Annotated in this window: 97 protein-coding genes and 4 tRNA genes (2 of these 101 running past the window's edge); 56 read left to right on the forward strand and 45 right to left on the reverse strand. The window is 67.8% G+C overall.

Annotation, left to right across the window (positions count from 1 at the left end):
• Window positions 1-548 carry the 5' portion of a ParB/RepB/Spo0J family partition protein gene (locus AC3ERS_RS00995; RefSeq protein WP_431962462.1) on the reverse strand. 463 nt of this gene lie to the left of the window's left edge, so 548 of the gene's 1,011 nt are visible here — the first part of the coding sequence; the start codon lies at window positions 546-548; its stop codon lies beyond the left edge, outside the window.
• Between the two features lie 850 nt (window positions 549-1,398).
• Here AC3ERS_RS00995 and fni point away from each other — a divergent pair.
• The 3 genes from fni to AC3ERS_RS01010 all read left to right on the forward strand — a co-directional run bounded on the left by fni (window position 1,399) and on the right by AC3ERS_RS01010 (window position 6,420).
• Window positions 1,399-2,514: a type 2 isopentenyl-diphosphate Delta-isomerase gene (gene fni, locus AC3ERS_RS01000; RefSeq protein WP_431962464.1), complete on the forward strand. Its 1,116-nt coding sequence runs from the start codon at window positions 1,399-1,401 to the stop codon at window positions 2,512-2,514.
• Window positions 2,515-2,622: 108 nt separating this feature from the next.
• Window positions 2,623-5,886 carry a (Fe-S)-binding protein gene (locus tag AC3ERS_RS01005; protein WP_431962466.1) on the forward strand — a complete coding sequence of 1,088 codons (3,264 nt, stop codon included), beginning with the start codon at window positions 2,623-2,625 and terminating at the stop codon, window positions 5,884-5,886.
• Between the two features lie 384 nt (window positions 5,887-6,270).
• Entirely contained in the window at window positions 6,271-6,420 is a 150-nt protein-coding gene (locus tag AC3ERS_RS01010) for a hypothetical protein (RefSeq protein WP_431962468.1), read from the forward strand.
• A 427-nt stretch (window positions 6,421-6,847) separates the two neighbouring features.
• On the opposite strand, the gene AC3ERS_RS01015 is transcribed toward AC3ERS_RS01010, so the two are convergent.
• Window positions 6,848-7,708 carry a haloalkane dehalogenase gene (locus AC3ERS_RS01015; RefSeq protein WP_431962470.1) on the reverse strand — a complete coding sequence of 287 codons (861 nt, stop codon included), beginning with the start codon at window positions 7,706-7,708 and terminating at the stop codon, window positions 6,848-6,850.
• Between the two features lie 690 nt (window positions 7,709-8,398).
• Between AC3ERS_RS01015 and AC3ERS_RS01020 the strand changes: the two genes are divergently transcribed.
• The 10 genes from AC3ERS_RS01020 to AC3ERS_RS01065 all read left to right on the forward strand — a co-directional run bounded on the left by AC3ERS_RS01020 (window position 8,399) and on the right by AC3ERS_RS01065 (window position 21,031).
• The gene (locus tag AC3ERS_RS01020; protein ID WP_431962472.1) at window positions 8,399-9,466 is read left to right on the forward strand and encodes a UbiA family prenyltransferase; all 1,068 of its coding nucleotides are present in this window, start codon (window positions 8,399-8,401) and stop codon (window positions 9,464-9,466) included.
• Window positions 9,466-10,560: an aminotransferase class I/II-fold pyridoxal phosphate-dependent enzyme gene (locus tag AC3ERS_RS01025; protein ID WP_431962474.1), complete on the forward strand. Its 1,095-nt coding sequence runs from the start codon at window positions 9,466-9,468 to the stop codon at window positions 10,558-10,560. The genes AC3ERS_RS01020 and AC3ERS_RS01025 overlap by 1 nt, the downstream gene beginning before the upstream one ends.
• Window positions 10,551-13,799, forward strand: a complete 3,249-nt coding sequence (locus AC3ERS_RS01030; RefSeq protein ID WP_431962476.1) for a thiamine pyrophosphate-binding protein — start codon at window positions 10,551-10,553, stop codon at window positions 13,797-13,799. Before AC3ERS_RS01025 ends, AC3ERS_RS01030 begins: the two co-directional genes overlap by 10 nt.
• Before the next feature lie 65 nt (window positions 13,800-13,864).
• On the forward strand, window positions 13,865-14,554 hold the full coding sequence (locus AC3ERS_RS01035) for a class I SAM-dependent methyltransferase (protein ID WP_431962478.1): 690 nt from the start codon (window positions 13,865-13,867) through the stop codon (window positions 14,552-14,554).
• A 71-nt stretch (window positions 14,555-14,625) separates the two neighbouring features.
• Complete coding sequence (locus tag AC3ERS_RS01040; protein WP_431962480.1) at window positions 14,626-16,053, forward strand: cytochrome P450; 1,428 nt, start codon at window positions 14,626-14,628, stop codon at window positions 16,051-16,053.
• A gap of 35 nt (window positions 16,054-16,088) precedes the next feature.
• Entirely contained in the window at window positions 16,089-16,721 is a 633-nt protein-coding gene (locus AC3ERS_RS01045; RefSeq protein ID WP_431962482.1) for a methyltransferase domain-containing protein, read from the forward strand.
• A 59-nt stretch (window positions 16,722-16,780) separates the two neighbouring features.
• Window positions 16,781-17,503 (forward strand): ABC transporter ATP-binding protein, encoded by a 723-nt coding sequence (locus AC3ERS_RS01050; protein ID WP_431962484.1) that lies wholly within the window; start codon window positions 16,781-16,783, stop codon window positions 17,501-17,503.
• On the forward strand, window positions 17,500-18,666 hold the full coding sequence (locus tag AC3ERS_RS01055) for an ABC transporter substrate-binding protein (RefSeq protein ID WP_431962486.1): 1,167 nt from the start codon (window positions 17,500-17,502) through the stop codon (window positions 18,664-18,666). The genes AC3ERS_RS01050 and AC3ERS_RS01055 overlap by 4 nt, the downstream gene beginning before the upstream one ends.
• Before the next feature lie 83 nt (window positions 18,667-18,749).
• Window positions 18,750-19,472 carry an ABC transporter permease gene (locus AC3ERS_RS01060; RefSeq protein WP_431963550.1) on the forward strand — a complete coding sequence of 241 codons (723 nt, stop codon included), beginning with the start codon at window positions 18,750-18,752 and terminating at the stop codon, window positions 19,470-19,472.
• 95 nt (window positions 19,473-19,567) lie between these two features.
• Window positions 19,568-21,031, forward strand: a complete 1,464-nt coding sequence (locus AC3ERS_RS01065; RefSeq protein WP_488186833.1) for an MFS transporter — start codon at window positions 19,568-19,570, stop codon at window positions 21,029-21,031.
• Between the two features lie 102 nt (window positions 21,032-21,133).
• Here AC3ERS_RS01065 and AC3ERS_RS01070 read toward each other — a convergent pair whose 3' ends face one another.
• Both AC3ERS_RS01070 and AC3ERS_RS01075 read right to left on the reverse strand, forming a co-directional pair.
• Window positions 21,134-22,387 carry an FAD-dependent monooxygenase gene (locus AC3ERS_RS01070; RefSeq protein WP_431962490.1) on the reverse strand — a complete coding sequence of 418 codons (1,254 nt, stop codon included), beginning with the start codon at window positions 22,385-22,387 and terminating at the stop codon, window positions 21,134-21,136.
• A 105-nt stretch (window positions 22,388-22,492) separates the two neighbouring features.
• The gene (locus AC3ERS_RS01075) at window positions 22,493-22,807 is read right to left on the reverse strand and encodes a hypothetical protein (protein ID WP_431962492.1); all 315 of its coding nucleotides are present in this window, start codon (window positions 22,805-22,807) and stop codon (window positions 22,493-22,495) included.
• A 304-nt stretch (window positions 22,808-23,111) separates the two neighbouring features.
• On the opposite strand from AC3ERS_RS01075, the gene AC3ERS_RS01080 reads away from it, so the two are divergent.
• A complete protein-coding gene (locus AC3ERS_RS01080; protein ID WP_431962494.1) occupies window positions 23,112-23,516 on the forward strand; it encodes a hypothetical protein in 405 nt (134 codons plus the stop codon).
• 44 nt (window positions 23,517-23,560) lie between these two features.
• Window positions 23,561-24,136, forward strand: a complete 576-nt coding sequence (locus AC3ERS_RS01085) for a dihydrofolate reductase family protein (RefSeq protein ID WP_431962496.1) — start codon at window positions 23,561-23,563, stop codon at window positions 24,134-24,136.
• A gap of 501 nt (window positions 24,137-24,637) precedes the next feature.
• Here the strand turns inward: AC3ERS_RS01085 and AC3ERS_RS01090 are convergent.
• Window positions 24,638-24,719, reverse strand: a tRNA-Leu gene (locus AC3ERS_RS01090).
• A 388-nt stretch (window positions 24,720-25,107) separates the two neighbouring features.
• Here AC3ERS_RS01090 and AC3ERS_RS01095 point away from each other — a divergent pair.
• Both AC3ERS_RS01095 and acpS read left to right on the forward strand, forming a co-directional pair.
• Complete coding sequence (locus AC3ERS_RS01095) at window positions 25,108-34,464, forward strand: fatty acid synthase subunit beta domain-containing protein (RefSeq protein WP_431962498.1); 9,357 nt, start codon at window positions 25,108-25,110, stop codon at window positions 34,462-34,464.
• Between the two features lie 131 nt (window positions 34,465-34,595).
• On the forward strand, window positions 34,596-35,033 hold the full coding sequence (acpS, locus tag AC3ERS_RS01100; RefSeq protein ID WP_431962500.1) for a holo-ACP synthase AcpS: 438 nt from the start codon (window positions 34,596-34,598) through the stop codon (window positions 35,031-35,033).
• Between the two features lie 16 nt (window positions 35,034-35,049).
• On the opposite strand, the gene AC3ERS_RS01105 is transcribed toward acpS, so the two are convergent.
• Window positions 35,050-35,670, reverse strand: coding sequence for a TetR/AcrR family transcriptional regulator (locus AC3ERS_RS01105; RefSeq protein ID WP_357455373.1), 621 nt, complete (start codon window positions 35,668-35,670; stop codon window positions 35,050-35,052).
• 411 nt (window positions 35,671-36,081) lie between these two features.
• Between AC3ERS_RS01105 and AC3ERS_RS01110 the strand changes: the two genes are divergently transcribed.
• Window positions 36,082-37,287, forward strand: coding sequence for a hypothetical protein (locus AC3ERS_RS01110; protein WP_431962502.1), 1,206 nt, complete (start codon window positions 36,082-36,084; stop codon window positions 37,285-37,287).
• Window positions 37,288-37,348: 61 nt separating this feature from the next.
• Here AC3ERS_RS01110 and AC3ERS_RS01115 read toward each other — a convergent pair whose 3' ends face one another.
• Window positions 37,349-38,137 carry an ABC transporter permease gene (locus AC3ERS_RS01115; RefSeq protein ID WP_431963553.1) on the reverse strand — a complete coding sequence of 263 codons (789 nt, stop codon included), beginning with the start codon at window positions 38,135-38,137 and terminating at the stop codon, window positions 37,349-37,351.
• Window positions 38,138-38,154: 17 nt separating this feature from the next.
• On the reverse strand, window positions 38,155-39,126 hold the full coding sequence (locus AC3ERS_RS01120) for an ATP-binding cassette domain-containing protein (RefSeq protein ID WP_431962504.1): 972 nt from the start codon (window positions 39,124-39,126) through the stop codon (window positions 38,155-38,157).
• Window positions 39,127-39,300: 174 nt separating this feature from the next.
• Between AC3ERS_RS01120 and AC3ERS_RS01125 the strand changes: the two genes are divergently transcribed.
• Window positions 39,301-40,032, forward strand: coding sequence for a TetR/AcrR family transcriptional regulator (locus AC3ERS_RS01125; RefSeq protein WP_431962506.1), 732 nt, complete (start codon window positions 39,301-39,303; stop codon window positions 40,030-40,032).
• A 71-nt stretch (window positions 40,033-40,103) separates the two neighbouring features.
• Here the strand turns inward: AC3ERS_RS01125 and bcp are convergent, their stop codons facing one another.
• Window positions 40,104-40,574: a thioredoxin-dependent thiol peroxidase gene (bcp, locus tag AC3ERS_RS01130; RefSeq protein WP_431962508.1), complete on the reverse strand. Its 471-nt coding sequence runs from the start codon at window positions 40,572-40,574 to the stop codon at window positions 40,104-40,106.
• 140 nt (window positions 40,575-40,714) lie between these two features.
• Between bcp and AC3ERS_RS01135 the strand changes: the two genes are divergently transcribed.
• Window positions 40,715-40,936, forward strand: a complete 222-nt coding sequence (locus AC3ERS_RS01135; protein WP_357403066.1) for a DUF3618 domain-containing protein — start codon at window positions 40,715-40,717, stop codon at window positions 40,934-40,936.
• Between the two features lie 67 nt (window positions 40,937-41,003).
• On the opposite strand, the gene AC3ERS_RS01140 is transcribed toward AC3ERS_RS01135, so the two are convergent.
• Window positions 41,004-41,297 carry an excalibur calcium-binding domain-containing protein gene (locus AC3ERS_RS01140; protein ID WP_357403068.1) on the reverse strand — a complete coding sequence of 98 codons (294 nt, stop codon included), beginning with the start codon at window positions 41,295-41,297 and terminating at the stop codon, window positions 41,004-41,006.
• A 133-nt stretch (window positions 41,298-41,430) separates the two neighbouring features.
• On the reverse strand, window positions 41,431-42,408 hold the full coding sequence (locus AC3ERS_RS01145; protein WP_431962511.1) for a pirin family protein: 978 nt from the start codon (window positions 42,406-42,408) through the stop codon (window positions 41,431-41,433).
• Window positions 42,409-42,487: 79 nt separating this feature from the next.
• Here AC3ERS_RS01145 and AC3ERS_RS01150 point away from each other — a divergent pair, with 79 nt between their 5' ends.
• Complete coding sequence (locus AC3ERS_RS01150) at window positions 42,488-42,952, forward strand: MarR family winged helix-turn-helix transcriptional regulator (RefSeq protein WP_431962513.1); 465 nt, start codon at window positions 42,488-42,490, stop codon at window positions 42,950-42,952.
• Between the two features lie 3 nt (window positions 42,953-42,955).
• On the opposite strand, the gene AC3ERS_RS01155 is transcribed toward AC3ERS_RS01150, so the two are convergent.
• From AC3ERS_RS01155 to AC3ERS_RS01165, 3 genes are all read right to left on the reverse strand, one after another.
• Window positions 42,956-43,270 carry a hypothetical protein gene (locus AC3ERS_RS01155; protein ID WP_431962515.1) on the reverse strand — a complete coding sequence of 105 codons (315 nt, stop codon included), beginning with the start codon at window positions 43,268-43,270 and terminating at the stop codon, window positions 42,956-42,958.
• An 80-nt stretch (window positions 43,271-43,350) separates the two neighbouring features.
• Window positions 43,351-44,010, reverse strand: coding sequence for a transglycosylase SLT domain-containing protein (locus tag AC3ERS_RS01160; protein ID WP_431962517.1), 660 nt, complete (start codon window positions 44,008-44,010; stop codon window positions 43,351-43,353).
• 708 nt (window positions 44,011-44,718) lie between these two features.
• A tRNA-Lys gene (locus AC3ERS_RS01165) sits at window positions 44,719-44,791 on the reverse strand.
• Between the two features lie 315 nt (window positions 44,792-45,106).
• On the opposite strand from AC3ERS_RS01165, the gene AC3ERS_RS01170 reads away from it, so the two are divergent.
• Window positions 45,107-46,321 carry a L,D-transpeptidase gene (locus AC3ERS_RS01170; RefSeq protein WP_431962519.1) on the forward strand — a complete coding sequence of 405 codons (1,215 nt, stop codon included), beginning with the start codon at window positions 45,107-45,109 and terminating at the stop codon, window positions 46,319-46,321.
• Window positions 46,322-46,392: 71 nt separating this feature from the next.
• Here AC3ERS_RS01170 and AC3ERS_RS01175 read toward each other — a convergent pair whose 3' ends face one another.
• The 3 genes from AC3ERS_RS01175 to orn form a co-directional block, all read right to left on the reverse strand.
• Window positions 46,393-46,782 (reverse strand): hypothetical protein, encoded by a 390-nt coding sequence (locus tag AC3ERS_RS01175; RefSeq protein WP_431962521.1) that lies wholly within the window; start codon window positions 46,780-46,782, stop codon window positions 46,393-46,395.
• Between the two features lie 129 nt (window positions 46,783-46,911).
• Window positions 46,912-46,984 (reverse strand) — tRNA-His (locus AC3ERS_RS01180).
• Between the two features lie 55 nt (window positions 46,985-47,039).
• Entirely contained in the window at window positions 47,040-47,690 is a 651-nt protein-coding gene (orn, locus tag AC3ERS_RS01185; protein ID WP_431962523.1) for an oligoribonuclease, read from the reverse strand.
• Window positions 47,691-48,184: 494 nt separating this feature from the next.
• Here orn and AC3ERS_RS01190 point away from each other — a divergent pair, with 494 nt between their 5' ends.
• Window positions 48,185-49,903, forward strand: a complete 1,719-nt coding sequence (locus AC3ERS_RS01190; protein ID WP_431962525.1) for a helicase HerA-like domain-containing protein — start codon at window positions 48,185-48,187, stop codon at window positions 49,901-49,903.
• A 99-nt stretch (window positions 49,904-50,002) separates the two neighbouring features.
• Here the strand turns inward: AC3ERS_RS01190 and lysA are convergent, their stop codons facing one another.
• From lysA to AC3ERS_RS01210, 4 genes are all read right to left on the reverse strand, one after another.
• The gene (gene lysA / locus AC3ERS_RS01195) at window positions 50,003-51,346 is read right to left on the reverse strand and encodes a diaminopimelate decarboxylase (RefSeq protein ID WP_431962527.1); all 1,344 of its coding nucleotides are present in this window, start codon (window positions 51,344-51,346) and stop codon (window positions 50,003-50,005) included.
• Window positions 51,347-51,698: 352 nt separating this feature from the next.
• Complete coding sequence (cmrA, locus tag AC3ERS_RS01200) at window positions 51,699-52,502, reverse strand: mycolate reductase (RefSeq protein WP_431962529.1); 804 nt, start codon at window positions 52,500-52,502, stop codon at window positions 51,699-51,701.
• A 22-nt stretch (window positions 52,503-52,524) separates the two neighbouring features.
• Window positions 52,525-54,555: an FAD-dependent oxidoreductase gene (locus tag AC3ERS_RS01205; RefSeq protein ID WP_431962531.1), complete on the reverse strand. Its 2,031-nt coding sequence runs from the start codon at window positions 54,553-54,555 to the stop codon at window positions 52,525-52,527.
• A gap of 22 nt (window positions 54,556-54,577) precedes the next feature.
• Complete coding sequence (locus AC3ERS_RS01210; protein WP_431962533.1) at window positions 54,578-55,135, reverse strand: PadR family transcriptional regulator; 558 nt, start codon at window positions 55,133-55,135, stop codon at window positions 54,578-54,580.
• Window positions 55,136-55,256: 121 nt separating this feature from the next.
• On the opposite strand from AC3ERS_RS01210, the gene AC3ERS_RS01215 reads away from it, so the two are divergent.
• Window positions 55,257-56,579 carry an MFS transporter gene (locus tag AC3ERS_RS01215; RefSeq protein WP_431962535.1) on the forward strand — a complete coding sequence of 441 codons (1,323 nt, stop codon included), beginning with the start codon at window positions 55,257-55,259 and terminating at the stop codon, window positions 56,577-56,579.
• Here AC3ERS_RS01215 and AC3ERS_RS01220 read toward each other — a convergent pair.
• Both AC3ERS_RS01220 and AC3ERS_RS01225 read right to left on the reverse strand, forming a co-directional pair.
• The gene (locus tag AC3ERS_RS01220) at window positions 56,576-57,514 is read right to left on the reverse strand and encodes a hypothetical protein (protein WP_431962537.1); all 939 of its coding nucleotides are present in this window, start codon (window positions 57,512-57,514) and stop codon (window positions 56,576-56,578) included. The genes AC3ERS_RS01215 and AC3ERS_RS01220 overlap by 4 nt on opposite strands.
• 102 nt (window positions 57,515-57,616) lie before the next feature.
• A complete protein-coding gene (locus AC3ERS_RS01225) occupies window positions 57,617-58,237 on the reverse strand; it encodes a TetR family transcriptional regulator (RefSeq protein ID WP_431962539.1) in 621 nt (206 codons plus the stop codon).
• A gap of 195 nt (window positions 58,238-58,432) precedes the next feature.
• On the opposite strand from AC3ERS_RS01225, the gene AC3ERS_RS01230 reads away from it, so the two are divergent.
• Genes AC3ERS_RS01230 through AC3ERS_RS01240 form a run of 3 tightly spaced genes read left to right on the forward strand, consistent with a single transcriptional unit; the run spans window position 58,433 to window position 60,969 of the window.
• Window positions 58,433-59,491 carry a ferredoxin reductase gene (locus AC3ERS_RS01230; protein WP_431962541.1) on the forward strand — a complete coding sequence of 353 codons (1,059 nt, stop codon included), beginning with the start codon at window positions 58,433-58,435 and terminating at the stop codon, window positions 59,489-59,491.
• Between the two features lie 20 nt (window positions 59,492-59,511).
• Window positions 59,512-60,660, forward strand: coding sequence for a fatty acid desaturase family protein (locus AC3ERS_RS01235; protein ID WP_431962543.1), 1,149 nt, complete (start codon window positions 59,512-59,514; stop codon window positions 60,658-60,660).
• The gene (locus AC3ERS_RS01240) at window positions 60,661-60,969 is read left to right on the forward strand and encodes a hypothetical protein (protein ID WP_431962545.1); all 309 of its coding nucleotides are present in this window, start codon (window positions 60,661-60,663) and stop codon (window positions 60,967-60,969) included.
• On the opposite strand, the gene AC3ERS_RS01245 is transcribed toward AC3ERS_RS01240, so the two are convergent.
• Window positions 60,970-61,500: a DUF4254 domain-containing protein gene (locus AC3ERS_RS01245; RefSeq protein ID WP_431962547.1), complete on the reverse strand. Its 531-nt coding sequence runs from the start codon at window positions 61,498-61,500 to the stop codon at window positions 60,970-60,972.
• A gap of 437 nt (window positions 61,501-61,937) precedes the next feature.
• Here AC3ERS_RS01245 and AC3ERS_RS01250 point away from each other — a divergent pair, with 437 nt between their 5' ends.
• The gene (locus tag AC3ERS_RS01250) at window positions 61,938-62,216 is read left to right on the forward strand and encodes a hypothetical protein (protein WP_431962549.1); all 279 of its coding nucleotides are present in this window, start codon (window positions 61,938-61,940) and stop codon (window positions 62,214-62,216) included.
• A gap of 35 nt (window positions 62,217-62,251) precedes the next feature.
• Here the strand turns inward: AC3ERS_RS01250 and AC3ERS_RS01255 are convergent, their stop codons facing one another.
• From AC3ERS_RS01255 to AC3ERS_RS01270, 4 genes are all read right to left on the reverse strand, one after another.
• Window positions 62,252-63,508, reverse strand: coding sequence for an MFS transporter (locus AC3ERS_RS01255; protein WP_431962551.1), 1,257 nt, complete (start codon window positions 63,506-63,508; stop codon window positions 62,252-62,254).
• The gene (locus AC3ERS_RS01260) at window positions 63,505-64,761 is read right to left on the reverse strand and encodes a PLP-dependent cysteine synthase family protein (RefSeq protein ID WP_431962553.1); all 1,257 of its coding nucleotides are present in this window, start codon (window positions 64,759-64,761) and stop codon (window positions 63,505-63,507) included. Before AC3ERS_RS01260 ends, AC3ERS_RS01255 begins: the two co-directional genes overlap by 4 nt.
• Before the next feature lie 104 nt (window positions 64,762-64,865).
• On the reverse strand, window positions 64,866-65,255 hold the full coding sequence (lpqS, locus tag AC3ERS_RS01265; RefSeq protein ID WP_431962555.1) for a putative copper homeostasis (lipo)protein LpqS: 390 nt from the start codon (window positions 65,253-65,255) through the stop codon (window positions 64,866-64,868).
• Window positions 65,256-65,650: 395 nt separating this feature from the next.
• Window positions 65,651-65,947, reverse strand: a complete 297-nt coding sequence (locus AC3ERS_RS01270; protein ID WP_431962557.1) for an excalibur calcium-binding domain-containing protein — start codon at window positions 65,945-65,947, stop codon at window positions 65,651-65,653.
• Between the two features lie 205 nt (window positions 65,948-66,152).
• Here AC3ERS_RS01270 and AC3ERS_RS01275 point away from each other — a divergent pair, with 205 nt between their 5' ends.
• The gene (locus AC3ERS_RS01275; RefSeq protein ID WP_431962559.1) at window positions 66,153-66,842 is read left to right on the forward strand and encodes a DUF4389 domain-containing protein; all 690 of its coding nucleotides are present in this window, start codon (window positions 66,153-66,155) and stop codon (window positions 66,840-66,842) included.
• 42 nt (window positions 66,843-66,884) lie between these two features.
• Here AC3ERS_RS01275 and AC3ERS_RS01280 read toward each other — a convergent pair whose 3' ends face one another.
• From AC3ERS_RS01280 to AC3ERS_RS01290, 3 genes are all read right to left on the reverse strand, one after another.
• Window positions 66,885-67,751 (reverse strand): ABC transporter ATP-binding protein, encoded by an 867-nt coding sequence (locus tag AC3ERS_RS01280; protein WP_431963555.1) that lies wholly within the window; start codon window positions 67,749-67,751, stop codon window positions 66,885-66,887.
• A 128-nt stretch (window positions 67,752-67,879) separates the two neighbouring features.
• Complete coding sequence (locus tag AC3ERS_RS01285) at window positions 67,880-68,713, reverse strand: ABC transporter permease (protein WP_431962561.1); 834 nt, start codon at window positions 68,711-68,713, stop codon at window positions 67,880-67,882.
• Window positions 68,706-69,560, reverse strand: a complete 855-nt coding sequence (locus AC3ERS_RS01290; protein ID WP_431962563.1) for an ABC transporter permease — start codon at window positions 69,558-69,560, stop codon at window positions 68,706-68,708. The genes AC3ERS_RS01285 and AC3ERS_RS01290 overlap by 8 nt, the downstream gene beginning before the upstream one ends.
• A gap of 147 nt (window positions 69,561-69,707) precedes the next feature.
• On the opposite strand from AC3ERS_RS01290, the gene ectB reads away from it, so the two are divergent.
• A complete protein-coding gene (gene ectB / locus AC3ERS_RS01295) occupies window positions 69,708-70,964 on the forward strand; it encodes a diaminobutyrate--2-oxoglutarate transaminase (RefSeq protein WP_431962565.1) in 1,257 nt (418 codons plus the stop codon).
• A gap of 101 nt (window positions 70,965-71,065) precedes the next feature.
• Here the strand turns inward: ectB and hutG are convergent, their stop codons facing one another.
• Window positions 71,066-72,031, reverse strand: a complete 966-nt coding sequence (hutG, locus tag AC3ERS_RS01300; RefSeq protein WP_431962567.1) for a formimidoylglutamase — start codon at window positions 72,029-72,031, stop codon at window positions 71,066-71,068.
• Entirely contained in the window at window positions 72,028-73,227 is a 1,200-nt protein-coding gene (gene hutI / locus AC3ERS_RS01305; RefSeq protein ID WP_431963557.1) for an imidazolonepropionase, read from the reverse strand. The genes hutG and hutI overlap by 4 nt, the downstream gene beginning before the upstream one ends.
• 185 nt (window positions 73,228-73,412) lie before the next feature.
• Between hutI and AC3ERS_RS01310 the strand changes: the two genes are divergently transcribed.
• From AC3ERS_RS01310 to AC3ERS_RS01325, 4 genes are all read left to right on the forward strand, one after another.
• Window positions 73,413-73,811, forward strand: a complete 399-nt coding sequence (locus tag AC3ERS_RS01310; RefSeq protein ID WP_431962569.1) for an NUDIX hydrolase — start codon at window positions 73,413-73,415, stop codon at window positions 73,809-73,811.
• 345 nt (window positions 73,812-74,156) lie between these two features.
• Window positions 74,157-75,554 (forward strand): lytic transglycosylase domain-containing protein, encoded by a 1,398-nt coding sequence (locus AC3ERS_RS01315; RefSeq protein WP_431962571.1) that lies wholly within the window; start codon window positions 74,157-74,159, stop codon window positions 75,552-75,554.
• Window positions 75,555-75,876: 322 nt separating this feature from the next.
• Window positions 75,877-76,755: an ABC transporter ATP-binding protein gene (locus AC3ERS_RS01320; RefSeq protein WP_431962573.1), complete on the forward strand. Its 879-nt coding sequence runs from the start codon at window positions 75,877-75,879 to the stop codon at window positions 76,753-76,755.
• Complete coding sequence (locus AC3ERS_RS01325; protein ID WP_431962575.1) at window positions 76,752-77,939, forward strand: ABC transporter permease; 1,188 nt, start codon at window positions 76,752-76,754, stop codon at window positions 77,937-77,939. Before AC3ERS_RS01320 ends, AC3ERS_RS01325 begins: the two co-directional genes overlap by 4 nt.
• Window positions 77,940-77,948: 9 nt before the next feature.
• Here AC3ERS_RS01325 and AC3ERS_RS01330 read toward each other — a convergent pair whose 3' ends face one another.
• A complete protein-coding gene (locus AC3ERS_RS01330) occupies window positions 77,949-78,404 on the reverse strand; it encodes an aggregation-promoting factor C-terminal-like domain-containing protein (protein ID WP_431962576.1) in 456 nt (151 codons plus the stop codon).
• Window positions 78,405-78,594: 190 nt separating this feature from the next.
• On the opposite strand from AC3ERS_RS01330, the gene AC3ERS_RS01335 reads away from it, so the two are divergent.
• Both AC3ERS_RS01335 and AC3ERS_RS01340 read left to right on the forward strand, forming a co-directional pair.
• Complete coding sequence (locus AC3ERS_RS01335) at window positions 78,595-79,164, forward strand: TetR family transcriptional regulator (RefSeq protein ID WP_431962578.1); 570 nt, start codon at window positions 78,595-78,597, stop codon at window positions 79,162-79,164.
• Window positions 79,161-80,363, forward strand: a complete 1,203-nt coding sequence (locus AC3ERS_RS01340) for an NADH:flavin oxidoreductase (protein WP_431962580.1) — start codon at window positions 79,161-79,163, stop codon at window positions 80,361-80,363. Before AC3ERS_RS01335 ends, AC3ERS_RS01340 begins: the two co-directional genes overlap by 4 nt.
• A gap of 173 nt (window positions 80,364-80,536) precedes the next feature.
• Here AC3ERS_RS01340 and AC3ERS_RS01345 read toward each other — a convergent pair.
• Both AC3ERS_RS01345 and AC3ERS_RS01350 read right to left on the reverse strand, forming a co-directional pair.
• Window positions 80,537-80,610, reverse strand: a tRNA-Arg gene (locus AC3ERS_RS01345).
• 102 nt (window positions 80,611-80,712) lie between these two features.
• A complete protein-coding gene (locus AC3ERS_RS01350; RefSeq protein ID WP_431962582.1) occupies window positions 80,713-81,087 on the reverse strand; it encodes a DUF4345 family protein in 375 nt (124 codons plus the stop codon).
• Window positions 81,088-81,178: 91 nt separating this feature from the next.
• On the opposite strand from AC3ERS_RS01350, the gene AC3ERS_RS01355 reads away from it, so the two are divergent.
• The 8 genes from AC3ERS_RS01355 (at window position 81,179) to AC3ERS_RS01390 (ending at window position 96,349) form a co-directional block, all read left to right on the forward strand.
• On the forward strand, window positions 81,179-83,221 hold the full coding sequence (locus AC3ERS_RS01355) for a bifunctional copper resistance protein CopD/cytochrome c oxidase assembly protein (RefSeq protein ID WP_431962584.1): 2,043 nt from the start codon (window positions 81,179-81,181) through the stop codon (window positions 83,219-83,221).
• A 52-nt stretch (window positions 83,222-83,273) separates the two neighbouring features.
• Window positions 83,274-84,251, forward strand: coding sequence for a serine/threonine dehydratase (locus AC3ERS_RS01360; protein ID WP_431962586.1), 978 nt, complete (start codon window positions 83,274-83,276; stop codon window positions 84,249-84,251).
• A gap of 106 nt (window positions 84,252-84,357) precedes the next feature.
• Window positions 84,358-86,910: a beta-glucosidase family protein gene (locus AC3ERS_RS01365; RefSeq protein ID WP_431962588.1), complete on the forward strand. Its 2,553-nt coding sequence runs from the start codon at window positions 84,358-84,360 to the stop codon at window positions 86,908-86,910.
• Window positions 86,911-87,093: 183 nt separating this feature from the next.
• The gene (locus tag AC3ERS_RS01370; RefSeq protein ID WP_431963559.1) at window positions 87,094-87,609 is read left to right on the forward strand and encodes a single-stranded DNA-binding protein; all 516 of its coding nucleotides are present in this window, start codon (window positions 87,094-87,096) and stop codon (window positions 87,607-87,609) included.
• Window positions 87,610-87,722: 113 nt separating this feature from the next.
• Window positions 87,723-89,399 carry an energy-dependent translational throttle protein EttA gene (gene ettA / locus AC3ERS_RS01375; RefSeq protein ID WP_431962590.1) on the forward strand — a complete coding sequence of 559 codons (1,677 nt, stop codon included), beginning with the start codon at window positions 87,723-87,725 and terminating at the stop codon, window positions 89,397-89,399.
• A 462-nt stretch (window positions 89,400-89,861) separates the two neighbouring features.
• Window positions 89,862-94,811 (forward strand): NAD-glutamate dehydrogenase, encoded by a 4,950-nt coding sequence (locus AC3ERS_RS01380; RefSeq protein ID WP_431962592.1) that lies wholly within the window; start codon window positions 89,862-89,864, stop codon window positions 94,809-94,811.
• A 401-nt stretch (window positions 94,812-95,212) separates the two neighbouring features.
• The gene (locus tag AC3ERS_RS01385; protein WP_431963561.1) at window positions 95,213-95,638 is read left to right on the forward strand and encodes an acyl-CoA thioesterase; all 426 of its coding nucleotides are present in this window, start codon (window positions 95,213-95,215) and stop codon (window positions 95,636-95,638) included.
• Window positions 95,639-95,683: 45 nt separating this feature from the next.
• Window positions 95,684-96,349: a DUF8185 domain-containing protein gene (locus AC3ERS_RS01390; RefSeq protein WP_431962594.1), complete on the forward strand. Its 666-nt coding sequence runs from the start codon at window positions 95,684-95,686 to the stop codon at window positions 96,347-96,349.
• A gap of 224 nt (window positions 96,350-96,573) precedes the next feature.
• Here the strand turns inward: AC3ERS_RS01390 and AC3ERS_RS01395 are convergent, their stop codons facing one another.
• Together AC3ERS_RS01395 and AC3ERS_RS01400 are read right to left on the reverse strand one after the other, a co-directional pair.
• Complete coding sequence (locus tag AC3ERS_RS01395; RefSeq protein WP_431962596.1) at window positions 96,574-96,885, reverse strand: AzlD domain-containing protein; 312 nt, start codon at window positions 96,883-96,885, stop codon at window positions 96,574-96,576.
• Window positions 96,882-97,706 carry an AzlC family ABC transporter permease gene (locus tag AC3ERS_RS01400; RefSeq protein WP_431962598.1) on the reverse strand — a complete coding sequence of 275 codons (825 nt, stop codon included), beginning with the start codon at window positions 97,704-97,706 and terminating at the stop codon, window positions 96,882-96,884. The genes AC3ERS_RS01395 and AC3ERS_RS01400 overlap by 4 nt, the downstream gene beginning before the upstream one ends.
• 80 nt (window positions 97,707-97,786) lie before the next feature.
• Between AC3ERS_RS01400 and AC3ERS_RS01405 the strand changes: the two genes are divergently transcribed.
• Entirely contained in the window at window positions 97,787-98,353 is a 567-nt protein-coding gene (locus AC3ERS_RS01405) for a helix-turn-helix domain-containing protein (RefSeq protein ID WP_431962600.1), read from the forward strand.
• A 3-nt stretch (window positions 98,354-98,356) separates the two neighbouring features.
• Here AC3ERS_RS01405 and AC3ERS_RS01410 read toward each other — a convergent pair whose 3' ends face one another.
• Window positions 98,357-99,073, reverse strand: a complete 717-nt coding sequence (locus AC3ERS_RS01410; RefSeq protein ID WP_431963563.1) for an HNH endonuclease — start codon at window positions 99,071-99,073, stop codon at window positions 98,357-98,359.
• A gap of 238 nt (window positions 99,074-99,311) precedes the next feature.
• On the opposite strand from AC3ERS_RS01410, the gene AC3ERS_RS01415 reads away from it, so the two are divergent.
• The 7 genes from AC3ERS_RS01415 (at window position 99,312) to AC3ERS_RS01445 (ending at window position 104,076) form a co-directional block, all read left to right on the forward strand.
• Window positions 99,312-99,716, forward strand: a complete 405-nt coding sequence (locus tag AC3ERS_RS01415; RefSeq protein WP_431962602.1) for a globin — start codon at window positions 99,312-99,314, stop codon at window positions 99,714-99,716.
• 85 nt (window positions 99,717-99,801) lie between these two features.
• Window positions 99,802-101,433: a glycoside hydrolase family 13 protein gene (locus AC3ERS_RS01420; RefSeq protein WP_431962604.1), complete on the forward strand. Its 1,632-nt coding sequence runs from the start codon at window positions 99,802-99,804 to the stop codon at window positions 101,431-101,433.
• A 103-nt stretch (window positions 101,434-101,536) separates the two neighbouring features.
• Window positions 101,537-101,815 carry an aa3-type cytochrome oxidase subunit CtaJ gene (ctaJ, locus tag AC3ERS_RS01425; RefSeq protein WP_431962606.1) on the forward strand — a complete coding sequence of 93 codons (279 nt, stop codon included), beginning with the start codon at window positions 101,537-101,539 and terminating at the stop codon, window positions 101,813-101,815.
• Window positions 101,802-102,266, forward strand: coding sequence for a DUF5130 domain-containing protein (locus AC3ERS_RS01430; RefSeq protein ID WP_431962608.1), 465 nt, complete (start codon window positions 101,802-101,804; stop codon window positions 102,264-102,266). The genes ctaJ and AC3ERS_RS01430 overlap by 14 nt, the downstream gene beginning before the upstream one ends.
• Before the next feature lie 143 nt (window positions 102,267-102,409).
• Complete coding sequence (locus tag AC3ERS_RS01435) at window positions 102,410-103,213, forward strand: NAD(P)H-binding protein (RefSeq protein ID WP_431962610.1); 804 nt, start codon at window positions 102,410-102,412, stop codon at window positions 103,211-103,213.
• Between the two features lie 249 nt (window positions 103,214-103,462).
• Entirely contained in the window at window positions 103,463-103,879 is a 417-nt protein-coding gene (locus tag AC3ERS_RS01440) for a hypothetical protein (protein WP_431962612.1), read from the forward strand.
• A complete protein-coding gene (locus AC3ERS_RS01445) occupies window positions 103,876-104,076 on the forward strand; it encodes a DUF6186 family protein (protein WP_431962614.1) in 201 nt (66 codons plus the stop codon). Before AC3ERS_RS01440 ends, AC3ERS_RS01445 begins: the two co-directional genes overlap by 4 nt.
• 265 nt (window positions 104,077-104,341) lie before the next feature.
• Here the strand turns inward: AC3ERS_RS01445 and pepN are convergent, their stop codons facing one another.
• Entirely contained in the window at window positions 104,342-106,948 is a 2,607-nt protein-coding gene (gene pepN / locus AC3ERS_RS01450) for an aminopeptidase N (protein WP_431962616.1), read from the reverse strand.
• Window positions 106,949-107,580: 632 nt separating this feature from the next.
• On the opposite strand from pepN, the gene AC3ERS_RS01455 reads away from it, so the two are divergent.
• Complete coding sequence (locus AC3ERS_RS01455) at window positions 107,581-108,411, forward strand: phosphoribosylaminoimidazolesuccinocarboxamide synthase (protein WP_431962618.1); 831 nt, start codon at window positions 107,581-107,583, stop codon at window positions 108,409-108,411.
• 31 nt (window positions 108,412-108,442) lie between these two features.
• Here the strand turns inward: AC3ERS_RS01455 and AC3ERS_RS01460 are convergent, their stop codons facing one another.
• The 4 genes from AC3ERS_RS01460 to AC3ERS_RS01475 all read right to left on the reverse strand — a co-directional run bounded on the left by AC3ERS_RS01460 (window position 108,443) and on the right by AC3ERS_RS01475 (window position 112,142).
• Window positions 108,443-108,982 (reverse strand): NUDIX hydrolase, encoded by a 540-nt coding sequence (locus tag AC3ERS_RS01460; RefSeq protein WP_431963565.1) that lies wholly within the window; start codon window positions 108,980-108,982, stop codon window positions 108,443-108,445.
• Window positions 108,983-109,172: 190 nt separating this feature from the next.
• Window positions 109,173-110,405: an RNA polymerase sigma factor gene (locus tag AC3ERS_RS01465; RefSeq protein ID WP_431962620.1), complete on the reverse strand. Its 1,233-nt coding sequence runs from the start codon at window positions 110,403-110,405 to the stop codon at window positions 109,173-109,175.
• Complete coding sequence (locus AC3ERS_RS01470; protein WP_431962622.1) at window positions 110,402-110,803, reverse strand: YciI family protein; 402 nt, start codon at window positions 110,801-110,803, stop codon at window positions 110,402-110,404. Before AC3ERS_RS01470 ends, AC3ERS_RS01465 begins: the two co-directional genes overlap by 4 nt.
• 106 nt (window positions 110,804-110,909) lie before the next feature.
• Window positions 110,910-112,142: an NAD(P)/FAD-dependent oxidoreductase gene (locus AC3ERS_RS01475; RefSeq protein WP_431962624.1), complete on the reverse strand. Its 1,233-nt coding sequence runs from the start codon at window positions 112,140-112,142 to the stop codon at window positions 110,910-110,912.
• Window positions 112,143-112,322: 180 nt separating this feature from the next.
• On the opposite strand from AC3ERS_RS01475, the gene AC3ERS_RS01480 reads away from it, so the two are divergent.
• Window positions 112,323-112,964, forward strand: a complete 642-nt coding sequence (locus AC3ERS_RS01480; RefSeq protein WP_431962626.1) for a mycothiol-dependent nitroreductase Rv2466c family protein — start codon at window positions 112,323-112,325, stop codon at window positions 112,962-112,964.
• A 44-nt stretch (window positions 112,965-113,008) separates the two neighbouring features.
• Here AC3ERS_RS01480 and AC3ERS_RS01485 read toward each other — a convergent pair whose 3' ends face one another.
• A complete protein-coding gene (locus AC3ERS_RS01485) occupies window positions 113,009-113,947 on the reverse strand; it encodes a M48 family metallopeptidase (RefSeq protein WP_431962628.1) in 939 nt (312 codons plus the stop codon).
• Window positions 113,948-114,480: 533 nt separating this feature from the next.
• On the opposite strand from AC3ERS_RS01485, the gene AC3ERS_RS01490 reads away from it, so the two are divergent.
• Both AC3ERS_RS01490 and AC3ERS_RS01495 read left to right on the forward strand, forming a co-directional pair.
• Window positions 114,481-114,954, forward strand: coding sequence for a ribose-5-phosphate isomerase (locus AC3ERS_RS01490; RefSeq protein WP_431962630.1), 474 nt, complete (start codon window positions 114,481-114,483; stop codon window positions 114,952-114,954).
• A 14-nt stretch (window positions 114,955-114,968) separates the two neighbouring features.
• On the forward strand, window positions 114,969-115,343 hold the 5' portion of the coding sequence (locus tag AC3ERS_RS01495) for an Fpg/Nei family DNA glycosylase (RefSeq protein ID WP_431962632.1). Its footprint extends 426 nt past the window's final position; only the first 375 of its 801 coding nucleotides appear in the window; its start codon is at window positions 114,969-114,971; its stop codon lies off the right edge, out of view.

Here is a 115,343-nt window from a genome sequence, read left to right on the forward strand (position 1 = left end):
GACGCATCGGGGCGGGCGATGATGAGCTCGGCGGCAGCTTGCCGGGCCGAGTTGGTGTCTACGGGTCGTAGTCGGCCATCACTACCCAAGCGATGGCTCGACCGCGAATTGTCGTCGATAGAGCTCCGGATCGATGCCACCGTCTTGGCGGACAAGCCCGCAGTAGTCGCGATCGAACGGTCCGACCAGTGCGGATGCGTTCTGATAATTCGCTCGGCGGCGGTACGCCGATCGGCCAAGGACAACGGCAGGCCGTGGGTTACGTTTTCTTGGACCCCGACGATGAATGCGAGTTCCTCGGAGCCATCCACCAGATAGGCATCAATATGTGTGAATCCCTTCAGTCGCGCGGCGACTGTGCGGTGAAATCCGTCGATCACTCGCATTGTGGGCCGATGGACGAGAATGGGTGGCAAAGGCCATTCGGCCTCGATCAACCGTTCTATGTGCGACTGATCCTCACCCTCGGATCTGGGGGAGCCGATAGTTAAAAGCGATGCGATCTCTAGAGATTGTTTGACGCGATTCAATTTCGAGGAATGATTCAAGTGCTCAGTCCCCCTACCTTTCGAGATCAGATCTGCTTTCGCAAATTACCGCAGGCGCATCCGTCGGGCAAGTGACTGGCATCGTGGTTGGCGTAGCAAAGATTTGTCTATGGTCCGCGGGGTGAGTCTCAGACGCCCGGATGCATTTATTGGGTCCACAACCTGCTCTGTCCGGGCCCGCAGCGCCGACGCGCTCGGTGCGCTGCGAGGCTGTGCCGATCCACCCGTGGGTGACGTCCACCCGGGTGCTGTGCAACTGGGTGGAAGCCGCAGTTGCACAGCATGATTCCGCCCATCGCCGCAGGTCACCTACCTAGCGTGGGTGCACAGACGTACCGGCCTCGCGGCTGGGTAGTCCGGTCGGGCCTTACTGATAGCACCGCTCAGCCGGTAGGGGAACGAATAGTTCGAATTGTTCGAATTGTTCACGGGAGCATCCGGGTGGCAATTGAATTCGTAGAGGGAGTTACGTTTCTGGGACAATCATCGGTCCTGCTCGAATAGGGCCCTCGGTGTACGCTCCATCGGGGCGGTCGGCGGCACGGTATGCGCATCGGCGGAATCACTTGTGGCAGAGCCCGTTCCGGCAGCCTCTCGCGGAGGCAGTTCTCGAATCTCGTCCGATACCGAAGTGTCGGACGCTCGCTGAGTCGCCGAGGTCGACACACAAAAAGTTGGATCCGCAAGCGGAGGCGTTGCTCCGCAAGGCGAGTCGCGCCGAGTACCGCCCGCGGTTGCTCCGTGACCCGGCCGCTGTGCCCGGTATGGCCATCGAGAGCCCTGCGCTTTCGATTGTGCTGTCTCGCTGAGGAACTCGGTGCAGGGTCCATGAAAGGAAAGAGGGCACCAGATGAGCTATGCCAGCCGCAAGGACGATCATGTCCGTCTGGCCGTCGCGCAACAACGCGAGTCGATGACGGGGCGTCGCCCGTGTCCGTTCGACGAAGTGGCGTTCGTCCACCACGCCCTACGGGGCACTGCGGAGCGCGCTGTTTCTCTTGTCACCGAGGTGGGCGGCGCGACCTGGCCCGTGCCGTTGTACATCAACGCGATGACCGGCGGCAGCTCCCGCACCGGCGAGGTGAATCGCGGGCTGGCGATCGCCGCCCGTGAGACCGGCTTGGCCATCGCGTCGGGCTCGATGAGCGCGTACCTGGCAGACAGTTCGGTCGCCGAGACATATCGCATACTGCGCCGCGAGAATCCGGACGGTTACGTCATCGCCAATGTCAACGCCAATGCCACACCGCAGATGGCGGCGCGGGCGGTGGAGCTGTTGCGAGCCGATGCGCTGCAGGTGCACGTCAATGCGATCCAGGAGATCGTGATGCCGGAGGGGGACCGGGACTTCTCGGCCTGGCCGCGCAATATCGCTCGCCTCACGGAGACGCTCGGTATACCGGTGATCGTCAAGGAAGTCGGGTTCGGGATCAGCGCCGACACGGTCCTGCAACTGGCCGACCTCGGCGTGCGGATCGTCGACGTATCCGGCACCGGCGGAACGAATTTCGCGTTGATCGAGAACGCAAGGAGGCAACGAGCCGACTTCGACCTTCTTGCCGACTGGGGCTTGTCCACCCCGGCCTGCCTGGTCGACGCAGCCGAGGTGGCCCTTCGGCGCGGGCTCACACTGCTCGCCTCCGGTGGGGTGCGAACCCCGCTCGATGTCGTTCGCAGCCTCGCGCTCGGCGCCCGGGCGGTGGGGGTATCCGGACATTTCCTGTCGATTCTCGAAGCAGAGGGCATTGATGCGCTGATCGCGGGGATCAACACGTGGATCACTCGGATCCGGCAGCTCATGGTGCTGCTCGGCGCCGAAACCGTTGGCGCCCTTGCGGACACCGACGTGCTGCTGACCGGCCGACTCGCCGAGATCTGCCGACTGCGCGGAATCGACCCGGCCGCCTACGCCCGGCGCTCCCGGAGTTCATTGCGGCCGATCACGACGACGAACCGCGTCCTCTGACCTACTGGCGGGTAATATGGCTTAAGTTACCCGTGAGTAACTTAAGCCATATTATGATGCGGCGAAGACGAGCGACGCAGCGTCGCCTCGGGAGGGAAAGGTCACTGCATGAGCCCCCTGGTAATAGCGTTGGGTGTCATCTCTGTACTGGTCGGCGTCTTCGCGTGGTCTGGGTTCGTGTTGGCGGTGCGCGATATCGTGCGCACCATCCGGCTGGGCCAGCCGGCCCCGGACCGGTTCGGGCCGTTCCTGCCGCGATTCGCCACCATGGTCAAGGAATTCGCCGCGCACACCCGCATGGTGAAGTTCCGGACCGTCGGCTGGGCACACTGGCTGGTGATGGTCGGCTTCATGATCGGCTTCGTCACGGTCTTCCAAGCCCAGGGGCAGATCTTCAGCCCCACCTTCACGTGGCCGTGGGTCGGTAATACCTTCGTTTATCACCTCCTAGACGAGCTGTTGGCCCTGGGCACCATCGTCGGTGCTGTGGCGCTGATCATCATTCGGCAGGCGAACCACCCGCGTCGGCCCGAACGGCTCTCGCGGTTCTCCGGCTCCAACTTCCTGGCGGCCTACTTCGTCGAATCCGTCGTGCTCATCGAGGGCATCAGCATGCTGGGTGCGAAGGCATTGGTGCTGGCCTACACCGGTGAGCACCATGCCAGCAGCGACTTCGTCAGTATGCATATCGCCGAGCTGCTGCCCGCGAGTGCCGCGCTGGTGTCGGTCTTCGCCTTCTGCAAGCTGATGGCGGCGCTGGTGTGGGTGATCGTGGTCAGCCGCAACATCAACTGGGGTGTTGCGTGGCACCGTTTCTCGGCCTTCCCGAACATCTATTTCAAGCGTGAGGACGATGGCGGGGTTGCGCTGGGTGCGGCCAAGCCGATGATGTCGGGTGGTAAGGCGCTGGATATGGAGAACGTCGACCCCGATACCGACACTTTGGGTGCGGGTCGGGTCGAGGATTTCTCGTGGAAGGGCATTCTCGACTTCACCACGTGTACTGAGTGTGGTCGTTGTCAGTCGCAGTGTCCGGCGTGGAATACCGGTAAGCCGCTCTCGCCGAAGTTGTTGATCATGTCGCTGCGTGATCACACCTATGCCAAGGCCCCGTATCTGCTGGCCGGTGGCCGCACGGACATGGGTGGTGAGGAGGTCGGTCTGGTCGACGCCGAGGGCAAGCCGGACGAGGCCGCGCTGGCCAGGATCTCCGAAGCGGCTCGGGCCGAGGCGGCGCGTCCGCTGGTGGGTGGTGAGGACGTCGGCGGCATCATCGACCCGGAGGTGTTGTGGAGCTGCACCACCTGTGGTGCGTGTGTGGAGCAGTGCCCGGTGGATATCGAGCATGTCGATCACATCATCGACATGCGCCGCTACCAGGTGTTGATCGAGTCGGAGTTCCCCTCCGAGCTGGCCGGTCTGTTCAAGAACTTGGAGAACAAGGGCAACCCGTGGGGGCAGAACGCCAAGGACCGTCTGAACTGGATCAACGAGCTCGACTTCCAGATCCCGGTGTTCGGGCGGGACGCGGACAGCTTCGACGGTTATGAGTACCTGTTCTGGGTCGGTTGCGCGGGTGCGTATGAGGATCGTGCGAAGAAGACCACCAAGGCCGTGGCCGAGTTGCTGGCGACCGCGGGGGTGAAGTTCATGGTGTTGGGTCAGGAGGAGACCTGCACCGGTGACTCGGCGCGCCGCGCGGGTAACGAGTTCTTGTTCCAGCAGCTCGCGCAGCAGAACATCGAGTTGTTGAACTCGGTGTTCGCCGGTGTGGAGGATCGCCGCAAGAAGATCGTGGTGACCTGTGCGCATTGCTTCAACGCGCTCAACAACGAGTACCCGCAGGTGGGTGGCAGCTACGAGGTGGTGCACCACACGCAGTTGCTGAATCGTCTGGTGCGGCAGAAGAAGCTGATCCCGGTGGCGTCGGTGACCCAGAACGTCACCTACCACGACCCCTGCTACCTGGGCCGGCACAACAAGGTCTACAACGCGCCGCGTGAGTTGATGGAGGCTTCGGGTTCGACGCTGGTGGAGATGCCGCGTCATGGTGAGCGGTCCATGTGCTGTGGTGCCGGTGGCGCGCGGATGTGGATGGAAGAGCAGCTCGGCAAGCGGATCAACATCGACCGGGTCGATGAGGGTCTGTCGACCCTGGCGGCGTCGAACGGTGGTTCGGGTGCGGGGAAGATCGCGACCGGTTGCCCGTTCTGCCGGGTGATGCTCAACGACGGTGTCACCGCGCGTCAGGAGAAGGGCGAGGGCGAGGGTGTCGAGGTCGTCGACGTCGCACAGCTGATGCTCGATGCCATCACCCGTGTCGAGCCCGCCACGCTGACCCAGAACCTGACCGTCATCCAGGAGCCCAAGACCGAACCCGAACCCGAGGCCGAGCCGGAGCCTGTCGCGGTGGCGACCGAGACCCCGGCACCGGCCAAGGCGGCTCCGGCTGGTGGTGGCCTGGCGATGAAGGGCCCGGCCAAGGCACCCGGTGGCGGTCTGGGCATGAAGGGCGCCGCCAAGGCACCCGGTGGTGGTCTGGGCATGAAGGGTGCCGCGAAGGCGCCCGGTGCCAAGGCCGCGGCCGACGAAGCGCCCGCCGCGGAAGCTTCGGCCGCTTCGGCCGCGCCTGCCAAGGGTCTGGCCATGAAGGGTCCGGCCAAGGCACCCGGCAAGGGACTCGGGATGAAGGGTGCTGCCAAGGCACCCGGTGCGAAGGCGGAAGCGGCTCCGGCCGCCGAAGCTTCGGCCGCGCCTGCCGCGCCCGTCAAGGGTCTGGCCATGAAGGGCCCGGCCAAGGCACCTGGCAAGGGACTCGGGATGAAGGGCGCCGCCAAGGCACCCGGCGCGAAGACGGAAGCAGCTCCGGCCCCCGAAGCGGCTCCCGAATCCGCGCCCGCCGCCGAAGCGCCCGCCGCCCCGCCCGTCAAGGGACTGGGCATGAAGGGTGCGGCCAAGGCACCCGGCACCAAGGCACCCGGCACCAAGGCACCCGAAGCCGCGGCTCCCGCCACGGCAACGGCCGCTCCCGCGACCGAGTCGGCTCCCACCGCCCAAGCGCCTGCCGCCGAGACGGTTTCGGCCCCCGCCGAAGTCAAGCCGACCATCGCCGCCAAGGGCCTGGCCATGAAGTCCGGCTTCAAACGCCCCGGCCCCAAGGCTCCAAGCGCCGGGACGCCGGTCCCGGGCTCGGAACCAGCTGAGCCTGCCGTCGCCGTTCCGGCGGCCGAGACCGACTCGGCTCGGCCGGAATCGGCACCGGCCGAGACCAACGGCAAGAGCGGGAGCAGCGGCACGGTCCAACCGCCGTCTGCGAAACCCGGCGGCATGGGCTTCAAGCCGGGTGCCAAGGCCCCAGGCCGCACAAACTAAGCGGGTCCTGCCAGGAGTCGACGCGTGCCCACTCCGACCGCACCCCGTGTTGGAGTGGGCACCTAGCAGGAACATTGCTGTCGTGTGTCGCGCCAGCCGTTCACCCCGCTGCTGTGCCCACGCCCTGCCGTCCAGTCGTTCTCGATCGTCAGGTCAGCCACAAGCGAAAAGGGCTGACACGCAACAAGGATGGCTAGATCGGCGCGCACAAGCGCACTCACACCGCCGTCGCCGGCGAACTCGGACGCGCAAACTCCCGACCTGAAGCGTCGGAACGACCGGCAAGATCCCCTGTCGCTGCTGAAATAGGTTCGGGCGCAACCAGATCCCGAATGACTGGGGCAGTCGAGGACCGCCGCCGCAACACGATCTGGCGTCTCGAACGTGACCGATCACCGTCAGCGCATCCTTGCCGTGATCCGGGACTGGTTCGTCGAATACGGGTATCCGCAGAACACCAGGCTCGGTGAGCGCGTCGTGTGTTCCGCCGAAGCTGATGGCACACGCGCGGAATTCAGCGCGCGCCTGCGATAGGTCCGACCCCATCGACGCACTCGCCATCGCTCGCGCCGCATTGCGTGCGTCCGATGCGCCAGCGGCGCGGTTCAACGGTGTCGAGCGCGAGATCTGGCTACTGACCGACCACCGCGAAGACCTTGAGAGCGATGCCGCCGCTCTACCGTCGAGATCGGCCAGCTGACCGAAGAGATGGACAGCACCGCTTTCGGCGACAGACCGGCACGACATTGCCTGTCCTGCAACGGAAATCGGCAACGCTGCCCTGCGCGCATCGCTCTCACTCGGGTGCGGTGCTATCCCGAGCCCAAGGCGTTGCTGTCCAGACCCAAGCCCGTCGGCGACGGCGGCAGCAATTTACCGACCCGCTGATTCGAGAGCCTCCTGAGGGCGAAGCGGGTTCAGCAGGGTCAGATTCGAGTCGTGGTGTTGTGGTCCACTGGATTCACGGGAACCGCTTGGCGATCGCCTCCGCGATCGCGTCCGGTGCGTGTTCCTGAATGAACTGACGGGCGCGTGGGAGCTCGACTACTTCGACATCGGTGAAGGTAGTGCGCATGCGCGGGATATGGGCGTTCGGGCGGTACACCATGTCTCGCATTCCCCACACCAACAGGGTCGGCTTGTCGCCGAGTATGGCGGGCACGTCTCGGGAAAGTTGGTCCAGCAGCGGGGTCGCGTCACGAATTTGTCTGGCGATCACGCCGAGTCCCCGCCGGGCTTCCGTGGTGGGCTGCACCATGCGATAGTGATCGACCTCGGCCGCGCTGAGCTTGCGCCCCAGCTCCGAGAGCAGGACGCGCTCGACGAGGAAGTTCTGCTCGAGCACCCGCCGCTGCATCGGACGGGTGCGCATGACCATACTGAAAACCCGATTCGCCCTCGCTTCGAGTGGCCAGAACAAGGTATTGCCCAGCACGATCCCTCGCACCCGGTCTGCGCGCGCGGTGACCGCGCCCAGGCCGATGGGTCCGCCCCAATCATGTCCCATCAGGACGAAGCCGTCGAGCTGCAGATGATCGATCAGCTCGCCGAGGACCGAGGTGTGCTCGGCAACCGTGTAGCCGAAATCCGCAGGTCGTTCGGACAATCCGAAACCCAGATAGTCGACGGCGATACAGCGGTACCGGCCACGCAGTTCCTTCACGATGTGGCGGTAGAGGAAACTCCACGTCGGAACGCCATGGCAGAACAGGATCGTCGGTCCGGACCCCTCGTCGATGTAGTGAACCCGGCCGGCGGACGAGTCGAACCATCGGGACTCGAAGGGGTACAGACTCCTGTCGGGAACGAAGTCGATCAGCATTGGAACCCTCTCTGCGATACAAGACGACGTCTGATATACCCCGCCCACACGGAATCACGTGAATCGCAACAGGTTTGGGGCGGACCGGAGCCTGTGCAACCGATGGAAATTCGCGGTTGGACAGGCTCCTCGATCTTTCCCCACCCGAAGGGCGCTCCTCGATCATCGATACTCGACCATAGATGAGTCGAATTACCGCAGTTCGGAGAGCCTTTCTCTCAATTCTGGACTCGTAGGCATCAATTACCATGACCGGACGAAGCTGTGTGCGCAAGCGGTCTGTCGGCCGCAGTGGACGACACGAACCCTTGCCTGTCCCGAATTTCATTGTATGCTCACTCGGACCAGGACTTCGAAGACACGACGGACTTCCTTCTCGATTCGGAGTCGAATGCGGTCGTTGCGCGTGGGGAGGCGTGACGCCTATTACCGAGCACGAAGGAATCTTGACAATCGCCCGCGGACTGCGGGTCATCGAGTAACGAACCCGAAAAGCACGGCCACAACAGCGTGAATCAGCTAGGCGAGCCGTCGGTTTACATCCTGCTCTTATGAGCAAAACTGTCGATGGGACGAGCGCTGCCTGGTGGGCGCCAACGGAAATGCGAATATTACAAACGGGGATATGGAATTACTGCAGGACTGAGGTCCGGAGCGGGCAACATTGTAACTGCGCATGACGAGTGAGCTGTGATCGTGACTGGAACAATTTCGAAACCGACACTTGACGAGTTTCTGGACAAGTCGGCAGAGGCGAGAATCGACTGGGTGAATTCGTCCGAAGGATGCACGACAAGCATTCTGGGACGACTCGAGCTGTTTCTTTCGTTCGCGCGGCCGCGCACATGCTTACCGGGAATGTTGGCGTTCTATCTGTCCTGCAAGATGCTTGGGTTGCCGATCGACCTGGACGTTTTGATTGGCTTCGCCATCACGTTCCTGTACAGCGCGGTAGCAAACCTGTTCAACGCCTACTCGGACATCGCAGAAGACAACCAGAACATACCGGCACGGTTGTACCTTCTCGGTCTTTACGGTCGGCGGCGGCTGCTGCGGAGTGCCTATGCGGTGTGTGGTGTCATGCTGGCATTGGCGGCTCTCGTGAGCGTCAGTTTTATCGGGATGACAGCGATCTGCATCATCATCGCGCACCAATATTCGTTGCCGCCATTCCGCGTGAAGGCGAGACCGGTGTTGTCGATCGGCCTCTTCGCCTTGGATGTTGCATTTCCATTCCTGATGGCTCCGGCCATAGCGAAGCACGGACCGGCGGTGCTCGGGAATTGGCAATTCATCATCATGGCTGCGTATTTGTTTGTATGGTTCGCGGCCAAAGGGCTGGTGAAGAACCTGCCCGACTACGACGGCGATCGAAATGCCGGTCTGTCGACCTCGGCGACAATCAGCGGAACACGACAGCGAGCAGCGATAGTGGCATCGGTAGCGACGGCAACTGTCTACTTGGGGCCACTGTTCCTGGTGGCGAGTGGTCAGTTCGCGGAGAAGTATCTGATCGCCCTCGCGTGGTTCCCGGTCGTATGCATTCAGTGCGCGCGAATGATCCTTCGTGATGACAGCCGCTCGGCGAACAACATGCTTCGTTTCGACATGGTGGTGTCGACGGGGTACCTGTCGACTTGGATCTTGCTGGTAGATCCGTCCGTTTCATCGATCAGCATCGTGTCGGGGTCACTGATGATCATCTTTCTCATGGATGCGATGAAACTCGACACGCGCAAAAAAGAGGACATTGTGTGATGGAGGCGGTGGAAAGGTTGACGGTGGTGCGTGAAGCAGTCTTGTTGAATGAGTACCGCTCGGGCGAAGACAGCGATTCCTCGGCCGCCGCGATAGATCTTTCGAACAATGCATTGCCTTTTGCTCCATTGCCGAGCGTTCGCAAAGCAATAGAGGCCGAAGTGGAGCGTGCAGCAGACTACCCTTCTGCGTCGTACGGATCGCTGCGGCGGGCTATCGCCGAGTTCGCCGGCTGTGGACCAGATCAAGTCGTCGTCGGACCGGGCAGCGTCGGCGTGCTGGGATACCTTGTGCAACGGGTTGCCGGCGATGGCGGCCGAGTCGTTTTCGCAGTTCCGGCTTTCGACGCGTACGAGAGAGTCGTGGTCGGTGCCGGCGGCACGGCAGTGCCGGTGCCGGGCACGGAGAATCGGTGGCAGCCGCTGGAGTCGATGGTGGCAGCGGCGGGGGAGGACGCGGCCGCGATCCTGATTTGTGCGCCGCACAACCCTACGGGCGAGCATGTCAGTCCTGCCGAGGTCGAGATGGTTCTTTCGGCAGTTCCCCGACACACGGTCGTCGTGGTGGACGAGGCGTATATCGAGTTCGATCGAACCAACGATGCTTCGGCAATTGTGCGCATGACTCGCCGGCATCCCAATCTGGTCGTCATGCGGACCTTCTCGAAGGCCTATGGCCTGGCGGGCCTCCGCGTAGGGTATGCCGTCGGCCATAGCGACCTGATCGGCGCCTGTCGAACTCTTGCGATGCCTTTCGGTGTGAATCGGTTGGCGGTAGCGGCGGCCATTGCGTCGCTCGAGGTGAGCGATGAGCTCGCCGGCCAGGTGGATGCGGTCGTTCGTTGCCGATCGCTGTTCACCGAATCAGTTCGCGCGCGTGGAATTGATGTCCCCGATTCGTACGGCAACTTCATCTGGGTGCCGATGCATCGCCCGACTCCGCTGGCCGAGTATTTCGCCGAGTCGGGGATTGTGGTTCGTGAATATCCGGACATCGGCGTCCGGATCACCGTACCTGCAATGGAATACCTGGCTGATGTCGTCGACATACTTGCAGATGGATACAGACAAGTGGAGGCAAGTTCATGCAGATGAATTCGCACCTTGGGGCCGACTTGTTGGGGCGTCCACGGTTCGCAGATGTCCTTGTGGATCGTTTGATCCGAAACGATGTGCGCTATATCTTCGGGATGCCCGCAGAATCAGTCAATTGCCTTGTCGATGCGATCGGGCGGCGCTCGGAGATCGGACTGATCGCGGTTCGCCATGAAAGTGCGGCGTCCTGGATGGCCGTCGGTTACGCACGGGGGTCGGGCACTGTCGGCGTGTGCTTCGGTACGGCAGGCCCCGGTGCGACTCATTTGTTGCCCGGCGTTTATGACGGGCTGTACGACCGCCTGCCTGTGCTGGCAATATCCGGACAGGTCGCACGGGCAGGTATCGGTACGAAGTCGTTCCAGGAGATCGATTCGGCGCGGCTGTTCAGAGACGGTACATGGCGATCGTCGGACATCATGTCGGCCGACCAGATCAGTGTCTTCGAGCAGATGGTTCTCGCGGTACGACTCGAGCAGACGTCCGCGCATGTTGCCATTCCGTCGGACGTGTTGAACGCGCCGGTCGGTGAGATAGCACAGGTAAGCCCGTATCGGTTGGACCGTCGGACTGCCGCGGAGGCCGACAAGAAGCGCATCGCCGACCTCGCGGACTATCTCTGCGCGAAGCCGACAGCGATCGTGTTGGGCGCGGGCAGCAGGGAAGTCACTGATTGCGCTCGCCTTCTCGCGGACGCGCTGGATGCTCCACTCGAGGCGTTGCCCGAGTCGGGAATCCCGGAGGCACTGGTATCGCCGGTGAAGGACGCCGCCACATCGGCAGCCGAAGACACTGTTCTTCTGATTGGACGTCCAACCGCCGGAGTAGCGCGATACTTCCCATCGGCGAATACCCTGATAGAAATCACCGATGTCGCTACGTCCGGATTCGATGCCGGATGCCAGAGGGTTGGAATTGCCGGCGATATTTCATCGATTCTGCAGTCCCTGACCTCCGCCGTGTGGAGCCGCACCGGCGCACCATCTGAAAAAACATCGGAGCATTCGTCTGGAACGCCGCGAAACCAGGATGCGCCCGGTGGGTGGGCGGTACTCGCGCAACGGCTGGCTGGTGCATCGGTCGCTGTCGACCCCGGATCGATACAGCGACTGTCACGCAGATTCCTGAGCGAACACGCGAATATCCACAGTGCGTGGAATCTGGAGGCTGAAGGTTCGGCTCTCCCGATGTCGATCGGTCTCGCATTGGCGACCAGCGATCGGTGCTACGTGCTGACCGAACTCGAGTCTCTGGACCAATACGTCTCGGAGCTGTCCACCGCCGTACGATACGCGGTGCCGATAACCGTTGTCTGCCGAGCGGAATCTGGTGCAACGGTGCGCGATCTGGCCCGGGCCTTCGGCCTCCCGGCGTTCTGGGCGGGAGACGCAAGTGAACTGAATTCGAGGCTGCATGAGGCTGGTCGGGAGCGTGGGCCGGCTGTGATTCTGACCTCGGCGTTGGACGTGGAATCGGCACCGCTCGACCGAACGCCCCGCGCCGATGTCGTCGACTTCGCGAGTGATCTGCTCGATGCGATAGCGCGCCAGGGGATCGACTCGGGGTACCTATCGAGAAACAGCTGCGAGCGGCTGGGATTGACGAGCGACTGTGCTGACCTCGACTTGCGTGTCGTCGCCGATACCCAGGCGGCTGCCATGCGAGCGACCGCGGCATTCAAGGCTTCGGGGAGTCCAGCCTGTGCTCTGGTGACTTCTCCCGCTGAACTGCTCGCGCAGCTGAATGGGCTGTACGACGCATCGTTCGACAACGCGTCGGTGCTGCTGATCTCCTTCGAACTCGACCGTTGGCTCATGGACCCGGTGGACGTGCTGAGTGAGATCGCGGCGATATCGGTTGTGCTGGACGGCACAGACAAGGATGCGGCGCGCCTTCGAGACGCGTTGGCGACTGTCGCCGGCGGGGGTACGGGGGTGACGCACATTCACGTGTCCAGCTCCGCGATTGCCGCCGGCAATAGTGCAGCGCTGGTGGAAAGCTCGAGCGCGCTCAGTATTCCGACTTCGTTGATCGGACTTCCCGGTAGTGCGATGGCCGCACACGAAGAGATAGTGCGGGCCGCGGAACTTCTCAAAAAAGCGGAGAATGTCTCGATTATCGTCGGCCGTGGTGCATCGGGCGCACGACGTGAACTCATCGAGTTGGCGTCGCGCGCGGGAAGTCCTCTCTACTGCACGATGGGTGCATTGGCCGCGGATGTCGTAGGGGACCACTGCGACGGCCTGGTGGGGACATCTGGCCATGACGAAGCAATGCACAATGTCCGTCAGAGCCAGTTGGTCCTATTGGTCGGTGTGTCATGGCGAGGTTCGGCGTTCGGGATGGTCGGAAACAGTCCAGTGATTTCCATCAACGCCGACCCGCTGACATTCCTTCGGCTCCCGCCGGACTCGATCGGCTTGCTCGGTGACGCGCGGGAGACGCTGGAGGCGCTGGTTGGATGTTTCAATGACGACGTCGCTGTAAGCAGCATTGCCCGTACCGGCACGCCCCGGCGAAAAGGGCCGCGGGAAAGTGCGCGGCAATTGCGGGCGGCGACGGCCGCGCAGATCATCGATCACGAGCTCGCGCGAGCCGGTAGGGCATCTACCTTGAGCGTGGATGTCGGTATCAATACATTGTGGGCGTACCGCTATGTCAGGTCGGCATCCAGATATCTGTGGACCGCATCGTTCGCTACCATGGGATTCGCCGTGCCTGCGGCAGTGGACGCCGCCGTGCGTAATCCGAAGGACATCTCCGTGGCGATCGTGGGAGATGGCGGGATCGGCATTACGTTGGCCGAGCTTCGAAATGCGGCAAAGGTCGAATCGACGACGGTGATAGTGGTATTCAACAACGGTGCGCTCGCCGCCATCAAATTCGAGAGTTGGATAATGGGGTGGCCGGATAGGTCGTCGGAATTCGCGGCGTTCGACTTCGCAAGCTTTGCGCGGCATTGCGGGCTGCCCGCGGTGACGGCGCGGACATCCAAGGAATTCGGGATCGCATTTCGATCTGCGCTTCGCAACGACGGTCCGATGCTCATCGACGCGCGCATCCCTGCGGTGGAGGCTCCCGCCCTGGCGGGGCGCATACATGTTCGTCAGGTAGTGGGACTTCTGTCGGGCTGGCTGCGTGACGGTAAGGCCGCGAGATCCGGTGCCTGGTCGATGGTGAAGGCGGTTGGCGCCGACGCAGCTGGTCGAACTGTTCGCCGTATAGGGCGCCGCGAATGAAGTGTCGAGGCACAGAGAGAGGAGGGATTTGAATGGTCGGGACACGTCCTGCTACGCCTCAGGCAATGTTCACGAAAATAGCTCCCCGCTATGACCTGGTCAATTCGATTCTCACATTGGGTGGCGACAAGAGGCTCCGCCGCAGAGCGGTTCGCATGCTGAGACTCGAACCCGGTGCCAGGGTGCTCGATGTCGCTGCGGGTACGGGCGAGATCGGCTCCGCATTGGCCGCCGTATATCGCATGCCGATCTCCTACTGCGCTGTCGACCTCAATGAACAGATGCTGGAGGTCGCGGAACGCAAGCTCGTGCGCCTTCGGCAAGAGCGGCCGGAGAGTGAATGGGACCTCTTGTGTGGAAGCGCGGAGTCTTTGGCATTCGAGCCGTCGAGTTTCGACGCTGTCGTTATGTGTTTCGCGCTCGATGACATGGACGATCCATCGGCCGCGCTGGCAGAGACGGCACGGGTTCTCCGCAACGGTGGGCATTTCCTGCTGATCGAACTCGCAATGCCGGACGGTGGCCTGTTGCGTCAAGTTCTGAAGTTCCGCCTGTGGATTGTTCGTAATATCGCGGGATTGTTCGGTTTGGATCCCGTCGCTCACATGACCACGGAGGTGGAGATGGACCGCGGCGCGGAACATTCGATAGCGCGCTGCGAAAGCGCTGGCCTGATGTTGGAGGCCCGAGCGCGATACCTCAGTGGAATGGTTCGTGCGTACGTGTTCCGCAAGGCGACGGCGTTCCCGGCATGAGCGAAACCTTCGCGGAAACAGCCTGACATTGATTATTGCCGAGATATCCTGAATTCAGATGGGAAAGACTCTTGACATCCGATAAATGCCCGCACGCGGCGGCGCCGAAGGTTCACTCCGAGACCGGCATAACCAGCCGCCGTTTCTCGAATCGGCACGTGCCCGGACCGCCGGGACATCGTTTCATGGGTTCATACCCTGAGTATTCGAAAGATCGCAACAAGTTCTTGCGCGATGCGGTCCGGCAGTACGGCGATGTCTGCCGAATCAAGCTCCCGCTCCGAGACCTGGTCGTACTGGGTAACCCAGAAGATGCCCACGTGGCAATGGGGGACACCTCTGGCGACTACAGCAAGTTCGGAAACTATCATCCTATGCTGCAGAAGCGGCAGAACGGGCTGTCGTTCATCGAGGGTGAGATCTTCCGGGAAAGACGCCGGATCGTCAGTCCGCTGGTCACGCGAGACGGCCTGAAGAATACGTTCGCTGCCAACGTCGAAGCCTACCTCGACAGCCTCGAGTCGAACATTGCCGCGGCGACCGACTCCGACGGCGTGACCGATATGCAGGAAGCGATCTTTCAGACACTTTTGCGAGGAGTGCTGAAGCAGACGTTCACGGAGCCTTTTACTGCCCAGGAGATCGATGAGTTGCACAATGGTCTCGCGACCTTCACCAAGTTCCTCGGATCGACTCTGAAGATCGCTGATCCGCCTAATCTGGTACGCCCGTGGGGTCCGTACAAAATCCGGCCGTGGGCGGTGTACTCCGCGGCGATGATCGTCAAGAATCGCGTTGTCGAGCGACAGAACTCACCGTCTTTGGGAACCTATGGCGATGTCTTGGACGGCATGGTGCTGGGGTACAAGAAGCTGAAGACCCCCATGACTTTCTGGGACCTTTGTTTCGACGTAGCCACTATGACCAGTGCATCGTACGGCACTACTGCCGGCGCCATCACCCAAACGGTCGTTCGCACCCTCCTCGACAACGAAGCGACGGATCGCGTGGTGGACGAGTGCGGCAGTGTCGATATTTCACAGCCGACCATCGAGTCGGTTCGCAGCCTGCATTGGGTGAAATCCTGCTTCGAAGAATCGATCCGAATGCAAGGGCTTCCGCTCCTTCTCCGATTCACATCCAAAGGAGCGAACTTCCAAGGGTTCGACATTGCACCGAACACTATGCTTGGGATTCCGATCTCGACGATCCACCGTGATCCACGCTGGTGGACCGATCCTGACAAATTCGATCCGAATCGGTTCTACGACAAGAGCAAACGAGTGGATCAGCCTCGACTGTTGCACTATCTCGCGTGGGGTGCAGGTCCGCACCGATGCACCGGCGCTCAACTGGGGTACCTGATTGCGCCGTACCTCGTGGCCTTGATCTTCAGCCGGTACAAGATCGAAGTTCCCGCGAATTGGTCGCTTCGCGAGGATCCCGGCCTGGCGCCGATGATCAAGGGCGGTTTCAAAGTTCGAGTGACTCCACGATAGCTGTTTCGACCGACGACAACCTGAGAGAGTGTTGAATGAAATTCGCAGAGCGGTATGATATTGCGGCGCCCATTTACGACAGAACTGCATGGGTACTGTCGCTTGGCGGAATCGACAAATTGCACCCGGGGCTGGTCGACGGACTGGACTTGTCCGGCAAGACCGTGGCCGATCTCGGATGCGGTACGGGCCTTGCCTTCCCCGCGCTGCTCAACGCAGTCGGCCCCACCGGTCATGTCATTGGCGTGGACAACAATGCGTCCATTCTCGCCAAGGCCGAGCAGCGTGTTTCGGCGAACAAATGGAACAATGTCTCACTCGTGACCGATGACATCGCGACGCTGGCCATGCGCCGAGACGTCGATGTGGTTGTCAGTTGCATTGCGATGAGCTGCGTGCCGAATCCTTCGAAGAAGTTGGAAGAACTGCTCGTGAACCTCGAGCCCGGCACCATGGTGCGCATCATCGATGCGCTGCCGCGGACATCTGGGCGCTGGCGTCAGGCCATCAATTCGTACAACTTTGTGAAGTCGGGCATTGTCGGCTCTCATTTCAGGGAACTTGCACCGTTCGAACAGGTATTTCGCGATCAACTGAGCGGCGTAGTCGTCGACAGCCTGCACGGCGGAATGTATACGCGGCTGACCGGCGTAAAAGGCGCGAAATAGCGGCGGGCCTGTTCACGGTTCGTGCCTGAATTTATTTTGCGTGTTGGGAGGTGGTCGACATGAGTGCGTGTGAACTGGCAGTCGATTGGGGTAGCAAGAAGTTCGGCGACAGTCTCGTGCTGGACAACGTGGACATCTCGATCGATCGCGGTGAGTTTCTTGCTGTGCTCGGCCCGAGCGGCAGCGGCAAGTCGACGCTCCTGCGGGTCTTGGCGGGGTTGGAGCATCTGACTGCCGGAACGATCAGTTGGAGTGCGGATGGTGCCCGCCCGCGCACCGGCGTGGTGTTCCAGCAATCTTTGCTGCTGCCATGGCTCACGGTGATCGAGAACATCTCGCTGGCAAGGCGATTCACCGCGCACCGTCACGAATTCGACCACCAGTACCCCGATACCTTGTTGCGGCGTTTCGGGTTGGATCGCCTTGCCGAGCGATACCCGAGCGAGCTGTCGGGCGGCCAGGCGCAGCGCGTAGCTGTGCTGCGCGCGGCTGCGACACGGCCACGGCTCCTCTTGCTCGACGAGCCGTTCAGTGCTTTGGACCCGGCCACTCGGATCGACTTGCAGCAGTGGCTGGCAGAGCTCGTTGCCGATATCGAGGCAACGGTTGTGCTTGTCACGCATGACGTCGACGAAGCAATCGCGCTGTCGGATCGGATCGTCCTGCTCGACCAGGGAAGGATTCGTCGTGAATGGCGGGACGTACGGAATGGCAGTGATACGTCCTCGCTTCGCGAGGACATTCTCCAGCAGTACCACCCGGACGAGGTCGTAGTTCCGTGACAGCGTTTTCGAGACGACACCTGTTGGCAGGGGCGACGGGACTCACCGTCGCCGCTGGTCTCTTCGGCTCGGCCGACCTCGCCCACAGCGCGGCAACCGCTGGGCAGCGGCGGGAGAGTGCCCTTCGCATCGGCTACCTGCCGATCACCGACGCGGCGCCATTGTTGATCGCGCATTCGGCGGGCCTGTACCCAGCCGGGACGGTCAGTAGCGGCAAGCCTGTGCTGTTCCGAAGCTGGGCCGGGCTGGCGGAGGCGTTCGTATCTCGTCAGATCGACGTCGCGCATTTGTTGATGCCGATGGCCCTGCAACTCCAGCGCGCACTGGGCGCGGGGGTGCGAGTGCTGGGCTGGAATCACACCAACGGTTCGGCACTCACCGTCGCTCCGGACATCGCTGATCTGGAACAGCTGGCCGGGACTCAGGTCGCCATCCCGTTCTGGTGGTCGATTCACAACATCGTCCTCCAGCAGCTCCTGCGAGCGCACGACATCACACCGGTTGTTCGACGTAGTGCGTCGCGGTCCAAACGCACCGTCGAACTGGTTGTCATGAGCCCGTCGGATATGGTTCCCGCCCTGGCGAACCGTTCGATTTCGGGGTACGTAGTGGCGGATCCGTTCAACGCCATCGCGCAGATCAAGAAGATCGGGCGAATCCATGTCTTCTTGGGCGACGTGTGGCGCGAACATGCGTGTTGTGTCCTGGTTACCAGGGACGACGTGATCGCAGAGCGGCCGTCCGCAGTGCAGGAGGTCACCGATGCGGTGGTTTCCGCACAATTGCACATCAATATGGACCGGAATCGAGCTGCGGGTGCCCTGACGTCCGGCAGCTATCTTCCGCAGCCGCTGCCTGCGGTTCGCACTGCGCTCGCTTATCCGGCGCCACCGTATCAGTTGCGACGCCCTGAGTGGGCGCCGCAACTGGTGGGATTCCAGCCATACCCGTATCCCAGCTTCACCCGACGGCTTGTCGAAGCAATGCATGACACGGTGGTGGACGGGGATCGGGGCTTTCTGGACAACATAGATCCGGCCAGTGTGCACAACGAGCTGGTTGACGACACCTTCGTACTGAAGTCGATTGGTGCACACGGTGGCACACAAGCTTTCGGGCTGCCCGCCGACCTCGAGAGAACCGAACAGGTGCAACTGCTGTGACTTCGACTTCCGTTCGATCAAAACCCGCCCCCCACAACGCAACCCGGTCAGCAGCCGCCAAGATCTGGCCCGCCGCGGTGGCGATGGTTCTGACGGTTTGCCTCTGGTGGATGGCGACGACGGTCCTGTCGCCGGAGCACTCGCTCCTGCGTCAGACCGCGCCGCAACATGTGCTCCCCGCAATCGCTGATCTGCATCAGCGTGGGGTGCTGGTATCCGATGCGGCGATAAGCCTGTGGCGGTTGCTCATCGGCCTGGCCATCGCGATGGTGATCGGTGTTCCCATGGGTCTGCTGATCGGTCTGAGCACTCGGATCGAACAGGCGACGACGCCGGTCGTGCAATTCTTGCGAATGATCTCTCCATTGTCATGGACGCCGATTGCGATAGCGCTGTTCGGGATCGGTAATCAGCCGGTCTATTTCCTCATCGCAGCTGCCGCTGTGTGGCCCGTCATGCTCAACACCGTATCCGGGGTTCACGCCATCGACCGCGGATTCCTGGACGTGGCGCGGTCTTTCCACGCGACCCGCGCCGAGCAACTGAGGGTCGTGATAATTCCGGCCGTACGCGATCATATTCGGACCGGCCTGCGACTGGGTCTCGGTACCGCCTGGATTGTTCTGGTTCCCGCGGAGATGCTCGGCGTGAGGTCGGGGCTGGGCTATCAGATCCTCAACGCCCGCGATCAGTTGGCGTACGACCAGGTCGTGGCCATCATCCTTGTCATCGGTGTGCTCGGATCCGCCGTGGATTTCGTGGCGAGCCGCCTTCCGGGGCGAACCCTCAATAACCGCGCGGTGTGATGAAAGCAGATCGGCGGTAGCCAAGAGTTCATTCGATCGCGCGGGTGTCTTCCTGCGCGTTCTGCGACCACTTCCCAAGTCGAAGGGTGAGGTTCATGTCCGAAGTCCGTGTGGCGTCCGATCGTCGCTGGTGGGCGCTGTCGGTACTGTCGATTACACAATTGATCGTCGTCCTGGACGCGACGATCGTGACGATCGCGCTGCCCTATGCGCAGGCCGACCTCGGCATCAGAGATGCCGACAAGCAATGGGTGTTCACGGCCTACACGCTGATGTTCGGTGGCTTGCTGCTACTGGGCGGACGCTTGGCAGACTATGTCGGGCGGCGGCGGATCCTCCTGATCGGTTTGGTCGGATTCGCGGTGGCCTCGCTGGTGGCCGGTGCGGCGGTCAGTGGTGGCATGCTGTTCGCCGGCCGGGCGTTGCAGGGCATGTTCGCGGCGTTGCTGGCGCCATCGGCGCTGTCGCTGGTGTCGGTGACATTCACCCAGGCGCACGAGCGGGCTCGCGCTTTCGCCGTCTTCGGGGGCGTGTCCGGAGCGGGGTTCGCGATCGGGCTCATCGGCGGCGGAGCGTTGACGCAGTTCGTGTCCTGGCGCTGGTGCTTGCTGGTGAACACTCCGATCGTGCTCGCCACCGCGGCGGCGGCCCTTGCGGTCGTGGTCCGGGACGTGCCGGTCCGGCGGGTGGGCGGCTATGACCTGCCCGGTGTGGTCTTCGTGACCGCGGGACTGGCGAGCGTCGTTTATGGGTTCAATCGTGCGGCGCAGGCGGGATGGGGTGCGGCCAGCACGGTCACGCTGCTGGTGACCGGTGTCTGCCTGCTGCTGGCCTTCGTGGCCATCGAGGCGCGGGTCGCCAATCCACTACTGCCCCTGCGGATTCCGGGCGAGATCAATCGGGGTGGCTCGTTCCTGGTCGCTTTGCTGATCCCGATCGCGATGTATGCGGTGTTTCTGTTCCTCAGTTACTACTTCCAGGAGACGCTGGGCTATTCGCCGTTGAAGGCCGGAATCGCCTTCCTGCCCTTTCCAATCGGCATCGTCGTTTCCGCGGGTGTCGCCAGTCGCTTGTTGCCTCAGGTCGGACCGCGGGTGCTGATGCTGGCCGGTGCGCTGCTCGGGGCGGGTGGCTTGATCTATCTGGCGCAGTTGCGGGTCGGTGACACCTACTGGGCTGCTGTCCTGCCGGGCGAGATCGTCATAGCGCTCGGCATGGCGCAAATCTTCGTGGCTATGCAAGCCACCGCGCTGTACGGGATCGACGATCACGACGCCGGTGTGGCCAGTGGTCTGTTGAACGCGGTGCAGCAGATCGGCGCCTCGATCGGAACCGCGCTGCTCACTACGATCGCGGTGCAGGTCTCGGAGCGATACGTGCTCAGCCACCCGCCGTCCCCTGATCTGCCTGCACACGCGGCGATCCACAGTTTCGACATCGGATTCTATTGGGGTGCAGGGTTTTTCGTGATATCTGCGATCGTGGTAGCGGTCACGATTCGGGTCCGGAGGTTGGATTTGGTGACCGAGTCGGATAGGCAGGCGGCGATGCCGGTCTAGGTGCTGGGCGCGCCGGGATAGGGCGAACCGTATTTCGGCGCCGGCTCATCGGGTGGGGGCTGGTGCGGCGGTGGCGAACACGGTGCCCGGCTTGTGCGGGGATCAGGGCGTCGACTGATCGGTCGGGATCGGTTCGGGTGGGCGACGTAGCGAAGGCAGTGCCATCGCGAGTTCCCCCCGTCGGGCCGCCCGCCGCCACCGCTGTCCGGAGTCGATAGCACGCCGGATCTTTCGCACGGTGGGTACCTGTGTGAGCAGGTGTAGCTGATATTGCCACGGCATTTGTAGCCCGTGCCGAGCCGCCATCGCATAGGCGAACTGCACGGCGCTGCGGTCGAGATACCGGTCGGCGTGTTCGAACCAGACCATGCTGGCACGGGCGGCGGCCTGTATCGGGCGCAGTGCAGCGCGCCGCTGCGCATCGTAGTTCTTCAGCGCGTCGGCGAGTTCGGGATGCTCGTACAGGTTCTGTGCGAGCACGACGGCGTCGATGATGGCCAACCGGGTGCCCGAGCCGATGGTGAAGTGCGTGGTGTGCGCTGCATCGCCGAGCAGTACCACCTTGTCGTGATACCAGGTCTTGTTGGTCACCTCGGGAAAGCGGCTCCACCTTGCGAATTCGCCTCGTGTCTTGCTGATCAACGAGTGACCGTCGAGATGGCGCGTGAACATGTTCTCCAGAACACGCACGTTCTCCAGGTTGTCCAGGGAATCGAATCCCAGTCCATGCCAAGTCTGCGGTTGGCACTCGACGATGCAGGTGCTGATCTTTTCGGCAACCGACGGGTAGGCATGGAACCAGATCCAACCGGCCGGGGTGTGTTCGAAGGCGAAGGTGAATCGGCTGAACACCTTGTCCGTACCGAGCCAGATATATCGATTCTCGCCGAGTGTGACGGACGTGCCGAATCGATGATTACCCAGCTGCCGTACCCGGCTGTTCGCGCCGTCGGAGGCGACGATGAGATCGGTGTCGTCGAAGCCGGACAGATCGTGGACCTCTCGCTCGTGCTGGACATTTACGCCCAGGTCGCTCGCCCGTCGGGAAAGTACGTCGAGCAATGCCGCGCGCCCCATGCTGAACCCGTAGCCCCCGAAATGTGCGGTCTGGTCGTCGCGCACATGGATCGCCTGTTCACGCCATAGGACCGACCCGGCACGCACCGCTTGGGCGCTGTCGGGGTCATTCCGATACAGAATGTCGAGCAGGTCGTCCCAGTACACGACGCCCCAGCCATAGGTGGACCCGGGGGGATCGCGGTCGATCACGGTGATGTCATGGGCCGGGTCGCGCCGCTTCATCGAAATAGCGAAGTACAACCCGGCAGGCCCGCCACCGATACACACGATCTTCATCTCGTCACCAGCTCCAGCCCGGTTGGTCGAACCTGGCTTCACACGATCGGTACTCGATGCAGTTGAGCCCGGCACGCTGTGCGTGTCCGGGCTCAGTCACCGGCGCTAGCGGCCCCAGCCCCAGCCGCCCCAGCCACCCCAGCCGCCCCAACCCCAGCCGCCCCAGCCGCCCCAACCCCAACCGCCCCAGCCCCAGCCGCCCCGACCCCAGCCACCCCAGCCCCAGCCCCAACCACCCCAGCCAGGGCCGTGACCCCAACCGGGGCTGTCGACGAGTTGGGTTGCAGACGTGGGCGTCGTTGCGTGCGCGGTAGGCGCTTGCGTCGCGGCTGCGACGACCGGAATCGCGGCAACTGCGGCTATACCGGCGGCCGCCGCCAACCGGGCGAACTTCGTGTGTGAATTCTTTCTGTTGATCATGATAGGACTCCGAAATGCTGTCCCGACCTGCTCGAAGTCTACGCGGTTTCGCCGAACTCTAGAAGTCGCCGCGTCGACCAATCTATAATGCCCGCCACCTTCCCCACTGTTGCTCAATCCGAGGATGCCCCGCGTACTCCGTGGCGGAGGGGGCCGCGCATATCGAGGCGCGGTGTCAGTGGGGGTGTCAGGTCTGTGTCAGGTCGGTGTCAGTCGGCCCGGCGAGGGTGTGTACATCGAACACAACGACCGGCGCCGACACCGTTCCAGTCGGTGCCACAACCGATTTCGAGGAGTACACGACATGTCCATCACCATCACCTTGACCGACCAGGACAAGAGCACACTGCGCACCGCCGCCTACGGCGCCGTGTCGCTGATGGCCGCCTCCGGTGCGCCGCACAAGGGCATCGCGCACGGCTCCATCGCCCTGACCTCGGCGACCGGGCTGGTCGGGCATGTGCTCGCCGCCAAGTCCAAAGACATCCACCTGCACGGCAAGTCCGTCGCCGAACTCGCCGACCAGGTGCTGCCTGCCCTGACCGCAGCGATGAGCCTGCTCGGCAAGCAACATCCGGGCGAGGCCGACAACTTCCGCGGCACCGTCCTGGTCGCCGTCGAAGCCGCCGCCGGGTCCCGCAAGAGCGAGCCCAGCCCCGCCGTTGCTGCGATGGCCCGCAAGATCACCGCGGCCCTCGACGCCGCCTGACGGATGCGGGGCAGCGGCACAGTTTTCAGATCTCAGGAGGAATTTTGACGCGTGAACTGGTCTACACGGGCTTCATGTCACTCGACGGTGTCGTGGACTCGCCGGGAGGTAAGGAGGAGGGGCACCGCAGCGGCGGTTGGGTGATGGACACCGAGTTCGTGCCCGAGGCCTACTCGCTCAAGGGTGAAGAACTCGCCGACACGACGGCACTGATGTTCGGCCGTCGCAGCTACGAGGCGTTCGCCCCGATCTGGCGCGACTCTGCGGATCACGCCGCGTACAAGGAACTTCCCAAGTACGTGGTCTCGACCAGCCTCGAAGACGACGCCGTGATCGAGGGATGGGGTCCGATCACGATCCTGCGGTCGATCGACGATATCGCCGAACTGAAGCGGGGCGATGGCGGCGCCGTCTTCATTCACGGCAGCGCCGAGCTGGCACGGCGTCTGGCGGACGCCGATCTGATCGATCGGTACAACCTGCTCGTCTTCCCGGTGCTGCTGGGGGAGGGCAAGAGTCTGTTCAGCCGGGCGGACCGGGACAAGCGGCAACTGCGCCTGAAGGAGTCCGCGACCTACTCCAATGGAGTGGCCAAGCTCGTCTACGACGTCGTGCGCTGAGCGGGATCGAGCGCGATCACGCCTCCGCGGTCCTCATGCGAGGTGCCGAGGGATGTAGAGCTCGCGTTTCGATAGTCGCGTCGCCGTGGGCGCCGTTTCCTTGGGAAACACTCGTGCGCCCTCGGCGACGCGCTCGACCGCGGCCACGATCGCCGCGGTTGACAACTGTTTCGGCAGCGAGGCCACCGCACCGGATCGGTCCCGCGTCGCCGACGGTGCACGTGCCGTAGACGATGGTGTCGTCGGCGACGCGCATGGTGGGGCCCGTGGGCATGGGACCGTGGCTGAGTTCCTGAAGCGGGGATTGCGGCGGAACGACGGGTGCGATCATCGCCGATCACCCCGGCCGGCAAACTCCGAGTGTGTCATTGATAACGCGGATTTTGGCAGATCTGCCAGATGTTTCCGCAGGTCAGGGCGAGTAATCGCAGGTCGCCTCTGTGTGCGCGAGCGCACTCGAACGCACGGATACCGAAAAGTGACATCAATGACGTGAATTTGTGCGCGAGAGGGGACTTGAACCCCTACGTCCGTGGACACCAGAACCTAAATCTGGCGCGTCTGCCAATTTCGCCACTCGCGCTTGATGGTACGACCGTCCAAACTCTACCGGGCTTGACCGGGATCGCGAAGCTTCTGTGAGGAGTGTCGTACTGGCCGGTAACCCCACCAGGGATTATAACGATTCAATAACGGTCAACATGAGGGGCACTCATGTTTCATACGTGTTGGTAACCCGGTAGACCAGCGCGTTCAAACATGAGGACGAGTCATGTTTTTCGTCATTCTGGTACGGACGTACGGAAATACTCGGGCGTACGGACCCCTCGGCGGACCAAACGTGAGGATTTCCTCATGATTTTGTGCCATCCTCGCCCGTATCAGGCCTAGAGGTCGAAGACGACCCGCGCACCGGAGGAAGCGGCGTGTCGACATCGGGCATGTCGCCAGGAGAAGGAAGTCGAATCGTCTTGACGATCAACGAGAGCACCGAGACCGGGACCGGAGCGAGCGCCAAGGTGGTCAGGACGGCCGGGCAGGCAGCCGGCGTGCGATCGCCCCTGCTCGATCGTTTGCTGAACGGGACGCCGTACGCGCTGGCCTTCGGGGGGCAGGGCGCGCAGTGGCTGGGCGAACTGGAAGAGATCGGGCGCGACAGCGCGCTGGAGCCGGAGCTGACCGCGTTGGTCAACGAGGCGGCCGCGCTGCTGGAGCCCGTTGCGGCACAACTGCTCGTGGTGCGGCCGGTCGGATTCGACCCGGTCGCGTGGATGCTCGAGGACGAGCTGGTCGACACCGATCAAGGCGAGACCTCGGCCGCGCCGTCGGATCAGGTGTTGCGGTCGGCCGCGGTGTCTATGCCTGGCGTGCTGCTGACCCAGCTGGCGGCGCTGCGGGCGCTGCGGTTGCAGGGCCTCGATCCGGCCGAGCACGAGCCGGTCGCCGTGGTCGGGCATTCGCAGGGCCTGCTGGCCGCCGCCGCGGTGCGGTCGGGCGGCACGCAGGACGCCGAGTTGCTGGCGATCGCGCAGCTGGTCGGCGCGGCGGGCAATCTCGTCGCGCGGCGGCGCGGCCTGATGCCGGTGGGCGAGCGCTCGCCGATGGTGGCGGTATCGAATGTCGATCCCGAGCAGTTGCGCGCGGTGGTCGCGGAGGTTGCCGAGGGTGTGAGTCCGGATGCCGCGGCCGTGGTCGCGATCCTCAACGGGCGGCGTAGGGCGGTGCTCTCGGGCATCCCGACGCAGCTGGAGCGGGTGCGGCAGCGCTGCGCGCAGATCTCCGACGAGCAGACCCGCGCGCGCGACGCGAAGGTGCGCGGCGGTGCGGTGTTCGCGCCCGTCTTCGAGGACGTGTCGGTCGACGTCGCGTTCCACCACCCCGCGCTCGCCGACACGGTCGAGATGGTGTCCGGCTGGGCCGCGCAGTGCGGGCTGGACGAGGAGCTGGCCGGTTCGCTCGCGAAGGCCATCCTCGTCGATCCGGTGGACTGGGTGCAGTCGGTGGACGACGTGATCGCCGCGGGCGCGCAGTGGATTCTGGATCTCGGCCCCGGTGATCTGCTCAGCCGGGTCACCGGCGGATCGCTGAAGGGTAGCGGCGTCGGCATCGTCGCCGCCGCGACCCGTCCCGGCCAGCGCAGCCTGCTGACCCCCGGCGCCGCGCCCGAGCGGGCGCGGCCGTGGTCGGACTACGCGCCGCGTCCGGTGCGGCTGCCGAACGGCCGGATCGTGGTGGAGACCTCGTTCACCAAGCTGACCGGTCGCTCGCCGATCCTGCTCGCGGGCATGACGCCGACCACCGTGGACGCCAAGATCGTCGCGGCCGCGGCGAACGCGGGCCACTGGGCCGAGCTCGCGGGCGGCGGCCAGGTGACCGAGCAGATCTTCGCCGACCGGGTCGCCGAGCTGAAGCAGCTGCTGCACCCGGGTCGCGCGGTGCAGTTCAACTCGCTGTTCCTCGATCCGTACCTGTGGAAGCTGCAGCTGGGCGGCAGGCGCCTGGTGCAGCGGGCCCGCAGCGCGGGCGCCCCGTTCGACGGCGTGATCGTCACCGCGGGTATCCCCGAGCTCGACGAGGCCGTCGCGCTCATCCAAGAGCTCACCGAGGTCGGCATCTCGCATGTCGCGTTCAAGCCGGGCACCGTCGCGCAGATCCGCGCGGTGCTGCGGATCGCCGACGAGGTCCCCGACTACCCGGTGATCATGCACATCGAGGGCGGCAAGGCGGGCGGTCACCACTCCTGGGAAGACCTGGACGACCTGCTGCTGGAGACCTACGCCGAACTGCGCAACCGCGCCAACGTGGTGGTCTGCGTCGGCGGCGGCATCGGAACCCCCGAGCGCGCCACCGAATACCTCACCGGCGTGTGGTCGGCCGCGCACGGCTACCCGGTGATGCCGCTGGACGGAGTGCTGGTCGGCACCGCGGCGATGGCGACCCTGGAGGCCACCACCGCGCCCGAGGTGAAGCAGCTGCTCGTCGACACCCCCGGCACCCCCGACTGGGTCGGCGCGGGCACCGCGTCCGGCGGAATGGCGTCGGGCCGTAGCCAATTGGGCGCCGACATCCACGAGATCGACAACGCCGCCTCGCGCACCGGCCGCCTGCTCGACGAGGTCGCGGGCGACGCCGACGCGGTCGCCGCCCGGCGCGACGAGATCATCGCGGCGCTGAACGGCACCGCCAAGCCGTACTTCGGCGATCTCGGCACCATGACCTACCTGGACTGGCTGGAGCGCTACGTCGAGCTGGCCGTCGGCTTGGACCGCCGCAAGGATTTCGACTGCGGCAGCGATCTCGGCGACGCCATCCTCGACGCCACCCGCTCGGTGTGGCTCGACATCACCTGGCGGGACCGCTTCGCGGAGATGGTGCGGCGCACCGAATCCCGGTTGCATCCGGCCGATCGCGGCGAGATCCCGACGCTGTTCGCCGACGACACGGCGTTCGAGCGTCCGGTCGACGCGCTGTGCGCACTGAAGCAGCAGTACCCGGCCGCCGCGCAGACCCTGCTGCACCCGGCCGACGTGCCGTTCTTCGTCGCGCTGTGCAAGATCCCCGGCAAGCCGGTCAACTTCGTGCCGGTCGTCGACGCCGACGTGCGGCGCTGGTGGCGCTCGGATTCCCTGTGGCAGGCGCACGACCCGCGCTACTCGGCCGATCAGGTGTGCATCATCCCCGGCACCGTGGCGGTCGCGGGCATCACCCGGATGGACGAGCCGGTCGGTGAGCTGCTCGACCGCTTCGAACAGGACACCGCCTACTCGCTGGTGCGTGCGGGCGTGGTGCCGACCCCGGTCGACGCGCGCCGCGCCGCGGGCGTGACGAACGGTCCGATCGACGCGGTGCTGGCCGCCCCCGACGTGCAGTGGTCGGGCCGCACCACCGTGAACCCGGTGCACCGGCTCGGCGACGTCGCCGAATGGACCGTGGACGGCAGGGGCGCGGTGCACCCGCGCACCGGAGCCACCCTGGTCGAGACCACCGGTCCCGAGGGCGACGATTCCTACGTCGAGCTGACCGTCCCGCTGCTGCGCAGCGACGCGGTGCGCATCCGGATCACCGTCCCCGTCTCCACCTACAACGGCGGCGCGCCGGTGATCACCGAGGACGACGCCGAGGCCGCCATGGCGGAGCTGCTCGCGGTCGCCGCGGGCCAGTCGCTGCCGGAGGTCAAGGGCGGGGTGGCGCACGTCAACCTGGCCTGGACCCCGGATCTCATCGCCGACCACGCAGGCGTCACCGGCTCCGGTCTGCCCGCTTCGCTGAGCACGCTGGGCCGCACCGTGCCCGACGTGCTGGTCGGCGCCTGCTGGCCCACGGTGTTCGCGGTGCTCGGCGCGACCCGCACCGGCGACGCGCGTTCGGTCATCGAGGGCATGCTCGACCTGGTGCATCTCGACCACCAGATCGAGCTGCTGCGCGAACTGCCTTCCACCACGAGCATTCTCGTGGTCCGCGCGGAGTCGAAGTCGGTGCTCGACACCGACATGGGCCGCGTGGTCGAGGTGGAGGTCACCGTCGGCGAGATGCGGGACAAGGGCCTCGACGTGGTGCCGTTGGCCCGGCTCAGCGAGCGGTTCGCCATCCGCGGCCGCAACGGCGCGGGCGAACTCGCCGATCCCCCGCGGGCCGGAGGCACGGCCGCGCAGGCCGCCGACACGCCGCGCCGCCGTCGCCGTGACGTCACTCTCGTCGCGCCGCGTGCCATGCACGCCTTCGCGACGGTGTCCGGCGACCACAACCCGATCCACACCAGCGACAACGCCGCCAAGCTCGCCGGGCTGGGCAGCCCGATCGTGCACGGCATGTGGCTGTCGGCCGCCGCGCAGCACGCGGTGTCCGCCGTGGATCCCGAAAGCTCGATTCCCGCACGCACGCTCACCGCGTGGACCACCCGCTTCCTCGGCATGGTGCGTCCCGGCGCGGAGATCGATGTGCGAGTCGAGCGGATCGCCGTCGACGCGGGCAGCGAGATCGTCGAGGTCTCCTGCCGCACGGGCGGCGATCTCGTGATGACCGCGACCGGCCGCACGAAGGCGCCGAAGACCGTGTACGCCTTCCCGGGGCAGGGCATCCAGCGCAAGGGGATGGGTCTGGACGCCCGGTCGCGGTCCAAAGCGGCCAAGGAGATCTGGGAGCGCGCCGACAAGCACACCCGCGAGGCGCTCGGCTTCTCCATTCTGGCCGTGGTGCGTGACAACCCGACCTACCTCAAGGCGCGCGGCGTCGAGCACCGGCACCCGGACGGCGTGCTGCACCTGACGCAGTTCACCCAGGTCGCGATGGCGACTCTCGGCGTCGCCCAGGTCGCCGAGCTGCGCGAGGCGGGTGCGTTCGTCGAGGGCGCCATGCTCGCGGGCCACTCGGTCGGCGAGTACAACGCGCTCGCCGCCGTGGCGGGCGTGCTGCCGCTGGAGGCGGTGCTCGAGGTGGTGTTCCAGCGCGGTTCGGCGATGCACGAGCTGGTGCCGCGGGATGCCCAGGGCCGCAGCGACTACCGGATGGCCGCCATCCGGCCCTCGCAGATCGGTCTGGCCGACGAGGACGTGATCGGGTTCGTCGGCGACGTGTCCGAGCAGACCGGCGAATTCCTCGAGGTCGTCAACCTGAACCTGCGCGGCTCGCAGTACGCGATCGCGGGCACGGTCGCGGGCCTGGAGGCGCTGGAGGTCGAGATCGACCGCCGCCGCGCCGAATTCGGCGGCAAGCGGGCCTTCATCCTGGTGCCTGGCATCGACGTGCCCTTCCACTCCACCGTGCTGCGCAAGGGCGTGCCGGAGTTCCGGCAGAAGCTCGCGCAGCTGCTGCCCGAGGACCTGCACCCGGAGGTGCTCCTCGGCCGCTACATCCCGAACCTGGTGCCGAGGCCGTTCACGCTGGAGCGCGCGTTCGTCCAGGAGATCGCGGATCTGGTGCCGTCGGAACCGCTGGTCGCGGTGCTCGCCGACTTCGACAGCTGGGCGGCCCGGCCTGCCGAGCTGTGCCGGGTGGTGCTGATCGAGTTGCTCGCGTGGCAGTTCGCCAGCCCGGTGCGCTGGATCGAGACCCAGGACCTGCTGTTCACCGATGCCGCGCACGGTGGCCTCGGCGTCGAGCGGTTCGTCGAGATCGGTCTCGGCGCGACGCCGACCGTGGCGAACCTGGCCAGTCAGACCCTGAAGCTGCCGAGCTTCGGCACCGCCACCGTCGAGGTGCTCAACATCGAGCGCGAAGCCGGGGTCGTCTACGCGACCGACACCGATCCCGCGCCGGTCGACGAACCCGACGAGACTCCGGCCGAGACCGCGGCTCCGGCCGCCGCCGCGCCCGCCGCGGTGGCCGCCCCCGCCCCGGTCGCGAGCTCCGGCGGACCTCGCCCCGACGACATCGTGTTCACCGCCGCCGACGCCACCCGGGTGCTCATCGCCCTGTGGACCAAGCTGCGGCTGGACCAGATCGGGCCGGTCGACACCATCGAGGGCCTCTGCGACGGCGTCTCCTCGCGGCGCAACCAGCTGCTCGTCGACCTCGGCTCGGAGCTCTCGCTCGGCGCCATCGACGGCGCGGCCGACGCCGACATGGGCGCGCTGTCGGCCACCGTGGAGCGGCTGGCGCGCACCTACAAGCCGTTCGGCTCGGTGCTCTCCGACTCGATCAACGACCACCTGCGCAAGGTGTTCGGCCCGTCCGGCAAGCGACCTGCCGCGATCGCCGAGCGCGTCAAGAAGGTGTGGGAACTCGGTGACGGCTGGGCCAGCCATGTCACCGCCGAGGTCTCGCTCGGCACCCGTGAAGGGGCCAGCGTGCGCGGCGGCGATCTCGGCGGACTGGTCGCCGGCGCGCTGAGCGACGGAGCCTCGGTCGACGCCGCCATCGACGCGGCCGTGCAGGCGGTCGCCGCCCGGCGCGGTGTCGCGGTGTCGCTGCCCGCGGCAGGCGGTGGCGGCGGCGCCACGGTCGACGCGGCGGCGCTCGGCGAGTTCACCGAGCAGATCACCGGCCGCGGCGGCGTGCTCGCCTCGGCGGCCCGGGTGATCCTCGAGCAGCTCGGCCTCGCCGAGCAGGTGTCCGCGCCGGAGGCCACCGAGGACACGCTGGTCGACCTGGTGTCGGCCGAATTGGGTTCGGACTGGCCGCGTTTGGTCGCGCCCGCGTTCGACGGACGCAAAGCGGTGCTGATCGACGACCGCTGGGCGACCGCGCGCGAGGACCTCGCGCGGCTGTGGCTGCTGGACGACATCGCCTCGGCCGACGGACCGGTAGACGGCTTCCTCGGCGCGGGCGAAGCGGTTGCCGCGCAGGCCGAATGGTGGCGCGAGCAGGCCAAGCACGAGGCACGCTCGGTGCTCGCCGGGCTGTACGAGCGCATCGCCGAGGCCGCGCGTGGCGGCGAAGAGCCGGGTCTGTGGTCGGACGACATCGCGGTGATCACCGGCGCGAGCAAGGGTTCCATCGCCGCGGCGGCGACCGGACGCCTGCTCGGCGGCGGCGCGACCGTCATCGTCACGACCTCGAGCCTGAGCGACGAACGGATGGCCTTCTACAAGAAGCTCTACCGCGAGAACGCCAGGCACGGCGCCGCCCTGTGGGTCGTGCCCGCCAACATGGCCTCCTACCAGGACGTCGACGCGCTGATCGACTGGGTCGGCAGCGAGCAGGTCGACACCGTCGGCGGCGCGAAGGTCAAGACCAAGGACGCCATGACTCCGACCCTGCTGCTGCCGTTCGCGGCGCCGCGGGTCGCGGGCGACCTCGCCGACGCGGGCGCGCGCGCCGAAATGGAGATGCGCGTGCTGCTCTGGTCGGTGGAGCGCCTCATCGGCGGGCTGTCCAAGCTCGGCGCCGACCACGACGTGGACGCGAAGCTGCATGTGGTGCTGCCCGGTTCGCCGAACCGCGGCATGTTCGGCGGCGACGGCGCCTACGGCGAGTCGAAGGCCGCGCTCGACGCGGTGGTCGCCAAGTGGCGGGCCGAGAAGTCCTGGTCGACGCGGGTCACCCTGGTGCACGCGCTGATCGGCTGGGTGCGTGGCACCGGTCTGATGGGCCACAACGACCCGATGGTGGAGGCCGTCGAGAAGGCGGGCGTGCAGACCTGGTCCACCACCGAGATGGCCGACGAGCTGCTCAAGTGGTGCACCTCGCGAGCCCGCCAGGTGACCGCCACCGGTCCGCAGCAGATCGATCTGACCGGCGGGTTGGCAAGGGCCAAGCTGGATCTGCCCGCGCTGGCCAAGGAGGCGGCCGAGCGGGAAGCGGACGAGACCGCGGAAACCGCCGCGGCCGCGACCATTCCGGCGCTGCCCGCGCCGCCGGCCATGACTTCGGCGCTGCCGGTGCCGGAATGGGGTGAGGTCACCGCCGATCTCGCCGACATGGTGGTCATCGTCGGCGCGGCCGAGCTCGGCCCGTACGGTTCCTCGCGCACCCGCTTCGAGATGGAGGTCTCCGACGAGCTCTCCGCCGCGGGCGTGCTCGAACTCGCCTGGACCACCGGGCTCGTCACCTGGGAGAACGACCCCAAGCCGGGATGGTACGACGCCGAATCCGGCGACTACGTCCCGGAGTCCGAGCTGGCCGAGCGCTACCACGACACCGTGGTCGCCCGCTGCGGCATCCGCCGCTACGAGGACGACGGCGCCATGCTCGACAACACCGCGCCGCTGATGACCTCGGTCTTCCTCGACCAGGATCTGTCGTTCACGGTCGGCGGCGAGGCCGAGGCCCGCGCCTTCCACACGGCCGACCCGGAGCACACCGTCATCGCGCCGGTGCCGGACTCCGGCGACTGGACGGTGACCCGCAAGGCGGGCACCGAGATTCGGGTGCCGCGCAAGGCCAAGCTGTCGCGCACCGTCGGCGGCCAGATCCCCACCGGCTGGGATCCCACCATCTGGGGCATCTCCGCCGATATGTCCGCCTCGGTGGACCGGGTCGCGCTGTGGAACATCGTCTGCACGGTGGACGCGTTCGTCGGCTCCGGCTTCAGCCCCGCCGAGCTGATGAGCTGGGTGCACCCCTCGCTGGTGGCCAACACCCAGGGCACCGGCATGGGCGGCATGTCGTCGATGCGCTCGCTCTACGTGGACAACCTGCTCGGCGAATCGCGGCCCAACGACATCCTGCAGGAGGCGCTGCCGAACGTGGCCCTCGCGCACGTGGTGCAGTCCTACGTGGGCAGCTACGGCGCGATGGTGCATCCGGTGGCGGCCTGCGCCACGGCGGCGGTGTCCGTCGAGGAGGGCGTCGACAAGATCCGGCTCGGCAAGGCCGAGGTGGTCGTGGCGGGCGGCTTCGACGATCTGGGCATCGAGGGCATCGTCGGCTTCGGTGACATGTCGGCCACCGCGGACTCGGCGGCCATGAGCGCCAAGGGCATCAGCGATCGGTACTTCTCCCGCGCCAACGACCGCCGCCGCGGCGGCTTCGTGGAATCGCAGGGCGGCGGCACCGTGCTGCTGGCCCGCGGTGACGTGGCGCTGGAGATGGGCCTTCCGGTGCTCGGCGTGGTGGCCTACGCGCAGTCCTTCGCCGACGGCGTGCACACCTCGATCCCGGCGCCCGGCCTCGGCGCGCTCGGCGCGGGTCGCGGCGGACGCGAGTCCCGGTTCGCCGCGGAGCTGCGCAAGCTCGGCGTCACGCCGGACGAGATCGCGGTGGTGTCCAAGCACGACACCTCCACCGCGGCCAACGACCCGAACGAGTCCGAGCTGCACGAGCGGCTGGCCACGGCGATCGGTCGTTCGGACGGCGCGCCGCTGTTCGTCGTCTCGCAGAAGAGCCTGACCGGACACGCCAAGGGCGGTGCTGCCGCGTTCCAGCTGATCGGCCTGTGCCAGATGCTGGAAACCGGTGTGGTGCCGCCGAACCGGAGCCTGGACTGCGTCGACGAGAAGATGCAGGCCTACCCGCACCTGGTGTGGCCGCGTGAGGCGCTGCGCTTCGGCGAGCGGTTCCCGCTCAAGGCCGGTCTGGTGACCTCGCTCGGCTTCGGGCACGTCTCCGGTCTGCTCGCGGTGGTGCACCCGCAGGCGTTCCTCCAGGCGATCGAGCCGGTGCGGCGCGACGAGTACCAGCGCCGAGCCGAGCAGCGGCAGCTGGCCGGACGGCAGCGGATGGTCGAGGCCATGTGCGGCGGTGCGCCGCTGTACGAGCGGCCCGCGGACCGACGGCTCGGCGGAGAAGGCACGCCCGCCAAGCGGATTCGTCAGCTGGAGGCGGACATGCTGCTCTCGCCGCAGGCCCGCCTCGGCGCGGACGGCGCCTACCGCGCCGACGGATTCGGTTGCGGCACGGGCGCGGTCATCGTCGGACAACTCGAGGGTGACGGATCTTTGGCTGAGTGACTTCGGCCACTACCCTTCACTCAGGCCGTCCGGTGCGGGCGGCCGGGACCCGGCCGGTTCGCCGGGTCCGGTGAACGGAGTGCGGTCGCGCGAGCGGCCGCACTCCACGAGGGTTGAGGAGCTGCGACGCATTGACCATTCTGGGGATCGGCCTGGACTTGGTGACCATCTCCGAGTTCGCCGAACAGCTCGAAAAATCCGGAACCACCATGCTCAGGGAGAGTTTCACCGCGGGCGAGCGGCGCTACTGCCAGAGCAAGGGCACCGACCCCGCGCGCAGTTTCGCCGCGCGCTGGGCGGCGAAGGAGGCGGTGCTCAAGGCGTGGGCGTCGTCGCGCTTCGCACGACGCCCGCAGATCGGCGACAACCCGTACCCGCTGATCGAGGTGGTCAACGACGCCTGGGGCAGGCCGAGCATCAAATTGCACGGTCTGGCGGCCGAATTCCTGCCGAGGGCAAGGGTGCATCTGTCGTTGACCCATGACGGCGACACGGCGGCGGCGATGGTCGTGCTGGAGGATCCGGGCGAGCTCGCCGATCTGATCGAGGGGCGCGAGACTTCCGGGTGAGCCGGGCCCACCGCGCTCAGCGCTCGCTGGCGGTGCGGGATTCCTTCTCCGCGACAAGCAGATACGCGACCATGAGCCGCTTGAGCTCGGCGACGGCCTCCGCGTGCGACTGCTCGTCCTGCACCGAGAAGTTGAGCATCGAGTACACGACGTGCACCAGGACCTCGGCCATCATGGTGCGCCGCACCCGCGGCGTGCGCGGGGTGAGCGGACGCAGCATCTGCGAGACGACCTCGGCGAACTGCTTCTCGTGGATCGCGCCGGTCGCCCGGGTGGACGGCGTCGACTGCATGGCCAGCCACACCTCGCGCCGGGACGGGTCGGTCATCCACAGGTTGGCCAGGTGGTCGACGAACTGGTTCATGTGCCGCAGCCAGTCCAGCGAGGGCACCTCGCCGTGGAAATCGGCCAGTTCCTGGGAAACGGCAACCAGATCTTGGCGATTCAGCTCGCAGACGATCACATACTTGTTGGCGAAGAACTGGTACAGCGTGCCGATCGGGACCTCGGCCCGCGCCGCGACTTCTTCACAGGTGAACGATTCGAAACCGACCTCGACCAGCAGTTCGCGGGAGGCCTGGAGCAGCGCGTCGAACTTGCGCTTACTGCGTTCCTGAGTCGGCCGCTTGCGCGGCATCAGCTCTTGCGGGTCGTCTTGCAATTCCAACGCGGGGTCCAGGTGTCGCTTCGACGGCTTCGACCTGGCCTCCGTGTTTACTTCCACGTATCCAGGCTAGCGGTACCGACACGCACGCGACACGCGCACTTGGTCTGCGTGTCCAGGTCTGTCACATTTCACCACCCATCCGTAGCGGTTGTGGCAGCGAACACTAACCGAGCGTGCGTGCATCCGCAGGCACGTTTTGCCAAGGGTGTTCGCCCACCTCGGCGCACCTCCGCCTTCGCTACGGCCGTGCGCGGGCTGGGGACGGACTCGGTCCGGACGCGTCCGCCGGTCGGGCGATCCATTCCGGAAAGTCACTGGGAGGGCGTATCTGTGGTAGCTCGATCTGTGGTAACTCTCGGCGTTTCCACCGAACGTGGCGCTGTGCACGCGGTAGCGCTCGCCGACACCGGCGAGAAGTTGCTCGACCGCGTGCTGGTCCACCTGGTGGCGAAGACGTACGGCGACACCAAGGCGCATGTGGCGGCAGCGGTCGAGACCGCGATGGACGAAGTCGCCGCGGAGATCGGACCGGAATGGGAGATCGCGGGCACCGCGGTCGCGTACCGTGACGCCGCCGAGCGCCGGGCCGTCGTGACCCAGCTGGCATCCGGTCCGTGGCGCACGGCGTCGCTGCTCTCGGCGAAATCCGCGCACCTGAGCGCGGCAGGGGCGATGACCTGGCTCGGTGAGTTCGACGATCTGCTGGTCTGCGAGGTGGTCCCGGGTCACCAGGCGTTCACGCTGGTCGATCGCGGTCGCGATCGGGTGCTGGCGGCGATAGCCCAGACCGGCCCCGCGAGCGAGGAGTCGCTCGGCGTCGCGGTGACCGCGGCGTGGGACCAGTTCGAAGCGGCCGCCGTCCGGCCGGACGCGGTGGTGCTGATCGGTTCCGCCGCGCACGCGCCCGCCGTGCGCGCGGCCGCGGACCGATTCGGCGCACCCGTGCTGCCCTGCCGGATCGCCTCGTCTGCCGCGGCCCTCGGCGCCGCGATGTTCGCCATGGACGACGTGCCGGAACTGGTGGACACCGTCGAGGAGCCGCGCGGCCGCCGGAGCACGCCCGCGGTGTTCGTCGCGGCCAGCGTGGTGGCCGCCGGTCTGGTCGCCGGCGGTGTGTACACGCTGAATAACTCCACGCGGTCGGTCGTGGCCGACGCGCGGACCACCGCCGACGCGCACGTGGTCTTCGACACCGGGTCGTCCAGCGGGATGATCATCGGTTCCTCGGTGCAGCCGGGACAGTTCCACCCCGACGGCGCGCGCCAGGATCCCGACCCGGAATCGGCCCCGCAGGCCTTCGACGTGACGGCTGTGTCGCAGCAAGTGACGCAGTACTGGGGCGGTCGCATCGGTCCGCTGACCCTGGAGGAGTACGAAGCAGCGCAGGAGTCCGAGCCCGCGGCCGCTCCGGTCCTTCCCGGCACCGGCATACCGTCCACCACCAGGGTCGGAGCGCCCAACGACGCCATGCTGTTCCCCGGCGAGGCGCCCCCGCCCGCGCCCTTCACCGCGGAGTTCTACCAGTGGTGGGACAACCACATGCGCCTGCTCGCGCAGTGGGCGTCGCAGCAGGTGACGCAGGCCTGACGAAGGACGAGAAGCCCGAAAGGCCCGGCGCCGCAGTGGCGCCGGGCCTTGTCGTTCGTGATCAGCCGCGGGTGCGCCGCCGGAAGAGTGCGCCCGCCGCCAGATAGCCGACCGCGGCGATGCCCGCACACCACAGCACCGCGAGCAGGGCACTGTCGCCGATGGGGGTGCCCATCAACAGGCCGCGCAAGGTCTCGATGACCGGCGTCACCGGCTGGTTCTCGGCGAACAGGTGCAGCCAGCTCGGCATCGAGCCGGTCGGCACGAACGCGCTGCTCACATAGGGCAGGAACATGAAGAAGAAGGTGAAACCGTTGGCCGCCTCGGGGTTTCGCGCGAGCAGGCCGATGGCCGCCGCCAGCCAGGAGAGCGCGAGCACGAACATGGCGATCACTCCGAGCGCGGCGAGCCAGCGCAGCGGGTCGGCGGTGGGGCGGAAACCCAGTGCGACCGCGACCACGATGACCAGACCCGTGGTGATCAGGTTGCGGATCAGGCTCTCTGCCACGTGCCCGGTGAGCACCGCCGACCGCGCGATGGCCATGGTGCGGAACCGGTCGACGATGCCCTCGGCCACGTCGGTGGAGATGCTGACGGCGGTGGTGGCGGCGCCGAAACCCGCGCACAGCAGGATGATTCCGGGCACCACGTAGTCGATGTAGGCGCCGGGTCCGACGTCCATGGCGCCGCCGAAGACGTAGACGAACATCAGCAGGATCATGACCGGCAGCGCGATCGTCATGATCATGGTGTCGGGGCTGCGCAGCGTGTGCCGCAGGTTCCGGTCCAGCATGGTCCCGGAGTCCTGGACGGTGCGCAGCACGCGCAGGGCTGGGGAGGGGGTGATCATGGGCGTGGTCTCGTTTCTCATGCGGCCGATTCGGTGCGGCTCTGGTGGCCGGTCAACGCGAAGAAGACGTCGTCGAGGTCGGGGGTGTGCACGGTCAGTCGCTCGACGGCGATGTCCAAGTCGGCGAAGCGGTCGAGCAGGCGTTTGACCTCGGCTGCGCTGCCGTCGGAAGGAACCTGGAGGGTCAGCTGCTCCGGATCCATCTGGCCGATCGTGGCCGGCGAGTGCTCGTCGACGGCGCGGGCGGCGGACGCCAGCAGGTGCCGGTCGGCGAAGCGGAGCAGGATGTGGCCGCCGGGGGCGAGGCGTTTGAGTTCCTCGGGCGTGCCTTCGGCGACGATGCGTCCATCGTCGAGCACGGCGATGTGGTCCGCGAGCTGGTCGGCCTCCTCGAGGTACTGCGTGGTGAGGAAGATGGTCGCGCCGTCGGCGGCGAGTTCCCTGATAGCGGACCACAAATCGCGGCGGCTGCGCGGGTCGAGGCCGGTGGTCGGTTCGTCGAGGAAGACGATGCGCGGCTCGCCCATCAGGCTCATGGCGAGATCCAGGCGCCTGCGCATGCCGCCGGAGTAGGAGCCGACCGGCCGATCGGCGGCGTCGACCAGGTCGAACCGTTCGAGCAGGGCGGCGGTGCGGTGGCGTGTCTCGGCCGCGCCCAGGTGCAGCAGCTTGCCGGTGAGCCGCAGGTTCTCGGTACCGGTGAGCACGCCGTCGACCGCCGCGTACTGGCCGGTGACGCCGATCAGCCTGCGGATGGCGTCGGGTTCGCCCGCCAGGTCGTGCCCGAAGACGCGGACCTCGCCGCGGTCCGGCTTGCTCAGCGTGGCGAGGATGCGCACCAGGGTGGTCTTGCCAGCCCCGTTCGGCCCGAGCAGCGAGAAGACCGTTCCCGCGGCGACTTTCAGATCGATGTCGGTGAGCACGGTGTGCGCGCCGAAGGACTTGCCGAGCCGGCGCACCGCGAGGGCGGGGAGTGGTTCGGGGGACATGGGATCTCCGATCCGAAAACTGTTTATCGAATAAACGTAGTTTATATAGTAAACAGTTCTTGGGCGCAAGAGGGATGCGGTGCAATGCGGAGTCCGTCGATAGACCCGCGCATGGCCGGAGCGAAGGCGGAGGTACGCCTAGAGTCGAGGCGAGCGAAGGAGGCTGAAGCGCAGATGACGACGTCGGACGACGCGGCGCTACCGAAGTCCGTGGAACTGTTGTGGCGGCTCGATCAGCCGGGTGGGCGCGGTCCGAAGCGTGGGCTGACGCTGGACCAGATCCTGGAGGCCGCGATCGAGGTGGCCGACGCGGAGGGCTACGCGGCGCTGTCGATGAATCGGGTCGCCAAGCAGCTCGGATTCACCGCCATGTCGCTCTACCGGTACGTCGACAGCAAGAACACCCTGGTCGAATTGCTGCTGGATCGAGTGGTGGGCGCCCCGCCGCGCATCCCGCCCGGCACACCGTGGCGGACAGGGCTGGAGTTCTGGGCGCGCAGCGAGTTCGACGTGGTCGGACGGCACCCGTGGTGGCTGGACATCCCGCTCAAGACGCCGCCGATGGGCCCGAACAACATGGCCTGGCTCGAGGCGGGACTCGCCACGCTCGCCGACACCCCGGTGCCCGAGCCCGTGCGGCTGCAATTGGTGATGAACCTGTCGCTCTACGTCATCGGCAGGCGCTGGGCCGCCAGGAACATCGCGGGCGGGACCGACGGTGAGGAGGACTTCACCGCGGCGCTGCACCGAGTGCTCGATCCGCAGCGATTTCCCGCGATAGTGTCCGCCCTCACCCACCGCGCCTTCGAGCAGGACGACATCGACTGGGAGAAAGCCGATTTCGAGTTCGGCCTGGCGCGCATGCTGGACGGCTACGAGACCCTCATCGGCTCCTTCGAGCGATGAGGTCCGCTCATGCCTGCGCCTCGCTGGCGCTCGGCTCCGGCATGCGCGATGCGCGCCGGCACACGATTCGCTCACACCGACAGGTCGCGGCGCAGCTTGGCGACGTGGCCGGTGGCGCGCACGTTGTACTGCGCGACCTCGATCTTGCCCTGCTCGTCCACCAGGAAGGTGGAGCGGATGACACCGGTGACGGTCTTGCCGTACATCGTCTTCTCGCCGAAGGCGCCCCACGCGGTGAGCACCGCGCGTTCCGGATCGGACAGCAGCGGGAAGGTCAGCCCTTCCGCGTCGCGGAACTTGGCCAGCTTGGCGGGCTTGTCCGGAGAGACGCCGAGGACGTCGATGCCCGCGTCGTTCAGTTCGGCGAGGTTGTCGCGGAAATCGCAGGCCTGCTTGGTGCAGCCGGGCGTGCTCGCGGCGGGGTAGAAGTAGACGATCACCTTGCGGCCGCGGTAATCGGCGAGCGAGACCTCCTTGCCGTCGGCGTCGGGCAGCGTGAACGCGGGGGCGGTATCGCCGGGGGAGAGTCGTTGGTTGGTCACGTCCTGCACGGTAACCGAACCGCCGTCGAGCGGGCGGATACACTCGTCCGCGAGCCCTGGTGACTCGCGAACGGCCGGTGGGAACGTCGTCCCCGGCCCGGTTCGCGCCCGGCGGCACGCCCATCGACAGGAGGACATACGTGGCGAAGGACACCGAGCGGATCGAGCGGGAGATCGAGGCGGCCCGCACTCGGCTGGCGAGCACTCTCGACGAGATCGCCGTGCGCGCCGATCCGCAGCGGATCGCGGACGACACCAAGAGCCTGGTCGTCGCCAAGCTGAACGAACCCAAGGTCAAGTACAGCTTGATCGGCGCCGGTGCGGTGATCGTCGGCCTCGTGCTCGTGAAGCTCTTCCGCTGAGTTTGCGGCAAACGAAAACACCCGGTGCGGCACTGCCACACCGGGTGTTTTTCGTCTATCGGCGGTATCAGACCGTCGGGCAGGCGAATCCGTCGCCGTCGGGATCCAGGTGCGGGCCGAAGCCCGGCTCGCCGCGGAAAATCGGTGCGCGACCCGCCGCGCGGGCGTCGTCGCAGTTGGCGAAGGCGCCACCGGCCGAGCCGGTCTGCGACACTCCCGCCGAACCGGTCGCGGCGGAACCGGTATCGATGGCGGAGGAGCCGGTTCCGCTGGAACCGGTCGGGGCGGCCAAGGCGGCGGGCGCCGCGAGGATGGTCAGTCCAGCGACGGCGGCGCTGACGGTAAGCCGGCGAACGTTCATGTATTCCTCTGTGTTCTGCGGTGGATGTGGCGCCTTGACGAGCGACGCCGCACCCACTGTTGCGATGGGCCGCCCAGTTGTCAACCGCGCGACACCCGAATTAGGGCCATTAGGGGCTATAGGGCGGCCTGGCTCAGTGTGTCGGAGGGGTGACCGACAGGTGTTCTGCCGGAATGTTGCCCATCCGTCCGGACTGGAAGTCCTCGATGGCCTGAATGATCTCCGCTCGGCTGTTCATGACGAAGGGGCCGTACTGAACGACGGGTTCGCGGATCGGTTGCCCGCCGAGCAGCAGCACTTCGAGATCGCCGGGGCGCTCGTGCTGCTTCGAATCCGCCTCGACGGAAATCGAATCGCCTGTCCCGAACACCGCGAGTTGGCCCGCCTCGATCGGCCTGCGCTCGGCGCCGACCGTCCCGCTGCCTGCGAGCACGTACGCCATCGCCGAGAAGTGCTGCGGCCAGGGTGTTTCCACACGGCCGCCCGGGCTGATCGACGCGTGCGCGTAGGCGATCGGCGTGTAAGTCGAACCGGGACCGGCGAATCCGCCGACCTCGCCCGCGATCAGCCGCACCAGTGCGCCGCCGTCGTGCGAGCTGACCAGGGTCAGTTCGCTGCCGCGCAGATCCTGATAGCGCGGTGCGGCGAACTTCATGGCGCGCGGCAGGTTCACCCAGAGTTGCACGCCGTGGAACAGCCCGCCGGTGACCACCAGCTCTTCGGGCGGCACCTCGTCGTGCAGAATGCCGGAGCCCGCGGTCATCCACTGGGTGTCGCCCTCGCTGATGACACCGCCGCCGCCGTGGGAGTCGTGGTGGGCCATGGTGCCGTCGAGCATGTAGGTGACGGTCTCGAAGCCGCGGTGCGGATGCCAGGGAGCGCCCTTGGCCTCGTGCGGTTCGTAGGTCACCGGGCCCATCTGATCGAGCAGGATGAAGGGGTCGGCGGTCCGCAGGTCGATGCTCGGGAACGGCCGGGTGACCTCGAATCCCGCGCCTTCGCGCTGCTTGTGCGCGGTGACGATCTGCCGGACCGGTCGTTCGCGCATGGTCTCGTCGGGGCGGGGCAGGCGCAGTAGCACCAGGATGTTGTCGGCGGCGATGGCGGGCATGGGGAGCACCTCCTGTGCGGCTGGCCAGTCTCGGCCTGTTGGTGTCCATGTCAACCAAAGGGGGATTAGGATCATTCCCGTGGTGCGATGGCTGAGCGACGACGAGCAGGAGACCTGGCAGGCCTACATCCGGCTGCGCCAGCGGATGGACGCGGCGATCATGGCCGGGCTGGCCCGCGACGGACTCTCGCTCGCCGACTACGAGCTGCTCGTCCCGCTCTCCGCCGCGCCGGACGGACGCCTGCGCGCCAAGGAGCTCGCGGCGGAGGTGTGCTGGGAGAAGAGCAGGCTGTCCAAGCACCTGGCCAGGATGGCGGCGCGGGGGTTGGTCGAGCGGCGTCCATCGGAGGAGGACGCGCGCGGGATCGTCGTCGAGTTGACGGCGGCGGGTCGCACCGCACTCGAGCACGCCGCGCCCAACCACGTGGATCTGGTCCGTCGTGTCTTCATCGATCCGCTGACCGACGCGGAGGCGGGCGCGCTCCGGTCGCTGTCGGACAAGGTCAGCGCCACCGCGCAGCGCGTCACCGATCTTTCGATCTGATCGCTACGACCACGGCGTGATCGGGGGCTTCACCCACAGCAGCTTCTCGTCCACGTGCGCGCGGTGTGCGGCGGGATGGTTCGGATTGCGAGCGGCCCATGCGTTCTTCTCGTCGAGCAGGCGGGCGACGGCCAGCCAGGTCTCGTCGGTGCTCGGCGGATTCGACTCGGCGGCGCGGGCCAGTTTGCGGCGGGTCGCCGCGGGCATGTCGAGCAGTTCGGACCCGCTGACATCGCGGTCCCATAAATAAACGGCCAAGCGGCGGGCCTTCTCGGCCCTGCGGCTGACCGACGCGTCGGAGTGCGCGTAATCGGCCACGCGGGCATCCTACGACGAACGCCCCGCACCCGGTCGTGGTGACCGGAGGCGGGGCGTTCGTTCGTGGTGCTGGAGCCGGATCAGTACGCGCTGTTCACGTTGTCCATGCTGCCGTAGCGGTGCGCGGCGTAGTTGCAGGCGGCGACGATGTTGGCCACCGGATCCCAGACGTCGAACGGGGTGCCTTCGACGTGGTAGGCCGCGAAGGTCGGGTCGATGACCTGGAGCAGACCCTTGGACGGGATGCCCATGGCGGCGTTGGAGTCCCACAGGTTGATGGCCTGGGGGTTGCCACTGGACTCGCGGATGATGTTGCGGTGGATGCCCTCGTAGCTGCCGGGGATGTTGTTGGCGTGCATGATGTCGAGGGCCTGGCGGATCCAGCCGTCCAGGTTGTTCTCGTACACCGGCGGGGCCGGGGCGGGCATCGGCGCCGGAGCGGGCGCGGGCGCGGGCTCGGGCATCGGCGCCGGAGCGGGCAGCGGCACGACTTCCGGCACGGGAGCCGGGGCCAGGGCCGGAGCCGGGACGGCCTCGGGCATGGGGGCGGGGACCGGGGCGGGAGCGGCGGCGGGCTGCTCCTCGGCGACCATGGCGACGCGGGCCGGAACGCTGTCATCGGCCACCGACACCGCCGACGAAGCGGCGACGGCCACGATGCCGGCCGCTGCCACGGCGAAGGTCAGGCCCTCGCGGAGGGTGGTGCTGCGGCGCAGGGTGGAAAGGCGGCTGTGAGGCATTTCTGAGTTCCTTGTTAGGGGACAGGGGGGTCCGGCCGCACTCAGGCAGCGCGGATCCGGCGGCGGACGCTCATGGTGTTCGCCGAGAAAGTTCGATGTGCTGTTGTGGATTTGGTTGTGGAGGACACTCCGGTCCTCGGAACGCGACGAGCTGTATGCGGGTACCGGACGGATCGGGCCCGGGCCGCGGCGTCGCGCGGAACTCCACAGCGCGTGGAGCGATATGCGGAAGGTTGGCGATCGGGATTTGTTGCGGCTTCGCACCCGGGGGCCGGAGTGAACCTTGATCGGGTCCGTGCGGCCGTTTTCCGAATGCGTGTAAACAACACCTCGGTCTAACCAAACCTCAGGTCTCTTTGCGACCTGATTGCAGAATGGTCACGGAAGGTGAACGGAAGGTGAACGAGAGCTGAATGATAGAAGCTGTCGATCTTGGAACCGACAGGTCGTCGTTACCTAAACGCGATGTATGCAGGGAGTTTGCTCTTAAACGCGTTGTGCCCGAGGTCACAAAATTGATGTAGTGACGTGGGTCTATTTGCCTGTTCCAGGCCCGATTCGGGCCGATTTCGGGTCCGGGTAACTGCCCAGATCACGGCGTCGTTACCTTCGCGGGACCGCTCGCCGAACAACGTTTGGACACTGTTCGGACAAGAAAAGACCGTGCCCTTGCCCAAACGTAGCTGGGACCTGGCACGGTCTGTACTGTGCGCCATCAGGGACTCGAACCCCGAACCCGCTGATTAAGAGTCAGCTGCTCTGCCAATTGAGCTAATGGCGCCTGCCCCGGTGTTCCGGTGCGGGACAAACATTAACAGGCCCGACCCGAAAGAGTGAAATCGCCTGGTGAGGGGCTGTTTCGCGTGGTCGGCGACAGATGTTAACACCGGGCCCTTCAAACCTGATCTATCCGGTGGAACTCGGCCCGGTCGCGATGGTGTTCGCGTTGGATCGGTCTTCGACGGACTGGCAGAATGGCAGGACGTGGTCTCGACCGATCCCGCCGGCGCGGTGGGTTGAGCTTCTGTAGTCGGTTGGATCCGAAGCCATCGGCGCATGTCTGGACCACGCGCCGGGACTTGAAACGGGGTTGATTATGAGCATTTGTCGAGGTCGGCGGCGTTCGATACGAATACTCAGCGCACCTTTGGTAGCGCTCGCCGTGATCGCACTGGGATCGACAGGATGCTCGTCCTCGTCCGGCACCGCGGACGCCGCCGTCGCTATCGACCGTAACCCGATCACCGAATTGATCAAGCCGAAGCTGCTCGCCCCCGTCAAGGACGGTGACAAAGGTGTATCGCCCGGCATGCCGCTGACCTTCAAGGTCGATGACGGCAAGTTCACCACTGTGACGTTGGTCAATCAGCAGGGTTCTCCGGTCGCCGGCAACCTGGCCGCCGACGGCCGGACCTGGGAGACCGCCGAGGTGCTCGGCTACGGCAAGACCTACCGGCTCACCGCCGACGCGATCGGTCTCGGCGGCGCCAACACCACCACGCTGAGCTTCACCACCAGTTCGCCGAACAATCAGACCAAGCCGTACCTGATCCCGGGGGAGGGTGAAGTCGTCGGCATCGGCCAGCCGGTGGCGATCCAGTTCGACGAGAACATTCCGGACCGCAAGGCGGTCCAGGATGCGATCAAGATCACCGCCAACCCGCCGGTGGAAGGCGCGTTCTACTGGGTGAACAACCGCGAAGTCCGTTGGCGGCCAGAGCATTTCTGGGCGCCGGGCACCAAGGTCGACATCCAGGTGAACGTCTACGGCAAGAATCTCGGCAACGGGCTGTACGGCCAGGACAACATCACCTCGCACTTCGTCGTCGGCGATGCTGTGATCTTCACCGCGGACGACAACACGCACCAGGTGGTCGTCGAGCAGAACGGACAAGTGGTCCGCACCATGCCGACCTCGATGGGCAAGGACAGCACGCCCACCGACAACGGCGTCTACATCGTCGCCGACAGGCACGAGAAGATCATCATGGACTCCTCGACCTACGGTGTCGCGGTGAACTCCTCGGACGGCTACCGCACGCCAGTCGACTTCGCGACCCGAATCTCCTACAGCGGCATCTTCTTCCACTCGGCTCCGTGGTCGGTGGGCGCGCAGGGCTACTCGAACACCAGCCACGGCTGCCTGAATCTGAGCCCCGCGAACGCGCAGTGGGTGTTCAACTTCGCCAAGCGCGGTGACATCACGATCGTGAAGAACACCGTGGGCGGCACGCTGTCCGGTACCGACGGCCTCGGCGACTGGAACATCCCGTGGTCGGAGTGGAAGGCGGGCAACGCGGACGTCGGCTAGCGCGTCGGCGAGTCCGCCATGGCAGCGAAAAGGCCCCCGGTTGAGCGCCGGGGGCCTTTTTCGTGCGTGGGCTAGGGGATGTTGGGCCCGGGGGTGCCCGCGCAGGTGAGGTTGGCGTTCATCGCGCTACCGATGGCCGCGCAGAGCAGCGGGCCGCCGAAGATGATCCGCTCCAGCTGGGAGCCCGAGCCGGTGGTGGTCGCGCCGCCCGACGATCCGGTGCTGGACGAGGATCCGCTGGTGATGCCCGCGGAACCGGAGTCGGCGGGCAGGTCGATCGGAGTCGCCTCGCGCGCCGCCGAGGCGGTGCCTCCGGACCCGCCGAGCAAGGTGGCGCCGACGAGGGCTGCGAGAACGGCGGAACGCTTCACGTAGTGCTTTTCTTTCTCCTCGACCGGGTGATGCCACCGCGGCACACCCTGGTGCCGCAGTTTACGACCGCGCGGGGAGATCCGGGACACATTTGGAACCATCTGTGTTTCAGAACGCATTCCAGTGCTGTGCGCTCCGGTGAGTTGCTCAGGGGCGACGTGCGTTCCGCTTGAAAACGCGAAATGCGCGAGCCCTTAGGACTCGCGCATTTCGCTCGGGGTGAGTGACGGGACTCGAACCCGCGACATCCAGGATCACAACCTGGTGCTCTACCAACTGAACTACACTCACCATCGCCGGTGAAATACCGGCGCGCTAGATACTAGCGTGCCGTACCCGCGATTCCCTAATCGGCTTCCAACATGCCGTTTCGCGGCGCCGCGGCCGCGGGCTTGGCCCCGCCGCTGAGCTGGGCGGCCACCGCGGCGATCTCCGTGGTGGACGGGCCGGGCGGCGTAACGAACGCGGTGCGCCGGTAGTACTCGAGTTCGCGGATGGATTCCTTGATATCGGCGAGGGCGCGGTGGGTGAGGCCCTTCTCCGGCTGGCCGAAGTAGATGCGCGGGTACCAGCGGCGGCACAGCTCCTTGATGGAGCTCACATCGATCATCCGGTAGTGCAGGTGGCTGTCCAGCGCGGGCATGTCGCGGGCGATGAAACCGCGGTCGGTGGCGATCGAATTGCCTGCCAGCGGAACGGTTCCCGCGACGGGAGCGTACGCGCGGATGTAGTCGAGCACTTGCTGCTCGGCCTCGGCGAGGGTGACCGTGGAGCGGCGCACCTCTTCGGTCAGCCCGGAGCGCTCGTGCATGTCGGCGACCACCGGGGGCATGGCGGCCAGCGCCTCGTCATCGGCGTGGATGACGATGTCGACGCCGTCACCGAGAATGTTGAGGTCGCTGTCGGTCACGAGAGCGGCCACCTCGATCAGCTTGTCGCTGTCCAGGCGCAGGCCGGTCATCTCGCAATCCATCCACACCACAAGTTTGTCGCTCACTGGACACACCGTAGCCCTATGGTCGTCGTCGATTGGCGCATCGGGTCGCGCTGTATCGCAAGCGCCAAATTTGACACCACAAGTTTGTCGGACACTCCGGCAACCTTACTGCCATCGTCGCGCCCAGCCTCCGCGAACAAGCGCGTTCGCCTTCCGCGCGCCGACACCACCGCGCCACGCACGCCGAAACAACCGTGCCGTGCGTGCCCGGACCGCTGTGCCGTGCGTGCCCAGACCGCCGTGCCGTGCGTGCCCAGACCACAGTGCGGTGCGCCGACACAACCGCGCTGCGCGACGTCGGAACGCCGTCGGCGGGGATACAGTTTCCGCAGAGATCGGTGAGGCGTACCTTCGCCTTCGCTCCGGCCGTGCGCGGGCTCTCGACGGGCGCTGTGCCCGGTGGGCGCACCTCCGCGCTCCGGCCACGCGGGCTTCCGGCGAGCTACGTCCGGCCGGCCCAGTGGCGTTCCGGTGCGACAGATGGAGGACGTGCGATGACCACTCCCCAGGAGAAGGCAGCAGCGGCGCGCAAGGCCGCCGACGAAGCGGCCCGGGTGGCGGCCGAGGCGGCAGCGGCCGCGGAAGCCGCCGAACGTGAGCTGGCCGAGCAGCAAGAGCCGGCCGCGGGGAAGGCGCCGGATGCCGATGCCCCGAAGCCGGTCGGCGAGACCTCCCCGGACGCCACCCAGAACGCGACCGCGCAGGAGATCGCCGCGGGATACGCCGTCGAGGGCGCTGCTTTGGAACTGGGCGCCGTTGTCGTCGACGGAGCCGTGGATTCCGCTGCGCGAGTACGCATTCCGATGCGCATGATGAATCGGCACGGCTTGGTCGCGGGCGCCACCGGCACCGGAAAGACCAAGACATTGCAAGGCATCGCCGAACAGCTCTCGCGCGCGGGCGTTCCGGTGGTGCTCGCCGACATCAAGGGCGACCTGTCCGGTTTGAGCAGGCCGGGGGAGTCCAACGACAAGATCAGCGCGCGGGCGCGGGAAACCGGCGCGCCGGACTGGGCGCCCAGCGGCTTCCCGACCGAATTCGTCTCGCTCGGCACCGGCGGGATCGGGGTGCCGATCCGGGCCACCATCACCTCGTTCGGTCCGGTGCTGCTGAGCAAGGTGCTCGATCTCAACGAGACGCAGGAATCGACCCTCGGCCTGATCTTCCACTGGGCCGACCAGCAGGGGCTCGCGTTGCTCGACCTGAAGGACCTGCGCGCCGTCATCACCCATCTCACCAGCCCCGATGGCAAGGAGGACCTGAAAGGCATCGGGGGTGTGTCGGCGCAGACGGCGGGCGTCATCCTGCGCGCGCTGGTCAACCTCGAGGCCGACGGCGGCGACACCTTCTTCGGCGAACCGGAGCTCGATCCGGCCGACCTGCTCCGGCTCGCGGGCGGGCAGGGCGTGATCACGCTGTTCGAGCTCGGCGCGCAGGCGGCCCGGCCGGTGATGTTCTCCACCTTCCTGATGTGGGTGCTCGCCGATCTGTTCCAGACGCTGCCCGAGGTCGGCGATGTCGACAAGCCCAGGCTGGTGTTCATCTTCGACGAGGCGCACCTGCTGTTCGACAACGCTTCGAAGGCGTTCCTCGACCAGGTCGAGCAGACGGTCAAACTGATCCGTTCCAAGGGCGTCGGGGTGTTCTTCTGCACCCAATTGCCCACCGACATACCGAATCCCGTGCTGTCCCAGCTGGGCGCGCGCATCCAGCACGCGCTGCGCGCCTTCACCCCCGACGACCAGAAAGCGCTGTCCAAGACCGTCCGCACCTATCCGAAGACCTCGGTCTACGACCTGGAGAAGGCGTTGACCTCGCTCGGCACCGGCGAGGCCGTGGTGACGGTGCTCTCCGAGCAGGGCGCGCCGACCCCGGTGGCGTGGACCAGAATTCAGCCCCCGCGTTCGCTGATGGACACCATCGGCGCCGATGCCATCAAGTCCGGGGCCCTGTCCAGCGCGCTCGCCACGAAGTACGGCCGGACCATCGACCGCGAATCGGCCTACGAACTGCTGACCGCCAAGCTGGCCGCGGCCCAACCGGAGCAACCGGAAGCCGCCCCCGCGCCCGGCCGGTCTCCGCGCCAAGACGAGGAGTCGGCCGCGGAACGCATCATGAAAAACCCTGCGGTGAAAAGCTTCCTGCGCTCGGCCGCGACCGCGGCGGGCCGCGAGATCAGCCGCAGCCTCTTCGGCACCCGCCGTCGCCGCTGAGCCCACTCGAACAGCGGCGCGTTTCCAGCTGCCGAGGCCATCGCGCGGTGCCGCGGTCCTCGTGCGGTGTGGGCAGTCGCCGGTCGGTGGGCGTTGCCGTCAGACGCCCACCTCGCGGGCCATGAGATCTTCGACCGTTTCGCGGCGGACGAGGGTCCTGGCGCGGCCGTCGCGGACGGCGACCACGGGTGGACGGCCGATGCTGTTGTAGGTGTTGGCCAGGCTGTGGTGGTAGGCGCCGGTGCACGGGACCGCGAGGATCTCGCCGGGGCGTAGGTCGGCGGGGAGCCGGACGTCCACGGCGAGGACGTCGCCCGCCTCGCAGTGGCGGCCCGCGATGGTCGCGGTCATGTGCGGCCCGCACGGGTGGCGGTTGGCGAGCACCACGTCGTAGCGGGCGCCGTACAGCGCGACCCGCGGGTTGTCGCTCATGCCGCCGTCGACGGTGACGTAGGTGTGCCCGCCCTCGATGTGCTTGACCGAAAGCACCCGGTAGAGCGTCACGCCGGCGCGCGCCACGATCGCGCGACCCGGTTCCAGCGCGAGCCGGGGCCGCGGGAAGTGATGCCGGGCGCAGCCCGCGTCGAGGGCGTCCTCGAGGATCTCGCCCAGTTCGTGCAGGTTCATCTCGGCGTCGCCGCCGCGATAGGCGACGGCATGCCCGCCGCCTAGGTCGAGCTCGGTGAGGATGCGTCCGTGATCGTGGCGCACCCGCGCCATTTCGCCGATCATCCTGCGGATCGCCTCGCCGTAGTGGTCGGGGTTGTAGATCTGCGAGCCGAGGTGGCAGTGGAAGCCGACCAGCTCCAGGTTCGATCTGCGCAGAATGCGCTCGACCGCTTTGTCGGCCAGTTCGCTGCCCAGCGGGAAGCCGAACTTCTGGTCGGTGACGCCGGTCTTCACCGCGGGATGCCCGTGCACATCGATGCCGGGCGACAGGCGCACCAGCACCCGCTGGCGCGTCGTGGCGAGTGCGGAGAGCAGGGTGATCTCGGTGAGCGAGTCGACCACGATCCGGCCGACGCCGCAGCGCACCGCGGTGCGCAGTTCGTCCGAGGATTTACCGTTGCCGTGCAGGATGATTCGCTCCGGATCCACCCCAGCGGACAGCGCGATGGCCAGCTCGCCCGCCGAGCACACGTCCACCGAGAGGCCCTCCTGGGTCACCCACTCGGCGACCGCGCGGATCATCAGCGCCTTGCCCGCGTAGATGATCTCCGCCTCGGGGAACGCCCGCCGGTACGCGCGGCAACGCGACCTGACCTCCTGTTCGTCCAGCACGTACGTGGCCGTCCCGTATTGGTCGGCGATGTCGGCCAGTGCCACACCGCCGACCGTGATCCGGCCCTCGCTGTCGTAGTGCGTGTCCCGTGGCCACACCGCCGAATCGAGCCGCGAAGGCATCCCCGACCGCAGCGACGGGAAGATTTCGAGCAGCGTCACAGTGTTCTCCTGGGGTGCGCCCCCGCTTTCTCCTCACTGCGGGGCCGATGCCAGGACTACCCCTCCCCGCACCCTCCGGACGCGCCCCTTACACCTCCTTGACGCCCACCCCACCGTTCCTGACGGCCCCCTGACACTCGCGTCAACCCAGCTCACACACACTCTTGGTACGCCTCACACAGCCAGCAGTGCTGTGCGGCGTCAGAACACTCTGTGATGTACCGAGGCCGCCAGGCGTTGGTGCTCCCGGGTCGATGACGTGCGGGTCCGGTGATTCATGGCCGCACAGAAGCTTCGTACGCCTCGCACAGGTGGTGCGCTTGTGAGGCGTCGGCACGGTGTGTGGGACGGGTCAGCCGCCGAGTTTCCGGTAGAAGGCGCCTGCGATGGGGGCGGTGAGGGCGCGGGGGCCGTATTGGCCCGCGACGCTCATGCCCTTGGAGATGAGGCCGGGGACGACGCGCATCTTGTTGCGGGCGAGGGCGTCGATGGAGACCTTCGCGGTGTACTCCGAGGAGACCCACATGAAGTCCGGCACCATGCGGTCCACGATCGAGGCCTCGGACGGGTCGGGCAGTTCGGTGCGGACCGGGCCGGGTGCCAGCAGCGTGACGTGTACGCCCGAATCCTTCAGCTCCCCGCGCAGCGATTCGCAGAAAGTGTTGGCGAACGCCTTGCTGGCGGCGTAGGTCGCGTTGTTCGGGATCGGCATGTTACCCGCGGCCGAGCCGCTGATCAGGATGCCGCCCGCGCCGCGCGCGATCATGCCCGGCAGCACCGCCAGGGTGAGATCGTGCACGGCGACGGCGTTGAGCTCCATCTGGGCGCGCTCGTATGCCATGTCCAGTTCCGCGACCGGCCCGAACGTCGCGATTCCCGCGTTGTTGCACAGGATCGAGATGTTGCGCGCCGACAACTCCTCGACCAGCGGGCCTCGCTGCGCGCGGTCGGACAGGTCGACAGCGCGCACCTCGGCGGTGATGCCGTGCGCCAGGGTGAGGCGCTGCGCGAGCTCGTCGAGCAGGTCGCCGCGGCGGGCGACCAGGATCAGCGAATAGCCGCGTCCGGCCAGTTCGGCGGCCAGCGCGGCGCCGATGCCGGAGGAGGCTCCGGTGACGACGGCACGGTTCTCGGAGGTGGGGGAGGGCAGGCTCACCTGAGCGATGCTAGCGAGGGGCTCAGAGGCGGGCGGCCAGCCGGGTGCCCTGATCGATCGCGCGCTTGGCGTCGAGTTCGGCGGCCAGCTCGGCGCCGCCGATCAGGTGCGGGGTGATGCCCGCCGCCCGCAGCGGCTCGGCCAGCTCGCGCACCGACTCCTGACCCGCGCAGACCACCACGTTGTCCACCGGAATCAATTGCGGGCGTTCGCGTTTCTCGCCGAAGCTGATGTGCAGGCCGCTGTCGTCGATGCGCTCGTAGTTGACACCGCCGATCTGCTCGACACCCTTGGCCTTCAGCGCGGCGCGGTGCACCCAGCCGGAGGTCTTGCCGAGGTCCTTGCCGAACGACGACGTCTTGCGTTGCAGCAGAACGACATCGCGGGCCGCGGGGGAGGGCCTGGGGGTGGTGAGCTGGCCCGGCGCCTGCTCGTCGTCGGCGTCGACGCCCCACTCCTCTTTCCACTCGTCCAGTTTGAGCGCGGGATGGCCCTCTACGGTGAGGAACTCGCTCACGTCGTAGCCGATGCCGCCCGCGCCGATCACCGCGACGCGCTTGCCCACCGGCTTCTCCTCGCGCACCAGTTCGGCGTAGGAGAGCACCATCGGGTGGTCGATGCCGGGGATGTTGGGAATGCGCGGCCGCACGCCGGTGGCCAGCACCACCTCGTCGTAGCGGCCCGCGATGAGCTCGTCGGCGGTGACGCGCTTGTTCAGGTGCAGATTCACCCGGCGCAGCTCGATCATCCGGCGGTAGTACCGGATGGATTCGTCGAATTCCTCCTTGCCAGGAATCCGGCGAGCGATGTCGAACTGGCCGCCGATCTTGTCGTCGGACTCGAAAAGGTCTACGCGGTGGCCGCGTTCGGCGAGGCTCACCGCCGCGGAGAGCCCGGCCGGGCCCGCGCCGACGACCGCGATGCGCTTGGCGCGCCGCGTCGGCAGCAGCTTCAGCTCGGTCTCGTGGCCCGCGCGCGGGTTGAGCAGGCAGGACACCGTCTTGTGCTGGAACGCGTGGTCGAGGCAGGCCTGGTTGCAGGCGATGCAGGTGTTGATCTCGTCGACGCGGTTCTGCTCGGCCTTGTTCACCCATTCCGGATCGGTGAGGAACGGGCGCGCCAGCGAAACCAGTTGCGCGTCACCGCGGGTCAGGATCTCCTCGGCGATCTCCGGCATGTTGATGCGGTTGGAGGCGCAGACCGGGATACCGACCTGCTCGGTGATCTTCGCGGTGAACTCGACGAACGCCGCCCTGGGGACCGAGGTGACGATGGTCGGCACCCGCGCCTCGTGCCAGCCGATATCGGTGTTGATGATCGTGGCGCCCGCCTGCTCCAATTCCTTGGCGAGCGCGACGATCTCGTCGAAGGTCTGGCCCTTCTCCACCAGCTCGGCCATGGACAGCCGGAACACGATGATGAAGTTCGGCCCGACCGCGGCGCGGACCCGGCGCACGATCTCGAGCGGCAGCCTGCGCCGGTTCTCGGCCGAGCCACCCCACTTGTCGGTGCGCTTGTTGGTGCGCGGCGCGAGGAACTGGTTGATGAAATAGCCCTCACCGCCCATGATCTCGCAGCCGTCGTACCCGGCGAACTGGGCCAGCTTCGCGCAGCGCGCGTAGTCCGAGATGGTCTGTTCGATGCCGCGGGCGGAGAGGGCACGGGGCCGGAAAGGGTTGATGGGCGCCTTGATCGAGGATGCGGAGACGCTGGCAGGCCAGTAGGAGTACCGGCCCGCGTGCAGGATCTGGATGGCGATCTTGCCGCCCTCGTCGTGCACCGCCTTGGTGATCCTGCGGTGCCGGTAGGCCTCGGTCTTGTTGGTCAGCTTGGCGCCGAAAGGCAGCAGCCAGCCGGTGCGGTTGGGCGCGTAGCCGCCGGTGATGATCAGCCCGACACCGCCGCGGGCGCGCTCGGCGAAGTAGGCGGCCAGCTTGTTGGTGTCCCAGGCGCGGTCTTCCAGGCCGGTGTGCATCGACCCCATGACCACGCGGTTGCGCAGGGTGGTGAAGCCGAGGTCCAGCGGCTCGAAAAGGTGGGGGAAGGAGCTCATTACCGAGTCTCGCCTTTCTCCATCAGGCCGGATGCGGGGCTGACGCATCCGGTCGCAGTGCTTGCAGTACTTCGTCGCACCATTCGACGAACCCGGACTCGACGCGGATGCCGCCGCGCAGGACCAGGTATTGGTGCAGTGCCGTGCCGGAGAGCTGATCCGGCGCGGCGAAGTCCTTCTTCTCGATGAGCCGGTAGACCTCGAGCCGCTGGGCGTGCTGGTCGCGGTGCCGGACGACCTCCGCGCACAGCGCGTCCAGGTCGCCGTAGGCCGCGCCGCGGATCTTGACCCCGAGTTCGCTGCGGGGCAGGTCGGTGTTGGAGGGCTCGGCGATCCAGCGGGCCAGCTCGGCGCGGCCCGCCTCGTTCACCGAGTAGACCTTCTTGTCCGGCTTGCCCTCTTGCGCCACCGATTCGCCGTCCAGCCAACCGGATTCCTCCATGCGCTTGAGCACGCGGTAGATCTGCTGGTGGGTCGCGCTCCAGAAGAAGCCGATGGACTTGTCGAACCGGCGCGCCAGCTCGTAGCCCGAACCGGCCCGCTCGGTCAGCGATACCAGCAACGCGTGCTCGAGAGCCATGCGGTCACGGTACTCGGTACAGCCGGTACTATGCAACTGGGTGCATAGGACGCGTCGCCTTCGATCGGCACGCGTCGGCTTTCGCCGGACTTCGTCCGGCCGGTCGGGTTACGCTGCGCGCATGACCGAGGTGGACGCGCGCGGCACGATCGGGGACGCCGCCGGGCGCGGGCAGATAGCGGCATGGGGGTTGTGGGATTGGGGCTCCTCGGCGTTCCACGCCGTGATCCTCACGTTCGTGTTCTCGGTGTATCTCACCGATACGGTGGGCGACGATCTGCCCGGCGGCATCTCGGCCAGCGCCTGGCTCGGCTGGTCGCTCGGGATCGCCGGACTGGTCGTCGCGCTCACGGCGCCGATCAGCGGGCAGTGGTTCGACGCGGCCGCGAAACGTAAACGCTCCCTTGGCGTGTTGAGCGCACTGACCGTCCTTGCCATGGCCGGGATGTTCTTCGTGCACGACGACTACCACGATCTGTGGCTCGGGCTGACGCTGCTCGCCTTCGGCTCGGCCGCCTTCGAACTGGCCAACGTGCCGTACAACGCGATGCTGCGCCAAGTCTCCACGCCGGAGACGGTCGGCCGGGTCTCCGGATTCGGCTGGGCGATGGGCTATTTCGGCGGCATCTTCCTGCTGCTGATCTGCTACTTCGGCTTCATCTCCGGGAAGGGGGACAACCGGGGACTGTTCGGCATACCGACCGACGACGGGCTCAACATCCGGCTCGTCGCCGTGCTCGCCGCGGTGTGGTTCGCCGGATTCGCGCTGCCGGTGCTGTTCGCGGTGCCGGAACTGCCGCGCACCGCCGCCGATCCCGGCGCGGCGAGCGCGGGGTTCTTCGGTTCCTATCGGGTGCTGTGGCGAGATCTGCGCGAGCTGTGGGAGACGGACCGGCACACCGTCTGGTTCCTGTTGGCCAGCGCGATCTTCCGGGACGGACTGGCAGGTGTGTTCACCTTCGGTGCGGTGCTCGCGGTGCGCGTCTACGGCATCGATGATTCCGATGTGCTGCTGTTCGGCGTCGCCGCGAATGTGGTCGCCGCGCTCGGGGCGATCGTCGCGGGCCGATTCGACGACAGGGTGGGGCCGAAGGCGGTGATCGTGGCGTCGCTGGCCGCCATGCTGGTCTGCGGGCTGGCGCTGCTCGTGGTGTCGGGTCCACTCATGTTCTGGGTGTTCGGACTGCTGCTGACGATTTTCGTCGGGCCCGCCCAGGCCTCGGCCCGGTCGTTCCTCGTCAGGGTGGCCCCGCCGGGGCGGGAAGGACAGCTGTTCGGCCTCTACACCACGACCGGCCGGGCCGTATCCTTCCTCGCCCCCTCGCTTTTCGGCTTGTTCGTCTGGGTGTTCGATGCCGACCGCGCCGGGATGGTCGGACTGGCCGTCGTCCTCGCCGCGGGGTTGGCGGTGCTGCTCCCGGTGCGCGCGCCCGAGGCGCGCTAGTTGATCCGGCCTTCCATGCCGCTGTAGATCTCGGTGGCCTCGGCGAAGCCGCCGCCGATCAGATCCGCCAGCGCCAGCGCCTCGTCGCACTTGCGCAGCGACAGGCGCGTCCGGTCGTCGCCGCCGGACAGCGCCTCGGCGTTGGCGGCGAGCCAGTCGCGTGTCGCGGACGCGTCACCCGGGCCGACGAATCCGCCCACCGAGTAGTTCGCGGTGATGGTGTCCTCGGTGCGCCAGGCGATCTCGGGGAACAGGGTCGGCACGTCGCCGAGCAGCGGACCGTTGCCGCCGAAGCCGGTGGGCCAGCCGATTCCGGCTTCCTCGGCCAGCGCGGTCGGCCAGACGACGCCGCGGTCCATCCAGCCGGGCAGCAGTCGCGCGGTGAATTCGACCAGGCAGAACTGGAGGTTGTTGCGCAAGAGGTCGGCGGCGTCGTGTGTTTCGGCGCTGTGCGGGTCGTCGACCGTCGGCTGTCCGGAGCGCAGCGCGAGGGCGGCCTGGCGCAGCAGGCGAATCTTCCACGCGATGTCGATGGCCAGATCGTCGGCGCCGGGCAGCGTGCCGCTCATGTCGGGTTCGGTGCGGGCGGCCAGCGCGGGATCGAGCAGGCCGAGCTGGGCGCGCGCCAGCTCGTCCACCGTGCCGACGGTGCAATCCCGGTACCGCACAGCGGTTTCCGCGACCTCGGCGGGCGTCTCGGCCGTGATCAGGTACGGCCTGCCCCACACGTAGAGCGAGTCGTCGAACTCGTCGTCGGCGACCTTCAGCGCGCCGAGCGCCCACGCCTTGGCCCGGAAACGCACGCGGGCCTGCTCGACCGCGGTGGCGATCAGGTCGTCCAGATCGCCGTCGCCGCCTAGCCCGGCCAGGTACGGCAGGATCCGCTCCTCGACGAGTCGCATATCCAAGGCGTGAAAGCTGGTGTCGTAACCCATGTTCGGCACCCTACTGGCGCGACCGGGCGAAGTCCCTCGTCGGCTCGCGCACGACCGCGGCGAATGCGGAAGTCCGCCCCGTGGGAATCGGACGGTCGCCGCTCACCGATCCTTGGGCGGCCACCAGTTGTCCATGCCGAGGGCGATCAGGCGGATCTTCTGGACCGTGTGGTCGATGATGGTCCGCTGATCGCGCTCGGGGGCCGCGACGTAGGCGGCGATCCCGTCGGCGACGGTGCCGACCAGCAGGTCGGCGGCGATCTCCAGATCGCGCGGGCTCCAGTCGTCCAGCGCGCGGACCCGGGACAGATCGGCGACCAGCTCGCGCACGATCAGCTGGAGTTCCAGCGCGATGGCCTTGCGCAACGCCGCCGAGCCGCCGTGGCGCTCGCGGGTGAGGAAGCCGAACAGCGCGCGTTTGGCCGCCACCTGATCGAAGACGAACCGCACCGTGTCGGCCACGCTGGCCTCGGGGTTGCGCCTCACCTCGCGCAGCGCCAGCCGCAGCGCGGTCACGCCCTGGTCGACGAGGGTGGCGCCGAGGTCGTCGAGCGAGGCGAAATGGCGGTAGAAGGCGGTCGGCACGATCCCGGCCGAGCGCGCGATCTCACGCAGGCTCAGCGCGGCGAAACCACGGTCGGCGGCGAGTTCGAGGGTGCCGTCGACCAAGGCCTGCCGCGTGCGCTCCTTGCGCTCGATTCGGGTCGCTGCCTGCTCGCTCATCACGGTGAGCATACATCCGTTCACCATTCACTCATCCAGTAGGTGTTGTTCGTGTCACACGAATTGCCGGTTGACACTGGGCCCTGCCTATCCGTCACACTGGATGAGTGTACAGGCGTGCACTGAAATTTGATCGAGTGACAGTCGGCACGCCACAGCCCTGATCGACCGACAAGCAGAGGCACGGAGAACCGAATGGTGGATCTCATCGACCTGGTGCAGACCCTGACCACGCCCCATCCGCTCGACCGGTACCTGGAACTCGTGCGCCCCACGCTGACCGTCCGGCAGATGCGGGCCGAGATCACCCACGTGCGCCGCTCGGTGCCCGGCTCGGTGACGCTCACGCTGCGCCCGACCCGGCATTGGCGCGGCCACGCCGCGGGCCAGTACGTCCAGATCGGCGTGGTGATCGACGGCGTACGGCACACCAGGTGCTATTCGCCGGTGAATCCGGAGCGCAGACGCGACCGGCACATTCAGCTCACCGTCAAGGTGCATCCGGGCGGCCTGGTCTCGCAGTACCTGCACGACAAGGCCGTGCCGGGCATGGTGGTGGACCTGAGTCCCGCGGCCGGTGTCTTCCGGTTGCCCGAGGTCCGTCCCGACCGGGTGCTGCTGATCAGCGGCGGCAGCGGCATCACGCCGGTGCTGTCGATGATGCGAACCCTCGCCGACGAGGGTTATCCCGGCGAGCTGACCTTCCTGCACTACGCCCGTTCACCGGAGGCGGTGCCGCACCGGGCCGAGCTGGAAACCATAGCGGAGCGGAACCCGCATTTCCGCATCGAGATGCGCTATCCGGAACAGGGCGGCGGCCCGTTCGACTACGACGAGCTCGAGCGCGTCGCGCCGTGGTTCGCCGACGCGCAGACCTACGTGTGCGGCCCGCCGCCGCTGATGGATGCGGTGCGCAAGGTATACGAGGCCGAGGAACTGGCCGACCGGCTGCACTCCGAGGAGTTCACGCTCTCGGTCGTCCCCGTCGACGCGGACGAGGCGTACGGCGCGACCACCTTCTCGGCCAGCGGGGTGAGCGCCGAGAACACCGGGGCCAGCCTGCTGGAACAGGCCGAGGCCGCGGGCCTGACCCCGGAGTACGGCTGCCGCATGGGTATCTGCTTCTCCTGCACCGCCGTTCGCCGCTCCGGCTGCACCCGCAACCTGCGCACCGGCGAGACCGGCAGCGATCCCGATCAGCCCATCCAGCTGTGCGTCAGCGCCGCGGTGGGTGACGTCGACATCGAAATCTAGCCAGACGAAGGGGACCGACGATGACCATATTGACCGAAACCGAGAACGGACCGCTGATCCTGACGCCGGATCAGGTCGAGGAACTCGGCAAGGCGCTCGACGAACTGCGCGACCGCGTCGTCGCCGATCTCGGCGACCGCGACCGTGCATACATCTACTCGATCATCAAGGCACAGCGCGGTTTCGAGATCGCCGGCCGCGGACTGATGTACCTGGGCTTCCTGCCACCGGTGTGGCTGGCCGCGGTGGCGGCGCTGAGCGTGTCGAAGATCCTGGACAACATGGAGATCGGCCACAACGTCATGCACGGCCAGTACGACTGGATGCGTGAGCCCGGCCTGAATTCCCGTGAGTTCGAGTGGGATACGGTCTGCCCGGCGGACCAGTGGAAGCACTCGCACAACTACATGCACCACACCTACACCAACATCCACGGCATGGACCGCGACATCGGTTACGGCATCCTGCGCATCGACGAGGGCCAGAAATGGAACCCTTACTACCTGGGCAACCCGCTGTGGGCGTTCCTGCTGATGGTGTTCTTCGAGTGGGGCGTGATGATGCACGACGCCGAGGCCGAGAACATCATTCAGGGCAAGCGCAAGTGGTCCGACCTCAAACCGCTGGTCAAGGGCTGGTGGCGTAAGGCGGGCAAGCAGGCGCTGAAGGACTACGTGGCGTTCCCCGCGCTGACCGGTCCGCTGTTCCTCAGCACGCTGGCCGGGAACGCCGCCGCCAACCTGGTGCGCAACGTCTGGGCCTACTCGATCATCTTCTGCGGCCACTTCCCTTCCGGCGTACAGACGTTCACCGAGGAGGAGACCGCCGAGGAGACCCGCGGCGAGTGGTACGTCCGGCAGATGCTGGGTTCGGCGAACATCTCCGGCGGCAAGCTGTTCCACATCATGAGCGGTAACCTGTCGCATCAGATCGAACACCACCTGTTCCCCGACATCCCCGCCAACCGTTATCCGGAGATCGCGCCGGAAGTGCGGGCGCTGTGCGAGAAGTATGGATTGCCGTACCACACCGGGCGGTTGAGCAAGCAGATCGGCGATGTGTGGCTGAAGATTCTCGAGCTCGCGCTGCCGCCGCGCTTCACGAAGAACCCGTCATCTCCCGGTGTTATCGTGATGCGTCAGCGGAAGGCGACCGAAGTGGGCGTGTGAATGATCGGGAAATTCGAAAGCAACAAGGATTTGATTCAGGAATTGACGGCCTCCGGTGCCAAGCACGTCGGAAATATTGCGACGATCATCACCGGAACCGTCCAGGAGGTCACTCGGGAGATCGGTGAGTGGATCACCGATGCGATCGAGATGAACGAGGCGGCAGCGGCGGCTCGCAAGGATGCCGCCGCCCATCGGGAGACGCTGCCGGACGAGGTCCCCGACGAGCCCGAGCCCGAGCCGCCTGCCGCGGGCTCCGCCTTCGTCGAGGCCGAGGTCGTCGAGACCGACCTCGACGACCGTCGCTGATCACCACACCGGCAGCCTGCGCCGGTGCTCGGTGACATCGGTGATCAGGTCCTGATAGCCATCAGCCAGCTCGGCGAGCCGCGTCCACAGCAGGTGGGCTTCCCCGTCCACCTGCGGTGGCTGCGTCGCCGGGCCGGTCTTGCCCAAAGCTAGTTGCGCCGCAGTCCATTTCGCCGCCATACGGTCGATGACGGCGCCGAGCGTCTCGGTGTGCAGCGAGGCGCCGGAGCGGTGCGCGACGTTGGTCGCCACCCAGTCGTTGATGCGGCCGACCAGCTCGGCGCGGCGCTCGTCGATGTCGTCCACCAGCTGACTGCACGCCGCGACCCTGCCGTTGGTGACGTCCGGTGCGTGCGCCGCGGCGAGCGCCCGATGCCTGCGCTCATGGCATTCGACCAGCTCGCGTGCCGCGGCGAGGACTCGGTGTTTCTTTCGATTCGGGTCGTCGGGTTCGCGAAACGCGCGTAACAGCGCCGATCGCGGTGGCAGCTCGCCGGCTCCGATACGGTTCCCGGCGTATTCGGTAGGCATGATGCACGCCCCTGCTTGTAACGATCCGATCGTGGATACGCCAGGGCCGAGGGGGATTTCGGGGAGGGGCACCCCTCGGCTCCGGCGCAGCCCCGAGCCCGAGACGCCCCCCACACAGTCCACCAGCACGGCAAAGTAACCGGGAAATCCGCGACGATGCGATGAGGAAGACGGCCCGACAAATCGGGACACTTTCAGGAAAGCGCGATAGTCGAATCGGCGCAACAGTATGGTGTAAAAATCCATGCGCCAGTTGGAAATCGTTACCGTCCGTTACGGTGCGGTCACCCGAAATCCACCTTTGCCCAAAGTGAACTGATCCATTGGCGCATCTCCAGTTATCGTTGCGGCGCGGCGGCTGCGCGCCCCGGTGCGATGGACTAGCCTCGATGTTCGTGCCCGCCTATGTGTCATCGCCGGAGCTCACATTCGGCTTCATGTTCGCGCTGGAAGATCCCGAGCGAATTGCTGAAGTCGTGCGCAACCTCATCGTCCGCAAGACGGTCTCGGTGTTCCGGCTCGCACGGCTGTCCGACGACGACGGTCCACCGGAGCGCTACGTGGTGAACTGGGCCGTGATCCCGCAGATCTCCATCACCACCAGCGCGCCCGATCCCGAGGAGCTGCGGATCAACCGGATCATGCTGGTCAACGCGTTCCTCGGCGAGGAAGGCGAGGTCAGCCTGTACTCCGCCCAGGGGGAGGCGCCCAGCTGAGGGCGGACCTCCACTTCCCGGGGGAGCCGAAACCGCTACGTCGTGGCCGCGAGAGTCGCCGGGGTCGGTGCGTTCAGCCGGCCGGAGCGGGCGAGTCCGTACAGTCCCGCGGCGGAGGCCGCGCCGATGGCGATCAGCGCGGCCCAGGCCAGCGAGCTCAGTCCCGCCGAGCGGGCCGCGTCCAGAACCGTGCCGGTGCCCAGATTGCCCAGCAGGATGCCGGTGCCGACGACGGTGTTGTACAGGCCGTAGTGCGTGGCGACCAGGCGGTCGCCGCAGAGCGCGACGACGGTGTCCATCTCGAACGGAAAGACCGCCGCCGCACCGACACCCAGCACCGCGGCCGTGAGCAGCAGCGCGCCCACCGCGGCGGGGACGCCCAGTGCGACGCCGGGGACCAGCAGCAGCGGGACGAACGCCGCCGCCAGGATCGCCATGCCGAACACCAGGCTGCGCGGGCGGCCCCAGCGGGCGGAGAACCAGCGGGTGATGCGCAGTTGCCCCGCGATGGCGATCACGCCCGAGACCACGAACACCGCCGTCATGAGGGCAGTGGCCGACCCGTTGCCGACGATGCGGGCGGCCTGCATGGGCAGCGCGAGGTACACCTGGAACGAGAGCACGTAGCAGCCGATCATCGCCGCGGAGAACAGCAGGAAGGGGCGGTTGGCCAGCACCACTCGCCAATCGTCCAGCACCGAGGCGGTTTTCGGTTCGGCCCGGTGCTGCGGCAGCGCGCGCAGCTGGGCGATGGTGAGCAGGCCGAACACCGCGGCCGCGCCCGCGGCGGTGGCGCGGAAATCGAAGGCCATCAACGCCAGTCCGAGGATCGGGCCGAACAGGATGCCCGCCTGATAGAAGATGTTGAACACCGCGAACGCCTCGACCCGTCGCTCGCCGGAGTCGACGGCGAGGTACGCGCGCACCGCCGGATTGAACAGCGCTCCCGCGAAACCGGTTGCGGCCGAGGCGATCAGTAGCGCGGGCAGCGTGTCGGCGAAGGCGAGCAGCGCGAAACCGCCGGTGCGCAGCAGACATCCGGCCACGATCAGCGGTTTGTACCCCAGCCGGTCGGCCAGGGTGCCGCCGACCAGGAACATGCCCTGCTGGGAGAAGTTCCTGATGCCGAGCACCAGCCCGATCGCCCACGCGGCGAGTCCGAGCGGGCCCGCCATATAACCGGCCAGGTAAGGCATGAGCATGAAGAAACCGGTGTTGATGGCGAATTGGTTGACCATCAGCATCCGGCTCGGCCTGCCGAAACCGCGATAGGTCGCGTAGACATCCCTCATCGCGCGGCCCCCGGCGCGGTGGTGTCGGGCCGACGGGCGGCCACCGGGTTGTCGCTGGGCACGGTGAGCTCCTGGAGGTGTGAATCGGATCGGTGCTGGGTGGGATCAGGTGCGTGCTGCTTCGGATCGAGGACAGTCGTGCACCGGGTCCACGAGTCGACCACCTCGGCGTAGGGGTGTCCGATCGTGGCGGGGTCGGTCGGCGGTTCGATGCCGAGCAGACCGTGCTCCCGGCAATACGCGTCGTTGTAGACGGTGTCGAAGTAGCGCAGCGGTCCATCCGGGAAGACGGCGGCGATGCGCGCGTCCGGCTCGCCGGTGCGGGCCAGCCACCCGGCGACCAGCGCGACGGCGCCGACGCTCCACCCGCCGCTGGCGTGGTGGGTGGCGGCCAGCGCGCGGCAGGCCCACACCGCCTCGGCGGGCGCGATCCAGTGGACCTCGTCGAACGCTGGATAGTCGACGTTGTCGGGGTGGATGCTCGAACCGAGTCCGCGCATCAGCCGCGGTCCGGCGGGCTGGCCGAAGATGGTGGACGCGACGGTGTCCACGCCGACCAGCCGCAGGTGCGGGAAGTAGCGGCGCAGCGCGCGTGCGACGCCCGAGGAGTGGCCGCCGGTGCCGACCGAGCAGACCAGCACGTCGACGCGGCCGAGTTGCGCGACGAGTTCCATGGCCAGCGATTCGTACGCGGCGCGGTTGTCGGGGTTGCGGTACTGGTCGGGGCACCAGGCGCGCGGATCGGCGGCGAGCAGTTCGGCGACGCGATCGCGGCGTGCCTGCTGCCAGCCGCCGACGGGGTGCGGTTCGGTCACCGTCTCCACTCGCGCGCCGTAGGCCGCCAGCATGTGGTGCATGATCGGCTCCAAGCCCGGATCGGTGACCACCGTGACCGGGTGGCGGTGCACCATCCCGGCCAGGGCGAGGCCGAGGCCGAGGGTGCCGCTGGTGGACTCGACGATCGGCGCGCCCGGTGTCAGCTCGCCGCGGGCGGCGGCGCGTTCGACCATGTGCAGCGCGGGCCGGTCCTTCATGCCGCCCGGGTTGGCGCCTTCCAATTTGGCCCAGAATCCGCGACCCGTCGGCGCGAGCGGTTCGGTGATCCAGAGGACGGGGGTGTTGCCGACCATGGTGGCCGGGCGCGGGCAGCGGCCCGCGGTGGTGAGCAGACTCGCAGGGCTGGGCAGTGGTTCCGAATTCGCTTCGAGCAGAGCGGGATTCAACACGGCATCGTTCCGCAGTGCAGCAGTCATGAGGAATCATCGATTCTGTGCGGTCGCTGTGGCAGCGAGGGTGTGGTGCGGGAACGCACGAACACCGGCCGGGCCCCGGCAGGCCACGACCTGACGCTGACCGATCAGTTCCGATCGATGCCGAATCGAGTGAGCAGATCCCGGCCGCGACGGACCGGAAGGGTGGCGACGGGCGGCGCACGCGGACCGACGCCGAGCCCGGCGGTCAAGGGCAGCACGAGCAGCAGCGCGAGGCCGACGAGCAGCAGTTCCTGGAGTGACGGACCGGACCGGGGGAGCGCCGCGATCACCGCGTCGGTGGGCAGGTGCCGGTCCGGTTCGGCGACATGCTGGTGCGGGTCGGCGCCCGCCCACGGCACCACCTGCGACGCGACGCCGGGACCGGAGGATTCGATGTGCGCGTGAATGGTGGCGGCGGGTGTGAACAGGTGACAGTCCGGCAGCGCCATGGCGAGCGCCCACGCGGCGAAGACGCAGGCGATCACTGCCCGCATACCGGGGCCCCGTATCGCACCGAACATCACGTCTGCCGATAGTACAAGCCCCGGACGGTCCGCCGGTCCAGCCGCGGTCGGCGCGGTATTTGCGGCGGGACAGTCGGCGCGCTCAGCCGCCGCCCTGTGGTGGCGATGGGGACCTGCGCAGGTGGATGATCGCTCGTTCAGCTTCTGGCGTACCGCGGATTCCGCGCCGAGGCGTTGTCATCTATCGATCGTCGCGCGGAATCGGAGCCGCTACTCGACCGTCGACGCGGCACCGGCTGATGGCGTCGCATGATGGCCGGGCCCGTCGATTCGGCTCGGGCGTGCGGCGTCGCATCAGCGCTGGCGTGCGGCGTCGCATCAGCGCCGGGGCGCGGCGTCAATCGACTCCGGCGTACGGCGTCGAATCAGCGCTGGGGCGCGGTGGTGGAGCGCACCAGGCAGGCGACGCCGTCCTCCTTGCCGTCCAGGCGATCCAGTTGCGCCGAGTAGCCGGGGTCATGGCGGCGCAGCGGAGCCCTACCCGCCGCCCAGGCGTCCTCGCAGGTGCGGAAGGCATCTGCCGCGGCGGTGGTCGCCGTGGCCACCGGCCCGGAGGACGAGTGGCGCCGTTTCTTGCTCGAGCCGCAGCCGCTCACCGAGATCGCGAGCACCGCGATCAGCAGCAGGCCGGCGACGAACACGAGGCGACGAGAGTTTCGCATGATCGGATTCCCCCCAAACACAACGGTTTTCGATCCAAACGCCAGCAAGTATCGCGGCCGCGCTTGCCTTTCGCAACGTACTCGTCAGGCTGGTCGGTCGTTTTTGTTGGCGTGTCGGTATCGCATCGTGGCCTAACCGCTCAGGGGGTGCTGGACAATTATGAGATACCTCACAGTGGCCCTGTGAAATTAAGGAGCGTCGATCATGGAAATGGAACCCGAGAAGCCGGTGGTCGCAGCGAATCCGATTCGCGTCCGCGGGGATCTCGATCCCGGTCTGTCGCGATGGATGTGGCTGGTGAAGTGGATACTGGCCATCCCGCACTACATCGTGCTGTTCTTCCTGCACATCGCGTACTTCGTGGTTTCGGTGATCGCGTTCTTCGCGATCTTGTTCACCGGAAAGTATCCGCGCGGCCTGTTCGACTTCAATGTCGGTGTGATGCGGTGGAATTGGCGGGTCAGCTTCTACGCGCTGACCGTGCTCGGCACCGACAAGTATCCGCCGTTCCATTTGCGGCAGGACGCGGACTATCCGGCCGATCTCGAGGTCGACTATCCTGAAACCCTGCATCGCGGCCTGGTTTTGATCAAATGGTGGCTGCTCGCCATCCCGCACTATCTGATCATCGGCGCGCTGATGAGCGGTGCGATCGGCAACGCGGTGCAGGACGACGGCTCCCAGGCCTGGGATCTGGTGGTGACCTGGCCGGTGATCTACCTCCTGCTGGCGGTGGCGCTGATCGCGCTGCTGTTCACCGCTCGCTACCCGCAGGGCCTGTACGACTTCGTCGTCGGCATCAACCGGTGGGCGATCCGGTTGCAGGCATACGCCTCGCTGATGCGTGACGAGTACCCGCCGTTCCGGCTCGACCAGGGATCGCGCGAGCCGTAACCCCCGATCGAACCGATCACCGCGAATCCGCCCGCCGACTCGTCAGCGGGCGGATTCGTATATGCGGCGGACCACGTCTTCGATGCCGGGCTCCTCGATCGACAGATCTCGTACCTCGACCCGATCCGACACGGCGGCGAGCAGCTGTGCGGCGGTGATGGATTCGGCGTCGAAGGCCAGGCGCTGGCGCATGCCGTCGGCCTCGCTGGTGAGCAGTTCCGCGCCCGGCGGCAGCTCGCGCAGATCCGCGGCGGGCTCGGTGAGATCCACCACCAGCACGCGGCGCGCGCCCACCGTCGCCCCGAGTCCGGCGAGCGAACCGTCGTAGACCAGCCTGCCGTGGTCGACGACGAGCACGCGGTCGCAGAGCCTTTCGATATCGCCCATATCGTGGGTGGTGAGCAGCAATGTGGTGCCGCGGTCGGCCCGCTCGGCGCGCAGGAACTCCCGCAGCCGTTGTTTGGACAGCACGTCGAGGCCGATCGTCGGTTCGTCCAGGATCACCAGCTCAGGGGAGTGCAGCAGCGCCGCGGCGACCTCGGCGCGCATCCGCTGCCCCAGCGAGAGTTGACGCACCGGCGTGTCCAGCGTCTCGGCCATCTCCAGTTGCTCGACCAGTTCGTAGGTGCGCTTGCGGGTGATGTCGGGTTCCAGCCGGTGGATGGCGGCCAGGATCGTGAACGATTCGCGCAGTGGCAGATCCCACCACAGCTGGGACCGCTGGCCGAACACCACCCCGATGCGGCTCGCCAGCTGGCGCCGCTGCCGGACCGGATCCAGGCCGCAGGTGCGCACCCGCCCGGTGGAGGGGACCAGAATGCCGGTGAGCATTTTGATGGTGGTGGATTTCCCCGCCCCGTTCGCCCCGATGTAACCGACGGCCGCGCCGCGTTCGATTCGGAAGGTCATCCCGTCGACCGCGGTGAGGATGTCGCGCTGCCTGCGCCATCGGCGACCGTGCTTGCGATACAGCGTGAATTGCCTTGTCAGATTCTCGATATCGATGATCGCGTCAGATAAGTCGCTGTCCGCCACGCTTACCCCCCGCCTCCCTGGTAGTGCCTCGTCCCGAGCCGCCACAAACCGAGTGCCAGCAGCCATATCCACAGCGTCGCCAGCGGAGTCAGCCAGGCCAGCCAGGACGGCAGCAGTGGCGGGCCGGGCAACCCGAGCAGGGCGATGGTGGGCAGGTACGCCGTGAACGCGACCGGGACGGCGAATCCGAACAACAGTTTCAGCGGCAGCGGAAATACCGAGGCAGGCTGCATCGCGGCGAACGACCCGCCGTAGGTGAAACTGTTGGTGAGCTCGGAACCGTCGATCAGGAAGAACTGCAACCCGGCCGCGCAGACGAAGATCCCGCCGAACAGCAGAATACCGCAGCAGAGCGTCATCACCACGAGGACGAATGCGGACGCGTCCCAATCGATGTCGTTCTGTAGCAACCCGATGATCAGCACCGCGATGGCGACTGCGGCGCGGGCGAATCGGCGCATCGAGACGTCACCGGTGATCAGTTGCAGCAACAGCGGCTGCGGGCGCAAGTGGTAGGCGTCGAGTGTGCCCATCCTGATCAGCGTCGGCAGGGTGTCCAGATGCCCGACCAGCACCTGGGCCAGCGCGAACGTGGTGTTGCTCAGCCCGAACAGCAGCAGCGCCGCGTGCAGATCGAGCCCGCCGAGCACCCGCACGTTGTGGAAGATGACCCACACCTCGGCGAATTCGACGACACCGATGAGGAAGGCGCTGAACACCTCGCTGGCGAAGGACAGCCGGTAGGCGCGCTGGGATCGGATGCGCGAGTGCAACACCGCGGCATACGGTGTGAACCATCGGCCCGAGGGCACGGCGATCGGCGACGCGTCAGCCACCCTGCACCTCCAGCTTGCGACGGCCCGCGGTCAGCATCAGCCGGCCGACCACGGCGATCGCGAGCACCCAGAAGAGCTGTGCGCCAACCACGGTCACGCTGTCCATGCCGGTGATTCGCCCCGAGAGCACGTCGATCGGGGCTTGCAGGATGGAGGGGAACGGGGTGGCGTTCGCGAGTGTGCGCAGCCAGTCCGGAAACATGTGCACCGGCACGAAGAGGCCGGCGAGGAAGGTGCCGCAGATCTGGTACAGCACCCGGATGCCCCGGGTCTCCACTACCCAGAAGCCGATCAGTCCGATGGCGAACAGCAGCAGGAACGACAGTGCGACGGCCAGTAGCACCGAAATCGTCCCGAGTACATAGGGTCCGGGCGTGGTGGGCATCGCGAGCCCGACGGTCAGGAAACCGAACAGCACGCTCGGCAGGAAGCGCGGCACGATGGTGCACGTCGCGCGCCCGAGATCGGCCGCGAGATAGCCGAATTGAATGTCGACCGGGCGCAGGAAGTCGATCGCGATGTCGCCGTTCTTGACCCGTTCCGCCAACTCCGTTGGCGGACCCATGAATTGCATGGCGCCGAGCAGTCCCTGCGAGAGCCAGACGTAGGCGCCGATGGTGCCTTCGTCGTACCCGCCGAATTCGCCTGCGCCACGCACCGCCGCGAGCATCACCGCGGCGCGCACCAACCCGAACACGCAGTTGGTGAACAGCCCCGCGAACATCGCCAGCTTGTACTGCGACTGCCGCCGGAACCCCGCCACCGCGAGCCGCCAATACAGCGTCGCCTCGCGTCGCGCCTGGGTTGCTGCGGCCAGCCGCTCCTCCCCTCCCGCACTCCAGCGCACAAGAAGTCAACGTTACTGTCCGCTCGTCGACGCGCGGTAGGTTACCGCGCGATTTCGCCGAAAGTGCGACGAACCTGACGCGCCAATGTTAGAAACACAGTCACTTCAGATTTTGTGGAGTGCTCGCGCACGACAGGAAGGATCGTGATGACTGTCGCCGAGTCGACCATTTTCGAGGCCCTCGAATCGAATGTCCGTGGGTACTGCCGATCCTGGCCGACGGTGTTCGACACGGCCAGCGGCGCCTGGCTGCGCGACGAGCAGGGCCGCGACTACCTGGACTTCTTCGCAGGCGCGGGCGCGCTGAACTACGGTCACAACAATCCGGTTCTCAAACGCGCCCTGATCGATTACCTCGTCGGCGACGGCATCACCCACGGACTGGACATGTCGACCGTGGCCAAGCGCAGGCTTCTGGAAACCCTGCGCGACACCGTGCTCGCTCCGCGCGGCCTGGACTACAAGGTGCAGTTCCCTGGCCCGACCGGAGCGAACGCCGTGGAGGCCGCGCTCAAACTGGCTCGCAAGGTCACCGGAAGACAGCCGGTGCTGAACTTCACCAACGCCTTCCACGGCATGTCGCTCGGCGCGCTGTCGGTGACCGGCAACGCCGCCAAGCGGGCGGGCGCGGGAGTGCCGCTGGTGCACGTCACGCCGATGCCCTACGACGGTTACCTCGGCGCGGGCGACGACCTGCACTGGATGCGGCGGGCGCTCGACGATCCCTCCTCGGGAGTGGACAAGCCCGCGGCGGTGATCGTGGAAACCGTGCAGGGCGAGGGCGGGGTGAACGTGGCGCGCGTGCAGTGGCTGCGCGAGCTGGCCGAGCTGTGCCGGGCGCGCGGCATTCTGCTGATCGTCGACGACGTGCAAATGGGCTGCGGCCGGACCGGTCCGTTCTTCTCCTTCGAGGTCGCCGGGATCACCCCCGACATCGTGACGCTGTCCAAGTCGATCGGCGGCTACGGATTGCCCATGGCGCTGGTGCTTTTCAAGTCCGAGCTGGACCAGTGGGCGCCCGGCGAGCACAACGGCACCTTCCGCGGCAACAACCCCGCCTTCGTCACGGCCGAGGTCGCGCTGCGGCACTACTGGTCCGACGACGCGCTCGAGCGGGCCACTCTGGCCAAGGGCGAGCGGATCGAGAAGGCGCTCGCCCGAGTCGCCGCCGCGTATCCCGGCGTCTCGACTCGCGGGCGGGGGCTGGTGCACGGCATCGTCTTCGAGGACCCGTCGCTGGCGGGCAAGGTCTGCCAGGTGGCCTTCGATCGCGGACTGCTGGTGGAGACGTCCGGCTCCGTCGACGAGGTGGTGAAGTTGTTGCCGCCGTTGACGATCGGTGAGGACGAGCTCGACCGCGGCCTGGATCTGCTCATCGCCGCCGTGGCGGCCGTCTGCGGCTGACGGACCGAGGCGACTCGACCGGTCCCGGGCGCGTACCCGGCTTCACCTCCCGCCGTCGGTGCGGCGTCGGGTGGTCCGGTTCGGTCAGTGGGCAACGCCTCTCAGTGCACAGCTCGGTGGCCGGTGACGATCCGGTGGATGAGCCGCGCGGCCGTGCGAGCGGTGCGGTCGTCGATGTCGAAGACCGGCGCGAGTTCGGCGACGTCGGCGGCGACGAGTTTCCCGCTGGCCGTGACCCGGTCGCACACCCGCTGCACGGTCTCCACCGGTACGCCGTAGCCCGCGGGCGCGCTGACGCCCGGGGCCACGGCGGCGGGGAGGACGTCGAGGTCGATGGTGAGATAGACCAGGTCGACGTCGTTCAGGAAGGCATCGACGAACTCGTCCACGGCCGCGCGGTCCCCTACGCCGCACCGGTCGTCGGGCAGATGGCGGACGCCGAGCCCGCGCGCCGTCTCGAACAGTGCGACGGTGTTGCCGGGTTGGCTGATGCCCAGCACGTCGTAGCGGTAGGACGCCCCTGCCGCGCGCTCGGCCTCGGCGATCTGCCGGAAGGGGGTGCCCGAGCTCGGCGCCGGATCGGCGCGAAGATCGAAGTGGGCGTCCAGGTTCAGGATGCCCAACCGCAGCGCGCCGCGCCGCTGGGCCGCCGCGATGCCGGAATAGGTGCCGAAGGCGACCTCGTGACCGCCGCCGAGCACCACCGGAAAGCGGCCCGCGTCGAGTGCGGCCGCCACGGCAAGGCCCAGCCGTCGCTGACCCGACTCCAGATCCGAGCCGGTGACCGCGACGGTGCCCGCGTCCTCCAGATCGAGCGGTTCGGGGAGCGCCAACGACGCCAGCGCGCCGCGCAGCGCGTCCGGACCCGCGGCCGCCCCCGGACGGCCCTTGTTCCTGCGGACGCCCTCGTCGCTGGCGAAACCGATCAGCACACAACCTTTTCCGACCGTTCGCGCCGGATCGTAGGGCCGGATCAGCTGATGCCAGCGCGCGTGCTCCGGCGCGTCGCCGTCGACCCGGCCGGTCCACGGCCGCGGCGCGATATCGACCGTGCGGCGCGGATTCACGCGGCGTCCGATCCGGCGACGCGGACTCCGCCGCGCCACACCGAACGCACGAGCGGCACGCCGGGCCGGTAGGCCAGGTGCAGATAGGACGGGGCGTCGAGCGCGAGCGCGTCGGCGCGCGCCCCGACGCGCAGGCTGCCGACATCGTCGCGGCGCAGCGCCCGCGCGCCGCCCGCAGTGGCCGACCACACCGCCTCTTCCGGTGTCATCCGCAGCTCGCGCACCGCCAGCGCGATGCAGAACGGCAGGCTCGTGGTGTACGACGTGCCGGGATTGCAGTCCGCGCCCAGCGCGACGGTGATGCCCGCGTCGAGCAGGGCGCGGGCGTCGGGATAGCTGTTGCGGGTGCAGAAGTCGGCGGCGGGCAGCAGTGTCGCCACCGTGGCGCTGCCCGCCAGCGCGTCGATATCGGTGGCGGTGACGTAGCTGACGTGGTCGACAGAGGCCGCGCCGAGTTCGACGGCCAAGCCCACGCCGGGGCCGGGACCGAGCTGGTTGCCGTGCACCCGGGGAATCAGCCCGTGCGCCATGCCCGCCCGCAGCACGGCCTCCGATTGCTCCCGGGTGAACGCGCCCCGCTCGCAGAACACATCGATCCACTTCGCGTGCGGCGCGCACACCGGAATCATGTCCCGGCACACCATCTCCACGTACTCGTCCGCTCGCCCGGCGTACTCCGGCGGTGGCACGTGCGCGGCCAGCAAGGTCACCTCGTCGGTGAAGCGTCCGGCCACCAGCGCGCTGCGCAATTCGTCCTCGGTGGTCTGGCCGTAGCCGGTCTTGCATTCGACCGTCGTGCTTCCCGAGCGCACCGACTCGTCCATCAGCCGCCGGACGTTGGCGGCGAGCCGATCGTCGTCGGCCGCTCGCGTCGCCGCGATGGTCCTGCGGATGCCGCCCGCCGCGTAGGCGGTACCGGACATCCTGGCCGCGAACTCCTCGGCTCGTTCCCCGGCGAACACCAGGTGCGCATGGCTTTCCACGAATCCGGGCAGCACCGCCCGGCCCGCCATGTCCACGCGTACGTCGGCGACGGGGGCCTCGTGCGCGTCACCCACCCAGGCGACCAGCCCGTCCGCGAACACCACCGCCGCGTCGCGCCGCACGCCGAGCCGGCCGACGCCCGAGCCCGGGTCGTTGGTGACCAGCGTGCCGATATTCGTCAGGACGGTGGACCGTGAACCGTCGGACACGATTCCTCCTCGCGCCGTGTCGGCCGGATGCGGATCGGTGTGAGGCGACTGTAGAACACCGCGCGCCGTCGTCGGACGCACTCGGGGTTTCGTGCCACCCGTTCCGACACCTGGCCGACCAGCCCGCACCGGCGGGCGGCTGCCTATTCGGTTGACCGGCGGCCCGGGCCGGTCAGTAGGGTGGGCCGGTGATTCGCACAGCTGCGTTGGCTCATGTCCGGGATCGGCGTCTGCTGCAGGCGCGATCCCTCGGCAAGGACGTCTTCTACATGGCGGGCGGCAAGATCGACGCGGGGGAGACGCCCGTCGCGGCGCTGCACCGCGAGGTGCGGGAGGAACTCGGCGTCGGCGTCGCCTCCTGCGCCGAACTCGGCGTCTTCCAGGCCGAGGCGTACGGCCACGCGCCGGGCACGCGGCTGCACATGACCTGCTTCACCGCCGAACTCGACGGCGACCCGCACCCCAGCGGCGAGATCGCCGAACTCCGGTATTTCACCGTGCGCGAGTACGCCGCCATGGACCATGTCGCTCCCGGTTCCATGCTCGTCTTCCGCAAGCTGCACGAGCTGGGCCTCGTCGACTGGTGACCATGCCGGGGATGCCCTGCGGTGCAACGTATTCCGGTCGGCGGCGGATGCTTCCCCGGCGAGGGTCCGGCCGTCGCGTATCGCCGTGTCCGGAGCTGGATGCCGAGGGGCTCTCGATGATCGAGCAGCGTCGGACTTGGGATAAGTAATCGCTAAGTCTTTTCGAGGTATCGCCTCGGCGTCGGTAAATCATCGTGTATGTTAATGGAAGTTCCTCTTCTGGAGGTGGGGGGTTGAGGAACTTCGGTGCGGCACCCGGTGGGGAGACGCGTAGCAGCGACCCCATTGGGGCGCGCCGAGGAAGCACAGCCGCTCTCCGATGACGTAGAGGATGGGTCGAGCCGAATGCGTGTATCCGCAGCACTGACCGCATCGGCGCTGGCCGTCGCCGGACTGGTGGTCACGGGTTCGGCCGTGCACCAAGCCGGTTCCAGCGCCCCGCCCGAAGTTTCCGAAGCGCTGTCGGCCGCGGGGGACGGCACAGAAGACATCGCCGGTGCGGGTCTGTCACGGGCCGTCGGGTTGCTTCCTGTCGCACCGGATTCGCCGCGCACGCTCCGCGCCGTGTCTCCGGCGAGGTCACCCGCGTTCGCGGGCGCGGTGCCGTTGCACGACATCTCGCTGCCGAATACCGGCGGCCCCTTGGGCATTCCGGAGATCGTGCTGGCGGCGTATCGCAATGCCGAGCTGGCGCTGGAGTCTTCGATGCCCGGATGCGGCTTGACGTGGAATCTGCTCGCCGGGATCGGCCGGATCGAATCCGGCCACGCCGCGAGCGGACGTACCGACGCGGCGGGGACGACACTCGGGCCGATCTTCGGCCCCGCCCTGGACGGGACCCTGCCGGGCAACGAGATCATCCAGGCCGCAGGCGGCGGATTCGTCCGCGCGATAGGGCCCATGCAATTCCTGCCGAGTACCTGGAGCGCGTATGCCGCTGACGGCAACGGTGACGGAGTAGCCGACCCGCACAACGTGTTCGACGCGTCGCTGGCCGCCGGAAAGTATCTGTGTTCGGGCGGGACGAACCTGCTGGATTCGGCGCAGGAGTTGCGGGCGGTGTTGCGCTACAACAATTCGGTGTCCTATGCGCGCGACGTGCTGAGCTGGTCGGCGGCGTATCGCACGGGCGGCGCTCCGGCTCGCGTCGAGATCGGCCCTGATCTGGTTCCGCCGGGTTCGGCGCCCGTGATCCAGGCCGGTCCGGAGCTGTCCGCTCGCGATACCGCCCTGCCGTCGACGCCGTCCCCGGCGGAACCGCCGCCGGTCGCGACCGTTCCCTCTCCGCCCGCACCGGCGCAGGTGATGATCACCATCCCCGGTCTGCCGCCGATTCCGTGCGGGATCTTCTGCCCACCGCCGCAAACCGATCCGTGCGCGCAGGCGGTTCCGGCTCCGATGCCGCGACCGGGCGCACCCGGAGAACTGCCGATCGCGCCGGGCCGGTCCTACGGCGGTCGTGCCGGAGAGCCCGAAGTCGCGACCGCCCAGCCGGATCCGGCGTGCGGGACCGGGAGCCCGCAGCCCGGTGGATCGCTGCCGTACTCGGAGCCGAAAGCCGAAGCGCCGATGGTGAACTCCGAACCCGAGCCAGAGCCAGAGCACGTACCGGCCCCGGCTCCCGATGACACGGCAGAGCCCGCTCGCGATCCGGAACTTGTTGTGCCCCAGCCTCCAGTGCCTCAGCCCGGCATCATCCTGCCGTTCGGCATCGTCATCCCGCTGCCCGCGCTGCAGGGCTGACGCGATATCCGCGATGGAAAGCCTCATGTCCTCGGTCGATGCGCCGAGGCGTACCGGCATTGCACGGGCCAATACCGAGCCGAAATGCCCGGGGGTGCCTGCGAATCCACGCGATGCTCGAGTACAGCGGCAAATCGGCTGAAGCGTCGTGCGGCCCGCGCCGGATCGATGTCACCGCGCGCTTGCACATCATGGCGAGCTGCGATCTGCCGCGTGATTGTTCGGGCTCGGCGCCGTTCGGCCGAAGACTGTGCGCAGGCCGGTCCATACTCGCCCGTGCCGCACTAGGGTGGGTGGAACAGCTGAGGACAAGGGGAGTTCGATGTTGGAAGTCGCGCACCTGGTGCGCCGGTTCGGGGGCGTCGTCGCGGTAAACGACGTGTCCTTCACCGTGGAGCCCGGTGCTCTGACCGGATTCGTCGGCGGCAATGGAGCGGGCAAGACCACGACCATGCGCATGATCATGGGCGTGCTCGCGGTGCACGGCGGGGAACTGCGCTGGCAGGGCGGGCCGGTGAGCGCCGCCGACCGCAGGTCGTTCGGCTACATGCCCGAGGAACGCGGCCTGTATCCGAAGCAGCCGGTGCTCGAGCAGCTCGTCTACCTGGCCAGGCTGCGCGGGCGCACGGCTGCCGACGCCCGGCTGCGCGCGCGAGAGTTGCTGGACCGCTTCGACCTCGGCGACCGCGCCAGGGACAAGCTGGAATCCCTCTCGCTGGGTAACCAGCAGCGGGTGCAGATCGCCGCGGCGGTGATCGCGCAGCCGTCGCTGCTGATCCTGGACGAGCCGTTCTCCGGTCTCGACCCGTCCGCCGTCGATTCGATGGCCGAACTGTTGCGCGAATACGCGACCGCGGGCGTGCCCGTGCTCTTCTCCTCGCACCAGCTCGATCTGGTGGAGCGGCTGTGCGATCGGCTGGTGATTCTCGCCGCGGGACGGGTCGTCGGGCAGGGCTCGGTGGACGAGCTCCGCTCCACCGGTGCGACCCGCTATCGGCTCGCGCTCGGCGGCGACCCGGCCTGGCTGCACGCCTTCGCCGGCGTGCGGGTGCTGCAGACCAACGGTTCCAGCGTGCTGCTCGAACTCGACGGCGCGACCACCGAAGCGCTGCTCGGCGAAGCGCTGTCCCGCGGCCCGGTGCGCGAACTCGCCGAGGTCCGGCCCTCGGTGTCGGAGATCTACCGCGAGGTGACGGCATGAGTACGGATTTCGCTCCGCGCGGCGTGTGGCGGATCGTAGCGGCCCGCGAGATCGCGGTGAAGCTGCGCGATCGAAACTTCCTGGTGTCCACGGTGATCACGATCGTGGCGATCGTCGCGTCCCTGGCCATCACCGGTTTCATGAGCAACCGCACCGACGAGATCGACGTCGCCGTCGCGGGCGCGGGAGCGGACCAGATCGTCGCGACCGCCAATGATTTGGCGGCGAGCGCCGACAAGAAGGTCACCTTCACCGCTCGCCCACAGCCCGATGTGGCGGCAGTCGAACAGCGGGTGCGCGACGAGGAGGTCGAGGTCGGCTTGACGCCCGCCGAGCCGGGCGGCTGGCGGCTCATCGGTGATTCCGCCCAGAACGACGACGCCGCAACGTATCTCACCGCCGCCGTGCAGCAGCTCGCGGTGCAGCGCAATGCCGCCGCCGCGGGCCTGAGCCTTGCGCAGTTGGGTAGCGGCGGCGCGGTGACCTATGACCTGCTCGATCGGTCCGCGATCGAACCGGGTTTGGCCAGGATCGTGAGCTTCGTCTTCGCGTTCCTCTTCTACGCCGCGTCGATCCTGTTCGGCATGAGCATTGCGCAGAGCGTGGTCGAGGAGAAGCAGAACCGGATCGTGGAGATCCTGGCGAGCGCCATCCCGTTGCGGCAGTTGCTGATCGGCAAGGTGCTCGGCAACACCGTGATGGCCTTCGCCCAGCTCGCGCTGTTCGTCGGGGCGGGCCTGATCGGATTGGCCGCCACCGGAAGGGGCGATCAGGTCGCGACGATCGCGGGCGCGGCGGGCTGGTTCGTCGTCTTCTTCGTGGTGGGCTTCCTCGCCCTGGCCAGTCTGTGGGCGGTCGCGGGCGCGCTCGCGACGCGCAGCGAGGACCTGCAATCCACCTCGATGCCCATGTCGATGCTCATCATGATCGTGCTGTTCGCGGGCATCTTCCTCACGGACACGTGGCTGGTGATCGCCTCCTATGTCCCGCTCGTATCGATCGTCGCCATGCCCGCCAGGCTGGCCGAGGGCACCGCGGCGTGGTGGGAGCCTGTCGTCGCGCTGATCCTGATGGCGGTGGGGACCTATGGCACCGTCTTGATCGCGGAGAAGATGTACCGGCGCTCGCTGATGCAGACGCAGGGACGTCTGACGATGCGACAGGCGCTCGCCGTCGAGGACTGACGCGCCGCGTCAGTACCAGTGGTTCTGCTGCCAGAACACCCAGGCCGCGTCGGGACTGCCGTAGCGGTCGACCATGTAGTCGTAGGTCCAGCGGAGCTGGGTGACGGGGTTGAACCGCCAATCGAGGCCGTGGGTGGACATCTTCTCCGGCGGGAGCGCCTGGCCGAGGCCGTAGGCGCCGCTGGTCGGGTTGACCGCGAACATATTCCAGCCGCTCTCCCGCGTGATGATCGCATCGAACGACGGGAAATAGTGGATCGGAACGATGGTCAGCGCTATGGCTTTCGCGCCGAGGCGGGCCGAGGTCAAAAACAGGTCGACGCCCGCGGAGAGTGCCGGATTCACTGCCTCCGTGCCGCGCGCGTCGTTGGGGTCCTCGGGCGATGGCGCCGCGTTCGCTGCGGGGGCCAGGGCGATCGTCGCCGCGCAGCAGACCGCGGCGGCGGAGTAGATATATCGAAGCATCGACTCGCTCCCTTCGCATCAGATGGTCTGATTCCGGAACCAGATCGTGCGAAGTCAGCAAACCATCGGTAACCGTATGGATCGGGTTGCCACACCGAGGGCGAGGGGTTCTTCACGGGCCGTGCCGTCGCCGCGGTAGCGATTTCAATCAGTGATTGAATCGATGTTTGAAACGTGTTTTACTTCACCCATGGCTCAGAAAGTTTCGGCGGTCACCCGCGAGCGGCTGCTCGCCGCGGCCGAGCGGTTGTTGCTGACCGACCGCTACGAGGACGTCTCCGTGCGGGCGATCTGCGCGGAGGCCGGCGCCAACCCGGCCGCCGTGCACTACCACTTCGGATCGAAGGAAGCGCTGGTCGCGGCGCTGCTGGAGGACCGACTCGGACCGCTGTGGGCCGACCGCCTCGCGGCGGTGAGCGCCGAGCGTGGTTCGGTGCCCGAGATCGTCGACGCGGTGATCGAGCCGTTCGTCGAACTGTCCGCCGACCCGGCGGGCCGCCTGCATCTGCGGCTGCTCGCGCAACTGGTGCTCGGGCGTCACCCGCTGCTGTGGCAGCAGCGCTGGTTCCGGATGGACTCCTGGGTCGGTCTGCTCCCCGAGCTCGCGGAGCCGGAGAGCAGGCGGCGCTGGTCGTTTGCCTTCGACCTCGTCATCATGTCGTTCGGGGCCGGCGACCGAGACCTGTCGGAGCCCGCCGTCGCCACCTTGCGCGACTTCGTGATCGCCGGACTCTCCGCGCCGGAAGGCGGTGCGCGATGACCGATGTTTTCGCACCGGCGGCACTGGGCCCGATCACCCTGCGCAACAGGGTGATCAAGGCGGCGACCTTCGAGGGCTGCACACCCGACGCGCTGGTCACCGACGAACTGATCGAATTCCACCGCGAGACCGCGGCGGGCGGCGTCGGCATGACCACCGTCGCCTACTGCGCGGTCGCGCCGGGCGGGCGCACCGATCGGCATCAGATCTGGATGCGCGAGGAGGCGCTGCCCGGCCTGCGCAGGCTGACCGATGCCGTGCACGCCGAAGGCGCGGCGGCCAGCGCGCAGATCGGACACGCCGGACCTGTGGCCAATGCCGCCTCCAACCGGCTGCCCGCGCTCGCGCCGAGCCGCATGTTCAGTCCGCTCGGTATGCGGTCGATGAAGGTGCCCGGCGAGTCCGAGATCCGCGGGCTGGTCGCCGCGCACGCAGACGCCGCGAAGCTCGCCGAACAGGCCGGCTTCGACGCGGTGGAGATCCACTTCGGGCACAACTACCTGGCCAGTTCGTTTCTCAGCCCGCTACTGAACCGTCGCACCGACCGCTACGGCGGGTCGACGGCCAACCGGGCCAGATTCGTCCGCGAAATCGCCCGCGCGGTGGGCGAAGCCGTGGGCGGCAGGCTGGCGGTGACGGCGAAGCTGAACATGGAAGACGGCGTGCGCGGCGGGCTCACGGTGCCGGAATCGCTCCAGGTCGCCGCGTGGCTGGAGGAGGACGGTGCGCTGGACGCCCTCGAACTGACGGCGGGAAGCTCGCTGCTGAACCCGATGCTGCTGTTCCACGGCGACGCCCCACGCCGCGAGTTCGCGAAAGTCCTTCCTGGACCGGCTCGCTGGGGTTTCCGGTTGGTCGGCCGCGGGTTCCTGCGCGAGTACCCGTACCACGAGGCGTACCTGCTCGAACGGGCCCGCCAGTTCCGCCGCGAGCTGTCCATGCCGCTGATCCTGCTCGGCGGCATCACCAACCTCGACACCATGCGCCAGGCGATGGCCGAGGGCTTCGAGTTCGTCGCCATGGGCCGAGCCCTGCTACGCGAGCCGAACCTGCTGCTCCGCATCCAATCCGACGAAGCGACTCGATCGGCCTGCACACACTGCAACCTGTGCATGCCGAGCATCTACACCGGAACGAAGTGCGTGTTCCGGCTCGATCAGCGTTCCGATGTCGCCGATCGAGTCGGCGGCTCCGCCTGAGGCCCGAGGTCTGGGCCGCGGTGACTTCTTCCGCCGGCGTGCCCGGCCGAGGGGTTGCGCGGTGCCGGAGATCGCGACGATTCCTGGCTGTGTGGTGTTTGAGCGCTCCCCGGTTCGGGTAACAAACCCTGTGACCCGCATCGACGTGCGGGCCACAGGGTTGCCCATGTGTGCGCCCCCGGCAGGAATCGAACCTGCGACCTAGGGATTAGAAGGCCCTTGCTCTATCCAACTGAGCTACGGAGGCAGCGGTTTCCACCATGGCCGATATCGGCGGTGGTGTCCAGCGCGGAAATTATAGCGACTGTCCAGAAACTAGATTCTTAGCGTCAGCAATATTCCCTATACCTCAGTCGAGCAGGACAGCGAGAGTCAGCAGGGTGGCCAAGGTCACTTCGACGATGAAGTAGAACCAGACTGGGTAGAAAGCGGACGCGGGCTCGGTGAACGAGGACCAGATCCGGCCGAACGCCATCCCGCCCAACGCGGCGGCCACCGCGATGCACACCCCGAATCTGAGGTCGCCGACATCGGCGGCAGCCAGCCCGAGGACAACGGCCACGGCGATGCCGAAGCCGCCGTAGACCGCGCGGACTTCGGCGTGCGCGTCGGCTCGATCGGCGAGCATGCCGACCGTGTCGGCGAGCTGGCCCGGGCGAAACAGTCCGTAAATGCCCATGGCGGCGAAGAACAGCGCCACGACGGCAATCAGCACGACCGACATCCCACCTCCGTGATTCGCGCCTACCTTATCTCCATCGAGCGGCTCGAGCCCGCTCCGCCCACGCCCGACCGACACAACTACGCTGAGTCGTATGTCGTCACCGCAGGACCCGCCCCTCGCAACCGCTGAGCCGGACGTCCAGCGGGCGGCTTCCGCGGGCAACTTCGCCGTCGTGACCGCATTCGCGGGAGCCCTCGCCGCCGTCGTCGCGGCGCTGGTGGTCGGCCTCTCCGCGGCGCAGGCGTTGAGCCTGCTCGGCATCCCGGATCCGGGTCCGCTGACCACCTACGGGCTGCCCGCGATTCGCGCGCTGGCCGATCTCGCCGCGGCGCTGACCGTCGGCTCGCTGCTGTTCGCCGCGTTCCTGGTGCCGCCACAGGCGGACGGACTGTTGGACGTAGGCGGATACCGCGCGCTGCGGCGGGCCTCGAATTTCGCGGTGCTCTGGGCGTGTTGCGCCGCGCTGCTGGTCCCGCTGACGGTGTCGGACACCACGGGCCAGCCCGTCTCCGACGTCTGGCGTCCGGAACAGCTGTGGCGGGCGATCGGGCAGGTGGATCTGGCCGAGGCCTGGCGCACCACGGTGATCTTGGCGCTGATCGTGGCGATCGGCTGCCGTCTCGCGCTGCGCTGGGGCTGGACGCCGCTGCTGCTGGGCGGCGCGATCGTGACCATGATGCCGCTGGCGCTGACCGGGCATTCGTCCTCGGGCGGCTCGCACGACATCGCGACCAACAGCCTCATCCTGCACCTGGTGTCGGCGGCGGTCTGGGTGGGCGGCTTGTTCGCCGTGCTCGCGCACGCGCTGCGCGGCGGCGCGCACACCGACGTCGCGGTCCGCAGGTTCTCGCTCACCGCGACCATCGCGTTCGTGGTGATCGGCGTCAGCGGCGTGATCAACTCGTGGGTGCGCGTGCCCTTCGACGAACTGTTCACCAGCACCTACGGGCGTCTGGTGCTCGCGAAAGCGGTGGCGTTGATCGTCCTCGGCGTCATCGGCTACTTCCAGCGCCGCGCCGCCGTGCCCGCACTAGCGGCGAACCCGAGCGATCGCGCCGCCCTCATTCGTTTCGGCGCGGTCGAGGCGCTGGTGTTCGCGGCGACCATGGGTTTGGCGGTCGGGCTCGGCCGCACGCCGCCGCCACCGCCGACGACCGTGCCGTCGCCCGCCGAGGTGGAACTCGGCTACGACCTCGCGGGCCCGCCGACGGTCGCGCGGCTGCTGTTCGACTGGCGCTTCGACCTGATCTTCGGCACGGCGGCGATCGTGCTGGCGGTGCTGTATCTGCTCGGCGTCCGGCGGCTGCGCTCGCGCGGCGATTCGTGGCCGGTCGGCAGGACCATCGCGTGGCTGTCCGGCTGCGCGCTGCTGCTGCTCGCGACGTCGTCGGGGATCGGGCGGTATTCGCCCGCGGTGTTCAGCGTGCACATGGGTCAGCACATGGCGCTGTCCATGCTCGCGCCGATCCTGCTGGCCCTCGGCGGCGCGGTGACGCTGGCGTTGCGTGCGCTGCCGCCCGCGGGACGCGCCGGCGCACCCGGTCCCCGGGAGTGGATCATGGCCGCCGTGCACAATCCGGTGTCGCGCTTCCTGACCCATCCGATCGTGGCCTCGGTGATCTTCGTCGCCGGTTTCTACGCGCTGTACATGGGCGGCATCTACGACACCTTCGTCGACTCGCACGCGGCCCATCTGCTGATGAACATCCACTTCCTGCTCAGCGGCTACCTCTTCTACTGGGTGGTGATCGGCATCGATCCCAAGCCGCGCCAGGTGGAACCGCTCACCAAACTGGGCATGGTGTTCGGCTCGCTGCCCTTCCACGCGTTCTTCGGCGTCGCGTTGATGAGCATGACGACGGTCATGGGCGGCTGGTTCTTCCGCAGCCTGGATCTGGGCTGGAACAGCGACCTGCTCGGAGATCAGCGCACCGGCGGTAGCCTTGCCTGGGCGAGCGGCGAAGTGCCGTTGGTCGTGGTGATGCTTGCACTGCTCATCCAGTGGTCGCGCAGCGACGAACGGATGGCGAAGCGCATCGACCGCGCCGCCGACCGCGACAACGACGCGGACCTGGCCGCCCACAACGCCATGTTCGCCGAACTGGCGAAACGTGACGGAGAGGTACGCAAGTGAGTGAGACCGCGCCGCCGGGGCTGCCCCGGCCGTGCGACCGCGGGGTGCGGTCTTGAATCCGAGTGAGAACGGTGAGGGCGGCGTGGCGGTCGCCGAGCACTGCAGGCAGGTGTATCGCTCCGATGTGCGCGCGGCGCGGCGGCGGTTGGCGGGACGGATCAGGAAGACGCCGGTCTTCCACACCTCGGTGGCCGGGCCCGACGGTCCGGTCCCGGTCACGCTGAAACTCGAATCCCTGCAGCACGGTGGCACTTTCAAGGTGCGCGGCTGCCTCAACGCGCTGCTCTCCGCGACGACGCGGACCGACCAGGTGATCATCGCGTCGGCGGGCAACGCGGGGATCGCCGCCGCGCTGTCGGCGGCCTGGCTCGGCAAGGCGTGCACGGTGGTCGTTCCCGAGTCCGCGCCGCACACCAAGGTGGCCGCGATGTGGTCGCACGGCGCCGAGGTGCTCTGGCACGGAACGACCTACGCGGAGGCGGCCCGCTACGCCACCGAGCTGGCGGCCGAGCGCGGCGCGCTGCAGTTGCACGCCTACGACCTGCCCGCGGTGGTCGCGGGCGCCGGAGTGGTCGGTCTGGAGCTCGAGGATCAGGTGCGCGGCAAACCGCCGGTGCTGGTCGCGGTCGGCGGGGGCGGGCTGGTCGCCGGGATCGCGGCGGCGGTGGGGCGCCGTCAGCAGGTGGTGGGCGTCGAGCCGGTCGGCATGCCCGCACTGCACGCCGCGCTGCTCGCCAACCGGCCGGTGGATGTCGGCAGGCCGGGCATCGGTCTCGACGCGCTCGGCGCGACCAGGGTCGGGGAGATCGCCCTCGACATCGCGCGGCGCTACGACGTGCCCTCGCTGCTGGTCGCCGAGGAGGCGATCGCCACGGCACGCGAGTATCTGTGGCGCGAATTCCGGATCGTCGTCGAGCTGGCGGGCGCGAGCGCGCTGGCCGCGATCATGAGCGGCGCGTACACACCCGCGCCGGGAGAACGGCCGGTCGTCGTGCTGTGCGGCGGCAACACCGACCTCGCCGCCCTCTGACCCCGTCCTCGCGCGGTGTCGCGAAGCCGGGTCGCCCACGGCCCTGACGCGTAGATTTGGCGAAAGGTGCAGGTAGGCCCGGCCGACGATCCGAGGAGGAGCCCTGATGCTCGACACGGTGGACGAAGCCCTGCGCGCGCTGGTCGGCGCGTTGAACCTGGAACAGAAGGTGCGGCTGCTGACCGGCGCCGACCTCTGGTCGACCGTGGCGGAGCCCGCGATCGGGCTGCGGTCGATGATGCTCTCCGACGGGCCTTCGGGCGTGCGCGGCCCGATTTGGGACGAGCGCGACCCTTCGCTGAACCTCCCCTCGGCGACAGCGCTCGCGGCGACCTGGGATCTGGACCTGGCCCGCCGCTACGGCGCCGCCTCGGCGAGCGAGGCCAAGCGCAAGGGCGTCGACGTGGTGCTCGGCCCGACGATCAATCTGCAGCGCAGCCCCCTGGGCGGCAGGCACTTCGAGGCGTACTCCGAAGACCCGCTGCTCACCGGCGAACTGGCCGCGGCCTACGTGCGCGCGGTGCAGGAACACCGCGTCGCCGCGACGCCGAAACACTACGTGGCCAACGACTTCGAGACCGAGCGCTACACGGCCGACGTCGCGCTGGACGATCGCGCGCTGCACGAGCTGTATCTCGCGCCGTTCGAGGCGGCGGTACGGGCGGGCGCGTGGCTGGTGATGTCGGCGTACAACTCCGTTCGCGGCGTCACCATGTCGGAGAACCCGCTGCTGACAACGCCGTTGCGCACCGCGTGGGGTTTCGACGGCGTCGTGGTGTCGGACTGGACGGCGGTGCGCAGCACCGAGGCCGCGGCCAAGGCCGACCAGGACCTGGTGATGCCGGGCCCGGTGGGGCCGTGGGGCGCGAAGCTGGTCGCGGCGGTGCTGTCCGGTGCGGTGCCGGAGGCCGCGATCGATGCGAAGGCGCTGCGCCTGCTGCGGCTGGCGCAGCGGGTCGGCGCGCTCGATCTGTCGGATTCCGCCCTGCGCGACAACGGCTTCGACACCGCCGCTGTGGCGTCGCACGGTGGTGTCGCCCTGCGGAATATCCCCGCGCGGGAACCGAATTCGGTTCCGAACGGGCCTGCGGGCGCGGACGTCTCGGACCGCGAGGGGCGCGAACTCGCCCGCGAAGTCGCGGCCGCGGGCATGGTGCTGCTGCGCAACACCGGCGAATTGCCCTGGCCGAGTTCGGGTCCCGGTTCCCTCGCGGTGATCGGTGAGGCGGCGATCTGGCCGCGCACGCAGGGCGGCGGCAGCGCGACGGTGGTCCCCGCCGAGGTGATCGGTCCGGTGGACGGGCTGCGCGCCGCGCTGCCGGACGCGTCCGTCACGGTGCATCCCGGCGTGCCCGCGCAGACCGGCATTCACGCGCTCCCGCTCGGGTCGATGACCGATCCGCAGACCGGCGAACCCGGGTTGCGCGCCCGCTTCCTCGATGCCGACGGCGGCGAGCTGCTGAGCGAGCAGCGGTACGCGGCGCAGCTGGTCTACCTGGGCACGGTGCCCGCGGGTGCGGCCACGCTCGAGCTGAGCACGGTGTACCGGCCCGGCCCCGACGAACCCGCCGCGGTCCGGCTCGGCATCGCCGGGGTGGGCCGGATACGCATGGAGATCAACGGCGCCGAGGTCATCGACACCGTGCTCGTCGGCAGCGGCGAACCACTCGGCGCCGCGCTGCTCAGCCCTGGTGTCGCCGCGGTGCCGGTAGCCGCCGACCGTGCACGGCCGCTCACCGTCACCGTGCGCCAGCAGCTCGAAAACGATGCCGTGGCATCGGGTCTGGTCGCGATCACGCTGGGCACCGAGGCGGCGCAGATCGATCCAGGGGACGCGATCGCCGACGCGGCCGCGCTGGCGGGCGCCGCCGACACCGCCGTCGTCGTGGTCGGCACCGGCTCGCAGACCGAGAGCGAGGGTTACGACCGCAGTACGCTCGCGCTCCCTGGCGCGCAGGACGATCTGGTGCGCGCGGTGGCGCGGGCCAACCCGCGCACCGTGGTGGTGGTGAATTCCGGCGGACCGGTGCTGCTGCCCTGGCGCGACGAGGTGTCGGCGGTGTTGCTCACCTGGTTCGGCGGCCAGGAAGCGGGCCACGCGCTGGCCGACGTGCTGCTCGGCCGGACCGAACCGGGCGGCAGGCTGCCCACCACCTGGCCCGCCGCCGAGGCCGACGTGCCCGTCCTCTCGACCACGCCGGAGGACGGGGTGCTGCGCTACACCGAAGGCATCCACATCGGCTACCGCGCCTGGCTGCGCGCCGGCGTGACTCCGGCCTACCCGTTCGGGCACGGGCTCGGTTACAGCACTTGGGAACTCGCCGATCTCGCGGCGTCCGCGCCGCAGCAGGACGGGACGGTGGCGGTGACGCTCACCGCACGCAACACCAGCGGGCGGGCCGGGAAACAGGTTGTCCAGGTGTACCTGTCCCGTCCCGATTCCGCGATCGAGCGGCCCGTGCGGTGGCTGGCGGGGTTCGCCACCGTGTCCGCGGCGGCGGGAGCGTCGGTGCCGGTGCGAATCGCCCTGCCACCGCGGGTGTTCGCGCACTGGGACGGGGGCTGGCGGACCGAGCCGGGTGCGTTCACCGTGCACGCGGGGACGAGCGTGGTGGATCTCCCGTTGCGCGCGTCGGCGGTGGTCGGCGCGGACCGGTAGCCGGTGCCGGTGCGGCGGCACGAGCGAAGCGCCGGATGTCCACACACGGGTGAGTTGTCCACAGGCGCGAAACAGGGGGTTCCTTCACACCCTGTGCCGGGGCGAGGCTGGATACGCCCTCGCGGAGGGGGAGGAGACACCCGGAGCATCCGCACCGGGTCCGACAGGTGAAGGGGCGTGATCATGTACGAAGCGATGGCGACGGTGGTCGGTACCGTGGTGACCCACCCGGTCAAGCGGGACCTGAGCAATGGCGAACAGGTGCTCACCTTCCGGATGGCCAGCAACTCGCGCAGGCTCGACTTCGCGACGGGGGAATGGGTCGACAACGGGACCCTGTTCCTCACGGTGACCTGCTGGCGTCGCCTGGTCGGCGGCGTGGACGCGTCGCTGCGCCGCGGCGACCCGGTGCTCGTCTACGGGCAGCTGCGTTCGCATGAGTACCGGACCAAGGAGGGTATCGAGCGGCGCGATCTGGAGATGCGGGCCACCGCGGTCGGCCCCGATCTGTCCCGCTGCACCGCGCGGGTCAGCCGTCGATCGGAGACCGGCGGCGGGCCCGGCTCGCTGATGCGGAATACTTGTGTCGGATCCAGCGCTGAAGACCGTGCACGCGTCGGCGAGGAATTGGGGGAGAGTGCCGCGACCGTGGCTTCCGCACCTTCCGGAAGCGCCGCACCCGAGCCCGTCGACGCCTGATCCCGCCCGTAGAACGTCGGGTGCGAGCACGGTGAATCCGGCGCGAGGATGCCCGCGTGCCGTGAGTGGCTCTGCTTCGTTCCACTGTTCCCGAGACCGATAGGCTTCCGCGTATGGCTGAGTTCATCTACCAAATGAAGAAGGTTCGCAAGGCGCACGGCGACAAAGTCGTGCTCGACGATGTCACCTTGAACTTCCTTCCGGGCGCCAAGATCGGCGTCGTCGGCCCCAACGGCGCCGGTAAATCCAGCGTGCTGAAGATCATGGCCGGACTGGACCAGCCGAACAACGGCGACGCGTTCCTCGCGCCGGGCGCGACGGTCGGCATCCTCCAGCAGGAGCCGCCGCTGAACGAGGAGAAGACCGTCCGCGGCAACGTCGAGGAGGGCCTCGGCGAGGTCAAGGTGAAGCTCGATCGCTTCAACGAGATCGCCGAGCTCATGGCCACCGATTACTCCGACGAGCTCATGGACGAGATGGGCAAGCTCCAGGAGTACCTGGACCACGCCGATGCGTGGGACGTGGACTCCCAGCTCGAGCAGGCCATGGACGCGCTGCGCTGCCCGCCGCCGGACGAGCCGGTCACCAACCTCTCCGGTGGTGAGCGCCGCCGCGTCGCGCTGTGCAAGCTGCTGCTGAGCAAGCCCGACCTGCTGCTGCTCGACGAGCCGACCAACCACCTCGACGCGGAGTCGGTGCTGTGGCTCGAGCAGCACCTGTCCCAGTACTCGGGCGCGGTTCTCGCCGTCACCCACGACCGGTACTTCCTGGACAACGTCGCGGGCTGGATCCTCGAGCTCGACCGCGGCCGGGCCCACGGCTACGAGGGCAACTACTCCGTGTACCTGGAGAAGAAGGCCGAGCGCCTGGAGGTGCAGGGCAAGAAGGACCAGAAGCTGCAGAAGCGGCTGAAGGAAGAGCTCGCGTGGGTGCGTTCCGGCGCCAAGGCTCGCCAGGCCAAGAACAAGGCTCGTCTCGGCAGGTACGAGGAGATGGCGGCCGAGGCCGAGAAGATGCGGAAGTTGGACTTCGAGGAGATCCAAATCCCGCACGGTCCCCGTCTGGGCAGTGTGGTCGTCGAGGTCTCGCACTTGGACAAGGGCTTCGGCGATCGCCAGCTCATCAAGGATCTGTCGTTCACCTTGCCGCGCAACGGAATTGTCGGCGTCATCGGTCCGAACGGTGTCGGTAAGACCACCCTGTTCAAAACCATCGTCGGACTCGAGCAGCCCGACAGCGGTGAGGTGAAGGTCGGCGAGACGGTCAAGCTGAGCTACGTCGACCAGAACCGCGCGGGCATCGACCCGACGAAGAACGTGTGGCAGGTGGTCTCCGAGGGCCTGGACTTCATCCAGGTCGGCAACCAGGAGATGCCCTCGCGCGCCTACGTCAGCGCGTTCGGCTTCAAGGGACCGGATCAGCAGAAGCCGGCCGGCGTGCTCTCCGGCGGTGAGCGCAACCGCCTGAACCTGGCGATGACGCTCAAGCAGGGCGGCAACCTGATCCTGCTCGACGAGCCGACCAACGACCTCGACGTGGAAACTCTCGGTTCGCTGGAGAACGCGCTGGAACAGTTCCCCGGCTGCGCCGTGGTCATTTCCCACGACCGCTGGTTCCTGGACCGCACCTGCACGCACATCCTGGCGTGGGAGGGCGACTCGGACAACGAGGCCAAGTGGTTCTGGTTCGAGGGCAACTTCGAGGCGTACGAGGCCAACAAGATCGAGCGTCTCGGCCCGGAGGCGGCCCGCCCGCACCGGGTGACGCACCGCAAGCTCACCCGCGACTGACACCCGTCGTCGGGGCGATCGCCGCGCGCATCGCCCCGACGCACGGCCGCTTCATCGAAGAAACTGCGGAGTAATAACCCGCGGGCCCGCGCTCGATCGAAGGAAATTCGGTCCTCTCCCTCTCGCCCGCGAAACCGGCTGCGGCGCACTTTCGTCTCGGCTTCGACCATGCGCGATTTCAGAAGGACTTAGTCCGCTGACGCGTATAGGGTAGGAACCGTGCATGCGCAGGCGCTGTCCGGGCAATGGGTCCTTCCCACCGCGATCGCGTCTACGTGACGTTGCCGGTCCGATCGGGTGCTGTGCCGAGATCATCGACCTCGGCAATTCAGCGGCGAACGCTCGGTATCGGTGAACACCCTGCAATTGGAAGGGAATTCACCCCCGCGCCAGCACGGCACAGTTACCCTCGGACCGGCGTCACTTTGTTGCGGAACCGAATCCGAGGGAGTTGGCGAAAAAATGACGGTCTCGTCCGAATTGTCCGGTGCGGCGTGGGTCGCGAGTTTGCCGCAGGCGCTGCGCGGTGATCTCGCTCCCCTCGAGGAGGCGTATTTCCGCCACGTCGACGCGGGCGATGTGGACTGTGCGATCACTGGCATCACCCAGATTTTCCGGCGACACCTGGAATTGGCCATGACGCGCCAGTCCGGGCGCGCCTTGGTCCGGGTCTATCACCCGGACGACGGGTCCGGGCTCGGCGCCGCGGTCCAGGTCGTGACCGACGATATGGCGCTGCTGGTCGAATCGATCACCTCGTCGCTGAGCCGGATCGGGGTGAGCGTCAGCGAGGTCATCCATCCGATGTTCGAGGTGGAGCGCGACGCGGACGGCCGGTTGACAAGGGCGGTGCCGCACGAGGTCGACGCCAACGGCTCGATGCCGCTGCGCGAGTCCTGGATGCACCTGCAATTGCACCCGTCGACCAGCCGCGCTCAGCTCGAGCGGATCGAAGACTCCATGCCGGACGTGGTCGCCGACGTCCGGCAGGTGATCGGTGACACCGAGGCCATCGAAACTGTCCAGCGCGCCTTGGCCGACGACCTGGAGAAGGCGGCGAAATCCGGTGTCGCGCCGTTCCCCGCGACCGATCTGGTCGATTGCGCCAATCTGTTGCGCTGGCTCGGCGAGGGTAATTTCACGGTGCTCGGCTACGCCCGGTACCGCCTCAGCACCGAGGGCGAGAAGACGGTGTCGAATCCGCTGCCCGGCACCTGCCTCGGCGTGCTGCGCCCGGACGTCGGCACCGATTTCCGGGTACCGGTCAACGGCGCCGATCGACCGTTGCTGACCCTGATCCAGGGTCTGGTGCCCGCCACCGTGCATCGTTCGGTGTACCCGTATTTCGTCGGGGTCGCCGATTTCGACGGGTCCGGCGCGATCATCGGCGAGCACCTGTTCATCGGTGTGTTCACCGTGACGGCTATGCACGAGAACGTGCTCGACATCCCGATGATCGGTCGCCGGGTGCGCGCGGTGATCGAGGAGAGCGGTTTCGATCTGGACTCCTTCTCCGGCCAGGCCATGCTCGAGGTCATCCAGAGTTTCCCGCGCACCGAGCTGTTCTCCTCCGACAACGAGACGATGCGGCGCACCGCCACCGCGGTGCTCAACGTGGGCCTGCGCCGCCAGGTCCGGCTCTTCCTGCGCCTGGACACCTACGGCCGTTTCGTGGCCTGCATGGTGTACCTGCCGCGCGACCGCTACACCACCCGGGTGCGGCTGGAGATGCAGGAGATCCTGGTCCGCGAATTGGGCGGCGTCTCCATCGACTATTCCGCGCGGGTGAGCGAAAGCGAGCTCGCCAGTGTGTATTTCACGGTGCGGATGCCCGACGCCGAGTTCACCGCGCCCGCCGTGCCCAGCGAGGCGCCCGTCGTCGCTGACACCTCCGAAGCCAACCGGTTGCGCATCCAGCGCCTGCTCGCCGAGGCGAGCAACACGTGGGACGACCATCTCAACGACGAGGTGAGCACCTCGACGGTGCTCGACCCGGCCGTGGTGCAGCGCTACGCCGCGGCCTTCCCCGAGGGGTACAAGCAGGACTTCAGCCCCGGCCGCGCCCTGCGCGACATCGGCAGGCTGGAGCGCTTGGCGGAGGGCGCCATCGCCCAGCACCTCTACCGCAAGCCGGAGTCGGAGCCCGGCTCGTGGCGCTTCACCCTCTACATCGGCGGCACCGGCATCTCGCTGAGCCAGGTGCTTCCGGTGTTGCAGAGCCTCGGCGTCGAGGTGGTCGACGAGCGGCCCTACCAGATTCAGCTGGAGCCGACCGCGCCCGGCGGCGCGAGCGTGGAGCGCTGGATCTACGATTTCGGCCTGCTGGCCCGCCCCGAACTGCTGCGCAGCTCCTTGGACCGCGATCTGGACGCGGAACTGCTGGAGTCCCCGGCGCGCGCCGACGCGCTGGAGGCGGAGGTGCGCGGGCTGCGTGAACGCTTCACCGATGCCTTCGAGGCGGTCTGGTACGGCCGCGCCGAGGCCGACGGGCTCAACGAGCTGGTGCTGCGGGCGCGGCTGCCGTGGCGAGCGGTGTCGATCCTGCGCACCTACGCGAAATACCTTCAGCAGGCCGGCTTTCCGTACAGTCAGGCCAACATCGCCCGGGTGCTGCTGACCTCGCCGGATGTGGCGCGGTTGTTCGTCGACCTGTTCACCGCGCGGTTCGATCCGGACATCGTCTCGGCCGAGCACGCCGCCGAGCTGGAGACCCAGCTGCGCGCGCGCATCGATGAAGTGGTGAGCCTGGACGCCGACCGGATCCTGCGCGCGATCCTCGGCCTCGTCAAGGCGACGCTGCGCACCAACTACTATGTGACCGACGCCGAGGGCATGTCGCGCGACTACGTCTCGATGAAGGTCGAGCCGCGTGAGATCGCCGAATTGCCCAAGCCGCGACCGCAATTCGAGATCTTCGTGTACTCGCCCCGGGTCGAGGGCGTGCACCTGCGGTTCGGTCCCGTGGCGCGCGGCGGCCTGCGCTGGTCGGACCGCCTGGAGGATTTCCGCACCGAGATCCTGGGCCTGGTGAAGGCGCAGGCGGTGAAGAACGCGGTGATCGTCCCGGTCGGCGCCAAGGGCGGATTCGTGGTGAAGCAGCCGCCCGCGGCGACCGGCGACCCGGTCGCCGACCGGCAGGCGCTCGGCTCGGAAGGCGTCGCCTGCTACCGCACCTTCATCTCCGGCCTGCTCGACCTCACCGACAACGTCGACCTGACCACCGGCCGGGTGCTGCCGCCCGCCCGGGTGATCCGCCGCGACGCCGACGACACCTACCTGGTGGTCGCCGCCGACAAAGGCACCGCGACCTTCTCCGACATCGCCAACGACGTGGCCCAGAGCTACGGATTCTGGCTCGGCGACGCGTTCGCCTCCGGCGGCTCGGCGGGCTACGACCACAAGGCCATGGGCATCACCGCCAAGGGTGCGTGGGAGAGCGTGAAGCGCCACTGCCGCGAGATGGACATCGATACCCAGACCGAGGATTTCACCGTGGTCGGCATCGGCGACATGAGCGGCGACGTGTTCGGCAACGGCATGCTGCTCTCCGAGCACATCCGCCTGGTCGCGGCGTTCGACCACCGGCACATCTTCCTCGATCCGAATCCCGATGCCGCGCGGTCGTACCGGGAGCGGCAGCGCATGTTCGCCTTGCCGCGGTCCTCGTGGGCGGACTACGACGCCTCGCTGATCAGCGCGGGCGGCGGCGTCTGGGATCGCACGGTGAAGTCCGTGCCGATCAGCCCGCAGGCCCGGGCGGCGCTCGGCCTCGGCGACGAGGTCGAATCGCTCGCCCCGCCGGAGCTGGTGCGCGCGATCCTGCTCGCGCCCGCGCAACTGCTGTGGAACGGCGGCATCGGCACCTACATCAAGGCGAGCACCGAATCCAACGCCGACGTGGGCGACAAGTCCAACGACGCGGTGCGCGTCAACGGAAACCAGTTGCGGGTCAGGGTGATCGGCGAGGGCGGCAACCTGGGCGCCACCGCGCTCGGTCGCATCGAGTTCACCAGCCACGGCGGCAAGATGAACACCGACGCGCTGGACAACTCCGCGGGCGTGGATTGCTCCGACCACGAGGTCAATATCAAGGTCCTGCTCGACGGCGTGGTCAGCGGCGGGCTGTTGCGGGAAGAGGAGCGCAATCCGCTGCTGGCGTCGATGACCGACGAGGTCGCCAGGATGGTGTTGCGGGACAACGTGTCCCAGAACTTCCTGATGGGCATGTCGCGCTTCGAGGCGCCGCGCATGATGAACGTCAACATGCGGCTCGTCGACGAACTGGAACAGCGCCGCGGCCTGGATCGCGAGCTCGAGGCGCTGCCCTCCGACGCGGAGATGAAACGGCGGCAAGAGGACGGCGGGGGCCTGTGCTCGCCGGAACTGGCCAATCTCATGGCGCACGTGAAGCTTTCGCTCAAGGTCGACCTGCTCGACTCGGATCTGCCGGACATGGCCCACTTCGCGGCGCGGCTGCCGGAGTACTTCCCGACGCCGCTGCGGGCCCGTTTCGGCGGCGCCATCAAGAAGCACCGGCTGCGCCGGGAGATCGTCACCACCATGATCGCCAACGAGGTGGTGGACTACGGCGGGATCAGTTACGTGTTCCGGCTGACCGAAGAGGTCGGGGCGACGACCATCGACGCGGTGCGCGCCTTCGCCGCGACCACCGAGATCTTCGATCTGCACACCATGTGGGCGCGGATCCGTTCGGCCGACATCCCGATCTCGGTGCGCGACGAACTGGAGCTGGAGACCAAGCGCACCCTCGACCGGGCCTCGCGCTGGCTGCTCAGCAACCGTCCGCAGCCGGTCGCGGTCGGCGCCGAGATCAACCGGTACAGCCGGGGCGTGCGCGAGCTGGCCTCGAAGGTGCCCGGCTGGTTGCGCGGCCACCACGTGGCGACGCTGACCGATCAGTCCGCCGAGTTGATCGCGCGCGGCGCGCCGACCGACCTGGCCACCGAGGTGTTCGACCTGCTGAACATGTTCCCGCTGCTCGACGTGCTCGACATCGCCGACATCACCGACCGCGACGGCGAGGAGGTCGGCGCGCTGTACTACGCGCTGAACGACCACCTCAAGATCGACTGGTTGCTCCAGGCGGTGAGTCACCTGGAGCGCGGCGATCGCTGGCACGCGCTGGCCAGGCTGGCGCTGCGCGACGACATGTACGGTTCGCTGCGCTCGCTCACCCTCGACGTGCTGTCCGCCGGTGAACCGGAGGAGACCGCCGACGAGAAGATCGCCTACTGGGAGTCGAAGAACCAGTCCAGGCTGGGGCGCGCCCGGGCGGCGCTGTCGGAACTGTTCGAATCCGGCGCGCACGACCTGGCGACGCTGTCGGTGGCGGCGCGGCAGGTGCGCAGCATGGTCAGCGGTGTCGGCGCGCAGTCGGAGGTGCCGCGCTAGGCGTACTTCCGCCTTCGCCGCGGCCGCGCACGGACGGGCGTCCGGCGGCGTCGATCACGTAGGTTCCGGGCCGTGCGCGGACCGGGAACGGGTGGTGTCCGGCCGCATCGACACGGGCACGCGGCGGGGGTCGCGCCGAGACGGTGAGACCCCCGCCGACCGCCCCCGGCAGGACTCGTCCGGCCGAGATTGCGATACTGGTTGTCGAAGATCGGTCTCGGTCCGGGCGCGCCCCGGGTCGCAGTGTCGGAGTTGTCGGATTTTCCAGACCCACGATCTCGCCTCGTCTGCCTGTTGCGGCGCCGCAGCGTGTGCGTCCTGGTGAGTGACTGGGCGTCCACCGGAGGTACCACACAGTGACGAATTCGTTGAACGGTGACAGGAAGGCCCACGGTGGTTCCGTGCTGCTGCCCAAGCGTTTTCACGCCAAGGTAGAGATCCGGTGGTCCGATATGGACGTGTTCCAGCACGTCAACCACGCCAGGATGGTGACGCTGCTGGAAGAGGCGCGGATCCCGTGGCTGTTCGAGGACGGCCGCCCGACCGCCGCGATGCGGTCCGGTTGCGTCCTCGCCGACCTGCACGTGCGCTACCGCGGACAGCTGCGCCACGAGGACACCCCGCTCGACATCGCGATGTGGATCGAGCGGCTGCGCGCGGTCGATTTCACGGTCGGCTACGAAGTGCGGGCCAACGGCGCGGCGCCGGATTCGCCGCCCGCCGTGGTCGCCACCACCCAGCTCGCCGCGTTCGACATCGACACCCAGCGCCTGCGCCGCCTCACCGAGCCGGAGCGCGAATACCTCGCCGAGTGGATGGACAAGTGACCGCGACGTGCTGAGCGCCGGTCCGCTGACGACAGAACGGTTGTGATGGCAGAGCAGCGGGTGCTGCACGTTTCCGATCCGGCCGAACGGGAGAACCTCGCTACCTTCCTGAGCAGGGTGGTGCGGCTCGACCCCGCCGCGGTGGTGCGGCTGCGCCGCCGCGGCGAGCGCTATGTATCCGCCTGGGTGGCTACGGGTTTCGAGGCGCTCGCGGTGCGCACGGTGATCGCCGAACTCGGCGTGGACGATGTGACCGTCGGCGCCGACTCGGTGCTGGCCGGGCTGAGTACGGGCAGCCCGATCGACCTGGGGTACTCGATGGACTCGGCCTGGCGCGGTGCGCTGCCGCCGGTCGCCGGATTCGCGCACGTCGACGATGTGCCCGCTCGCACGCTCGTCGAATTGGCCGAGCGCGGTGCGGAATTGGCCAAGAAGCACGGCAGCCAGCACGGGCCGCCCGCCTCGCTGCTCGACCAGACCGTGCTCACGGTCTCGGCCGCCGATACGGCGGTGGAGGTGCCGATGCGCGTCGTCTTCGCGCTCACCGCCATGGATTTCATCCCGCACTCCGGTGACAAGGCCGAGTCCCGCCGCATCCCGCCCGCCGAGATCGTCCGCGTGCGCGCGACCGCCACCTGGTTGCGTCTCGACGCGCGCTACGGTTCGGTCGCCCGCCGCCGCGCGGGCAGTATCCCGCTGCTGCCCAGCTGAACGCCCGCGAACGAGGACAGCGCCGTCGGCGAGACGGCCGCGGGAGCAATGGGCAGCGGGCCGGTAGCGTCTCGGCCGTCGCCGCGGCCGCCAGGATGGCGACCAGCAGCAGTGCGCCGCCACGCGGGGACCCCGCCGACCCTTGCCCGCCGGGCCGGGCTGGTGTCGGCTGCGCCTCTAGTGCTGCGGCGTGGCAGGCGTGGTCGCCGAGCCTGTGCGGCAGATTAGGAAACTCCGACGAGCCGCAGCACGGCGGTAGTGGCCGCGGCTGCCAAGATGACGACAAGCAGCGGACTGCGCCGCCACGCGAGTACACCACCGACGACCACCCCGGCGGGCAGCGCGACGCCGACGTGCCCGGTGCCGAACGGCAGCGTCGTCACGGCCACCAGCGCGGCGAGCAGCACGACCGCGCCGATCTCGAGCAGTTGGCGCGCGCGTTCCGGGAAGCGCACGCGGCTGCGCAGCGCGGGTCCAGCCCAGCGGAACGCGTAGGTGCCCGCGGCGAGGGCGATCACTCCGGCGGCCAGCATCATCGGGATTCCCTCGCTCCGCAGTCGCACGGGTCGTCGTTCGGCATATCGGTCTCGTTGTCGGCCCGCTCGTCGTCCGGGGCGCGCGGCACTGGCGTTGGCCCAGCGCATGCCGGGCTGCCGGTGCTCACGGAACCCGGCGCGTCCCTGGCGGTTCGTCCGAGATCGATCGCGGCGACGACCACTCCGGAGAGCGCGAGCAGCACCGGCAGACCCGCGGGCAGGAACGGCGCGCTGAGCACCGCGACGGCGGTGCCTGCGCACACCGCGCCGCAGGTGGTCCGATCGCGCAGCGCGGGAACGACCAAGGCAAGCAGCACCGCCGGAAACACCGCGTCCAGGCCGAACACCGAGGTGTCGGGCACCACCGTGCCGATGAACGCGCCGAGCGCCGCGCCACCCGGCCAGGCGAGCAGGACGCCGAGCCCGCAGGTCCAGTAGACGGCGCGGCGGCGGTCGGGCGCGGATTCGGCGAGCGCCATCGCGACCGCCTCGTCGTTCATCACGTGCACGCCGATCAGGCGCCGCCACCCGGTGCCGACCACGTCGGGCACCGACAACCCGTAGGGCAGATGCCTCGCGTTGACCAGCAGCCCGGCCAGGGTGGCGGCGATCGGATTGCCGCCCGCGGCGACGATGCCGATGAACAGGAATTCCGCGCCGCCCGCCAGCACGACGGTGCCGAGCAGAACGGGCAGCCACACCGGGAAACCCTCGGCCACCGCAGTCGTACCGTAGGACACGCCGATGACGCCGACCGCGAGGCAGACCGCCGCGATGCCGGACAACGTGTCCCGATCCAGTGTTCGCCATATCGAACGCATGTAGCTTATAGTGAACATGGCAGGCCGGTTCGTCAATATGGTTTTCTGTTGGGCGGTTCGGACTCGACGGGAGCTGGGGAATGGCGCAGAACCACACGACGACGACGCCGCAGGCGGTCATCGCCGCCTCGCTGCGCCGCGAGCGCACCCGTGCCGGGCTCTCCCTCAGCGAGGTGGCCAACCGGGCGGGTATCGCGAAATCGACGCTGTCGCAACTGGAATCGGGGAGCGGCAATCCGAGCCTCGAGACGCTGTGGGCGCTGTGCGTCGCGCTGGACATGCCGTTCTCGCGGCTGCTGGACCCGCCGCGGCCCGCCGTTCACGTCATCCGCGCGGGCGAGGGCCCCGTCGTCGCGGCCGAGCAGTCGGAGTACCGGGCGACGCTGCTCGCGTCCGGTACGCCGAACGCCCGCCGCGACCTCTTCCGCATCACCGCCGAACCCGGCCACTCCCGCGAATCGGATCCGCACATCCCCGGCGTCGTCGAGCATGTGCTGCTGGCGACGGGCCGGGCGCTGGTGGGGCCGATCGAGGCTCCGGTGGAGCTGGGACCGGGCGACTACATCGCGTACCCGGGTGACGCGCCGCACGTCTTCGAGGCGCTCGAACCCGGAACCTGGGCGACGCTCGTCATCGAGTACGGCTGAACCTCAGGCGGCCCCTTCGCCGAGGTACTGCAACCAGAGCGGATCCAGGTCGGAAGTCGTGGACAGCAGCCGCCAGTGCGGGCCCTGCGGGGAGATCAACGGCGAACGCAGCGTCCAGCCGAGCTCGCTGAGCAACTTGTCGGCCTTGCGGTGGTTGCACGGCGCGCAGCTGGCCACGCAGTTCTCCCACGAGTGCTCGCCGCCGCGGCTGCGCGGGATGACGTGGTCGATGGTCTCGGCCTTGCCGCCGCAGTATCCGCAGCGATAGCGGTCGCGGTGCATGAGCGCGGCCCTGGTCATCGGGACGCGGGCGCGATAGGGAACGCGCACGTAGGTGCGCAGTCGGATGACGGAGGGAACAGCCACCTCGGCCCCGGCGGAATGGACTACCGGTCCTTCGGGATTGTGGTGCACGGCGTCGGCTTTGTCGCAGATGAGCAGGACGACGGCACGGCGGGCGGACAGCGCGGTGAGCGGCTCGTAGGTGGCGTTCAGAAGCAACACCCGGCGCTTCAACCAGTTGGCGGTCTCGGACTGGACCGGCGTGAGGTGGTGGCCGTGATCGGCGCGAGGAGGCTCACCGGGGCGATGCGGCGTTCCCGGATGATGGTCGGACAAGATGTGCAGCGGAGTAGCCCCCGACCCACGATTGTGGACGTCGGCGGGCTTTAGTTGTCGGTGGGTCCTGGCCTCGTGTGACCGGCCATGCCGCTGCTTCATGTGGGTGACCCCGATTTCGTCAGCTTCAAGATCATGTGATATCTCCGCGGAGACTGCCACCAATATGACCATGGAACCCGCCTCATTGCACGGTGATTTCGCACAATGTTGGGTTAACTGCCGCTGAAGAGCCGCCGCTCCGCTATCTGGACCGCCGTCGCGTGGTCCGTCCTGCCGTGGCGGCTCGCTTCGCGACGGGCACAATGGAGTGCGGGATTCGACCAATCGAGAGGACCTGATGAGTTCGGGCGAGCAGACCACGACGTCGTTCTACGAGGCGGTCGGCGGCGCGGAGACCTTCCGGCGGATCGTGGCGGTGTTCTATCGCGAGGTGGCCGCCGACGAGATCCTGCGCCCGCTCTACCCGGAGGAGGACCTCGGCCCCGCCGAGCGCAGGCTGCGCATGTTCCTCGAACAGTACTGGGGCGGTCCGCGCACCTACTCCGACGAACGCGGCCACCCGCGACTGCGCATGCGGCACATGCCGTTCACCATCGGCCCGCTCGAACGCGACGCCTGGCTGCGCTGCATGCGGATCGCCGTCGCCGAGATCGAGCCGGACGTCCTCGACGACCTGCGCCGCAAGGCACTGCTCGAATACCTGGAGATGGCGGCGTATTCGCTGGTGAACGCGCCGATGTGAGCCGCTGCGCGGCCCCGGGGCGCGGAGATCGATTCGCTGTGAATTAGCCAGATAGTGGGACATGCCCTCGCCCGAGGGGAATTCGATGATTCTCTTTGGCACTATTGCGAACGTGACAGCTACACCCGCCGCGCAGGCGCCTGCGGATCGCAGTGACCGAGAGTGGTGGCGATCCGCCGTGTTCTACCAGGTCTACCCGAGGTCCTTCGCCGATTCCGACGGCGACGGCATCGGTGATCTCGGTGGCGTCCGCGAGAAGCTCGGCTATCTGGAACTGCTCGGCATCGACGCGCTGTGGATCTGCCCGGTGATGCGTTCGCCGATGGCCGACGGTGGCTACGACGTCGCCGACCCGCGCGACATCGACGCGCTCTTCGGTGGCATGGCCGCCTTCGACCAGCTCGTCACCGAGGCGCACGCCCGGAAACTCAAGGTCACCATGGATTTGGTGCCGAACCACACCAGCCGCGAGCACCCCTGGTTCCACGCGGCGCTTGCCGCCGCGCCGGGCAGCGCGGAACGGGCGCGCTACATCTTCCGCGACGGGCGCGGACCCCACGGCGACGAACCACCCAACAACTGGCCGAGCATTTTCCGCGGCCCCGCGTGGACCAGGGTCACCGAGCCCGACGGCACGCCAGGCCAGTGGTACCTGCACCTGTTCGCGCCCGAACAGCCCGACCTGAACTGGGAAAACCCCGAGGTCGTCGCGGATTTCGAGCACACGCTGCGCTTCTGGCTCGACCGCGGGGTGGACGGGTTCCGCATCGACGTGGCGCACGGCATGGCCAAACCGCCTGGCCTGCCGGACCTGGAGACCGTCTCCACCAAGATGCTGATCCACGACGACAGCGACCCGCGCTTCAACAACCCCGGCGTGCACGACATCCACCGGCGCATCCGCAAGGTGATCGACGAATACCCGCACGCGGTGTCCATCGGGGAGGTCTGGGTCGACGACAACGCCCGCTTCGGCGAGTACGTGCGACCCGACGAACTGCACCTGGCCTTCAACTTCCGTCTGGCCGAGACCCCGTTCAGCGCCGACGCGGTGCGCCACGCCATCGACAACTCGCTGGCCGCGGTGGCCCCCGTCGGAGCCGCGCCCACCTGGACGTTGTCCAATCACGACGTCGAACGCGAGGTCACCAGGTACGGCGGCGGCGCGACCGGATTGGCGCGGGCCAAGGCGATGATCCTTGTCGAGCTGGCCCTGCCCGGGTCGGTGTTCGTCTACAACGGCGCCGAACTGGGCCTGCCGAACGTGGACGATCTACCCGAGGACGTTTTGCAGGACCCCCTATGGGAGCGGTCCGGGCACACCGAACGCGGGCGCGACGGCTGCCGAGTGCCGATCCCGTGGGAGGGCGAGCGGCCGCCGTTCGGGTTCACCGCGGCCGAGCGCTCCTGGCTGCCGATCCCGCCGGAGTGGGCCGGGCTGAGCGTGGAGGCACAGTTGGAGGAACTCGGGTCGACCCTCTCGCTGTACCGGATGGCGATCGAATTGCGCGGTCTGCGACCGGAATTCGCGGGTCCACGGATCGAGTGGTACGGCAGCCCTGCGGGGTGCCTCGCCTTCCGCCGCCCCGGCGGGCTGGTCTGCGTGCTCAACGCGAGCGCGGCGCCGATCCCGCTGCCGCCCGGCGAACTGCTGTTGGCCAGCGCACCGCTGACGAACGGGCAGCTGCCGCCCGACGCGACGGCCTGGCTGGTCTGAGGCAGGGTCGAGCGGTGAACGGGAGGCCGCGGCCGGGTTTCGACACGGGGCGAGTGGACGACCGGTCGAGCGTCTACTACACAGCATCGTCTACCGTAAGGCCGTGAGCATTCTCGAGACAGTGCTGATCTTCGTCGGCATCCCGCTGGTGATCTACGCGGCGATCGCCGGATTGTCGTTTCTCGGTAAGCCGCTGCCCGGCGAGAAGCCGGTTCACTTCGAACTGGGTCAGAAGTGGACCGCGGCGCCGGTGCTGTGGAGTGCGACCGACGAGGTGACCGGACACGGCCACCACGACACCACTCAGTCGCATGGCAGCCATGCGGCTATCGAATCTGCCCAGGTTGAGCTGATCGGAGGCCGGGCAAGTGGCAAGTTCTAATTGGCCCGCGGTGGTCGAGGCCGACCTCCCGCACGGGTACGCCCTCACCAGCAGCGGACGCGTGTCCGGTGTGCACGAGGCAGGCGACGTCTTCAAGGAAGCCCCGTTCAGCGATGAAGAGCGGCTCGCCATGGACAACGTGCTGACCGAGGCGACCAGGGCGACCAAGGTGCGCTTCAACGTCTACGTCGGCGATCTCGGCGCCGACACGGCCGCGGGCGCGGACGCGCTCTTCCCCTCGACCCCCGAGGCGGCGCGTTCGGTGCTCATCGCCGTCTCGCCCAACGAGAAGGCGATCGAGGTCCGCTCCGGCCACGAGGTGGCCGACCGCGCGAACGATCGCGTCTGCCAGCTCGGCCTCACCGCCGCGCTCAGCTCGATCCGGCAGGGTCAGCTGATCGACGGTCTGATCTCCGCGGTTCGCGTGATGGCCGCCGCCATCGGTCGCTGACCCACACGTCACCAGCGTGCTCGCGGCGCGCTCATCCGAATTCGGGTGAGCGCGCCGCAGGCGTTTCCGGGTGTGCTTGCGGCGCTGAAGGATTCGTGAATTGGGGGTTGTCGGGAACTCCGGGGCGCAGGCACGGTGGATGCATGAAGATTCTTGTCACGGGAGCCACCGGCAACATCGGCCGGAAGGTGGTCGATCACCTGCTCGCGGGCGGCGCCACCGACGTCAGGGCGTTGTCGAATCACCCCGAGCGAGCCGGACTGCCCGCGGGCGTCGAGGTCGCGCACGGCTATCTGCGGCGGCTGTCCTCGCTGCCCGCCGCGTTCGACGGCGTCGACCGCCTGTATCTCGCGCCGGTGCTGGAGACGGTGGACGAGGTCGTCGCGCTGGCGAAGGCGGCGGGCATCCGGCACATCGTCGACCTGTCCGGTGACGCGGACACCGACTGGCAGCCGATCGCAAAGGCCGTCGAGAGCTCCGGCCTGGACTGGACCCACCTGTACGCGGGCGAGTTCAGCGAGAACGCCGCCCAATGGGTCGAACAGATCAAGGTCTCCGGCGAGATCCGCGATCCCCACCCGGCGGCCGCGAACGCGCCGATCGCCATGGACGACATCGCCCGCGTCGCGGCGAAGGTGCTGCTCTCCGACGGGCACGCGGGCAACACCTACGAGCTGACCGGCCCGGAGACGCTCACCAGGGCCGACAAGATCCGCAGCATCGGCGCTGCCCTCGGGCGGGACCTCACCGTCGTGCAGGCCTCGCGCGACGAGGCCATCCGCCTGCTCGAACCGGCGATGGGGCCCTACGCGGAGTGGTACGTCGACGGGATAGCAAGCATGGTCGAGCATCCCCAGCGGCCCACGACCACCGTCGCGGACGTCACCGGCGCACCGGCCACCACCTTCGCGCAGTGGGCGCGGGACAACGTCGAACTGTTCCGTTGAGGGCGGCGCGATCACGGTCGCGCCCATGTCGCGGTCGGTCTCCACGGCACCCGCTTTCGACCGGTGAAGTGCTGTTCTGCCGCCGAGATCCTCCCGGGGTCGGGCGCCCCGCAACGAGAGGGCGGCGTCGTCCCCTTCTTGCCGGGTCGCGCCCTCTCGACGGGCACGGCCACGCTCGGGCGGTCGGCGAGATCGTTCATTTCCGCTGACCCGCGCACTCGGCCACCGACGCGGTCGTATTCTGCGACGGTGGCAGCGGAGTCGACGTCCGCCGCGCCTCCGTCGAGCGGAAGGCGCGCCCTGCTGGCGGTCTGCTCGATCGTGCTGGCGGCGGGCGGAGCGCTGACCCGGCCGTTCGGTTGGCCTGCGACCGTCCTGGTGCTCCTCGCGGGCGCGGTTGTGTTGGTCCGGGCGATACGGTGCCCGACCTCTGCCGAGCCGAAGGACGCTGCGGTGCGCCGGGGTACGGCGGTCTGGTCCGCGCTGCTGCTCGCGGCCGCCGGTTGGGAGGCGTACGCGTTTGTGCGCCAACCGGATTGGACGAAACCGAGCGACCAGCACCCGACCCTCTCGACGCTGCTCGACCCGGCACTCGAACAGGGCCCGCTGCGCTTCGCGGGCTGGCTGATCTGGCTGGCCGTCGGCTGGTGGCTGGTGACGCGATGACCGAACGCGCCGTCGTCGTCACGGGTTTCGCCGTCCTGCTCGCGCTGGCCCTCGGCCTGACCGCGCTCGCGCACCTGCGCCGCGACCTGATCGCCCCGCTGACCGAAGTGGCCACCGCAGCCCTTGCCCGCCGACCAGTGCGGATCATCGCCGCACTCTGCTGGGCATGGCTCGGCTGGCACTTCCTGGCGCGCTGAGCAGGTCGGTCGCACAGAGGCATCACACGCCTCACACAGGTGTCGACGGTGTGACGCGTCGACAAGATGTGTGGGTGTCGATTCGGCTCCGAGCAAGGGCTCGTCGTGGCGGATGAACGCACTGCCGCCAGGTGGTTTCACATGCGGATCAAGCGCCTCACAGGTGTCGATGCTGTGAGGTGTCGGAACGGTGTGTGCGGTCGATTTCGGGGCGGGCGGGTTTCGTCCGGTGGGGATGCGCGGCATCCCCACCGGACGACCGGGGCTACCTGGCGTCGAAGGCGCGGGCGCGCAGCGAGCGTTCGATGCCCGCCTTGCCCTCGGAGACCAAGCGGCGCAGGGCGGGCGGGTGGTTCTCGGCGAGGAACTTGTCCGCCACCGCGACCGCGTCGTCGGTGATCTCCCACGCCGGGTAGAGGCCGACGACGACGGTCTGCGCGACCTCGCTGGAACGGCGCTCCCACACGGCCGGGACCTCGGCGAAGTAGCGTTCCACGAACGAGCCGAGCAGCCCGCCCTGGCCCGCCGGGGCGAACCCGCCGACGATCGCGCGCGCGGTGATGTTGGGGACCGAATCGTCGTTCATCACCGTGTTCCACGCCTGTTCCTTGACCTCGGCGATCGGCCGCGCGGCCGACGCGGCCGCGGCTTGGCGCTTGCCCGCGGCGGTCGGGTCGTTGGCGAGCTCACGGTCGATGGCCGGGGTGGCCACGCCCTCGGCGTCGATCTCGCCCGCCGCGGCGAGCGCGGTGACGAGGCGCCAGCGCAGATCGGTGTCGACCGTGAGCCCGGCCAAGCCGAGCGCGGCCGGGTCGCCGTCGAGCAGTTCGCGCAGCACCTCGGTGTGCCAGGCCGACAGCCGCGCGCCGGTCAGCGCGTTGACGAAGGCGAGCTGGTGATCCGAGCCCGGCTCGGCCTCCCGCGCCAACTCCAGCAGCCGGTCGGCGAATGCGGGCCAGCCGACCGAGTCCGCCCACGCCGGGTCGGCGTAGCTGCCGATCGCGGTGTGCGCCTGCATGAGCAGCCGCTGCACCACGCCGATCTCGGATTCCGCGCCGACCCCGCGCTGGACGAGGGCGACGAAATCGCGGGCCTTGAGCTCGGCCTGCCTGGTCATCTCCCACGCCGCCGACCAGGCCAGCGTGCGGGGGAGCGGTTCGGCGATGTCGGCGATCCGGTTGACGAGCACGTCGAGCGAGTCGGCGTCCAAGCGCACCGAGCAGTAGGTCAGGTCGTCGTCGTTGACCAGCACGAACTTGCCGCGCGGCACGCCGGCCAACTCGGCTACCTCGGTGCGCTCGGCGGCGTCGAGGTCCAGCTCGACGCGGTGGGTGCGGACCAGCTTGCCGTCCTGATCGTCGTAGACGCCGACCGCCAGCCGGTGCACACGCCGCTCGCCCGCGCCGGGAGCCGCGCCCTCCTGGATCACCGCGAAGGAAGCGAACTTCCCGTCGGCATCGACCTGGAAATCGGGCCGCACGATGTTCAGGCCGGTGGTCTTGAGCCACTGGGCGCCCCAGGTGGACAGGTCGCGTCCGGAGGACTTCTCCAGTGCGCTCAGCAGGTCGTCGAACGTCGCGTTGCCGTAGGCGTGTTCGGCGAAGTAGTCGCGCAGACCGGCGAGGAACGGTTCCAGCCCGACGTAGGCCACCAGCTGCTTGAGCACGCTCGCGCCCTTGGCGTAGGTGATGCCGTCGAAGTTGACCTCCACCGCCGCCAGGTCCGGGATGTCGGCGGCGATCGGGTGCGTGGAAGGCAGCTGATCCTGCCGGTACGCCCAGGACTTCTCCACGTTCGCGAAGGTGGTCCACGCGTTGGTGTACTCGGTGGCCTCGGACTGGCACAGCACCGAGGCGAAGGTGGCGAACGACTCGTTCAGCCACAGGTCGTCCCACCACCGCATGGTGACCAGGTCGCCGAACCACATGTGCGCCATCTCGTGCAGCACGGTCTCGGCCCTGCGCTCGTAGGACGCGCGGGTCACCTTGGACCGGAAGACGTAGTCCTCGAGGAAGGTCACCGCGCCCGCGTTCTCCATCGCGCCCGCGTTGAACTCCGGCACGAACAGCTGGTCGTACTTGCCGAACGCGTAGGGCACGCCGAAGTTGCGGTGGTAGAAGCCGAAACCCTGCTTGGTCTCGGTGAAGAGGCGCTCGGCGTCCATGTGCTCGGCCAGCGAGGCGCGGCAGAAGATGCCGAGCGGGATCGAGCCGTGCTCGTCGGTGTAGGAGTCGGTCCACTTCGCGTAGGGGCCCGCGATCATCGCGACCAGGTAGGTGCTCATCCGCGGCGTGGTGGCGAAGGTGTGCACAGCGACGGAGGGCCCGGACGAACCAGCGCCGACCTCCTCGCGGCTGCCCGCTCCGTTGGAGACGACCTCCCAGTCGGCCGGCGCGGTGGCGGTGATGTCGAAGGTGGCCTTCAGGTCCGGCTGGTCGAAGCAGGCGAACATGCGCTTGGCGTCGGCGGTCTCGAACTGCGAGTACAGATAGACCTTGTCGTCGGTGGGGTCGACGAATCGGTGCAGGCCCTCGCCGGTGTGTGAGTACACGCAGTCGGCTTCGACGACCAGCTCGTTGCGTTCGGCCAGGGCGGTGAGCGCGATGCCCTTGGACTCGTCGTAGTCGGAGACGTCGAGCGCGACGCCGTTGAGCACCGCCGAGCGCACGCCCGCCGCGACGATGTCGATGAAGGTGCTCGCACCCGGTGTCGCGGTGAAGGTCACGGTGGTCTTCGAGCCGAACGTCTCGTCGACCGCGGCGTCGGCGCTGGTCGCCCGGTCGGTGAGATCGAGTTCGATGCGGTAGTTCTCGACGACGACCGTGGCGGCACGCTCGATCGCCTGGTCGCGGGTGAGATTCGGGGCAGACATGGAACTCCTTCGCTCTTCGACGAACACGGCACGGTGCGGGCTCGCGGCGGGATCGCCCACCGGGAGCGCGACAGCGTCCACAATGCCACCGGGCGAGTCCGCCCGCGCGGAACTTTCTCGCCAACCCTAGTGCGCGCGGCCGGACGCGTAGTCCGTCCTCGGACCGCGCGGGCCGTGGCGAATGCGGAGGTGCGTCTGATGTGCGCAGGCGGACGCCTTCGTCCTCGAACCGTGCACGGCCGGAGCGTATGCGGAGGTGCGTCTGATGTGCGCAGGCGGGCGCGGTCCCGTTCTCGAACCGTGTATGGCCGGAGCGCATGCGGAGGTGTGGCTAGTGGGCGCAGGCGGGCGCGGTCCGTTCTCGAACCGTGTATGGCCGGAGCGCATGCGGAGGTGTGGCTAGTGGGCGCAGGCGGGCGCGGTCCCGTTCTCGAACCGTGTATGGCCGCAGGGAATGCGGCGGTGTGGCTAGTGGGCGCAGGCGGGCGCGGTCCGTTCTCGAACCGTGCACGGCCGCAGCGCATGCGGAGGTACGGCTGGTCGGCGCAGGCGGCGGCACCGGCCCGCGTGGAGCGCGGCGGTATCGTTCCTGTGCAGCGCAGACACACATCGAGGGATTCGGAGGCTCCACGTTGAAGCATGTGCACGCCGGTAAGGTGCGCGACCTGTACGAGGACGGCGACACGTTGCTGCTCGTAGCCTCCGATCGGGTCTCGGTGTACGACGTGGTGCTGCCGACGCCGATCCCGGAGAAGGGCGCGCTGCTGACGCAGCTGTCGAACTGGTGGTTCCGTTTCTTCTCCGACGTGCCCAACCACGTGCTGTCCACCACCGACGTCCCGGCGGAATTCGCGGGCCGCGGCGTCCGGGTGAAGCCGCTGAAGATGGTGCACGTGGAGTGCATCGCCCGCGGCTACCTCACCGGATCGGGCCTGAAGGAGTACGAGCGCAGCGGCACCGTGTCCGGCGTCGCGCTGCCGCCCGGCCTGCGCGACGGCGACAAGCTGCCCGAGCCGATCTTCACGCCCACCAGCAAGGCGTCCGAGGGTCACGACGAGCCGATCACCTTCGCCGACGTGGTGAACCAGGAGGGCCGCGAGGTCGCCGAGCAGCTGCGCGCCCGCACCCTCGACATCTACCTGCGCGGGGCCGAGCACGCTGCGGGCAAGGGCGTCATCATCGCGGACACGAAGGTCGAATTCGGCTGGGACGGCGACGTTCTCACCCTGGGCGACGAGGTGCTCACCTCCGACTCCTCACGGTTCTGGCCCGCCGACCAGTGGCAGCCGGGTCGCCCGCAGCCCTCGTTCGACAAGCAGTTCGTCCGGGACTGGTCCACCTCGACCGGATGGGACAAGGAGCCTCCCGGCCCGGAGATTCCGGCCGACATCGTGGACGCCACCCGGCGCAAGTACCAGGAGGCGTACGAGCTCATCACCGGCGAGAAGTGGGTGTCCGCCTGAGCGTCGCCAGGCACGCGCCGGTCCTGCGTGCTCAGGGCCGCGCGTCGTGGGGCCGGTCCGGGTCTCGGTCGCGCAGATGCTCGGCGAGGCGGTCGAGGTAGGGCCGTTGCCCGCTGACCAGTTTGTCGCGGGCGGCGGCCAGATCGAACCACTCGGCGCGATCGATCTCGGGGAAGGCGACGAGTCGGCCGGAGTGCGGCGGCCATTCCATCTCGAAGGTGCCCGGGTTCACCTCGGCCGGGTCGAGGTCGCCTTCGACCGCCCAGGCCAGCAGCCGCTTGCGGCCGCTGCTGTAGTGCACCTCGCCCATCGGGACCCATTCGCCTTCCGGCGCGGGTAGACCCAGCTCCTCGGTGAACTCGCGGCGAGCCGCCAGCGCCGCGTCTTCGGCGTCCGGTACGTATTCGCCCTTCGGGATCGACCAGGCGCCATTGTCCTTGCGCGCCCAGAACGGCCCGCCCATGTGGCCGAGCAGGACCTCGGGATCACCCGCTTCCGTGCGGCGGAACAGCAGGACGCCCGCGCTGAATGTCGCTGTCACACCAGCAGTCTGCCCGCCGGATCGCAGCATGCGGTCTTCGACCCGCGAGAATCGTGCCGCAGTACAGCGCATTTAGGCTCCGCCGGGATCGCCCACGTCGGTGCCGACCAGTCCGGAGGTCACGTTCGTCCGCGATCGTTGATGTTTGTGCCGCGCCGCTGACCAGCTCGGAGGACACGTTCGTCACGCCCTGCCCGATCGGTTCGCGGGGCGGCCGCGATCAGCGCCGCGCCGCCGACGCTTGGTGCAGTCGCGCCGCGCGCAGCGTCAGATAGTCGCGCTCCGGCAGGCTCGTGGTGCGCCCGGCCGCCGCGGTGTAGTGCGCGATGGCGGCCGCGTGGTCGCCGGCCATCTCGTACAGGTGCCCGCGCACGGCGTCCAGCCGGTGCCCGGCCGCGCCGAGTGAGTCGTCCAGGGCGTCGACCAGTTCGAGCCCCCCGGACGGACCGTGCACCATCGCGACCGCGACCGCACGGTTGAGACTGACCATCGGATTCGGCGCGATGCGTTCGAGCAGGTTGTAGAGGGCCAGGATGCGCGGCCAGTCGGTGTCCTCGGCGCGCAGCGCCTGCCCGTGCACTGCCGCGATGGCCGCCTGCACCTGGTAGGAGCCGGTGAGTCCGTGCGACAGGGTGCCCGTGATCAGCCGCACGCCCTCGGTGATCATGGCCCGGTCCCAGCGGCCGCGCTGCTGTTCGGCCAGCGGGATCAGCTCGCCGTGCGGTCCGACGCGGGCGGCCCGGCGGGCATCGGTGAGCAGCATGAGCGCCAGCAGGCCGGTGACCTCGACATCGTCGGGCAGCAGACGGTGCACGGCGCGGGTCAGCCGGATCGCCTCGCCGGAGAGGTCGGTGCGCTGCAATTCGGCGCCGGAGGTGGTGGTGTGTCCCTCGGTGAAGATCAGATACAGCACGTGCAGCACCGAGCCGAGGCGCTCCCGCCATTCGGCATCGCCGGGCCGGGCGAACGGACGATCCAGCCCCGCGAGGCGCTTCTTGGCCCGCGCGATGCGCTGGGCAATGGTCGGTTCCGGCAGCAGGAAGGCGCGCGCGATCTCCGCGGTGGTGAGTCCGCCGACCGCCCGCAGCGTCAGCGCGATCGCGCTCGCCGAGGACAGTGCCGGGTGGCAGCACAGGAAGAACATCGCCAGCGTGTCGTCCCGGTCGACGGTCTCGGCGCCCGGCGCCTCGCGATCGAAAACCGCTGTCTCCCTGCGTCGCCGGGACACCTCGGCGCGCACCGCGTCCGCCATTCTGCGCTGTGCGACCTGGACCAGCCAGCCGCGCGGATTGTCCGGCAGTCCCTCGGCGGGCCACTGGGTCGCCGCCGCCAGCATGGCCTCCTGCACCGCGTCCTCGGCGGCGTCGAAGTCGCCGAACCGGCGCACCAAGACGCCGAGGACCCGGGGTGCGAGTTCGCGCAGCAGGGCCTCGGCGCCGGGCGTGATCGTCACTGTTCGGCGGCGGGAGCGCTCATCACCGCGCGCACTTCGATGTACTCGCCGATCGGCTTGCCGCCGGGGCCGGGCGCGGCCGAGGCCTGGGCGGCGATCTGCAACGCGCGTTCGGGGCTGTCCACATCGACGATCCAGTACCCGGCCAGGAATTCCTTGGTCTCGGGGAACGGGCCGTCGGTGATCACCGGGGCGGAGCGGCCGTCGGCGCTGACCACCCGCGCCTCCTGCGGTCCGGCCAAGCCCTGCGCGTCGACCAGTTCGCCCGACTTGGCCAGTTCTTCGCCCAGCGCGCGCTGGAAGTCGATGTGCGCCTCGATGTCCTCTGGAGCCCACTCCGAGATCGGGGTGTCGCAGAAGGCGGCTTCGCTGTAGGTCTTGAGCAACATGTACTTCACGGTCGGCTCCTCGCGTATCGGCGCGCCCCTTCGGCGCTCTCGCAGGTAGGTCGGAACGGAGCGCCGCGCTTCGACACGTCACGCGCGCGGTCCTCGGTGATCTGGATCACAGGGGAGTCGAGGTGTCCGCGAGACGGTCGGGATCGACCGGTTCGCCCGCGGTGATCAGCTCCTTGATCCGGTCGGTCACGTCCCACACGTTGACGTTCATGCCCGCCAGCACCCGGTTCTGCGAGTCCAGCCAGAACGCGACGAACTCGCGCCCGTCCAGATCGCCGCGCACCACCACGTGGTCGTACCCGCCCGGCGCGGCGTAGCCGGTGTACTCCATGCCCAGGTCGTACTGATCGGTGAAGAAATAAGGCAGCCGGTCGTAGGTCGCGGATTTGCCGAGCATGGTCGCGGCCGCGACAGCGGGCTGGTTGAGCGCGTTGGCCCAGTGCTCCACCCGGATGCGGCGGTCGAGTCCGGGATGCTGCTGTTCGGCGATGTCGCCGACGGCGACGATGTCCGGATCGCTGGTGACCAGGCTCGCGTCGACGAGCACGCCCTTGTCCACCTCGAGCCCCGCCGCCGCGGCGATCTCGATATTCGGCTTGGCGCCCACCGCGACGAGCACTGCATCGGCGGCGACGGTCGTCCCGTCGGCCAGCCGCAGCCCGTCGGCGATGTCCGTCGCGATGCCCTCGTGCGTGGTGATCGCCTCGACCTGGGCGCCGAGGCGGAGATCGACGCCGTGCGCGCGGTGCAGATCGGCGAAGACCGAGCCCATCTCGGGCCCGAGCGCGCCGAGCAGTGGCTGTTCGGCGGTCTCCACCACGGTGACCTCGACCCCGGCGGCGCGTGCCGCCGCCGCCACCTCGAGACCGATCCAGCCCGCGCCGATGATGGCGAGCCGATCGCTCTGGCCGAACAGCTCGATGAGAGTGTCGGAGTCCTCGATGAAGCGCAGCGTGTAGACGTTGGGGGCGTCGGCGCCCGGCAGTGGCAGGGTGCGCGGTGTCGATCCGGTGGCCAGCGCCAGCTTGTCGTAGGCGAGGGTGGAGTCGTCCGGCAGCGTGATCGTCTTCGCGTCTCGATCGATCCCGGTGACAGTGGTGCCGAGCAGCAGCTCCACGTGGTGATCGCGGTACCACTGGGCCGGATCGACGGTGAAATCGGCGAGCCGCTTCTTGCCGAACAGGTGTTCCTTGGACAGCGGAGGTCGTTCGTAGGGCAGATGTTCCTCGGCGCTGACGAGGGTGATCGTCCCGTCGAAGTCGTTGTCGCGCAGGGCTTCCGCCAGCTTGGCCGCGGCGAGCCCGCCGCCGACGATCACGAAACGCCGATCCGAGGTCATGGCGGACTCCTTCTCAGGGGAGGGAACGCGTGCCCACTCGAGCCTACTGTCGGCGGGGGTTTCGCAACGCGGTATCCGGACATGATCCGGACCGGGAACGAATCGCCGGGCGCCGTGGTTGGTTCCGGATAACGGCGCTCGCGCGCCGTGCTTCTTGCATGCGATCGAGAGGAACGACCCGTGACCGACACGGCCGAGAAGAACGTCGCCGATTTCTGGTTCGACCCGCTGTGCCCCTGGTGTTGGATCACTTCCCGCTGGATCTTGGAGGTCGAGCAGGTCCGCGACATCGAGGCGCGTTTCCACGTGATGAGCCTGGCGGTGCTGAACGAGGGCCGCGATCTGCCCGAGCAGTACCGCGAGCTGATGAACAGTGCCTGGGGCCCGGTGCGCGTCGCCATCGCCGCCGCCAAGGATCACGGTGACAAGGTGCTCGCGCCGCTCTACACCGCGATGGGCAGCCGCATCCACGACCGCAAGGCCGAATACGAGCGCCCGACCCGCACGGAGAGCCTGGCCGCGGTGATCGCCGACGCGCTCGCGGAGGTGGGCCTGCCCGCCGAGCTCGCGCAGGCCGCCGAGAGCACCGAGTACGACGAGGCGTTGCGCAAGAGCCACCACGAGGGCATGGACAAGGTCGGCAAGGACGTCGGCACCCCGACCATTCATGTCAACGGCGTGGCGTTCTTCGGTCCCGTGCTCTCGCGCATTCCGCGCGGAGAGGACGCGGGCAAGGTCTGGGACGGCGTCGTCGCGCTGGCCTCCTACCCGCACTTCTTCGAGCTCAAGCGGACCAGGACCGAAGACCCCGTCTTCGACTGAACGCGAAACCGGGCGCCGCGTACTCGCGGCGCCCGGTCGTCGGCTCAGGGCACCGGCTTCGGCGGCAGGCTCGGCACCTCGCCGTACGGGCCGTACGGCGCGGCGCCCATCGGGGGCTGCGGGTTGGGGCGCAGGAAGAGCCTGCCGTGCCTGCTGCGATCACGCAGCGCCCACATCCGCCAGGTCAGCACCGGGTGCGAGGACAGGGCGTTGACGAACCAGACGAATCCGCCCTTCTCGGTGGCGGCGCGATCGGCCATCTCGTCGAAGCCGACCAAGGTGTTCATGTACTTGCCCGCCGCCAGCGTGCCCATCGCGGCGGCCGCGCCGGTGTGCCGGTTGCAGTAGCCGTGGTTGTCGGCGGTGTACTCCTGCGAGCGGATCAGCGAACTGCCCAGGATCGGCAGGAACGGCACGAGGAACATGCCCAGCTGTCGCCAGTACGAGGTGTGCCCGGCGGCGATGTGGCCGACCTCGTGGCCGATGATGAACGCGAGCGCGTCGGGTTCGCGTGCCTTGCCGCCGATTTCGAACAGGTCGCTGTAGACCACCACGAAGCGCCGGAAGCCGTGCCCGGAGGCGAAGGCGTTGATCTGGCCGTTGCCGAGCACCACATAGGCGTCGGGCACCTTCGCCATGCCGAATCTGGCGGCCGCGTCGACCACCATCTGATAGCCCTCGGGGAATTGCGTCGGCGACATCCGCACGCCGTTCACCCGCTGTGTCGCGTAGTTGAAACCGCGCCCCGCCCAGACCAGCAGCGGCGCGAACACCAGCAGCAGCAGATAGTCGCTCGGCACCGCGCCGTCGGCGAGTGTGACGACGAGCATGAGGATGGCGATCAGGTACGCGACCACCGTGCACACCACCACGACGACGAGCAGCGGGATCTCCCAGCTGTGCCGGGCGGGCATCCCGAACGGGGAGAGGCCACGCGGCATGCTCTGCGGCGGTACGGGCGGCGGAGCGCCGTACGGCGTCATCGGCGCGGATCCGTAGGGCGTCGAGGGCACACCGCCGTAGGGCGTCGGCGACCCAACGCCGTAGGGCGTCGGAGACCCAGCGCCGTAAGGTGCCGAAGACCCAGTGCCGTAGGGCGTCGAGGACCCAGTTGTGTAGGGCGCCGAAGGCGCGTCGTTGTAGGGCGACGTCGGTGTGGCGCCATGAGATGACGTGCCGTAGGTCGGGTGGGCGCCGGTGTGCTGTGGCGTCGCCGTGCCGTGCTGCGACGGTTGCTGCGTGTGCCCCCACCCGCTCGGCGGCGCGTTCGGTGGCTCCGGCTGGTCGGCTCGGTCCGGCGGCGTCGGTTCGTGCGGCTGCATGAGGTGCACTCTATTCATCGGTGGGGACGGGTTTCTCGCGTCCGAGGGGCCAGCGACGCTGTGCAGTCGGACACACCTGGTCGGCGCCCGCGGACACCTCCCGTGTCAGCAGATTCGCGCAGCGCGGCCCCGGTGTTAATCGCGGACGGTGCCCTCTCGGATTCGCCGTCGCGTGGCCTGACACAATCGCAGCCATGCGCGTATACCTGGGTGCCGACCATGCCGGTTTCGAACTGAAGAATCACGTCAAGGCCCATCTCCAGCAGGCGGGCCACGAGGTCGTCGACTGCGGCGCCCTCGAGTACGACGCCCTGGACGACTACCCCGCCTTCTGCATCGAGGCGGCGCGCCGCACCGTCGCCGACCCGGGCAGCCTCGGCCTGGTCTTCGGCGGCAGCGGCAACGGCGAGCAGATCGCCGCGAACAAGGTGCCCGGCGCCCGCTGTGCCCTCGCCTGGAGCGTGGAGACCGCGAAGCTGGCCCGCGAGCACAACAACGCGCAGCTGATCGGCATCGGCGGCCGCATGCACTCCACCGAGGAGGCGCTGGCCATCGTCGACGCGTTCGTCGCCACCGCGTGGTCCGAGGAGGAGCGTCACCAGCGCCGCATCGACATCCTGGCCGAGTACGAGAAGACCGGTGTCGCCCCCGCCGTCCCGGCGTACTGAGGTCGCGTCGGCAGATGCCTGAAGGGCATACGCTGCACCGCCTGGCGAGCCAGCATCAGCAGGTGTTCGCGGGCGGTGTGGTGCGGGTGTCGAGTCCACAGGGCCGGTTCGCCGACGGCGCCGCCCTGGTGGACGGGCAACGGCTCGTGCGCTCGGAGGCGCATGGCAAACACCTGCTCCATCACTACGAATCCGGGCTCGCGGTGCACGTGCACCTCGGGCTCTACGGCAAGTTCTACGACTCGGAGCTGCCGATGGGCGCGCCGGTCGGACAGGTCAGGATGCGGATGATCGGCGGCGCGGGCGTCGGCACCGACCTGCGCGGCCCCGCCGCGTGCGAGGTGCTGCTCCCGCCGGAGGTCGAGGCGCTGACCGACCGTCTCGGCGCC

Source organism: Nocardia sp. bgisy134, assembly GCF_057708325.1.

Coding starts and splice junctions, on each gene's coding strand:
- AC3ERS_RS01370 (WP_431963559.1), top strand. CDS start 87,094: ATGTACGAAGCGATGGCGACGGTGGTCGGTACCGTGGTGACCCACCCG.
- ettA (WP_431962590.1), top strand. CDS start 87,723: ATGGCTGAGTTCATCTACCAAATGAAGAAGGTTCGCAAGGCGCACGGC.
- AC3ERS_RS01335 (WP_431962578.1), top strand. CDS start 78,595: ATGGCTCAGAAAGTTTCGGCGGTCACCCGCGAGCGGCTGCTCGCCGCG.
- AC3ERS_RS01490 (WP_431962630.1), top strand. CDS start 114,481: ATGCGCGTATACCTGGGTGCCGACCATGCCGGTTTCGAACTGAAGAAT.
- AC3ERS_RS01145 (WP_431962511.1), bottom strand. CDS start 42,408: ATGCCCGCCATCGCCGCCGACAACATCCTGGTGCTACTGCGCCTGCCC.
- AC3ERS_RS01230 (WP_431962541.1), top strand. CDS start 58,433: ATGGTGGATCTCATCGACCTGGTGCAGACCCTGACCACGCCCCATCCG.
- AC3ERS_RS01125 (WP_431962506.1), top strand. CDS start 39,301: ATGACGACGTCGGACGACGCGGCGCTACCGAAGTCCGTGGAACTGTTG.
- AC3ERS_RS01275 (WP_431962559.1), top strand. CDS start 66,153: ATGGAAATGGAACCCGAGAAGCCGGTGGTCGCAGCGAATCCGATTCGC.
- AC3ERS_RS01050 (WP_431962484.1), top strand. CDS start 16,781: ATGAGTGCGTGTGAACTGGCAGTCGATTGGGGTAGCAAGAAGTTCGGC.
- AC3ERS_RS01235 (WP_431962543.1), top strand. CDS start 59,512: ATGACCATATTGACCGAAACCGAGAACGGACCGCTGATCCTGACGCCG.
- AC3ERS_RS01475 (WP_431962624.1), bottom strand. CDS start 112,142: ATGACCTCGGATCGGCGTTTCGTGATCGTCGGCGGCGGGCTCGCCGCG.
- AC3ERS_RS01115 (WP_431963553.1), bottom strand. CDS start 38,137: ATGATCACCCCCTCCCCAGCCCTGCGCGTGCTGCGCACCGTCCAGGAC.
- AC3ERS_RS01250 (WP_431962549.1), top strand. CDS start 61,938: ATGTTCGCGCTGGAAGATCCCGAGCGAATTGCTGAAGTCGTGCGCAAC.
- AC3ERS_RS01105 (WP_357455373.1), bottom strand. CDS start 35,670: ATGCCGCGCAAGCGGCCGACTCAGGAACGCAGTAAGCGCAAGTTCGAC.
- AC3ERS_RS01435 (WP_431962610.1), top strand. CDS start 102,410: ATGAAGATTCTTGTCACGGGAGCCACCGGCAACATCGGCCGGAAGGTG.
- AC3ERS_RS01355 (WP_431962584.1), top strand. CDS start 81,179: ATGTCGTCACCGCAGGACCCGCCCCTCGCAACCGCTGAGCCGGACGTC.
- AC3ERS_RS01030 (WP_431962476.1), top strand. CDS start 10,551: ATGCAGATGAATTCGCACCTTGGGGCCGACTTGTTGGGGCGTCCACGG.
- AC3ERS_RS01170 (WP_431962519.1), top strand. CDS start 45,107: ATGAGCATTTGTCGAGGTCGGCGGCGTTCGATACGAATACTCAGCGCA.
- AC3ERS_RS01245 (WP_431962547.1), bottom strand. CDS start 61,500: ATGCCTACCGAATACGCCGGGAACCGTATCGGAGCCGGCGAGCTGCCA.
- AC3ERS_RS01330 (WP_431962576.1), bottom strand. CDS start 78,404: ATGCTTCGATATATCTACTCCGCCGCCGCGGTCTGCTGCGCGGCGACG.
- AC3ERS_RS01225 (WP_431962539.1), bottom strand. CDS start 58,237: ATGAGCGAGCAGGCAGCGACCCGAATCGAGCGCAAGGAGCGCACGCGG.
- AC3ERS_RS01320 (WP_431962573.1), top strand. CDS start 75,877: ATGTTGGAAGTCGCGCACCTGGTGCGCCGGTTCGGGGGCGTCGTCGCG.
- AC3ERS_RS01215 (WP_431962535.1), top strand. CDS start 55,257: ATGACCGAGGTGGACGCGCGCGGCACGATCGGGGACGCCGCCGGGCGC.
- ectB (WP_431962565.1), top strand. CDS start 69,708: ATGACTGTCGCCGAGTCGACCATTTTCGAGGCCCTCGAATCGAATGTC.
- AC3ERS_RS01065 (WP_488186833.1), top strand. CDS start 19,568: ATGTCCGAAGTCCGTGTGGCGTCCGATCGTCGCTGGTGGGCGCTGTCG.
- AC3ERS_RS01075 (WP_431962492.1), bottom strand. CDS start 22,807: ATGATCAACAGAAAGAATTCACACACGAAGTTCGCCCGGTTGGCGGCG.
- AC3ERS_RS01405 (WP_431962600.1), top strand. CDS start 97,787: ATGGCGCAGAACCACACGACGACGACGCCGCAGGCGGTCATCGCCGCC.
- AC3ERS_RS01390 (WP_431962594.1), top strand. CDS start 95,684: ATGGCAGAGCAGCGGGTGCTGCACGTTTCCGATCCGGCCGAACGGGAG.
- AC3ERS_RS01340 (WP_431962580.1), top strand. CDS start 79,161: ATGACCGATGTTTTCGCACCGGCGGCACTGGGCCCGATCACCCTGCGC.
- AC3ERS_RS01190 (WP_431962525.1), top strand. CDS start 48,185: ATGACCACTCCCCAGGAGAAGGCAGCAGCGGCGCGCAAGGCCGCCGAC.
- fni (WP_431962464.1), top strand. CDS start 1,399: ATGAGCTATGCCAGCCGCAAGGACGATCATGTCCGTCTGGCCGTCGCG.
- AC3ERS_RS01080 (WP_431962494.1), top strand. CDS start 23,112: ATGTCCATCACCATCACCTTGACCGACCAGGACAAGAGCACACTGCGC.
- AC3ERS_RS01240 (WP_431962545.1), top strand. CDS start 60,661: ATGATCGGGAAATTCGAAAGCAACAAGGATTTGATTCAGGAATTGACG.
- AC3ERS_RS01460 (WP_431963565.1), bottom strand. CDS start 108,982: ATGCTGCGATCCGGCGGGCAGACTGCTGGTGTGACAGCGACATTCAGC.
- AC3ERS_RS01485 (WP_431962628.1), bottom strand. CDS start 113,947: ATGACGCCGTACGGCGCTCCGCCGCCCGTACCGCCGCAGAGCATGCCG.
- AC3ERS_RS01410 (WP_431963563.1), bottom strand. CDS start 99,073: ATGAAGCAGCGGCATGGCCGGTCACACGAGGCCAGGACCCACCGACAA.
- AC3ERS_RS01260 (WP_431962553.1), bottom strand. CDS start 64,761: ATGACTGCTGCACTGCGGAACGATGCCGTGTTGAATCCCGCTCTGCTC.
- AC3ERS_RS01210 (WP_431962533.1), bottom strand. CDS start 55,135: ATGGCTCTCGAGCACGCGTTGCTGGTATCGCTGACCGAGCGGGCCGGT.
- AC3ERS_RS01220 (WP_431962537.1), bottom strand. CDS start 57,514: ATGGGTTACGACACCAGCTTTCACGCCTTGGATATGCGACTCGTCGAG.
- AC3ERS_RS01015 (WP_431962470.1), bottom strand. CDS start 7,708: ATGCTGATCGACTTCGTTCCCGACAGGAGTCTGTACCCCTTCGAGTCC.
- AC3ERS_RS01280 (WP_431963555.1), bottom strand. CDS start 67,751: ATGACCTTCCGAATCGAACGCGGCGCGGCCGTCGGTTACATCGGGGCG.
- AC3ERS_RS01415 (WP_431962602.1), top strand. CDS start 99,312: ATGAGTTCGGGCGAGCAGACCACGACGTCGTTCTACGAGGCGGTCGGC.
- AC3ERS_RS01315 (WP_431962571.1), top strand. CDS start 74,157: ATGCGTGTATCCGCAGCACTGACCGCATCGGCGCTGGCCGTCGCCGGA.
- AC3ERS_RS01380 (WP_431962592.1), top strand. CDS start 89,862: ATGACGGTCTCGTCCGAATTGTCCGGTGCGGCGTGGGTCGCGAGTTTG.
- AC3ERS_RS01140 (WP_357403068.1), bottom strand. CDS start 41,297: ATGAACGTTCGCCGGCTTACCGTCAGCGCCGCCGTCGCTGGACTGACC.
- AC3ERS_RS01005 (WP_431962466.1), top strand. CDS start 2,623: ATGAGCCCCCTGGTAATAGCGTTGGGTGTCATCTCTGTACTGGTCGGC.
- AC3ERS_RS01445 (WP_431962614.1), top strand. CDS start 103,876: ATGACCGAACGCGCCGTCGTCGTCACGGGTTTCGCCGTCCTGCTCGCG.
- AC3ERS_RS01060 (WP_431963550.1), top strand. CDS start 18,750: ATGGTTCTGACGGTTTGCCTCTGGTGGATGGCGACGACGGTCCTGTCG.
- AC3ERS_RS01400 (WP_431962598.1), bottom strand. CDS start 97,706: ATGCGTTCGATATGGCGAACACTGGATCGGGACACGTTGTCCGGCATC.
- AC3ERS_RS01365 (WP_431962588.1), top strand. CDS start 84,358: ATGCTCGACACGGTGGACGAAGCCCTGCGCGCGCTGGTCGGCGCGTTG.
- AC3ERS_RS01205 (WP_431962531.1), bottom strand. CDS start 54,555: ATGAGCTCCTTCCCCCACCTTTTCGAGCCGCTGGACCTCGGCTTCACC.
- AC3ERS_RS01255 (WP_431962551.1), bottom strand. CDS start 63,508: ATGAGGGATGTCTACGCGACCTATCGCGGTTTCGGCAGGCCGAGCCGG.
- AC3ERS_RS01120 (WP_431962504.1), bottom strand. CDS start 39,126: ATGTCCCCCGAACCACTCCCCGCCCTCGCGGTGCGCCGGCTCGGCAAG.
- AC3ERS_RS01070 (WP_431962490.1), bottom strand. CDS start 22,387: ATGAAGATCGTGTGTATCGGTGGCGGGCCTGCCGGGTTGTACTTCGCT.
- AC3ERS_RS01420 (WP_431962604.1), top strand. CDS start 99,802: ATGATTCTCTTTGGCACTATTGCGAACGTGACAGCTACACCCGCCGCG.
- AC3ERS_RS01325 (WP_431962575.1), top strand. CDS start 76,752: ATGAGTACGGATTTCGCTCCGCGCGGCGTGTGGCGGATCGTAGCGGCC.
- AC3ERS_RS01350 (WP_431962582.1), bottom strand. CDS start 81,087: ATGTCGGTCGTGCTGATTGCCGTCGTGGCGCTGTTCTTCGCCGCCATG.
- AC3ERS_RS01160 (WP_431962517.1), bottom strand. CDS start 44,010: ATGCCTCACAGCCGCCTTTCCACCCTGCGCCGCAGCACCACCCTCCGC.
- lpqS (WP_431962555.1), bottom strand. CDS start 65,255: ATGCGGGCAGTGATCGCCTGCGTCTTCGCCGCGTGGGCGCTCGCCATG.
- AC3ERS_RS01025 (WP_431962474.1), top strand. CDS start 9,466: ATGGAGGCGGTGGAAAGGTTGACGGTGGTGCGTGAAGCAGTCTTGTTG.
- pepN (WP_431962616.1), bottom strand. CDS start 106,948: ATGTCTGCCCCGAATCTCACCCGCGACCAGGCGATCGAGCGTGCCGCC.
- AC3ERS_RS01045 (WP_431962482.1), top strand. CDS start 16,089: ATGAAATTCGCAGAGCGGTATGATATTGCGGCGCCCATTTACGACAGA.
- AC3ERS_RS01035 (WP_431962478.1), top strand. CDS start 13,865: ATGTTCACGAAAATAGCTCCCCGCTATGACCTGGTCAATTCGATTCTC.
- AC3ERS_RS01395 (WP_431962596.1), bottom strand. CDS start 96,885: ATGATGCTGGCCGCCGGAGTGATCGCCCTCGCCGCGGGCACCTACGCG.
- AC3ERS_RS01270 (WP_431962557.1), bottom strand. CDS start 65,947: ATGCGAAACTCTCGTCGCCTCGTGTTCGTCGCCGGCCTGCTGCTGATC.